We start from the raw sequence: 112,966 nt of genomic DNA on the forward strand, positions 1-112,966 counted from the left end.
GGTGGTTATGGTTAGGTTTGTTAATATTTTAACATAACTACCAAAATGGCGGATAAAGACACTTTTGTTAAATTTTCAGAATTTCTTAAACTTAAAAGATATAGTCCAAGTACTATCAATACATACACCAGTCTTATCCATAGATTTCAGCGTTTTGTAGGTGAAACACCTTTAGAAAAGTTGGATCACCATGTCATTGTTTCAAAAGTTTTGGATTTTATTAAAAAGCAGAGGTATGGAACTTCGGCGCACAAACAACTTTTAGGAGCCTTAAGAGTGTTCTATAATGAGTTTAACAGCATTAAAATTGACTTTACAACAATATACCCCACTAGAAAACAAAAATTCTTGCCAGAAATCTTGTCCAAGGAGGAGGTGGAAAGAATGCTGCGGGTTACTACAAACCTAAAACACAAAACAATACTGCTGTGCATTTATGGGCTTGGACTCAGAAGAAGCGAACTAATACAGCTAAAGTTATCGGACATAGATGGACAACGTATGATGGTTCACATCAAAAATGCAAAAGGACAAAAGGATCGTGTGGTACCATTGTCCCCAAAATTATTGGCGCATTTGCGCAACTACTACCGGGCCTATAAACCAAACCACTATCTTTTTTACGGTGCCAAAAAACAAAAATATTCAGAAACCAGCCTAAGAAGTATATTTAGAAAAGCATGTAGGGAGGCTAATATCAAAAAGCATGTAACCCCACACAGCCTTAGGCACGCCTATGCAACACATTTAATGGACTCAGGTGTAAGCATAAGAATAATCCAAGAACTTTTGGGGCACAATAGTTTAAAGACCACAATGAAATATACCCGCGTGACCACAAAATCCATGCGAAACATAAAAACCCCTGTGGATTTTTTGAATATTGCTATATGAATTACCGATGGATGGTCTGCAACCTATCCGGTCCCACAGATACAATTTTAATGGGAACGTTCAATTGCTCTTCCAAAAACGCAATATAGTCGTTCAAAGCAGGTGGGAGCTCCTCGGCAGATGTCATTTTTGTCAAATCCTTGGCCCAACCCTTCATTTCGGTATAAATAGGAGTTACATTATCGCTTTCAATGTTATAAGGTAAATGTTGAATTTCCTTTCCGTTATATTGGTAGGCCGTACAGACCTTAATGGTCTTAAAGCCACTCAATACATCTGCCTTCATCATCATAAGCTCCGTTACTCCGTTGATTTGTACCGCATATTTTAGCGCTACCAAATCCAACCAACCGCAGCGTCTGGGTCTCCCAGTAGTGGCACCAAATTCATTGCCAACACGTCCCATGGTTTCCCCATCCTTGTCAAAAAGTTCCGTAGGGAAAGGTCCACTGCCCACTCTGGTGGTATATGCCTTAAAAATGCCCAATACCCTGCCAATTTTGCCAGGTGCTACACCTAACCCAGTGCAGGCCCCTGCGGCAGTGGTGTTGCTGGAGGTAACAAAGGGATAGGTTCCAAAGTCGATATCCAACAGAGAACCTTGAGCTCCCTCTGCCAAGATTTTCTTGCCTTCGGCTTGTGCTTGAAACATGAATTCCTCACTATCAATAAAAGTGAGTTTTTTTAGGGTTTCCACTCCCTCATAAAACTCTTCTTCCAACTCTGCCAAATCGTATTCAATATCCACATTGTAATAGTCGATCATGGCTTCGTGCTTATTGGCCAGAGCACGGTATTTTTCCTTCCAGTTATCAAATTCCAAATCACCCACACGCATGCCGTTTCTTCCGGTCTTGTCCATGTAAGTGGGCCCTATACCCTTTAGGGTAGAACCAATTTTGGCTTTCCCCTTGGCAGTTTCCGATGCGGCATCCAGTAATCTATGGGTAGGTAGGATTAAATGGGTCTTACGGGAAATCAATAACTTGGAAATAATATCTATGTTGAATTTTTCCAGATTATCCAATTCCTTTTTGAAAATTACGGGGTCTATGACCACGCCATTGCCCACTATGTTCAGGGCATTTTCATGGAATATTCCCGAAGGGATGGTGTGCAATACATGTTTTATGCCATCAAATTCCAAGGTGTGCCCAGCGTTGGGGCCTCCTTGAAAACGGGCTATAATATCATAATCTTTGGTAAGTACATCAACAATCTTTCCTTTTCCTTCGTCTCCCCATTGGAGTCCGAGCAATAAATCTACCATAGAGGTGAAAGGGTTATTCAGTTAGGTTTTCTTCTTTGTTTCGAGTGCCATAGAAATACAGCGAGTGGTTGTTGATCTTGATGTCAAAAACCTCTTCTATGGTCTTTTTGATGGATTGTATGCGGGGATCGCAGAATTCAACCACTTCTCCAGTATCAGTTAGGATGACATGGTCGTGCTGACGATCAAAATAGGATTTCTCGTATTGTGCCTGATTTTTGCCAAACTGGTGTTTGCGCACCAATTTGCACTCGAGCAATAATTCAATGGTATTGTACAGTGTGGCGCGGCTTACCCTATAATTTTTGGTCTTCATTTTAATATAGAGCGATTCTACATCAAAATGATCGTCACTTTCATAGATTTCCTGTAAAATAGCGTAGCGTTCAGGTGTTTTTCGGTGTCCTTTTTCCTCCAAAAAGGCTGTGAACACATTTTTTACAATTTCTTGGTTTTTATTGTTCCCCATGACTTTACGAGCTGTCCTAATGTACAAAGGTACAGCTAAAAATTAAATTCTGGACACTTTATCGATCCCCTCGACTTGCTTCAAATTGTGCATCAATTTTTTAAGGATGCTGTTATTTTTAACAATCAAGGTGATTTTTCCAGTAAATGTACCCCCATCTGCACTAAAATTGAGACTACGCATGTTTACGTGCATGTTGTCCGATATGATATTGGTAATTTCATTCACCAAGCCCAAATTGTCAATTCCTGTAATTTGAATGTCCACAGAAAATTCTTCTTGAGAGGAATCAATCCATTTGGCACTCATGATTCGGTAGGCGTAATTGGACTGCAACGAAATAGCATTGGGGCAGTTCTTTTTGTGCACTTTTATGCCATCGCTCACGCTTAAAAAACCAAATACATCATCTCCTGGTATGGGATTACAGCATTGAGACAATTTATAGTTGAGTTTTTCTTCTTCCTTGCCAAATACAAGCATATCGTATTTGGAGGTAATTTCCTCCTTGTCAATATCCTGAGAGGTTGGGGTTCTTCTAATTCTGTTTTTGAAGAAATTGAGGAATGCATTGTTGTAGGAAGAGGCAAAGTCCTTGATTTTTTCATTATCGATAACCCCTATTCCAACACGATAGAAGAGATCCAAACTTGTTTTTAGTTTGAAAAAACTTACCAATTTATTGACCGTGTCCTCGTTTAGGTTGATTTTTTGTGATTTCAACTTTCTGCGAAGAATCTCCTTGCCATCCTCAGCAATGCTCTTTTTCTCTTCCCGAAGAGAAGATTTGATTTTGGAACGCGCCCTTGCCGTATTGGCATAGTCTAACCAGCTTTGGTTTGGTTTTGCGGTATCGGAGGTAATGATTTCCACTTGATCGCCACTGTGTAGCTTGGATCCAAGAGGCACAAGTTTACCATTCACCCGAGCACCACGGGTTTTCATGCCTATTTCAGTGTGAATGTGAAAAGCAAAATCCAAAGGAGTGGAACCCTTGGGCATGGATTTTAAATCTCCTTTAGGGGTAAAGACAAATATTTCCTTGGAATAGAGGTTAAGTTTGAATTCCTCTACAAAGTCCACCGCATTGCCATTGGCACTTTCCAAAGCCTCTTGTAATCGGTTCAACCATTCCTCAATACCCTGTTCTTTTTGGTCTCCGTGTTTGTATTTAAAGTGTGCGGCATACCCTTTTTCTGCAATTTCGTGCATTCGCTCACTACGAATCTGTACTTCTACCCATTTTCCTTTGGGCCCCATTACAGTTATGTGCAATGCTTCATACCCGGTAGATTTAGGTGAGGTGATCCAATCCCTAAGTCGGATGGGGTTGGGAGTGAAATGATCCGTTACAATGGAGTAAATTTTCCAAGCCAGGAACTTTTCATTTTTCCGGTCTGATTTGTAGATGATCCGTATGGCAAATTTGTCATAAACTTCATCAAAGGATACATTTTGAGCCTTCATTTTCCTTCGGATGGAAAAAATGGACTTCGTTCGTCCCTTGATCTCATAATTGAGCCCTTCCTTGTCCAGTGAATTACGGATCACATTCGAAAAGTCTTCGATATAAGCAAAATTTGCTTCTTCGGTATCCTCAATTTTGGCCTGAATATCATTGTAAACCTCTGGTTCGGTATATTTTAAACTCAAATCTTCCAGATGGGTCTTGATATTGTACAGACCGATGCGGTGCGCCAGTGGTGCATAAATATAAAGGGTTTCCGAAGCGATTTTTACCTGTTTATGCTCTGGCATGGAGTCCATGGTGAGCATGTTGTGGTACCTATCCGCAATTTTGATGATGATTACCCGTACATCATCATGCAAGGTCAACAGCATTTTTCTAAAATTCTCTGCTTGTTGACTAATGTCTTTATCTTTTTTAAGATGGGCTATTTTGGTGAGTCCATCCACTATTCTAGCCACCGTTTCCCCAAACATGCGCTCAATATCGCCCAAAGTATAGGGCGTGTCCTCAACAACATCATGGAGTAGGGCAGAAGCAATGGATACAGCATCCAAACCAATTTTGGAAGCCACAATTTTTGCTACGGCAATGGGGTGGAAGATATAGGCTTCTCCAGACTTTCGGCGTTGATCTTTATGCGCATCAACAGCTACATCAAAGGCAGAGCGAATCAATTTCTTGTCCTCATCAGACAGTGTTTGATAGCTAATGCGAAGCAATTCTTTGTACTGCTTTGCAATCTCTTTGTTCTCTTTTTCAATGGCAGCCTCCGTCATAGTATATTAAAGTTAGCACAATCTTTATAGGTAGACAACAAAAATTATGCCTTTAAGTTCCTGATTCTCTCCACTAAAGGTGGGTGGGAGTAGTGCACAAAAACATAGGCTGGGTGTGGTGTAAGGTTGCTCAAACTGTTTTTGGACAATTTTTTGAGCGATGTGACCAAGGGTTTGGCTGCAAAAGTATTTTTGGCGTAGTCATCCGCTTGGAATTCAAATTTTCTGGATAAATAGTTCATGATCAGTCCTGTTACCTCAGAAATTGGACTGTACAACAAAGCAAAACCAATTAAGCCAGCATGAAAACTGGGTTTGGATACTCCAATGGCCAAAGAAATCTCCGGATTGTTGATGAAAACGGAAAGAATGTATAAGGTAAGTCCAGTCAAAGCCAAAGTGAAAAACAAGTTGAAAATGATATGTTTTCGTTTATAATGCCCTACCTCATGCGCTAAAACAGCAACAATTTCTTCTTCGTTAAGATCATTGATGAGAGTGTCAAAAAGTGTAATTCGTTTTTCTTTGCCAAATCCAGAAAAATAGGCGTTGGCCTTTGTGGAACGTTTGGAGCCATCGATCACAAAAATATTTTTGAGCTCAAACCCCACATTCTCAGCATAGTTCTCAATGGAATTTTTTAAACTTCCATCCTGTAAAGGGGTTTGTTTGTTGAACAGGGGAACTATCAGTCTGCTGTAAAACAAATTCATGAATAAAATGAATGCCCCGATTAAAATCCAAGCATATATCCAAAAATTTGGACCAGTCCATTGATAAAAAAACATAAAAAGTGACAATATGCCACCTCCTAAAATGACGGATAGAATTCCTCCTTTTATTTTATCTAAAAAGAAAAGTTGCCTGGTGGTTTTATTGAAACCGTATTTTTCTTCAATGATGAAGGTTTGGTAGTATGAAAAAGGAAGCCCGATCAATGTGCTTCCCAACATGATAAATCCAAAGAAAATCAAGGTCATTGGAATCATATCTTCAGTCAGCGATCGAGTTAGGGTATCCAACCATTCAAATCCACCGAAAAAAAGAAATGCTAGCGTGAACAACAACGAAAAACCATCGGAAAACAAACTGAATTGATAGTTCTCCATTTTGTATTGTTGCGATTTTTGGTATTCCTCATCATCAAATACATCGTTCAATTCAGCGGGAACCTGCGATTTAAATCGGCTGGCGTTCAAATAGTCCAATAATTGATGGAGCAAATATTGGACCACCAAAATGGCTATGATAACATAGAACAAAGTAGTTTTTTCCATAGGCTAAAATCCGCGTTGCCGCTTCGCTTCAAATATAAGTATTGCCGCTGAGACGGATACGTTCATGGAGTCAATTTCTCCTTGCATGGGAATAATGATGTTCTGATCGGAATTTTTCAACCATTCTTCGGATAATCCCGTTGCTTCCGTACCAACAACGATGGCAGTGGCTGCTTTGAAATTGCAATTCACATAGTTTTCCGATGCAGTTAGTGCAGCGCAGAAAATTTGGACTTTCTGTTGTTTTAGAAATTGGATAATTTCCTCAGTTGTACCTGTTCCTATACTGTTGGTGAAAACACAACCCACACTAGACCTAACTATGTTGGGATTGTATAGGTCGGCCTTAGGATTGGCAATTAAAACAGCATCTACCGCTGCTGCATCTGCAGTTCTTAACAAGGCACCAATATTACCTGGTTTTTCCGGCGCTTCGGCGACCAAGATCAAAGGATGGTCAGCACTAAATTGAATTTGGTCAAGATTATGCGATTTGCACTCCGCAATAGCTAAAACCCCTTCTGTAGTTTCCCGGTAGGCTAATTTTTCGTAGACTTGTTTTGAAATTTCAATGTGCGCAGTATTTTGATTTTCAATACTTGAAATTGACTTTCCTATAATTTCTGGACAGTAGAGCAGGGTTTCAATACGATATCCACCCTTTTGGGCCAGTTCAATTTCACGCGCTCCCTCTACCACGAACAAACCAGTTTTTTTGCGTTCTCTGGATTTCTCCTTTAGAAGCATTATTTTTTTGACCAAAGGATTTTGGACACTGCTTATTTTTTTAACATCGCTCACGGTCTAAAAATACGTATTCTTGTAATCCTGTCACCGATAATCCGACAGAGGATGAAATTTATCCATATGAAAAACTTAGTAATCATTATTTTAGTCTTTGCCATTGCATCCTGTAAACCTAAAGTTGTAAAAGAACAGGAAAGTGATGCGGTTGTAGCTGTTGAAAGTACTATTGAAAACAATTTTCCAAAAGCTTTGAACCTTATTTTTGAAGCTCACGGAGGTTTAGCTGATTGGAAGGAGCTACATACCTTGGTCTATAGCCTCCCCAAGAAGGATTTTGCCGAAACACATACAATAGATCTTCGTTCCAGAAAGGATAGGATAGATACAGATAATTTTTCCATGGGATTTGATGGAGAAGGAGTTTGGCTTTTAGATATTGATGAAAATTATAAAGGGGACGCAGGCTTTTATCATAATTTGATGTTCTATTTCTATGCAATGCCTTTTGTATTGGCAGATGATGGGATTTTGTACCATACTGTAGAAGATTTAGTGTTCGAAGGGAAAAGTTACCCAGGAATCGGGATTTCCTATAAATCTGGCGTAGGAGTATCTTCTAAGGATGAATACTTTATTTATTATGACCCTGAAACACACCAAATGGCATGGTTGGGATACACCGTTACCTATCGCAGCGGTGAAAAATCAAATACAGTCAAATGGATTCGTTATGATGATTGGCAGAAAATAGGCAGTCTTACATTGCCCAAATCCATTACATGGTACAATTTCGAGGGTGCCACAATTTTAGAACCGCGCAGTACGGTGACATTTGAAAACGTAACGTTGAAAAATACAGCTTTGGAAGATGGATTTTATGCCAAACCTCCGTCAGCTGAATATGTGGATGTAAAGACCAATTAAAATAAAAAGGGCGTTCCAAAGAACGCCCTTTTTTATTTTGAAATTATTTCCCTTCGCTTTCGTATTTGCCCATATATCGTTTCCAAAGTTTCGTTTGATGTGTCTCCAAAGAAACGTCCCTTCCATCAATATAAGCTTTTAAAAGTTGGTTGGTACGCATATCCAAGGCATCTCCTTCAGAAATGAAGAGTGTTGCGCTTTTACCAACTTCCAAGGTACCATAATCAGCATCAATACCTAAAATTTTAGCCGTATTGCCCGTCAAAAGCTGCAGCGCTTTTTCTTTATCCAGCCCTTGTGCTACAACTTGGCCGGCATAAAAGGGTAAATTCCGGGTTTGAAAATTGGAAGCAGATGCATTTTGCAATCCAACTAAAAGTCCGGCATCTACTAAAAGTTTGGGTAATTTATAGGTATGGTCATAGTCATCATCATCAAAAGAGGGCAAACTATGTGTGAAATTTACAAGAACAGGAATGTTGTTTTGTTTCAAAAAACCTGCAATTTTATGTGCTTGGTATCCTCCGACCAAAACAATATTTTTTGCCCCTGATTTTTTAATTGCAGCAACTGCGTCCATAATTTCTTTTTCACCATCAGCATAAATGTAGAGATGTTGCGAACCATCAAAAACGCCCTTCATAGCCGCATAGGCCAAATTAGATTCTTTAGGACTGTCCTTTGCATAAGCATTGGCATTGTCCATAAAAGAGATTACTGCTTCTACTTGTTTTTGGTAATCTTTATTGGGGATAAAACCATTGGGTTCCCCAATCCACCACCTACCTCTTCTAAAAAGGGTTGGCCAATGCAAATGAATGCCATCATTTTCTTTCACAACAGCATCTTCCCAGTTCCAAGCATCAAACTGTACTATGGACGATGTGCCGGATATTCTACCACCTTGCGGAGTGGTTTGACCAAGCAGTACGCCATTGGGACGCATACTTTCCACTACTTTGGATTCTGAGTTGTAAGCGATAATACTGCGCACATGTGGAATCATATCGCCAATCTCATCCTGATCGTTACTGGCCCTTACTGCATTTACTTCTATGAGTCCCAAGGATTTTCCTGGCGCAATAAAACCGGGATACACATGTTTTCCTTGCGCATTGATGGATGTTCCGACCGTGGTCGCCATTAAATCCGGACCAATTGCCGTAATTTTTCCATCATTAAAAACGATGGTGCAATTTTCTATGACTTCTCCATTTCCAATATGGGCCGTTGCACCAAAAATAGCTACTTGCTCAGTTTGGGGCGGTGCCGGGGTCTGTTGAGCACTCATTGAAACCCCAAAAACTATGGCTATGCTTATAATTATTTTTTTCATGGTCTTTAAATTATAGGGTTTCACATTCAAATCTTTCTTTCTTGTTTTGTTGGGGAGTTTGTGTCTTTTTTCCGCTCTTTTTCTCATGGAGCATCATGCCAATTAACTGGTTGCGCTCTTTTTTGACAGCTTCGCGAAGCTTTTTGTCCTTTTCCAGATCAAAATACACAGCACCTTCAATCAATGTTTTTTCAGCTTTGGCATAAACAGATAAAGGGTGGTTGTTCCAGAGTACCACGTCGGCATCCTTGCCTACTTCAATACTTCCTACTTTATCATCAATATGTAACAGTTTTGCTGGATTGAGAGTAACGGTCTTCCAAGCTTCAATCTCTGACATACCACCATATTTTACTGTTTTGCCAGCTTCTTGGTTCAATCTTCTAGACATTTCGGCATCATCACTATTGATGGCAACGGTTACTCCTTGACTTGCCATGATAGCGGCATTGTATGGTATGGCATCGTTCACTTCGTATTTATAAGCCCACCAATCACTGAATGTGGAACCGCCCACACCGTGTTCGGCCATTTTATCGGCTACTTTATAACCCTCCAAAATATGGGTGAAGGTGTTTACCCTAAAGTTGAATTTTTCGGCAACTTTCATCAACATGTTGATTTCACTCTGCACATAAGAATGGCAACTGATGAATCGTTCTCCATTTAAAATTTCGGCCAAGACCTCCATTTCTTCATCATAACGATATGGTTGTCCACTCTTCTTTTGGGCATCGTATTCCTTGGCCCGTTGGAAATAATCAATAAACACCTGTTCCACACCCATACGGGTTTGTGGGAATCTGGAAAAGCTTTGCCAGTTGGACTGTTTTACATTTTCCCCAAGTGCAAACTTTATGAATTTAGGGGCCTCGGAGAAAATCAACCCATCTGTATTTTCGCCCCATTTCAATCTAAGAATAGCGGAGCGACCACCAATTGGATTGGCAGAGCCATGTAGCAATTGAATGGTGGTGACACCCCCAGCAAGGTTTCTGTAAATATCCATGTCCTTTGGGTCGATGACATCTTTCATTTTTACTTCCGCGGAAGAATTGTGTCCGGCTTCGTTGATGCTGAGTGCCGCAATATGGGAATGTTCGTCAATAATGCCTGCTGTTAGATGCTTTCCAGTGGCATCGATTACCTTGGCATTTCCAGCATTTAAACCATTGCCGATTTTAGAAATTTTTCCGTTTTTCACCAATACATCGGTATTTTCTAAAACACTTTCTCCTGTCCAAACGGTCGCATTTTTGAAGAGCATGTTTTCCTGTTTGGGTTTAGATGCATATCCATAACCCACATTAGGGTAACTGATGGCTACGGTTGTTGGCGCTTCATCAGTATTGTCCGATTTGGATTTTTCTTTAAAAGGAGCAGTCTTGATTAAAGTTGCATTGGTTTCATTCCCGTTGGGGAAGATCACTTTTGAGGCTATATTTTCTTGCGCTGAGCTAATTTGTCCCACCAATCGATAAGCGCCACCTTCATTATCTGAGAAGCTGATGTTCAACCAATCTTCACCATAATTGATTTTAGCATCTAGTTTTAGGGTATCCTTTTTTACTTCAACCTTTGGTTGATTGACTTTTCCATGAATAATAACCGAATATTTTTTACTATTGAGGCTCAACGCGTAATCCCCACGGATATCCTTCTGGTCTTTGGATTGGATTACATTTTTTGTCCCTTGAACCCAGTTTTCGTATAGCGTGGTTCCTTTTTCAAAAATATCTCCAGAAGCAATTAAAAAATTGGCCTGTTTTCCCGGTTGTAGTGTTCCTAGTTGGTTGGACTTGCCCAAAATATCGGCTGGTACCATGGTGAGGGCTTCCAATGCTTTTGTTTTGGATAATCCATAGGTGATGGCTTTTAAAAGGTTGGATTTAAAATCTGCTGGGTTTTTCAAATCGTACAAGGTCAAGGAAAATACAACACCATTATCTTGCAAGGCCTTGGGATTGGAAGGAGCCAAATTCCAGTGCCTCATATCCTTAAGGGAAACATAATGCGCTTCATAAGGATTGGAAACGTCATACGCATCGGGGAAATTAATAGGGACGATTAATTTAGCATTGGTCGCCTTAATGTCATCTATACGCTCATATTCATCCCCTCCAGCCATAATGGTGTACTGCACTCCAAATTGATCACCAATTTTATCAGCTCTTACTACATGACCATTGCCTCCGGCGGCAAAAATCTGTGTAAGTTCTTTGTTATTGATCAGGGCTTCTAAGGACAAATCCTTGGTGTCCACATTTCCTTTGCTGTACCAATCCATATCATAATACAATTGTCGCATCAATGCTGTAGCCCCCATAATTGAGGTAGGGTAGGATTGTCTTTTTGCAATACTTTTGGTGAAAGAAAAATACTGGCCAGATGTATCATCAAGAATTCTCTTGGCTTCACTGCCAGTGTCATTGAGAGCGACCAAAACCCCCGAGCCTCTTGCTATACCATCATGAATATGGGAGTTGACTACTCCAAAGCCAATTTTTCTAAGTTGTTTTGCCTTTTTATCATCATAGGTAAAACTTGAAATAGCCTTGTTTTCGGGCATAATATGGTCGTTCCAATAATAGCCTTCACGTGATGGTCCATATTGTGCAGATCTTCCAGCCCCATCTGCTTTTTTAGGCTTTTTTACCCCAAAATCAGAGAAGATATCGATAAAGGAAGGGTAAATATATTTTCCTTCCAGGTTCTCAATAATAGTATTTTTGGGGATGTTGATGTTGTTTCCGACCTGTACCACTTTTCCCTTTTGAATAAGAAGGGTTCCATTTGGAATGGTTTGGGTTGGGGAAACATAAATTGTGGCATTGGTGAATGCCCTGTAGTTGTTGTTCTCTGATTTGACACCATCATTTGTTGGGAAATAATCTTGTGCAAATAGAGAAACACTGCCCCAAAACAAGGACAGCGCCATGAGTTTCATTTTCATATTGTTTCAATTGAATTAGTCACTCTAAAGGTAACCGATGCGTGCTTATTGCACAAGTTCCAGTTGGGACAACTTTTTCTTTTGGTAGCTGATCATTAATCCAACTACGGAATGATAACTTTTTATGCCTTCTTTTTGGTTGTTCGCCTTTAAAAAAGTGTTGAATACAGCCTTGAACATAGGTTCCAAAGGGTTTTCATAATTTTCCCAAAATTCCCGTAATTCTTGAAAGTTCTTTTTTACACCTGGATGTAACAAAGCAATCAGCTCTTTCGATTTATCTTCATCTTTTCTTGCCAAATCAGAAAGGCAATACCCTAATGCATGGTGATAGGCAGCATACTTAAAATAAGGGTCTTTGTGCTGGATGGTGACCAAAAAGCCGATAAAGTTCGCTGCATCTTCTGCAGCATAGCCCAATTGATGCACTGCTTCATGACCACTTACGGTAGGTAATCGAAAAAGAGGGGTAACTCCGTTCACCTGTGCTTCGTTGGTAAAAGGATTTATATAACCACCGTAACCCATGTATGTCAGTGGAATGCTAAAAATGGAAGCTTTTAAACTGGGATTTTTGTATTCAAAATAGGGATAGGTTTGCATTAAAGTGGCATACCCTTCTTCTGTTTTTTTGAATATTTCTTTTCTAGAATAGGGAATCTTGACCGGGGTTATGGTATCCCCAGTGATTGCTTTTTGATACTTATTTGTTCTTTCAACCAGATAACGGGTATAGTCTTCCAATTCTTCCAGCGTGTATTCTTTTTCAACACCCATTTTCCACGTGATGGGTTGCCGATAATAATTCAAGCCCCATAGAAAATGAAAAGCGAAGAAAGCAATGGACAAGACTACGGCAACATCTTTTAGAAAATATGACGGTTTTTTTCTGATGTTTTTCCAATTCTTATACAGATATCTAATGGCCAAAACAACAAGAGCAGTATACAAAAGATCTCCGAAAGAGAATGGAATCCATCCAAAAAGAGCTCGTAAAACCTTCGCGATAATCGGATAAATACCATTACTATAATATTGTTCCACTACATCTGGATAGTATGCCAACCATTTTACCAGGATTATTTGTGCGGGCAATGCTATTGCCAAAATCGTCTTGAATTTTTGTCCCATCAGAAATCAGTCATAAGTTTTGGGTAGAAAAAAAGCCGTACGGAAAAGTACGGCTTTTTTAAGTTTAATGGGTGTTCATTATTCTTGAATTCCAGTGATTTCAACATCAAAAATCAAATCTGAATTTGAAGGTATGGGACCTCTTCCTTGAGCGCCCAATCCTAAGTGCGAAGGCATAAAAAGTCTAACCTTATCTCCAACTTTCATAGTTAAAAGGCCTTCTCTAAAACCGGCAAAAAGGGCAGCTTCGGGACTGTAATCCATTGGGAAGGGCTGGTAACCACCTTGATCTCTTCTACCAGGATTCAATTGATTGAATTGTGCCGCCACTTCTTCGATATTACTATCGAACAAGGTGCCGTCTGGTAACCATCCTGCATAATTGACCAATACTTTTTGGCCTACATTTGGTTGGTCACCGTTGCCTTCTACTAAAGAATAAATGCGCAATCCTGATGGAGTTTCTTCAGCTTCTTCTTTTTGTTGTGCAAATTCTGCGACCAAATTCTCAATCATTTTTTTGTGCGCAGCTTCAGCCGCTTCCTCTTCAGCAAAATAAGCGGTCATGATTTTGACGGCATCAAACTTTTTGGCGTCTTTACCATTTCTCACGATTTCCACCGTTTTCATGACTACATCAACCTTTGGTTTGTCCCCAGGTAGCGTTTCCACATTGGCAATGGAATCCACTATCGCCATGCCGCTTACCACTTCGCCAAAAACAGTGTGTCTGCCATTGAGCCATGGTGTTTCCTTATGGGTGATAAAAAATTGACTTCCATTGGTTTTAGGGCCTGAGTTGGCCATGGATAGAATTCCTTTTTTACTATGGGAAAGTGAATCGTTGAACTCATCCTTGAATTTGTAACCAGGATTTCCTCTTCCGGTACCGGTGGGGTCTCCACCTTGAATCATAAAATCTTTTATAATACGGTGAAAAATGATGCCGTCGTAATATTTTTTGCCCTTCAGGCTATCGGTAACAAAAGGGTTGTCACCTTCGGCCAAAGAAACAAAGTTGGCCACTGTAACCGGGGTTTTTTCATATTCCAATTTAACAACAATATCACCTTGGGAGGTTTGTATGTCTGCAAAAATGCCATCGCCAAGGTCAGCGTATTTACTGGATTTACAGCCAATAAAGGCTATGGAAAATAAAGCGATGACTACAAGAGATCGTTTCATGGTATTATGGATTTAGATTTAGACTGTCTATGTTAATAATGATTGTATGTAATTCTACGGACGATTTTAATGGCGTCTTTGGGCCAATAGCATTTCCATCGCCATGATAGCCATAAGCTTGGAGCGAAGGAAACAAAAAGGTTGCTTTTTCATTGATCTTAAGAAGCTTCACAGCGCTCTGAAGTCCAGGGAATAGCTGTTCTTTATCCACTACATAGGATGTGGGACCCGTGTCTTTGGCGGAATAAATGGTATCTCCACCCAACGTCATCAAATTATAGGAAAATAAGATTTGATCATTGGTTTTTGGTAGATAAGTTGCTGTGTCATTTTGAAATTCTAAATAGTACCAAAATCCATTTGGACTTGCCATATAGTTGTGAAGCGTGTCTTTTGAGATGATATTTTGAATGATTTTTTCCTCTTCAGCTATCAAAACTTTGTTACGTTCCACAGACTCTTTAAAAAAACTGCCGGATTTCACTTCAATAGGTCTTCTGGGCTCAGGACCACCACACCGTGCTAATAGCAGACCCAGTATAAGTATTGGAATAAATCTCATGGATTTAGCTGGCTTTTATAAGTTTTCAAAATGGCATTGAATCGGTCCAGTGTGGCTTGCATGCTTTCCTCACTTCGTCCACCTGCAGCATTATCATGTCCGCCTCCATTAAAATGTTTTCTTGCGAATTGATTCACAGAAAAATCTCCAACGGAACGGAATGATATTTTAATGATACTTTCATCCCGATTTTCAATAAAAATAACTGCAAAAATAATTCCTTCCAGGGTTAATCCGTAGTTTACAAAGCCTTCTGTATCTCCTTTTTTGAAATCGTTGTCATCCAATTCTTTTTGGGACAATGTGATATATGCCGTTCTGTACTCAGATAAAATTACCATATTGCTGAGAGCCACTCCCAAAAGATGCAGTCTGGACGGAGAGTTGGTGTCAAAAACCTGACGGTGGATTTCCATATTGTTGGCACCCTTGTTTATAAGGTCGGCAACCACCATATGGGTTTTACTTGAAGTGGACTTGTATTTAAAGGAGCCGGTGTCTGTCATTATTCCCGTATACAAACAAGTGGCCATGTCTTTGGTGATACTTTCTTTGCGACCTAAAGCTTCAATAAAATTGTAGACCATTTCACAAGTAGAGCTCATGCTTACATCAGAATAAGTGACTTTGGCATAATCACTAGGTTGTTGATGATGGTCTATCATGATGAAATCCGCTTCTTTTTCTTCAAGAATGGGTTCTAATTGCCCAGTTCTGGAAAAATCATTAAAATCCAGAGTGAAGATGACCGTTGCTTCCTTTAAACACTTTTGGGCTTCTTGATTTTCCTTTTCAAAATTGAGGACTTCCTCATTTTTTGGTAACCATTTCAGGAATTTGGGATAATCGTTCGGAGAGACCACAGCAACAGATTGTCCCATGTTCTTGAGAAAAGAATATAGTCCCAAACAGGAACCAATGGCATCACCATCAGGATTTTTATGTGGGATGATTACAATTTGTTGGGGTTGGGAAAGAATGGACTTGACTGTCGCGATATCCTCTAAATTCATGCGGTCAAAGATACAATAATATAATGTAGAGGTAACTTGCAAAATTCTATTTTTGTTAGTATTAAACTGCATGCATGAAACAGATATTTCTTTTACTGGGCGGCATTATTTTACTTTCTAGCTGTAAATCCAGCAAACAAACCACAGCAGTAACTTCTTCTTCACGAAGTAAGGATTCCAATTTTGTGGTTGCCTTTGGCTCGTGTAATAAGCAGTATGAAACAAATCCGTATTGGGATGATATTTTGACTGAAAATCCCCGAGTATGGATTTGGGGCGGGGATAACATTTATGCGGATACAGATGATATGATAAAGTTGAAGGGCATGTATGCGGAACAGAATGGTATTGCCGGATATGCCTTGTTGAAGTCAAAAGTTCCCGTTGTTGGCACATGGGATGATCATGATTATGGGTTGAATGATGGCGGAGAGGAGTTTTCCATGAAAAAAGAGAGTCAAAAAGAGTTTTTAGACTTTATGGAGGTTCCTAAAAATGATAAAAGAAGAGCAAGGGAAGGGATTTATGCTTCCCATACCTATAAAACTGACCAAGGAAAAGTGAAAATACTTGTTTTGGACACACGTTATTTCCGAAGCTCATTATTGAAAGACCCGAATCCAGATAGAAGGTACCAACCAAATACCGAAGCAAATTCGACAATGTTGGGCAATGCACAGTGGGAGTGGCTAAAGCAGGAATTGAATTCATCCGATGCTGATTTCAATTTGATCATTTCCAGCATTCAGTTTTTGTCACGTGAGCATGGTTTTGAAACTTGGGGCAATTTCCCTAATGAGGTATCCAAATTGGAGGACATTATTGCTGCATCCAAAGCAAAAGGGGTGATCATTCTTTCTGGCGACCGACATATTTCAGAAATTTCGAGAACGGAAATCCCCAACTTATCATACCCTTTGATTGATTTCACAAGTAGTGGACTAACCCATTCCTATAGCAATTTTACAAGTGAGCCGAATCCATTTCGGGTGGGAAAGGTGGTTTCGTCAACTAGTTATGGTATAGTTGATTTGGATTTTAAAAAGAAACAGGCCCATTTTAAGATTATGGGAGAAAACGGAAAGGTCCTAGAGGAGTTAAAACAGACCTATTAAGCCTTGTCCGTTGGTTGAAAAAACGTAAGTTTGCGCAAAATTTTAAAAAAATGACTGGAAACAGAACTTTTACCATGATTAAACCAGATGCTGTTGAAAATGGCCATATCGGTGCAATTTTGGATAAAATAACAGCTGCAGGATTTAAGATTGTGGCTATGAAATATACCCAATTGAGTAGAAGGGATGCTGAAGAATTCTATGCCATTCATAAGGAGAGACCTTTCTTTGGTGAGCTGGTGGAATTCATGACCCGCGGTCCAATAGTGTCTGCCATTTTGGAAAAAGATAATGCTGTTGAGGATTTTCGTGCATTGATTGGAGCAACCAATCCAGCCGAAGCTGCAGAGGGAACCATTAGAAAACTATATGCGACCAGCATTGGTGAAAACGCGGTTCATGGCTCAGATAGCGATGAAAATGCTGCTATCGAAGGAGCTTTCCATTTTTCTGGCAGGGAAGTATTCTAAGAAAAAGACAATTATAAGTTAAGAGGCCGTTCATGTAGAGCGGCCTTTTTTGTTGCTGAACAAAAGAAAATCCTCCTTGCCGTTTTTTGGGTTTATTGTTCCTATTGTTTCGAACCCAACCTTTTTTAAAAGGTTACAGGATCTTGTGTTGTTGTGAGTTGTAATTGCCAATAGATGATCTAGCCCCAGTTGGGTTTTGCCATATTCCATAATTGCCAATGTGGCTTCCAACATATATCCCTTTCCTGCATAATCCGGTAGCAAGGCAAATCCAATATCGGGATTTTCTAAATAATCACGCTTTAAAAAACCACAAACCCCAATAAGATCAATTGTTTTTTTGATGCTAATCGTATAAAGCCCATAACCATTATCTGCATAGGATTTTATCAAATTCGATTGGATATAATGTAAAGCCTGCTCATTAGTTTTTATACCACGGTCGCCAATAAATTCAAGCCAAGTGGGGCTGTTCAGCAATCTATTGAAGAATCCAGCGTCTTCCGTAGTTGCTTCGGTGATGGTCAGCCTCTCCGTTTCTGTAATTTTTTTCAACGTAGCACCAATTTCTTAACCAATTCTCTGCCCAGTTCCTCATTGATCATAGCAATGATTTTTGACTTACCCATACTAAGTTCTTCACGTAATACGGAGGAAGAAAGCGATACATAAAGAGTTTCGTTTTTGAGTTCTACGGAAGTTGTGTAATTGTTTACCCCATTGCCCATTAGTTTCACCCAAGCTTCACGGGTATTGACTTTGTCCATCCCTTTTTGAAGCTTATTTTCCTTAATAAATTCATTCAGTGCTTCACTCAAAGGGATATGGGAATTGTTGCGTTTGGCCATTACTTGGGGATTGAAATGGGTTGAAAACGGGTGTAGGTATATTGAATTCCCTCTTCATTGCGCACGGAAAAAGAAATAGAATCCAACTGTACCAATTCCTCCTCCCATTCATTGAACTCGTTGGAATAATGAAGTATAAATCGGTCATTGGTTTGACCTATGGTCAATAGTTCTTGGTCTTTGGAAGTACTATAGGTTCCATTAAACTTTGGCTGTAATTTTTTCCGAAAACCTTTTCCATCTTTGAGCTGGATAAAATCAATGTTCTGATTCATGCCATATGCCTTTTTGGTCCCATCTGGAAATTCCACTTCAGAAATCTCCCAATACCCATTCAGATAGGATAAATCAGCTTCGTTAATGGGTGCGTTATGGCATCCCCAAAGCATTAAAACTACAATCAAAATTAATTTCCGAAGCATACTACAAGGTAAAGATTTTATAACTCTGATGAATGTTTTTTACCACACTTTCGGTACGGTCAGCATGGGTGTCACTAATGAAGATCTGTCCAAAGTTGTCATTTTTGACCAAGGCCACGATTTGGGAAACCCTGTTTTCATCCAGCTTGTCAAAAATGTCATCCAAGAGTAAAATTGGGGTGGTTTTGGCCTGTTCTTTTATAAAGTGGAATTGAGCCAATTTTAAGGCAATGAGAAATGATTTTTGCTGCCCTTGACTTCCAAATTTTTTGATGGGGTGTCCGGCAATGGTGAAGCTCAAATCATCTTTATGAATGCCAACACTAGTGTATTGTAGAGCCCTATCCTTGTCAATATTGTTTTCTAAAAGCTGTAAAAGTTCGTTGCTGGAAAGTTGACTTTCATAAGAAAGCATAATTTGCTCATCTTTCTCTGAAATATGGACATATTGTTCCTTGAAAATGGGGGTAAAAGAGGAAATGAACTCAACCCTTTTTTTATGGATTAGGGTTCCCAACTTATGGAGCTGCTCATTATAAATGGCAACAGTATCAGCATCAAAGGTGCTGTTCACGGCGAAATACTTTAGCAATGAATTTCGTTGCACCAATACCTTATTATATTTTATTAGTGATTGCAAATAGCCCTTGTCGGATTGGGAAATCACACCATCCATAAATTTCCTTCGAGTATCGCTGCCCTCCAGGATGAGGTCCCGATCTGAAGGAGAAATGATAACAAGAGGTAAAAAGCCGATATGCTCAGAGAATTTTTCGTATGCCTTACCATTGCGTTTGATAACTTTTTTGGTTCCTTTTTTAAAGCTGCAAATGATTTTTTCGGATTTGTTCTCCTTCTCAAATTCTCCTTCAATAACAAAAAAATCTGTATTGTGTTTGATGTTCTGAGTGGCAACAGGGTTAAAATAACTTTTGCCAAAACATAGATGATAAATGGCATCCAGAATATTGGTTTTTCCCACCCCATTATCTCCCACAAGACAGTTGATGATAGGGTCAAATTCCAATACTTTAGAATCGAAATTTTTATAATTAACTAGAGATAAATGCTTTAAAAACATAAAAAGATGGCGCAACAAACTAAATTCCCTTGCTTTGGGACCGATTAAAGATTCCAAAAATAACGAATAAATTGCCTTTCGGTTTTGGATAAAAACTTTATTTTTGCGCGACCAATTAAATGACGATGGCAACATATAAGAAGCGAGGCTACAAACCTAAAAATAAGGCCGAAGAGGCTCAGATTGAAGAGCTGGAAAGTACAACAGCTGAAGTTTTCAGTACTTTGGATGAGAGTGCTTCCAAAACTGAAGCTTGGGTACAGAGGAACCAAAATTATATTTTGGGCGTTATCGGTGCAATTGCTTTGGGAGTCCTCGGATATTTGGCGTATAGCCAGTTCATCCAAAAACCAAAAGAAGCATCTGCGGCCAATGAACTTTTTTATCCGCAACAGTATTTTGATCAGGCAATAGCTAGCGAAACAGCAAAGGATTCTTTGTTTACCTTGGCCTTGAACGGTGCTGAAGGTAAATTTGGGTTTTTGGATATCATTGAAGAATATAAAGGTACCAAAGCGGCAAATTTAGCTGAATATTCAGCTGGTATGACCTATTTGAACCTGCAACAATATGATGAAGCCATTGCTCATTTAGAGAATTTTTCGTCCAGTGATGCAGTATTGGGTGCTATGGCCAAAGGTGGTATTGGTGATGCTTTTTCTCAATTGAGCCAACCTGAAGATGCCATGGAGTATTACGAAAAGGCCATTGCACACTCAGATAATGAATATACTGCCCCGAGGTTTTTGTATAAGGCTGGTGTTATGGCCATGAATCTTGGTCAAAAGGATAAGGCGCTGGGCTTTTTTGAGCGCATCAAGAATGATTATCCAAAATCAACAGAGGGTATTGGCATAGATGCATTGATTGGATTGGCCAAAAACTAAATTATGGCCACTGAGAATAAAAATCTATCCGCTTACGATAAAACAACAATCCCAAACGCGAAAAATCTTCGGTTTGGGATTGTTGTTTCTGAATGGAATGGGGAAATTACCAAAGCACTTCAAAAAGGAGCCGTTGACGCTTTAATAGATTGCGGAGCACAGGCTGAAAATATTGTGCAATGGAGTGTGCCCGGTAGTTTTGAACTTATATTCGGGTGCAAAAAACTAATTGCTTCCCAAGATATTGATGCAGTAATTGCCATTGGTAGTGTAATTCGAGGCGAAACTAGTCATTTTGACTTTGTTTGCGGCGCAGCAGCCCAAGGTATTAAAGATCTTAATGTAACTTATGATGTGCCGGTCATTTTCTGTGTGTTGACCGATGATAATCTGCAGCAAGCCAAAGATAGAAGTGGAGGAAAACACGGAAATAAAGGCACGGAAGCGGCCATTGCTGCCATCCAAATGGCAGTTTTGGGCAAGTAGCACGTTTTTTGCTGTTAATATTTTTTGGGAATGCATCCCAACCCCTTTTTTCAATTTTAAGTACCTTTGAGGTTACACCGAAAAGGATGTAATGCGAAATCCTCTAAAACTTAGAAAAAATAGAACGTTCAGTTATTCTCCACGTTATTACAAAGGGGAGGGGAATCCGTATAAAATAGAACACAAACTAGATAAATTCCGAAGTACCGCACATACAAAAAGAGGGCTCAAAAACAAGTTTTCCTCAGCAATGGATGACTTAAAAACTGAAGGGGACAAAAATCTGAAGCTTCGTTTTCTTGTTATTGTGGCCATTTTAGTACTGCTGTTCCTTTTCATTATTGACTTTGATTTATCAATATTCCTAAATCCCTAATGGCGGACATCATTAAACTTTTACCGGACCATGTTGCCAACCAAATTGCAGCAGGGGAGGTGGTGCAACGTCCAGCTTCTGTAGTTAAGGAGTTGTTGGAAAATGCAATTGATGCAGGTGCTGAGGTCATAAAATTGATTGTCAAGGATGGAGGTAAAGCACTGATTCAGGTTGTGGACAATGGGGTGGGCATGAGCGAAACAGATGCTCGATTGTCTTTTGAAAGACATGCTACCTCTAAAATTTCCGAAGCACAGGATTTATTCAATTTACAGACCAAAGGCTTTAGGGGAGAAGCGTTGGCGTCCATAGCTGCCATTGCGCATGTTGACATGCAGACCAGGCCAGAAGGAGGTGAGGTAGGGACGTACATTAAAATAGAAGGAAGCAAAATCGTTTCCCAAGAAGTTGTGGCCACTCCAAAAGGTACATCAATAGCTGTAAAGAACTTATTCTTCAATATTCCGGCAAGACGAAATTTTCTCAAATCCAATCAGGTTGAACTAAGGCATATTACAGATGAGTTCCATCGTGTGGCATTGGTACATTCAAATATTGAATTTCACTTTTATAACAATGGTTCTGAAATTTTCAATTTGCCCAAATCCAAACACCGTCAGCGTATAGCCCATATTTTTGGAAGTCGTATGCAAGACCGATTGGTTCCTGTAAGTGAAGAGACTGAAGTTGTTAAAATATCTGGATTCATTTGCAAGCCGGAATTTGCCAAAAAGAGCAGGGGAGAGCAGTTTTTCTTTGCCAACAATAGATTTATCAAAAGTCCGTATTTGCATCACGCAGTGGTTTCGGCTTTTGAAGGATTGATAAAAACCGATATGTATCCTGGATACTTTTTGTATTTGGAAGTTGACCCTTCTTCCATCGATATAAATATCCACCCAACTAAAACAGAGGTAAAGTTCGATGATGAAAACACGTTATATGCCATTCTACGCTCAACAGTAAAGCATAGTTTGGGACAATTTAACGTAGCTCCCGTATTGGATTTTGAACATGATCCCAATTTGGATACCCCGTATGCGTACAAAGAAAAGGGAGCTGTTTTACCAAAGGTTACGGTGGATGCATCATTTAATCCCTTTCAAAAAAGCCCGGAAAGTAAAAATACAGGAGGCACTTTTCAGAAACAAAGTGTAAAAGGCTGGGAGAATATGTATGCTGGTCTGGGTCAGGAAATGGAGGTAGAGGCCTTCAGTAGTTTAGCCATTGAATCTGATGATATGGTGCAGGGAACTATTGAATTGGATCACGGGGAACAGGAACATATGGCGACCACTTTTCAGATGCGCCGCAAATATGTAGTGAGTACCATAAAATCGGGAATGCTGGTCATACATCAAAATAGGGCCCATGAACGTATTCTTTTTGAAAAGTTTTTGGGTGAGATTACGGTAAAAGAAGGTGTAAGTCAACAACTTCTGTTTCCTTTGGAACTAACATATAACCAACAGGAGTTGGGGATATTGCATGAAATCAAAGATAGTCTGACAAGTGTGGGATTTGCCTTTGCCGATATGGAACAGGAAACTGTAAAAGTGACAGGTGTGCCTTTGGTAGTCCCGGAAAGTGGAATTGGCACGGTATTAGATCGTTTAATTGCGGACTATAAAGAAGGTTTTGCAGATGGATCTATTTCTCAAGCTGAGCTATTGGCCAAAGTACTTTCCAGAAGTTTGGCAATAAGGACAGGAGAACTTTTAGATCAAGAATCGCAATTGGCATTGGTCAATAATTTGTTCGCCTGTAAAGAACCAACTTTGAGTCCCTTTCAAAAATTAACATATACAATTATCTCCGAAGGAGATATCGATAAAAAATTTAAATAAATGGGTAGATTGACCGAGGCGGTAAAGCATTTATTGATTATCAATGTAATCCTGTTTTTTGCTACGCAGCTCTACGGAGACCAAATGTACCAATGGCTTTCTCTATGGTTTCCAGAAAATCAAAATTTTAAATGGTGGCAAGTAGTTTCGCATATGTTCATGCATGGAAACCTTATGCATATTGTTTTCAATATGTATGCGCTTTGGGCTTTTGGTACACCTTTGGAACGTGTTTGGGGCAGGAACAAGTTTTTGTTTTTTTACTTTTCTGCTGGGCTCGGCTCTGCTCTGCTGCATAGTGGAGTAAATTATTATCTTTTTAACGAAGGATTAAATGCGCTCGTGAATGCTGGTATGACAAAAACACAGGTGTTGGATATACTGGCTCGAGGACAATATAGTCCTGATTGGTACAATATAGCTTCCAAGAGTACTATTGATAGCTTTTTAACGGCATATAATACTCCAGCAGTTGGTGCTTCAGGAGCCATCTATGGTATTTTGGTGGCCTTTGCTTTTATGTACTCAGAAGCAAAATTGATGTTGATATTTTTACCAGTGCCCATCAAGGCCAAGTATTTTGTTCCTTTGTTGATTGCAGGGGATTTGATTTTTGGTATTGGAAATGTCAATACTGGAGTAGCTCATTTTGCCCATATTGGTGGGGCTTTAATTGGTTTTATCATGATGTGGTATTGGAAAAAGAATCAGTTTAACAATAATCGCTGGAACTAATAGATGGCAAGTGGGGGAATACAATATTATTTTGCTCGATTGAACATTGCGGAAAAACTGATCGCTGTTAATGTTCTCGTTTTTATTTTGGATGGATTGTGTATGGCCCTCATGGGGTATTCTATTTCACAATGGTTTCAGTTGCCAAAAGATTTAGGGGAATTTTTTGGTCAACCCTGGTCTTTGATTACATATTCCTTTTTTCATGCTGGAATAGGACATATTTTCTGGAATATGCTGATGTTGTATTTTACAGGTAGGATATTTCTAAACCTTTTTGATAAACAACGCTTTATCAATGTTTATTTTTTAGGAGTCCTTTTGGGCGGACTGGTTTTTCTCACAAGTTATAATTTGTTTCCAACCTTGCTGAATGCTAACACGGCTTTAATTGGAGCTTCTGCTGGAGTTACAGCGGTGCTCATCTTTATTTGTGCCTACATTCCTAATCAGGAGGTTAGAGTCATATTCTTCAATGTAAAATTGTGGTATGTTGGGGCATTTTTTGTTCTGATAGATTTGATTCAGATTCCATATGGCGGAAATGTAGGTGGTAGGTTGGCGCATTTAGGAGGTGCATTGTTAGGATATATATATGCTAGGCAACTCTTGAATGGAAAGGACATAGGGTCAGGTTTTTCAAAGTTTAGGGATTCTATTGCCCAGCTATTTAAGCCAAAGGAGAAGAAAGCGCCTATGAAGACGGTTTACCGGAAAAAAACTGCTGGGAAAAACCCAAAAGATTATGATAAAGAAGCCCGTCAGCGCAAAATAGATATGATTTTGGATAAAATCAGCAAATCTGGTTATGAGAGTTTGTCCAAAGCGGAAAAGGATTTTTTATTTAAGGCAGGTAAAGAGGACTGATACGTGAAAAAACTATCCTTGTTCAATAGATTCATTTTCTTTTTTAACACCTTGTTTGCACTGGTGACATTGATTTCAATTGTAGTTCCCTTTGTTCCAGTAACTACTATGCCTGCATTATCTACGTTAAGCTTGGTTGTTTCGGTTTTGGTTTTCATCCATGTGATTTTCATGATTTATTGGTTGTTGGGAAGAAAAAAACAGTTTTTGTTATCTGCAGTGATGCTATTACTCTGGTATTTTGTATTGGGTCCGTTTTATCAGTTTTCTGTTGTAGGTGAAAAAGAAAACCTGAAGAAGGGTAGTTTTTCTATAATGTCTTTTAATGCAAGAAGCTTTAATTCTTTAAAACAGTTGGACATTAAAAATGTAGATAGTCTAATTTTTGATTTTGTAGCAGAGAAGAATCCAGATATCCTATGCTTTCAAGAATGCCACTATATGATGAAACGTAGCAAAGCTTTGGGACAGTACAAATACAAATTCGTTGACTTTATTTATGGAAAGCATACCGGGAAAGTGGTTCAGGCTATGTACTCCAAGTTTCCAATTGTAAAGGTGGATTCGGTTGATTTTCCTAGTAGTGCCAACAACGCCATATATGCAGATATTTTATTGGAGCAAGACACAGTGAGAGTTTATAATATTCATCTACAATCCTTTAGGATTGTACCTGAAATAAGTACGATTAAGAATGAGGAGTCTTCAAAATTAATCGCCAAATCCAGAAAGGTTATGTTGAAGCAATATGAGCAGGCTAATCTAATTAGAGAAAACATGAAGGTTACTCATTATAAAAAAGTTGTAGTGGGAGATTTTAATAATACTCAATATTCAAATGTTTACAGAATTATAAAGGGGAATATGACTGACTCTTTTTTGGAAAAAGGAGAAAAATTTGGTCGTACGTATAATATTTTAGGTTTTCCCATTCGTATAGACTATATCTTAAGCGACCCTGAGTTTGAAGTCCTTTCCCATCAAAATTTCAATGAAAAACTATCTGACCATTATCCGGTCATGGCTACACTACGATTAAAATCAGATGAGTAGGCAATCCATAAAGTCCGCAAAAATGTGAATGATTAAGGCCAGCCCAATAATACGGGTAGGTTTTACGCATAATAAAATAAAGTAGCCGAAGATGGCCCAATAACTATGCAGGGGATGGAATCCAATACTGCATCGATTTGGATCAAAAAGAGGATTTGCTAAAAAATGATCGACATCTATAATCATTCCCGCCCACAAAATCAATAGTGCTTTTAGACGGTTTTCCTTAAAAAAAATGAAAACTATAAGTACAGGAACTAAAAAATGAATCCCATAATGAATGAAATGCCTATACATTTAAGAAATCCAAGGATTGATTTTTAAGGTAAGAAAGTGCATTGGGTCCCTCGTTAAATAATAAATCCAAAATACTCAAATTGGAGATAAAACCATTTCGTTCTTCAAATACTTGATTATAAGGGGTGAAGGGAGTGTTTAACTCCTTTTTTGCTAAGACTAGAGAACGATAATCCACAAATTCAGCCGGTGTTAACTCATAGTTTTCTGTCTTTTTGTTTTGAATTCCCAATCCTAAGCATCCACTTATAGTCTCAATGGTTGTTAGATTGAATTCATATAGGTTAACATCATTGCTTTCAAATAAAGGTTTGATATCATCCTCGTAGAATTCAAAAAAAGGAGAAGTACGGTAAGCGGTTTCCAAGGTCCGCCAATGAATTTTTTTCCATTGGGAACTGTTGTCCATTTCAACTTCAACGTATTTTTGTCGTCCTTCATTTCCCCCAACATGCTTTATGGGAATGTTGAGCATATGTTTACCTTGATCTGTGGAGATGTAACAACGATTTCGATACGTTTGTTTTTGAAAATTATCATGTGCTTCCCAAATCACATTGTGCTGCACAATAGCAGAAAATGTTGTGATACTTGGAAAATATGTTGGATGAAGAAGTACTTCCAATAGCCTTTTTTCTAGTTTGTGCGGATTTATTTACTCCGAACTTTTCTTTCTACGTTTTTTGATAAAATCAAAAATGAACCATGCAACTATCACAGCCACAAAATACCATCGGTAAGAAATGGGCTCACCACTGCCTCCCACAGTAGTAAATACACGATTCCATCGGGGTCGCCATTTGGCAATTCCTTCTTTGAAATTGTCAAAGCTCATCCATAAAAAGACAGGTTTTCCCAAAATATGGTCGGCGGGTACGTACCCCCAGGTTCTGCTATCTTCAGAACTATCCCGATTATCGCCCATCATCCAATAATAATCTTGTTTAAAAGTATAGGAATTAGCTTCTTCTCCATTTATGAAGACTTTTTGGCCACTTACTGTAACATCATTATGCTCGTAATCACGTATGATTTTTTTGTAGAACGGAATAGTTTTGTAATTGATTTCTACAGTAGCGCCAGCCTTGGGAATATAGATGGGGCCGAAGTTATCATTGTTCCAAGGATATAATGTAGGTTTCTGTGGAAACATGCCCTCATATTGTCCTTTGGGATCGATAGTTTTCACTACAGAATCGATAGATGGATTTCCCCGAAGTTTGACAACCATTTCATTGGTCATATTAGCAAGACGGGATAATGGCTTCTCTTCTGTAAGGGATAAACGGAGCTGCCTGATTACTTCTGTTGGAATTCCCTTAGCTTCTGCAATTATTTCAATTTGCCCTTTCTGATTTCTGTAGGCTCCTCGAATATATGGAGAAAGGCCATTTGCTTGATTTTCACTTAAAGAACTCGTGAAATATTTTCTGGTATAGTCAGCAGCATCAACTTCTGCTAAAGTTTTACTTGAAACACCTTTCTTGGAATATATATTGTAAAAGTACATGGGTTTTGCCCTATCTGACAGCTTTAACTGTTTTCCATTGACATATACAAAACCATCAATAACCGCCAAAGAGTCCCCAGGAGTGCCCACACATCTTTTTACATAGTTCGATTTTTTATCGATGGGTTTTTTAACAGGCTTTTCAGCCTTAAAAAATTGATAGAGTGTATCAGAGGGCAAGCTAAAGACCACAATGTCGTTTTTCTTCACTTCTTGAAAACCAGGCAAACGCATATAAGGCAGTTGCAATTTGTTGATCCATGACTTTTTTGCGGTAGCTGGGTCAACATCTGCTATATAGGACCTTTTCTTAAGTCCTGGAATGGTGTCATGTACCATGGGAGCGGCCAAAGTGGTCATGGGTACTCTTGCTCCATAATGGAATTTGCTTACAAAAAGAAAGTCTCCAATCCGTAACGTGCGTTCCAATGAGCCAGTAGGTATTACGTAAGGTTGCATAAAATAGGTATGGACAAAAGTTGCTGCCACAACGGCAAAAATTATGGAGCTTACCCATTCCCCAAGACCTGTTCTCGGTTTTAAGCTGCGGTCTTCAATGTAGGTGACATCTTCAACGTAGTTGAGATAATAAATGTAAAACCCTAGTGTAAGAATAACCAACCAAGTATGTAGCAGTGTGTTTTTTCCGAAACTACGTATAGTTTCCACCCATACCACAGGGAACATCAATAGATTGATTATAGGTATAAACAGTAATAAAACCCACCACCAAGGACGATTGATAATTTTCATTAAAACAATGCCGTTGTAGATGGGTATTGCGGCTTCCCATGCTTTTCTACCTGCTTTAATGTAAAGCTTCCAGGTTCCTAAAAAGTGGATAACCTGTACAATCAAGATAAATATAATCCACTGTGTACCGTCCATATTTATTTTCTTTGTTAGACTGTATGCCTATATAGTTGTTACTTTTTTAGCTCAGATTTAACACATCTTTCATAGAAAAAACACCAGTTTTCCCATGAATCCATTCTGCTGCAACTACAGCTCCCAGAGCAAAACCTTCTCTATTATGGGCTTTATGTTTAATTTCAATTTTGTCAACACTGCTATTGTATGAAACCGTATGGGTTCCCGGAACGAGACCTTTTCGTTTAGATGTTATGGGTATGGTCTTTTCATCAGCACTGTTCAATTGCCAACTGTTATATTCAGTATGATCGATGATTCCTTCCGCTAGAGTAATTGCAGTTCCACTTGGAGCATCCAGTTTTTGGGTGTGATGTATTTCTTCCATGGAAACTTTGTATTGTTTCAATTCAGACATCATTTTGGCCAAATGCGCGTTCAATTCAAAAAAAATATTGACTCCAAGACTAAAATTAGAGGCATAGATAAAGGCCCCTTCGTGTTCTTGGCATAACTCTATTGCCTTATCGTAATTCTTTAACCAGCCCGTAGTTCCGGAAATTACAGGGACACTATTCTTAAAACATGAAGTAATATTGTTGAATGCAGCATCGGGAGTACTGAAATCAATGGCTACATCCATTGATGAAAAATCGATTGTTTTTGTATCAACATCTACTTTTGTAACAATGGTATGCCCCCTCTTTTGAGCAATCTGCTCAATCATTTTTCCCATTTTCCCATATCCGAAAAGGCCAATATTCATACACTAAAATTTTATGACCAGAGCCATTCCATAATTGGGTTGATTGGTCCATGGATTCAGGTCAAGGTAAGGTTTAAAATCAATTGCTAGGTCATCATCCACATTATATTGCTTTAAATGCGCATCTACATTGGCGTCAACAATATTCAATGCGTATAAGGCAATAGTAATCAGTAGGGCCAAATCCCTGTCTCTTTGTCTGGCTTCTTGCGCGTCTTGGAGTGCCTCCGAATCAATATCTGGCCCGACACCATCTCCATTTATATCGTAGAATTCATCATCAGTGAAACCTGCGCGTCTTCTTTTAAAGGCATCACGGGCACTTCTATATTGCGTATTGTTAAAGGAATAGACGTAAATGCCTGTCCCGATAGCTCCATATACCAGAGGAGCTTTCCAATAGCGTTTGTTATAGATTTGTCCCAAACCAGGAAATATTGCCGAATAAAATGCAGCTTTACTGGGAGCAAGTGGATTTATTTTCTTCTTTTCGTAGGTGACTTCCTGAATGGTGATTCCTTGTCCCTCAAGATTTTGAGCTAATGAATCAATTTCGGTGGGATGTTGTTGCTTTTCACTCTCTTTTTCCTCTTCTTGAGAAAAACCTGAGTGCAAACACAACAAGGAAAAGAACAACAATACAAGGTTTTTATTCACCTGTCAATATTTTTTTGATACGCTGAAACTCCTCTTTGGAATGAAAGGGAATTACAATTTTACCTTTCCCATTTTGGGAAGTGGTGATGTCCACTTTGGCGGAAAGGTGTTTTTTTAGGGTATCTATGCCTTTGGAAACAAAACCTGGGGTTTCTTTTGTAGTGGTATTTTTCTTTTCTGAACCACTTTCTTCTTTGGGTTCTTTGTATGCTTTTACCAATCGTTCTGTTTCTCGTACTGATAGACCGTCTGAAACAACTTTTTCGTAAATGTTGATTTGTTCTTTTTTCTTATCAATATTGATAAGTGCCCGGCCATGCCCCATGCTGATGAAACCATCTCGCATACCAGTTTGGATAATGGGGTGTAGCTTAAGAAGTCTAAGGTAGTTGGTTATTGTGGAACGCTTTTTACCAACACGATCACTCAATTTTTCCTGAGTAATTTGAATTTCATCAATGAGACGTTGGTAGGAAAGAGCAATTTCAATAGGATCCAAATCCTGCCGTTGGATATTCTCCACCAACGCCATCTCCAAAGATTCTTGGTCATTGGCAATACGTATATAGGCGGGAATGGTTTTCAGTCCAACTAGTTTTGAGGCACGGTATCTCCGCTCACCGGAAACTAATTGGAATTTATTGAAATCTAATTTTCGTACAGTGATGGGTTGAATGATGCCGAGCTCCCGGATGGAACTGGCCAATTCTTCCAAAGCTTCGTCATTAAAATTGGAACGAGGCTGAAACGGGTTCATCTCAATGGATTCGACATCCAACTCTACAACATTTCCAATGACCTTATCTGCATTTTTGTCCGAAACAGATTGTATATCGTTTTCGGGATCTTTCAATAGGGCGGATAGGCCTCTTCCCAAAGCCTGTTTTTTGGTTGCTTTCGCCATCTAAACTTTCTCCTTGTTTTTCTTCAATATTTCATTGGCCAAGTTGAGGTAGTTGGAGGCACCTTTACTGCTGGCATCATATTTAATGATACTTTCTCCATAACTAGGAGCTTCACTTAGCCTAACGTTTCTTTGTATAATGGTGTCAAACACCATATCTGCAAAGTGTTTTTTAACTTCTTCCACCACTTGGTTGGATAGACGTAACCTCGAATCGTACATTGTCAACAACATGCCTTCAATGTCAAGGTCGTTGTTGTGTATTTTTTGAACACTCTTGACTGTGTTCAGCAATTTCCCTAAACCTTCCAAGGCAAAATACTCACATTGAATAGGAATCATTACTGAATTTGCTGCTGTAAGTGCATTCAAGGTCAATAGTCCTAAGGATGGAGCGCAATCAATCAATACATAATCATATCTGTCCCCTAAATCTTTTAGGGCCTCTTTCATCATATATTCCCTGTTGTCCTTGTCCACTAACTCAATTTCAATGGCCACAAGATCAATATGTGCTGGAATAAGGTCAACATTAGGAGAATCTGTCTGCATAATGACATTATCAACATTCATGGTATGCTCCAAAAGCTGATAGGTTCCCTGTTCAACACTGTCCACATCTATACCAAGACCCGAAGTGGCATTTGCCTGGGGATCGGCATCTATCAACAACACTTTCTTTTCCAATACACCTAGGGATGCAGCAAGGTTTACAGTTGTAGTTGTCTTACCCACACCGCCCTTCTGGTTTGCAATAGCAATAATCTTGCCCATTTCATAGTAAGTTAGGTGCTAAAAATACGATTATTTAAGATGCTAAAAAATGTATTTTGTTAACAGTAGGTGAATAACCCCCGTATTCGGCGTTAAAGAAAGTTAAAGTTAAATTTATTAGATTATTAAGTGGTCTTATTCGCTCAAAATCTCTAATATTTCAATAGCTGCATCACTTATTTTGGTACCTGGTCCAAAAACTGCCACAGCACCATGGTTTAGTAGATGATCATAGTCTTGTTTGGGTATAACACCACCCACTATGACCATGATGTCCTCCCGACCATATTTTTTTAGTTCTTGAACTACCTCTGGAACTAAAGTTTTATGCCCTCCGGCCAAGGAAGAAATACCTAGTATATGAACATCATTTTCCACAGCTTGTTTGGCAACCTCTGAGGGAGTTTGGAACAGTGGTCCAATATCAACATCAAAGCCTAGGTCGGCATAACCTGTTGCCACTACTTTTGCTCCGCGGTCATGTCCATCCTGACCCATTTTGGCGACCATTATTCGTGGCCTTCTACCTTCGTTTTTGGCAAAATCATCAGCCATTTTTCTGGCTTTTTCAAAGCTTTGGTCGTTTTTGATTTCTTTGGAATACACTCCGGTAAATGATTTTATTTGCGCTCTGTAACGGCCAAAAGCACTTTCCATGGCATCGCTTATTTCTCCCAAGGTGGCTCTGGCTTTGGCAGCTTTTACTGCTAAAGCTAGCAAATTTTCATGGTCAGAGCCATTTTCCAAAGCCTTTTTGGAAGCGCCCTCTATTTGTTTGAGGATTGTATTGACTTCCGCATTATTTCTAATGGATTTAACGTGTTGGAGGCTTTCCATTTGTTGCTGACGCACTTTGGCGTTATCGACTTCTAGGATCTGTAGCTCGTCCTCATTGTCCAGTTGGTATTTGTTTACCCCTACGATGGTATCCTGACCACTATCAATTCGGGCTTGTTTCTTAGCCGCAGCTTCTTCAATGCGCATTTTTGGAATTCCAGCTTCAATGGCCTTGGTCATTCCGCCTAATTTTTCCACTTCTTCAATAAGTTGCCAAGCTTCTTCGGCTACTTCATGGGTTAACTTTTCTACCATATGGCTTCCAGCCCAAGGATCTACTGTTTTGGTGATATGTGTCTCTTCTTGTAGATAAATTTGCGTATTTCGGGCAATTCTGGCTGAAAAATCAGTTGGTAAAGCAATGGCTTCATCCAAAGCATTGGTGTGTAGGCTTTGTGTGCCCCCGAAGGTCGCCGCCATGGCTTCAATAGTTGTTCTGGCAACATTATTGAAGGGGTCTTGTTCTGTTAAACTCCAGCCGCTAGTCTGGCTATGGGTTCGCAGCATGAGCGATTTAGGGTTTTGTGGCTCAAATTGTTGTACCAGTTTGGCCCAAAGCATCCTACCGGCACGCATTTTGGCAATTTCCGTGAAATGATTCATACCAATTCCCCAGAAAAAGGAAAGTCTCGGAGCAAAATCATCAATTTTTAGCCCTGCCTTAATCCCTGTTCGTATATATTCGATGCCATCAGCCAAGGTATAGGCCAATTCCATGGCAGCAGGAGCTCCAGCTTCATGCATGTGGTAACCAGAAATACTAATGCTATTGAATTTAGGCATATGTTGGCTGGTAAATTCAAAAATATCCGCCACAAGTTGCATGGATGGTGTTGGAGGATAAATGTACGTGTTCCTAACCATGAACTCTTTTAGGATGTCATTTTGGATGGTTCCCGCAAGTTTTTCCATGGAAACACCTTGTTCTTCGGCAGCAACAATATAAAAGGCCATGATGGGGATAACGGCACCATTCATGGTCATGGAAACCGACATCTGACCCAGAGGAATTCCATCAAACAAGATTTTCATATCCTCGACAGAGTCAATGGCAACCCCAGCTTTTCCAACATCTCCTACAACACGTTCATTATCTGAGTCATAACCCCGGTGTGTGGGCAAATCAAACGCAACAGAAAGCCCTTTTTGACCAGCTTCTAGGTTTCTTCTATAAAAAGCATTGCTTTCTTCAGCTGTGGAAAAACCGGCATATTGACGAATGGTCCAAGGTCTGCGAACATACATGGTAGAGTATGGGCCCCGAAGGAATGGGGAAATCCCGGCAGCAAAATTTTCATGTCCATGATGTGAACCCTTTTCTTTGCTGGGTTCTGAGGTCAATACCAAATATTGCAGGTCTTTTCTACTCATCACTCAATCTTTTTTGTTCCAAATTTTCGGCCAACCTCTTTTCAATTATGGGCTCTAAAAGAGTTTTGCGTGCTTGGGTTTTAACAAAGGGATACAGTTCTAGGTCATCCTTCATTTTATCATCTGGATTCTGAAACTTATTGGTGCCCAACAGTACAATTTTACCACTATCAAACAATTGCTGTTCCTTAATGGCACTTTCCTTTATTTTTTGCTGAATTTTCCCTTTTTTGAGGGCATCAAGGAAACCTCCTGAAGCTTCTAGTTGCTTAAATAGTTCTAGCGATTTTTCTGCCAATTGACGTGTGAGCGATTCGATATAATATGCACCTTCGGAAATAGAAATGGCTCCATTGAAATATCCTTCTTCTTTTAACAGTAAAAGTTGATTTCGTGCAATGCGCCTTCCAAATTCGTTCGCTTTGTGATAAATAGCGTCGTAAGAAAGATTGTGGACGGTATCTGCACCTCCCAAAATAGCTGACATGCATTCTGAAGTGGTACGAAGCATGTTGACATTGTAATCGTACAAAGTTTTGTTTCTTTTGGAAGGAACAGCGAAAATGTGGCAATCACTCGAAATGTCAAAGGCAGGTGCAATAGTTTTCCATAGCCATCGTAAGGCTCTTAATTTGGCTATTTCAAAGAAATAGTTGCTGCCGACTGCTACTTTAAAGACTATCCCAGGATTTTTTTCGAATGCTGATGCAACGCTGTCATAACCATATATGTGTAGGTATTCACAAGTATGTGCCAATCCATAGGCCAGTTGTTGTACCATATTGGCGCCAGCGTTTTGATACATTGAAAGATTTATAGAGAGAACACAGGTACTATCTGTTTTTTTTGCTTCTTGCTGTATATCACTTAATAGATGCCTGTCTTTTTCCAGATTATGGAACCAATTTCCGTTTTTAACCAAATTTCCAATGATATCAATATTAAGATGGACTTTGGTCTTTTTTCCGTCGAGATAACCTAGCAATTTTTTAATGGTTCCACTTTCTAGATATTGAAAATTGAAGTGCAGGTCAACTTTATTTACATCAATGCCAGAAAATAATGTCTCAAAATCTACTTCTTCATTAGGAATAGTGAAGACCAAACTTTCAACTCCCTTTTTCAATAGGTTTATCGCTTCTGAATTTGATTTTTTGATATCATTTACAAAAACACCCTGTGCAATTTTCCAGTTGTGGTCTTTAGGAAGATCAAAGGTCTTGCGGTCTTGTAAATCCTCTGCATTGTAAAAAGGTTTTACCTTTATACCTTCCAGTGATTCCCAGACTAGGGTTTCATTATAATCAGCTCCCCTAAGATCCACTTGGATTTTTTGTTTCCATTCTTTTGCAGAAACATCAGAGAATTCATCAAACAAATCCAGCTTACTCATTTTTTTTGTGCTTTAAGCTATCTTCATATTCAATAAGGAAAATTTCTTCATTTTCCTTTTTCATATAATATTTTTCACGAGCAAACTTTTCCAATTCATCTCCATCAGACAGTTTTTTAAGAACTTGTTTGTCTTTTTCAATTTCCCCTTTCAAAAACTCTTTCTGCTTTTCAAGTTTGTCTATTTCTTTACCCAGTTCTCTATGAATCAATAAGGAATTGGTATCAAAAAAGGCCATCCAGACAGAAAAAATGGTCAATACCAAAACATACATGTTGGTCATTAATTTGAACCATTTTTTTTCTTTGAGTTCCTTTAGTCCCATATTAATCCAATTTATTGTTGATTATGGTTCTAACAATATCCACGGCCACAGTATTGTAATGGTTGTTGGGTATAATAATGTCCGCAAATTCCTTTGAAGGTTCTATGAATTGCTCGTGCATGGGTTTTACTGCGGTCTGATATCTGGTGAGCACTTTTTCCAAATCATGACCACGCTCCTTGATGTCTCTTTGAAGTCTGCGTATAAGTCGTTCATCAGAATCTGCATGTACAAAAATCTTGATATCGAACATATCCCGAAGCTTGGGGTTGCTCAATACCAATATTCCTTCTACAATCATAACCTTTTTAGGTGGAGTAGGTATGGTTTCCTCCAAACGGGTCTCCTCCACAAAGGAATAAATAGGTCGATGAATCAACTTACCTTGGCGCAACTGTTCCAAATGAGAAATCAATAGTTCAAAATCTATGGAATTGGGATGATCAAAATTAATTTTGCCCCTTTCTTCCTTGGTCAAGTGGGCCAAATCGTTATAATAGGAATCTTGTGAGATTACACATACTTCATTTTCAGGTAGTTGGTCAACAATTTGATTAACCACGGTTGTTTTTCCACAACCTGTTCCCCCTGCAATCCCAATGATGAGCATAATAATGATTTTAATCCCAAAAGTAATCATTTGGCAAGATTTGAACCATGTTTAATCTGGATGCATAGTTAGGCATCATTATATTTAAAATGAATGACGTTTGTCATAATCCTTAAAAGTTAATGGCGGTAGTTTTGTGAGGATTTATTGGTTTAACCTTATATTTAACAAGAGAACCTATGTCAACAATTTTTATGGATAATCCCTATAGAATCCAAGTAGATGGAAGCTTGGATTTTCAACTTTCCAAAGATGAAATTTCTGCTCTGGACCTCATCAAAAATGGTGACGGGTCCCTCCACTTATTAAAAGATGGAATCTCTTATCACATTCAAATAAGTAAAGTTGATCCTGATAACAGGTACTATACTGTCAGCGTCAACGGAACGGAACATAAAATAGCAATAAAGACCCCGTTGGATGAACTCATTAGCGATATGGGCTTTGCAACAAACGGCTTAAAGGACATAGATTCTATTGCTGCTCCAATGCCAGGATTGATTCTTGACATTTCTGTTGAAGAAGGTCAAGAGGTCAAGGATGGTGACCAGCTCATAGTTTTGGAAGCCATGAAAATGGAAAACATTATCACTTCCCCCAGAAACGGTACCATCAAGAAAATAGCCGTCAGCCAAAGTGACGCGGTGGAGAAAGCACAGTTATTGATTGAATTTGAATAAGAATCAGATGAAAAAAATATTAATTGCCAACAGAGGAGAAATAGCCATTCGGGTTATGAAAACCGCTAAAAAAATGGGGATACGAACCGTAGCGGTATTTTCCAAAGTGGATAGAAACGCACCCCATGTAAAATTTGCCGATGAAGCGGTCTGCATTGGGGAAGCTCCTTCCAACCAGTCGTACTTAAAAGGAGATAAAATCATTGAAGTCGCCAAAAAGCTTGATGTTGATGGCATTCATCCAGGTTATGGATTCTTGAGTGAAAATGCAGACTTTGCCGAAGCTGTAGAAAAAAATGGATTGCTATTTATTGGGCCTAAATCGAAAGCAATACGGGTCATGGGGAGTAAATTGGCTGCCAAAGAGGCGGTTAAGACATACGATATTCCTATGGTTCCAGGCATAGATGAGGCTATCACCGATGTTAAAAAAGCACAAGAAATAGCCAACGAAATAGGATACCCCGTTTTAATAAAGGCTTCTGCTGGGGGTGGTGGCAAGGGAATGCGGATTGTTGAAAAGGAAGAAGACTTGAAATCCGGTATGGAACGTGCCATTAGTGAGGCAACATCGGCATTTGGAGATGGGTCTGTTTTTGTGGAGAAATACGTGACCTCTCCAAGACATATTGAGGTGCAGGTAATGGCGGATACTCATGGCAACGTACTTCATTTTTTTGAACGCGAATGTAGTATTCAACGAAGGCACCAAAAAGTTGTTGAGGAAGCACCTTCGTCCATTTTAACTCCAGAACTTCGTGAAGAAATGGGTGTGGCAGCCACTAAAGTGGCCAAAGCCTGTGATTATGTGGGGGCTGGCACAGTAGAATTCTTGATGGATGCAGATTTGAACTTTTATTTTCTCGAAATGAATACCCGACTTCAGGTGGAGCATCCTGTTACCGAAATGATTTCTGGAGTGGATTTGGTGGAGTTACAGATAAAAGTTGCCCGAGGTGAAGAGTTGCCAATGAAACAGGAAGATTTGCAGATCAATGGGCATGCCATGGAGCTTCGGGTATATGCAGAAGACCCACTAAACGATTTCTTGCCCAGTGTGGGAACCTTGGAAAAGTATCAACTGCCGGTAGGTGAGGGAATTCGAGTAGACAACGGTTTTGATGAAGGTATGGATATTCCAATTTATTACGACCCCATGCTTTCTAAACTGATTACCTATGGTAAAACGCGAGAAGAGGCCATCGAATTGATGTTGGAAGCGATAAAAAAATATAAGATTGAAGGAGTACAGACCACACTGCCCTTTGGAAGTTTTGTAATGGCACATGAAGCTTTTCGATCTGGGAATTTTGATACGCATTTCGTGAAGAATTATTATTCTCTGGAAAATATCGAACAAAAGAACACCAAAGAAGCAGAAATTGCAGCGCTAATGGCCTTGTACCAATATCTTGAGGACCAAAAAATAGTACAATTACCCACAAACTGATTTCTATGGACTCCAAAATAAAAATACTAGAAGAAAAAATCGAACAGGCCTATTTAGGCGGTGGTGAAAAAAGGATTGAAAAGCAACATCAAAAGAAAAAACTTACTGCTAGAGAACGTGTTCTATATTTTTTAGATGAGGGCTCTTTTGAAGAAATGGGAATTCTAGTTACCCATAGGACCACAGATTTTGGTATGGATAAGGAGGTCTACTATGGTGATGGGGTAATTACCGGGTATGGCACGGTGAATGGCCGACTTGTTTATGTGTATGCTCAGGATTTTACAGTTTTTGGCGGTGCACTGTCAGAAACCCACGCAGAGAAGATTTGTAAAGTAATGGATTTGGCCATGAAGGTTGGGGCTCCTGTCATTGGACTTAACGATTCGGGCGGTGCTCGAATTCAGGAAGGAGTAAAATCCTTAGGGGGTTATGCGGATATTTTTTATAGAAATGTTCAAGCTTCTGGTGTAATTCCACAAATATCTGCTGTAATGGGGCCTTGTGCCGGGGGAGCTGTGTATTCTCCGGCTATGACCGATTTTATTGTGATGGTGGAAGGGACCAGCTACATGTTCGTTACGGGACCTAATGTGGTAAAAACCGTCACCAATGAAGAGGTAACGTCAGAAGAATTGGGGGGAGCAAGTGCACATGCTATAAAATCTGGTGTAGCACACAAAACCTCAACCAATGATGCTGCTTGCTTGGACGATATCAAAAAATTATTGGATTATTTGCCTCAAAATAATTCTGAATTGCCCAAAATGAAAGCATATCAATTAGGGGAAGAGATGCGTGAGGAACTTTCCAATATTGTTCCAGATAATCCCAACAAACCCTACGATATGCATGATGTGATCAGTGGGATAATCGATACTGATTCATTTTATGAAATCCATAAAGATTATGCAGAAAACATTATTGTGGGCTTTGCACGTTTGGGGGGTAGAAGTATCGGAATCATTGCCAATCAACCCATGTTTCTGGCTGGAGTTTTGGGTGTGAAGAGTTCTCGGAAAGCGGCTCGTTTTACCCGTTTTTGCGATGCTTTTAATATCCCCTTATTGGTGTTGGTGGATGTTCCAGGATTTTTACCCGGCACAGACCAGGAATGGAACGGAATTATTATGCATGGAGCCAAATTATTATATGCATTGAGCGAAGCTACAGTGCCTAGGGTGACCGTAATTACTAGAAAAGCGTATGGTGGAGCCTATGATGTGATGAATTCCAAGCATATTGGAGCTGATTTCAACTTTGCTTGGCCCTCTGCTGAGATTGCCGTTATGGGAGCCAAAGGGGCCAGTGAGATTATCTTTAGGCGTGAAATTGCCACTGCGGATGACCCAGAAGCTAAATTGAAGGAAAAAGAGGCCGAATATGCCGACAAGTTCGCGAATCCATATCGCGCTGCTCGTCGTGGGTTTATTGATGAGGTGATCTTACCAAAAAATACAAGAAGAAAACTGTTGAAAGCCTTTGCCATGCTGGAGAAAAAGAAAGTGGATTCCCCAAAGAAAAAGCATGGTAATATTCCATTGTAATGTTCTTTGGATTTTTTGATGAAATGTCAGGTCGAGCACAGTCGAGAACCTAATCTTGGTTGGGATTATATTTATAATGCGTAGCATTCCTACATTCTGCTAAAATTTGCAGCAAATCCAGATTTCCGTTGGCCAAGGCAAGTTTCTTTTTGGCGCTCCATTTTTTAACTCTTTTTTCAAAATAAATGGCTTGTAAAACATCGTTGAATTCTTGTTGAAATATAAGTTTGATTGGTCTTCTTCTGTAGGTAAAGGCAGTCCTCTCCACTCCATTTCGATGTTCGGCTACCCTACGGTCAATATTATCTGTTATTCCTGTGTAGGTAAGTCCATCAGCGCAAAGTAAGATGTAAACAAAGTAGTGTTTCACACCTAAAGATATTTCAATTATTACTGTAAGCACTTTTAAAAGTTGAAAACGAACTTTAAAAGGGTCTCGACTGCGCTCGACCTTACACTATGAATAACTTGAAAATTCTCAGAAACTTAACCTTAATACTTTCTTAAAAGCTTCTTGGTTGTTTCGGGGATGTCTAATTTTGCCGAATGCAAAACGAAACCCAGAAGCCAAATTTTGAATTTATCGCCCTAATGGCGGCATTAATGTCTATCGTGGCATTGGCCATTGATGCAATTCTGCCTGCTATATCCAACATAGGGGTGGCCATTCATAGTCTTGATTCTACAGATAATCAGATGTTGGTCACCATGATTTTTTTAGGATTAGGGGTAGGGCAACTGTTCTTTGGGCCATTATCGGATTGTTATGGCAGAAAGCCTGTGGTCTATGCTGGTTTTATCCTCTTTATCATTGCTAGCTTGATATGCCTCTACGCAGAATCCTTGGGGGTAATGGTTGTTGGAAGAATTCTACAGGGAATTGGACTTTCGGCCCCACGTACTATCGCTATTTCCATCATTAGAGATACCTATAAAGGAGATTACATGGCTCGGGTAATGTCTTTTGTGGTCGCGTTCTTTATTTTGGTTCCTGTGGTGGCACCAGCGATTGGTAAGTTGATTTTGGATGGATTGGGTTGGAAAGCCATTTTTTATGTTCAGTTGGTCTTTGCTGTCATCATTGCAGCTTGGTTTTGGAAAAGACAACCAGAAACCCTTCGGCCTGAATATAAGGTTCCTTTTTCCAGTCATGTTTTTGTTGATGGATTAAAGGAATTTGTCCGATTCAAGGAAACAGTTGTGTTTACCATTATTTCCGGATTGGTAACAGGCTCATTTTTGGTTTATTTGAGTTCCGCTCAACATATATTTGAAGACCAATACGCCATGAAGGAGGCATTTCCATACATTTTTGCAGGATTGGCCATATCCATTGGACTTTCCACATTCTTAAATGGAACCTTAGTGATGCGATTTGGAATGCGTAAGCTTTCATGGATGGCAACTTTTGCTTTCACCATTATAGCTTTGCTATATACCCTTTTATTTTTCAATTCGGGCAATCCTAGCATAGTTGTGTTGGTAGCCTTTCTCTCTGCACAATTCTTCTGTCTTGGGTTTATGTGGGGGAATTTCCGTTCTATTGCAATGGAACCCATTGGTCATATTGCAGGAATTGGAGCGGCCATTAATGGTTTTGTATCAACAGTTTTGGCCATCCCAATTGCTACTTTTATAGGTGGATTTGTGGAGAATAGCGTTTGGCCATTATTCACAGGATTGGCTGTTTGTGGTATTTTTTCTCTTTTACTTTTTATAATCGTCAGAAAGCCTAAAAAATTGGCTACGGTTTAATCATCAGTGGGGAAATAGATTTCACCGCTGCTTGAATCTTCTTTTGCCCCGGTAACGGAGCTTAATACGTTGGTTCGTCCCTCTAATCGCAATACGCCCATTAAAGCGAAGACCAAAGCTTCCTTGTAGGCAATCAATGTTTTGGAGGGTATTTCCAAAATAATACTTTGGCCTAATTTAGTTTGAAGGGTTTCCATGAAAAACTCATTCAAAGCACCTCCACCGGTGACCAATAGCTTGCTTATGGGGTTTGTTGTATGTTGGTGCACATCTGAAGCGATCTGTTCACAATTATGATGAATAAATGTATGGAGCAAATCGGCTTCTGAAGTATTTGAAGCGTCTATTACGGGAACAATATCTTCCGTAAACCATTCATAACCTGTAGATTTAGGATAGGGGAGTTGATAGTAGGCCAAATCATTCAACTTTTGGAGCAAATCTTCATCCAACTTTCCAGATTGAGCTATTTTTCCATTTTCATCATATTCCAAACCGATTTTTTGGGTAATATAATTCAGTGGCATGTTGGCCAAACCAATATCGTAAGCAATACGTTTACCACCCTTTTCAAAAGAAATGTTGCTGATACCTCCTAGGTTCAAACAAAAATCAAAATCAGCAAACAACAGTTGGTCTCCAATGGGAACCAACGGAGCTCCTTGTCCACCAAGTGAAACATCCTTTGTTCTAAAATCGCATATAACTTGTTTTTTAGAAGTGTTGGCCAATAATTGTCCATCTCCCAACTGAAAGGTGAACCCTTCTTCTGGCCTGTGATGTGAGGTATGTCCATGACTGGCTATAAAATCAACTTCTAAACCCTCTTCTTCAATAAATTTTTTGGATTGTTCACCTAACCACACACCATAGTCCTTGTGCAATTGTTCGTGTTCTTGTTCTGACAAGTGGATGGCATTTTTAAGATATTCCCGCATTTCTATGGAATAGGAAACATCTTTGGTGTGTTCAATTGTAAATTTCCATTGCCCATGCTCTTCCCGCAAAATACAATAGGCCATGTCCAATCCATCCAAGGAAGTCCCAGACATTAATCCCAAAACTTTATAGCTGCTCATACTTTTTCTATTTTGATGATTAATGAAATGGGTAATGTTTCATCATTCAGAATTTCATTGAATGAAAAACGAACATTTGTTAAAGTGTTCATTTCGCTTATCCAATCATCCATGGTTCTTGCATACCAAGCGTGCCCATCCGTGAAATTTCCAGGCAACCCTTTCCAGGAATCGGACAGCCATTGACTCTTATAGGGAAATCCATTCTGAATTAAAAAATAAGGATGTAACGTTTGAATCACCAGCGCCCCTTTGGTTGTAAGTTGTTTCAAAGTATTGTCCAAGAGCAAGGGAAGATTGTCTTTGGCATACAGACAGAAATTAAAAATGGCCACATCAAAAGGTGCATTTTCAATGGCTTTCCCAGACATGATATCCTCGTAGGTAAAAATAGTAAAGGTGTCCAAGCTTTTTTTTCTTGCCTCAACAATTAAACTTTCAATCGCATCTACACCCGTTGCATTCCATCCCATTTTGCCCATTTCCCGGGTTAGCCAACCTTCTCCGCAACCTATATCCACAGCTTTTGTTCCTTTGCAGTCCTTCAAGGTCTCCAGAATGGCTGTGTTGGTGAACTTTCTGGATGGAATACTTTCATTTTGAATGACTTTTATCCATTCAGCAGCATTTTTTTTCCAAGAGGCAATGGTATCCATTTTCATATTCTAAATGTTTTAAGTTGCACTGGAAGCTTTCCTTTAGCTTTTAAAACCCCTTTAAAATGATTGAAGGCCGCTTCTTGAAAAACGGGAAAATCCTGATAAACCACAACGGCATTGGATGAAGGGTTTAATCCTAGAACATCCAATGCAAAAGGGTTTCCGAATACATAAATAAGCACATTTTTGGTGGCGATGAGCTCTTTTATATATTCCAATTGTTTTGGGTCGAACCCAAACAAATCTTTGGGTTTAATTGATGGGGGAAAAATAGAAAGCGCAATATTTTGAGTTTCCTCTAGTTTTTTTTCAAGTGTGGTCAAGTCTTTGGCAAGTTCCAAAGATTCAGCTCCAAACTCTTCCTGTATTTTGGATGAAAAAATACTTTCAGAAGGGTTTCCGAACATAAGGTTGATAAATTTGGAGGTTTTCATTAGTTGAGCTTTTGTAGGATTTCCGTAAAGTTCGGTCAAGCTTTGTTCAGCTACCAATTTGTTCAGCTCAGAATGACTTTTAGAGGGAACAATTCCCTCGATTTTTTTTTTCATGAAGGTTTTTTCTTTGAGCAACCATATTCTTTCAAAACTCTCTTGTATTCGATGTTCTGATGCCCAACTTAGAATACTTTCGATGCCTTCTTCCACATTTTCACTAAAACAGAGGACATCCATTCCTGCTTTAAATGCGGCTTCTTCCAGTTTGCCTTTTTGGGGATATTTTCTGGATACCGCATGCATGTTCAGGGCATCGGAAATTATTACTCCATTAAAACCAAGTTGTTGTCGAAGTAATTCCGTAACTATTTTAAAAGAGGTAGTCGAAGGTTGTTCCGAATCAATTTGGGGCAATGATAAATGACCTACCATTACCGAATCCACTCCGTTCTTGATGAGTTCTTGAAATGGATGAAGCTCAGTTTTTTTAAGCTCATCTAGAGATTTGTCAATGATGGGCAGACCTAAATGCGAATCTGTGGCAGTATCGCCATGCCCAGGAAAATGTTTGATGGAGTTAAGCACTCCTGTGTGGTTCATTCCCTTGATAAAGGCTTCTGCTTTTTTTGTAACCTTGTTTTTGTCATCACCAAATGATCGATATCCAATTACAGGATTTAGCGGATTATTGTTAATATCCACGACTGGAGATAGGTTCCAATGGATACCGGCTTTTGTACAATCAACTCCTATGTGAAATCCAACCTCTTCAATAAGTGATTCTTTATCTGTAAGAGCGCCAAGTGTTATTGCATATGGATATTGTGGTGTGTTTTCAATGCGCATGGCCAACCCCCATTCGGCATCTATTGCGATCAATAAAGGTGCTTTTGCTGCTTTTTGGTATCTCGAAATAAGCTCTTTTAAGCGGTCATAACTTTTTTCGTTATACACTACTTTTTTCTTGCCTTCAAAATTTGTGGCAGCACTGGCCCTGCTATGAAAGAAGCAAATAGAACCAATACAATGTTTTTGGATCAAATCTTCCATTTGCTGGACTTCTTCCTCTGTATCATTTATAAAAACAGCAGGCATAAACAATTGCCCAACTTTTTCTTTTAAGGAAAGTTCAATTTTTGAAAGTTGATATGTATATAAATCCTTATGCATCTTTTTCAATGGATTTTTTACCATACTCTGCTGGATATTTCAGGTATTTTAGCACAATAAAAGCAGGAAAGGCAGCAATGACCACCCAAATAAAGAATCCATCATAATTCAACCATTCTTGGATATATCCGCTCAACATTCCAGGGAGCATCATACCCAATGCCATAAAACCTGTAGCAATAGCGTAGTGGGAAGTCTTTGAAACTCCATCCGCTACATAAATGAGGTAAATCAAGAAAGCCGCAAATCCAAATCCGTAGCCAAATTGCTCCAAAATAACGGTACCGGTAACCGCAATGATGCTGGTCGTCTGTGTTATGGCCAGCAAAGCGTAAAGTGCATTTGGGAGATTTAATGCCAGTAGCATTGGAAACATCCATTTTTTCAATCCATCTCTAGAGATGAGAATACCGCCAAGAATACCGCCAAGAGAAAGCATAATCACGCCAACGGTTCCATAAATGGTTCCAACGGCTTCTGTGGTATAACCCAACCCGCCTACTTCGAGTTTATCTAGAAGAAAAGGAGAAGCCATTTTTACCAATTGTGATTCTCCAAGGCGATAGGTTAGGATGAACAGTAACGCAATTCCAATTTGTTTCTTTTTGAAAAAGGAAATAAATACCTCTAAGAAACCTGCAGGTTTTTCTTGTTTTTCTGTTTTTGATACTTCAAACTTGGGAGTGGCAAAAAAATTGGAAACTGTCATTGCAAGCATGAGAATTGACGCACAAATCATGGTTAGGGACCATGCCTTGGTGTTGTCTCCATATTTTTGTTCCAAAAATCCAGCAAAAATGACCAAAAGCCCCTGACCGGTTACCATTGCCAATCGATAAAAAGTACTGCGCAACCCAATAAAGAATGATTGCTTTTTTTGTGTCAAGCCTATCATGTAGTACCCATCTGATGCAATATCGTTGGTTGCCGAAGCAAAGGCCACCATCCAAAAGAAAGCCAATGATATGGTAAAGAATGAGTTGGAGGGCAGAAAAATGCCAATTCCCAAAAAAGCCAATGAAATTAAAAGTTGCATGCTTAAAAACCACTTTCTTTTGGTTCCATTAAGATCAACCAAAGGACTCCACAAAGGTTTTATGACCCATGGCAAGTAAAGCCAACTGGTGTAGAGTCCAATTTCGGCATTACCGATGCCCAAGCGCTTGTACATGATTACGGAGACCGTTACCACTAGGATATAAGGAATTCCTTGTGTAAAGTAGAGTGTAGGTATCCAAAGCCAAGCATTTTTATCTTTTTGTGCCATGCGGTATTTAGTGTTTCAACAGATTTTGATAGATACTTTGTTCTGAATCTTCTATGATTTTGGCATCAACAGCTTTTGTATAGTAAGAGGCAGGGCCAACGCCGCCAATAATGGCGTAAGTATAACCCATTTCTTGCATTGCAGTTAGAGATTTTATGAGCAGTACTTTGCCAATTTCCTTTCCTCGCTCCAACGGAAGTACCCCAGTAGGTCCGAAAAAGTTTTTAGCGGTGACTTCAAAGCATGCAAATCCTAAAATGGATTGCCCGCGCTGGGCAATGTAACAATTGGATGGAAGTGAAGTGAAAGCCCTTTCCGCTTCATCGGCCCAATTCCTGCTGAAATTCTCCCTCACCCAATTTACAACAATACTTTTTTCAGGTGGAATTGGTCTTTTGAATATGATTTGTTCTATTTCCAAATGATAGTTTTCAATTTTGGAAATGTCTGGCAAATCGAGTAATCTCACTAACATATCTTGCATATCAATCAGATTTAAAGTTGAGCATTTTCAAAGGGCTTTCATTGCCGTAGGCATCCCTTATAGAAATTTTAATCCCTTTATGCAGTTGTTTTTGGGAAAAGAAATGTTCAAAGCATGCCTTATGTTGACTTTCCGAAAGATAGTCTTTTGCTATCAAGGTTTTTTGGTTGCTTAGATAGTAATTGACGGTACGTGGAATGGAATCATTATGCGAAATACAAATTTCCATTCTACCATTTTCTTGGTTTGATGTTATAACGGGCGACAAGACAACTCTTTTAATATTATTCAAGGGGATAGGGTTTTTTGAAGCATGCCCATAAAATCTTTTTTGAAGTTTATGGGTCACTTCCGGATGTTTTTCGATAAGTGATTTTGCGCTGAAAAAGATATTGCCGTCAACGTTATTTTGTTTTCTGGCCAAGGAAAGCTGTTTTGGAATTTCACCTTCTTTTTCCCAAGCCTTATCAGGGTTATTTTTGATCTTATAAGTGCCGTTGCCAATATATAAATTAGTATTTGGGGTCGCGTTTGCCCACCATGAGACAATTTCTTTATGGGCAGCAGGAGGGTAGTTCATACTCCAATAAGCTTGGGGCGCCAAATAGTCCAACCAACCTTTTTCTACCCAAAGGAGCGGGTCCGCATATAGGTCTTCATAAGTGGTTTGCCCCGCTTTGGTATCTGAACCTTTGGGGTCTGTGCTTTTGTTTTTCCAAACTCCGAAGGGGCTGATTCCAAATTGTACCCAAGGTTTACGCTTTTTGATGACCTTATGGACATTTTTAACCAGTGAGTCCACGTTGCTTCTTCGCCAATCGGACAACGTTTGTTCAGCCAAACCATAGGTTTGAAAAGTGATGGAGTCATTGAATGTTTCTCCTTTTACTTTATAGGGATAGAAATAATCATCAAAATGGATGGCATCCACTTCATAAGCATCAACCAACTCTGAAATGATGTTGATAAATTTATCTTGAACTTCTGGCAATCCAGGATTGTAGTAATATTTCTTTCCATATTTGATCATCCAATCTGGATGTTGGTAAAAATCATGTGTGTTGGATAATGCAGTGGTGTCTAAATCAAAGGTAGCTCTGTATGGATTCAACCAAGCATGAAATTCCATACCTCGTTTATGGGTTTCATCAATCATCCATTGCAAAGGATTTTCAAATCCTTCAGGAGCTTTTCCTTGTTTTCCGGTCAAGTATTTGGACCATGGAGCCAAATCACTGGCATAAAAAGCGTCACCGGCTGTTCTAATTTGAACGATGGCAGCATTAAAGTTCAATTTTTTGTAAAAATCCAGAATTTCAATAAAGTCCTGTTTTTGTTTTTGTGGGTCATCCTTGGCATTTTTTGGCCAATCTATATTGATTACAGTTGCCACCCAAAATCCTCTAAACTCTGTTTTTGGAGCCTTTACCGTTGCGCAAGCCACGCAAAGCAATAGGGAGAATATGTATTTAATTTTATGCATTAGGGTAAAAAAGGCCTACTTATTATGTTAAATGTAGGCCTTTTCACTTGGATTTAATTATGAAAACTAACTACTCAAATAGATTCATTAGATTGAAGGGTCAGTTGGTGTATTGGTATTGTTGTCCCTTTCCGTAATAGGATATGGATAAAAATTCCTATTACGTTCCTCGTCAAAATTTTGGACGGTTGGTGTAGGTTCCGGACGGCCGAATCTTCTACTGTCCTCTAAACTGCATCCTGTTAGAAACAATTCCGCTCTACGATTTTTGTAAACCTCGTCCAAAAGTGCATCAACCGATGTGTCGCCTGCATAAGCGGCTACATTTGCATTTACCCCAAAAATGTCATCGGTATCTGTTAATACTAAATTCAATGCTGTAATTGCAGCCTCCGTGTCAGGAGAACTCTTTCTGAGGTTGGCTTCTGCTATGATGAGGTTCATTTCATCGGGTAGGTAAACTGGGATTGATTCTGTATCTCCGTCAAAGAATCCTGCCAAATCCTCAATAGGTAATTGGTTTTGGTTCAATTCATCCAAGGCAACCAAATAAAAATCAAACCTTCCATCCGCAGCATCAAAAGTAAAGCTGTCTGGTAGACCAAAATTGTCTCTTGGTTTAAAATTAGGGGCACTATTTTGGAATACTCTACTCCAAATAGGATTTAGATTTTGAGAGTCATAGGTGAATACAGAACCAGAAGTTTGATCAACTGAAGATGCTGCTGTTATAGCGGCATCGTAATTGCCAGCATATAGATTGAATCTTGCCAACATAGCTTCTATAGTATTTTCCAGGTCAATTTCACCGCGCAATATTTCAGCTTCAAATTCTGCTGAAATTGGGTCTGCAACTATGGCAGTTTTGGCTTCATTCAGCAAACTAATGGCCGTATTGAAACCTTCAATTCTACTTACAAAGGGAGGATTGTCTTCAGAAGTAGCTATGATTACTTGCTCATAGTTTTGTGCCATGGCACCGATACTCATGGCATGGTAAAGTTTTGCATAAGCAATCAAACCACTCTGGGTACCTGCATCAATATCTATATTGCCTGCATTGGCCGCAATATCCTCGGCAATGCCAATAACCCTGAGCATGGTGGACCATAGGCCTATTACATTGGAGTTGGAATTTGGAATATCGCCACCATCTTCCAGTTCGATCATGTTCTGAAAAGTTGTGGTGATCCCACCTTCTCTAGCTGTAATTGCTGGTGTTTCAACAATCCATCGTACTCCTGTAGTGGAGTAGAGCTCCTGCATCCCTATGCTTAATGCCAAAATACCTTCCCTTGAAGAGAATACTTGTTCATCTGTTGCGGCATTGGGATTTTCAAAATCAGTATCGCATGATGTGATTGCAATCATAGAGGTTAGCAATAACATCAGTTTTATTGTGGTGTTTTTATATATTTTCATCATCAATTTTTTTAGAATTAGAAACTAACGTTAAAGCCCAATTGATATGTTCTTGGTATAGGTACTGTGGAAAAATCAAATCCGCGTACACCATTGCTCTGTCCTGCAGCACTTACTTCTGGGTCCCATCCGGAATAGTCGTCCCAAGAAATAAGGTTTCGTCCTACTAGGCTAATTTTTACATTGTCTATGTGTTCCCATTTTGGGTTGAAATTGTAGCTTAAGGCTATTTCTCTAAGTTTTACAAAGGAGCCATCTTCAACAAATTCTTCAAAAATGCTAGCTTGGGCACTTCCATAGCCTTTTGGTAGATTGCCCAAGAGCTCTTCACCTACTTGTGCGCCACCACCAAAAATCACGTTATCCAACAATCTTCTGTTCCAGTTGAAGACATCGAAGCCTTGAACCGCATCAAATTGTACCCTTAAGTCGAAATTTTTATAAGAAAACTCGTTGATCAACGAACCAAACCAATCTGGATTGGGGTCTCCCAATACCTTGGATGATTCTCCATCTTCAGTGGTACCACGGAAAGGGTATCCGTCATCGTCCAGAGCAATTGAACCGTCTTCGTTTCTTGCATAAAATTGTCTGTAGAAAACACCCAAAGGTTCACCTTCAATAACATAGTTGGTAGAAAAACTACCAGACAGTGCCAATCTACCTCCACCTGCAACGCTGGTTACTTCGTTTTTGTTTTTTGAAAAAGTAGCGGTAATATCCCAATTGAAATTTTCACTCTTAATAGGAGCACCTCTCAATAGGATTTCTACCCCTGTATTTTCGAGATTTCCTACATTTTCAAATCTTGAGCCAAAACCACTGGATGGAGCCAATACTCTTGGTAATAAAAGATCAGTTACTTTTTGTTTGTAATATGAAAATTCAATTCCTAGTCTATTGTCCAATAAACCAGCATCAAAACCAAATTCAATTTCATCTTGTCTTTCAGGTTTTAGATTTTCGTTTCCTTGAGCCGTTGATGGAATCAAACTTACTGAACCTGTCAAGGCAGAAGGGTTATATACCGAAAATCTATCAAAAGCTCCTAAGGCTGTAAGGTTACCTGCTTGCCCCCATGAAGCTCTTAATTTGAATAAGCTAATAGTGCTTCCGAAGGTATTTTTCCAAAAATCTTCATCTGAAATGACGTAAGAGCCACTAGCTTTAAAGTATAATTGATTTCGCTCATCTTCACCAAAAGTAGAAGCACCATCCAATCGGACTGCACCGTTTACATATATCTTGTTATTGAATGCAAAGGATTGCTGGAAAAAAGCGCCCCAATAAGAAACTTTAGAGCGGCTCTCTCCTTGTTCCAAAATACTTCCTCCGGCCGCAGTCTGTACTACCGGTGGAAGACCAGTTGCATTTATACCAATACTTTCCCGCTCTTCATATTGCCAGGATCCGCCAAGTGTTGATGTGGAAGCTATAGTTTCAGTAATGTCCGTTTTATAGGTAATGTTGAGGTCTGAGTTGTATTGAAAATTGTTCAAATCAGCCCTTCTTGCATAACCGTCAGCATTTGGAGATGTATTGTTGATGGGGATATACGCTGTTGCAGACTGGTTGTAGTAATCCATACCCAAGGTATATTTGGCACTCAACTTATCCGTAATGTTAGCATCCAAACCTATGCTCGTTATAAAGCGGTTTGTTTTCTGACCAAAATCGAATCTTGCAACGGCTTCGGCAGGATTTGTTCTTGGCACCAACAAAGAAGTAACAGGATAAACACCAGACTCATCGGGTGAAGGGTCTACGGAGTTATCACTAAACACGAAACCCGTAATGGCCCCGTAAGCACTATTTATCCCCCCATTGGGAATGTCATTACTAGTACTTCTTATGAAATTGAATCCGCCGGTAATATTCAACCAATCAAATGCTTGTTGGGTAAGGTTGGCTTTAAATCCGTAACGCTTAAAGTTGGTGTTTTTTACAATTCCTTCGTTACTTAATTGAGAAGCAGAAAGGTAATATGTGGTTTTTTCCGAACCGCCCGTCATGGAAAGATAGTTTTCCACCCCAAATCCAGATTCAAAGATTTCATCTTGCAAGTCATAACGTTCTACAGCAACTGTATTTAGGTTTGAGCGATCTGTAGGAACCTCCCAGGCCAAAGGAACTTCGTTATAATCAATTTTTTTGCGTAGTTCGTTGATTCTTGTGTTTGTGCTGAAAGTAAATTTTGGTTCCCCTGTTCTACCTTTTTTGGTAAATATCTGGACCACACCATTACTTGCCCTAGATCCATATATGGCCGCTGCTGCCGCACCTTTTATGACTTCTATTCTTTCAATGTCATTAGGGTTGATGTCTGCTAAACGGTTTTGTGCATTGCCACCAAGGTCAACCAATTCGTTACTGGAGTTACTGATAATAATTCCATCTACGATATATAAAGGATCCGAATTTCCAGAAATTGTACTTGGCCCTCTTAACCGAATACTGATTCCCCCTGCGGGGTCTCCAGAGTTTTGTTGTACCAATGCTCCGGTTATCTTTCCAGCAATGGCCTGATCAACCTGTGTTGCCGCATTATTTACCAAGTCTTCGGATTTTACCGATGATATGGCATTGCCCAGAGTTCTTTTGTTCACTCCGGTACCAGTTCCAGTAACCACAACGGCATCCAAGCTTAAAATATCTTCTTCAAGCAAAATGTCTGTGGTAATGGCTGGGTTGCTACCCAAATCCACAGTGACTTTTTGGGTTGAGTATCCCAAAGAACTCACAGTCAGTGTGTAAGTTCCTGAAGGTAAATCAGCTGTAAAGCTATAGTTACCATCAAAATCACTGACAGCACCGTATGAGGTGTTTTCAATAAAAACTGAAGCTCCGGTCACAGGTAAATCTGTACCACTTTCAGTTATGGTTCCCGTAAAGGTAAACTGGCTTTGGGAGAATGCAGAGACGCTAAGCGCCAAGCAAGCCACAAGCAACAGTCGACGCAAAATTTTTCCGTCCATAAAGTTGTTTTTTGAGTTAAGCATTAATTTTTAAAGTTAGCTTTAATAAAATCGAGCTGTATTCAAAAATATGCAAATAATCGAAAATGTTGCAATTTTTTGCAATATTTTTAGATGTTAGCTTTTATGGAAGCTATTTTTTGCATTTATTTACTAAAACATTAAAACTTTTACATTTGCTTAAATAACACAACCATGCTAAAGGAAGAACGCCATCAAGTCATTTTGAACGAAGTGCGGATTCATAACAAAGTTTTATTGACGGATATCGCGGAGATTTTAAAAGTTTCGCCGGACACGGTGCGGAGGGATATTAAAGAATTGCACGATAAGAATAAGCTGAAACGTGTTCACGGAGGAGCCATTTCCTTGGGGTTTAATCACTATAACTATGCGAATAGTGAAATTTATTCACTTGAGAAAAAGTCGAAAATTGCTGAAAAAGCAGTTTCATTGTTAAAAGCAGGTCAAGTAGTGTTGTTGACTGGAGGAACCACCAATCAAGAAATTGCAAGATTGATTCCTCCTTATCTTAAGATTACATGTTTTACTCCAAGTCTGCCAATTGCGGTTCAATTGTTGCCCAAACCCAATATTGAAATCATTTTTATTGGGGGCAAGGTGAACAAAGACTCTCAAATTACTATTGGAGGTGGACCTATTGGAGTGCTTTCGGAGCTTAAAGTGGATATTTGTTTTTTAGGGGTGAACAGTATGCATCCCACTGATGGAATTACAGAATTTGATTGGGAAATAGTACAGCTGAAAAAGGCTATGATAAGGGCTTCTAAAAAAGTGGTGGTACCTTCAATATCAGAAAAAATAAACTCTGTACAGCGTTATAAGATTTGCGAAATAGATTCCGTTCATGTTCTAATTACTGAGTTGGAGAAAGATGATGCCCAACTGGATTTGTATCGCAGAAAGATTGAGTTGATGTAAAAAAAAGGCCCTTTTTAAAGGGCCTTTCAATCAACTACTTAGAATATATACCTAACAAAGCCTTCCATAGCTTCGTATTCGGCCATTCCTAAACTATTGTATTTCCTAGCTGTTTCTTTGTTCCTTTGTTCGGCGCGTTGCCAAAACTCTCTTTCATCATTTCCAGGAAACATTGCCGCATCCTTCTGCGATTGATGTTTGAAAATTGCATTTTTCTTACGTTCCATATCTTTTGGACCAATAGGTACTGCCATTTCCATATCAGCAATGTCCCATTCTTGCCATGCACCTCTGTACAGCCATAGGTAGCAATCATTTATCCAGTCTACTTTGTCCTCGACCAATTTTTTCATTGCTTCAAAAATTACCTGTAGACATACCCTGTGTGTTCCGTGAGGATCGGAAAGGTCTCCTGCTGCAAATATTTGATGTGGTTTAATTTCGTTCAACAAGTCATAGGTCAGTTGAATGTCTTCTGCGGAGTGTGGTTTTTTCTTAACCGCGCCAGTCTCATAAAATGGAAGGTTTTGAAAGTGTGCGTTCTTTTCGTCAACTCCACAATATCTACATGCAGACAAGGCTTCACCTTTTCTGATCAATCCCTTAATTTTCTGGATTTCTGGACTATCAATTTGCCCCGGTGTTTTAGTGCTCAAGAATTCCCGTACATCGGATAGTTTTTTCTCCAGCTCTTTATTATTTTCCTGAACATCTGTGGCAAAATCCAAAAACCTTATAACCTCGTCATCAAATACTGCAATGTTACCAGAAGTTTGGTAGGCTACGTGTACCTCATGTCCTTGGTCTACCAATCGCAGCAAAGTGCCTCCCATTGAAATAACATCATCATCAGGGTGCGGACTAAAGATTAGGGAACGTTTGGGGTAAGGAGTGTTTCTCTCCGGTCTTCTGCTGTCATCCGTGTTTGGTTTTCCACCAGGCCATCCCGTTATCGTATTTTGAAGTTCATTGAACACTTTAATGTTGATGTGCTCTGCAGAGCCAACATCCGCCACCAAATTGCCCATACCATATTCGTTGTAGTCCTCATTGGTAAGTTTTAAAATGGCTTTGTCCAATTTTTCGGATAGCCAAAGAGCCGCTTTTTTAACCAATTTATCATTCCAATCACATTCGCTAACTAACCAAGGCGTTTTTATTCTGGTTAAGGATGATGAAGATGCTGGGTCTAAAATGAAATGGCAGTTTTCATGGTGTTGCAAGAAAGTTGCAGGAATACTTTCTTTAATCTCACCTTCAACAGATTGTTTGATAATGTTTGATTTGCCTTCGCCCCAAGCCATCAAAATGATTTTTTTGGCAGCCATGATTGTGCCAACCCCCATGGTTATGGCTTTAGCGGGTACATTTTCCAATCCGAAGAAGTCGCTGGCAGCATCCAATCTTGTTACCCTGTCCAAGCGAACCATACGGGTTTTACTTTTTAGGGAAGAACCAGGTTCGTTGAATCCGATATGTCCTGTTCTACCAATTCCTAAAATTTGAATGTCAATGCCGCCGGCTTTTTGAATTTTATCTTCATAAGCATTGCAAAATTCCCGAACATCTTCTTTGTCCAGTGTTCCATCTGGGATGTTGATGTTCTTCTTTTTTATGTCAATATGGTCGAACAAGTGTTCGTTCATAAACCGAACATAGCTATGAATGGAATCAGGCTCCATTGGATAATATTCATCCAAGTTGAAGGTGATTACATTTTTAAAGCTCAATCCATCTTCTTTGTGGAATTGAACCAAATAATCATAAACTTTTGTTGGGGTTGAACCGGTAGCTAAGCCCAGCACAGCATTTTTCCCCTCTTTTTGACGTTGTTTGATCAGTTGTGCAATTTCATTTGCCACCCACAAAGAAGCTTCTTGGGAGCTTTCATGGATTTTAGTGTTGATTTTTTCAAATTTTTTGGATTCCTCATCAATTGGGTAATCCAAAGTTTTTGATGATGCCATAGTTGGATGATTTTAGACTTTTATCGGGGCAAATATAACTAAGAATACTCATATTTGCTGTTTTTTGCTTTTTTATTTGCTGTAATATGCTTTATTTAACTATTTATTGATGTTTCAATAACAAAAACGGAATAAAATGGCATGCTGAATATTTTTATATATTTGCTGCTGATTTCAATTACCACATTCTTTAATGCTAAAAGAGGAAAGACAGCATATTATCCTAAATGAAGTGGCCCTTCATAACAAGGTTTTATTGACTGATATTGCAGAAATGTTGGACGTTTCCATTGATACGGTGCGGAGGGATGTCAAGGAATTGGATAGCGAGAACAAGTTAAGAAAAGTGCATGGTGGAGCTATTTCTTTGGGATTTACCAATTCTACAGTAAGGAATACCAATATCTATGCACTTGATAAGAAAAAGACTATTGCATCAAAAGCTGTTGGGATGTTGAAAGAGGGCGATGTGATCTTTATTGATGGGGGAACTACGTGTCTGGAATTGGCCTCGCAGATTCCTGAAAACCTAAGCTTAACGTGTTTCACCTTAAGTTTGCCAGTGGCCTTGGAGCTTTTGTTGAAACCTAATATTAAAGTTGTTTTTGTGGGTGGTGAAATTTCTCAGGATTCGCAAATTGCTGTAGGAGCAGGAACCATCAACCAACTTGGTGAAATCAAGGTGGATTATGGTTTTATTGGAACTGGCTATGTGGACTCCATTTATGGATTGACAGAATTTGATTGGGATATAGTTCAGGTAAAAAAGGCGGTTATAAAAGCATCCAAAAAAACGGTTCTTTTATGTATTTCCGAAAAGCTGAATTCCCAACATCGTTTTAAAACATGCGATATTAACGCAATAAATACATTGATTACAGAGTTAGACCCCAGTAGCAACCTCCTCAACCTTTTTAGAAACCAAGAGATACATCTTTTATAATGCAAATGCAAAAGGATTATAAAAAAATTACTGAAAAGCCTTCGAATTATGAAAATTTGGAGCAGATGGATACAAGCACCATCTTGGAAAGCATCAATAATGAAGATCAAAAAATAGCTGAAGCAGTTGCCCAAGTTATTCCGCAAATTACCGAGCTTGTGGATTCTACTGTCCAAAGATTTATGGATGGGGGACGATTATTTTATATTGGCGCTGGAACCAGTGGTCGACTTGGCATTCTGGATGCTTCGGAAATTCCTCCTACCTATGGGATGCCACACGAAAGGGTCATAGGGTTGATTGCTGGTGGGGACAATGCCATCAGAAAAGCAGTTGAATTTGCAGAGGATGATACGCAACAAGCATGGAAGGATTTATTGGAATACAACATCAACGCCAATGATGTTTTGGTGGGTATTGCGGCATCTGGAACTACGCCATATGTTCTGGGAGGTATTGAGGATGCTAAAAAACACGGGGTTTTAACAGCGGGAATTACCAATAACCCGGGGTCGCCCTTGGCAAGGAATGCGGATATTCCCATTGAAATCATAGTTGGGCCAGAATTTGTTACAGGCAGTACACGTATGAAAAGTGGAACTAGTCAAAAACTGGCGTTGAACATGATTTCCACAGCTTTAATGATACGCATTGGCCGGGTAAAAGGAAACAAAATGGTGAACATGCAGTTGAGCAACACCAAACTAGTAGATAGAGGTACCCGATATTTGGTAGAAGAATTGGGACTTGACTATGCTGAAGCTGAAAAGGCATTGAAGAAGTATGGTTCTGTAAAACACGCCATTGATGCCCTAAAATAGGTGAACCAAGGAATTTAATTCGGAACCAAGCGGTAAATACCCTTGCCTTCAACCCCCACGTAAATGTAACCATCTGGAGCTTGTCTTACATTGCGTACCCTACCAATGCCATCCAATAATTTTTCACGATAGATGACTTTGTTGTTTTGGATAACCAATCGCTCCAAATATTGAAATGCCAGAGAGCCCACGAGCAAATTTCCTTTCCACTTGGGATACTTATCAGAACTTACAAAAGTCATTCCGCTAGGTGCAATTGAGGGTGTCCATTGGTAAATAGGCTGTTCCATACCTGGTTTAGAGGTGTCATCTGTAATCTTGGTGCCACTGTAATTGATACCATAAGTTATTAATGGCCATCCATAGTTTTTTCCTTTTTGGATGATGTTGATTTCATCCCCGCCTCTTGGTCCATGCTCGTGCTCCCAGATTTGACCGGTTTCTGGATGTTTGGTCAATCCCTGAGGATTTCTATGTCCGTAACTGAAGACGGCTTTTTTACTATTGGATTTGTCTGCAAAGGGATTGTCGGTTGGAATTCTACCATCATCATGTATGCGATATATTTTGCCACCATCCCGTGTGATGTTTTGTGGATTGACATCTCTATTCCCTCGGTCTCCGATTGAAAAATAAAGATAGCCTTCATCATCAAACTCTATTCGTGACCCAAAATGTTGTCCTTTGGTGGTATTGGGTTCACCTTTATAGAGGAGTTGTTTGTCTACGAGTTTGCCATTGGATAATCGAGCACGCATAATTGCAGTGTTTCCTCCTTTTCCATCTCCTTTAGGAGAAGCAAACGAAAGATAAATCCAACCATTTTCATTATAATTTGGATGGAGTTCGATATCCATTAGACCTCCCTGTCCACGAACATAAACATCTGGAGTATTTTCTACATCTGAGAGCTTACCATTATAAAAAAGTAAGATTTCACCTTCTTTTTCTGTAAATAAAATACCTCCGTTAGGTAAAAAGGTCATTCCCCATGGGTTATGAATCCCTTCAATGATCAGTTTCTCAGTAAAATCAATGCTTTTGGGAGTTTTTATGCCCGAATCTGACTTTTGGGCACAGGATGTAGTTAGCATTACAACGAAAAAATAAGGAAGAAGAGCACTATTTTTCATAATTTAACGTTGAAATTATAGATTTTATAGATAAACTGCAATCCAATGGATTGAAAGATAACGAGAAATTATAAGTTTAGACAATTACTATCTAGAATATTAAGGTCCCCAAATCTGAGTATTCTTACAAAACGAAACTTAACCTATGCTACCAAAAAAAACAAGGCATTTGCTATATGCCGTGTTGTTGGTGTTCATATCAATATTTTGTTCCACGGTATTAGCAAAAACAGAGGTCAATCGAGTACTAACCAAGATTGTTTCCTATGTTTCTGATTCACATATTGAAGATAATCCCATTGTTGTAAAAGCTGCAGATTCAGCAAAAGAATCTGAGTTTACTGCAGCACCCTCCAGTATGATGTTTATGACCATCATTCAAGGTGCAGATGAGGAAGTTGTTTGCCCCAATGATGGAAGTACTTTGGCAAAGTTCTTTTTGTGTGGAACAAGTGATATTAGAACTATTTCCCTTGGTCAATCTGGAGCCAGCTATGAATGGCAGCAGTTGGATACCAATACCTGTGCACCAACTGTGGTGGATGATTGCCCCACTATCAATGGGTCTTGTACTTGGAATACCGTAGGAACAGGGGCAACTTTTGATTTATCAACTGCAGGTGAATTTAGAGTAAGGGTAGGCTCAGGTCAGTTTTTCTATTTTAAATCCACACTCAATCCATTAGATCCGCAATTGATCAAAGAAGATATTATCTGCGGAAATCCAGGTAGAGTAGAGGTGACTAATGTGCCAGCTGGATATGAGTACAGCTTGAACAGTCCTGCGGGTCCTTATCAAGATGACCCATTTTTTGATATTACCGCTCCGGGTGACTATAGGGTTTATGTACGATTGAAAAATGTTTCGGCAAGTGCTTGTGTCTTTCCATCGAATATTTTGACCATTGACGACTTGGATATCAATGTAGATGTTACTGCCAATGATATTCTTTGTAGTGGCGACTTGGGAAGTATTGATGTGCAAGTTTCCGGTGTGCCTGGTTTTTACACCTATAGATTGATAAAAAATGGAATTACGGTAGACACCTTTGGGCCTAATGCTTCGGATACTTACACTTTTGCTAATGTAAGCCCAGGAACTTATAGTATTCGGGTAGATACCAATCATTGTTCTAGAACCATAACTACGGATATTAACGGAGATACTATTGAAATAGGTAATGGTATTAGTCCGTTGGATGTTTCGGCTACTGCTTCTGATAGTTTTGGATGTGGTGCAGCTTCTGTAGACGTAAATTTGAATATTTCTGGCGGTACTGCTCCATATCGTTTTAGTGTCGATGGAGGCTCGTTTACTTCAACATACGTTGGTCTAACAACTACAGGGATTGCATCTTTTGGGGTAACTGCTGCTGCTACTTACACTATTTTGGTTCAAGACGATAATGGTTGTGAAAGGAGTGCCCAAGTTGATGTTCAGGATATTCCCCCACCAATTTTTAACATCACGGAGGAGGATGCTAACTGTGGAGGAGCCAACGATGGTCGAGTTACGGTGAACGTGACCAATGGTTTCGGATATGAAATAGAATTCAGCATTGATAACGGGGCTACCTATCAAGTAAGTAATGTATTCTCTAATTTGGCGCCTGGTACTTATGATATAGTGCTCCAATATGAACAAGATTCCTTTACCTGTACCACAACACCTCAAACGGCTACCATAGGAACTCCATCAACAATAAGTGCAACGGCAACTCCAGATTCAGTTCCTACTTGTATCAATGAAAATGGTGGGCAGATTACAATTTCTGGAGTTTCTGGAGGAACCGCACCTTATGAATATAGTATTGGAGCTGGTTTCGGTACAAATACTGTTTTCACCAATTTGGGGGTTGGAACATACACACCTTTGGTTAGAGACGCCAATGGATGTGTACAAGCCTTACCAGATGTTATTTTTAATGCTTTGGATAGGCCAACGGACCTTGATTTTGCAATTTCTAGTCTGGATTGTATTACCACTACCGCTTCCGTTGAATTGACAGTGACCGGGGGAACAGGGCCATATGCCTATGAAATCATAGCACCAGCAGCAAGTGTAGTGAACAATGGTGTCAATGACACTTTTAGTGGATTGGGATTGGGAACATATACATTTAGAGTTACTGATAGCGAAGGTTGTTCTTATGATGAGAATTATGCTATTACAGATATTAGTTCTATTGGTGTTCAAGCCCAACAAACACGAGTAGTAACCTGTGTTGGCGATACAGATGGAGAGGGACGCTACTTAGTGGATGGATTCAATACTACCTATAGTTATAGTATTGATGGCGGAACAGTATTTACCGGTCAGAACAGTAGTACAATTCCACTAACTGGATTGGCTGCCGGAAGTTATGTGATTTCTGTCACCGATGAAGAAACCAACTGTACAGATACAGCTACTTTAGTAATTGAAGAGCCATCAACGGCCTTTGCCATTTCCGGTTTGGACGTTACTGCCATGAGTTGTCAAAATGGAAATATTGGAGCAGTACGGGTCAATACTTTAGGTGGATGGGGAGGAAATCGCTATACACTAACTCAACCTGATGCATCCACTAGAGGCCCACAGAACAGTAGTGTGTTTTCTAATTTATCGCAAGATGGTCTTTATCAGGTAAGTGTTACAGATGCCAATGGATGTACAGTTACGGATAGTTTTACTTTAACAAGTATAGATGCTCCGGTACTTACGCTAGATAATGGTGCTTCAGATTTTTGCTATGATAATTTTACCGCTGCCACCTTGGTGGTCAATGCTACTTTAGGCGCTGCGCCATATCAATATAGAATTAACGGAGGAACATTAGGTGTGAGCAACAGTTTCTCAGGGCTCACTCCAGGAACCTATACCATAGAAGTTGTTGATGCCAATGATTGTAGAGATACAGTTACAGCCACTATTGAACCACAGGTCATCGCTACGGCGACAACCATTCAAGAATTGGATTGTGCCGGGCCTCCTGGACAGATTCAGGTAACTATAAGTAATGGCTATACTTCAAGTGGGGACTATGATATTTATGAGGTAAGTATTAATGGAGCTCCTTATACTTCGGATAATAACAACATCACTGGAAACTCATTTGTTTACAGCATTCCCAATGATGGTTCTATTACTTCGGACACTACCTATCAATTTTTGATTACCGACAGCAGGGGATGTACCAATGGAACGAATCTCATTACCATATCTCCGCCAGAAACAATTGCCGGCTCAGTAGTAGGAACGGACACCCAATGTGGGGACAATACAAGTGGTATTGTGGAATTGATTCCGGATACTGCACAAGGTGTTCCACCGTATGAATTCAGTAATGATAATGGGGCTACATTTAGTACGCAAAATATATTCTCTGGATATGGTCCGGGAACCCATGGCGGTTTTATTGTAAGAGACAGCCGTGGTTGTGTGAGTCCAGCTTACAGTGTTACTATTGGTGCCAGTGTACCTTTAGATGCTACTGTGACCCCGGTCGATGCTGTTTGTTCAGCAGGATCTGTAAATGGTTCCATTTCCACTACCATTAATAATGGTGTTGCCCCTTTTGATTATGTACTGTTGGATAGTGCGGGCAATTTGGTTGCCTCATCAATAGGAACGGGAAGTACCACGGTAAATTTCCCAAATCTTCCCGTAGGCAACTACACCATTGTTACTACAGATGCCCAAGGTTGTGAGGATAGAGATGATGTGGTTTTAGATCAGAATACGCTAGATTTGATTCCGTTGGATACACCACCTGTATTGTGTACAGATCCTTTTATTTCCTATCGTGTTCAAGCCACTGGAGGAACCGCACCCTATGAGTTCCGATTAGTGGGCGACCCAACATTTGTGCCAGCAAATGTAAATGGAGTTGATATCCATGATTTTTCAGCTGTTGTGACTTTTGGAGTAACTTATTTTGTAGAAGTTAGAGATGCTTTAGGATGTATTTATATTGAAGAAATTGATCCAATAGTACCTCCAAGCCCAATAACGGTAACCGCTACTACTACAACAGCCTCTTGTAATGTTTCGGGAAGCGGAGCTATTGACTATGAGGTTTCAGGATTGCCTGCAAACCCTGCAAACTTTACAGTAACACTTCAAAATACAGATACTGGAGCGACGATTTCAGGGCCTACACCTTATACGAACGAACCTATTCCATTCAATGATAGCTTTACAGGATTGGCACCAGCAAATTACCAAATCACCGTTACTGACGATGATACTGGTTGTAGTTCGAGTACTCTGGTGTTTATAGGGTTCAATTCTCCTTCCATAACTATTGACAATTTCGTGGAGGCCACCTGTAATGCTGGAGCTTTGGTTACGGTTAGAGGTTTTGGCGGAACCGGACCGTACAATTATGCTTACGTTCCCAACGGTGCGGCTGCCCCAACAGTTTTTGCCGCGGCAACAACGTTTGAAATCCCTGGACCATATCCATCTGATTATGATTTCTATGTAGAGGATGCCAATGGTTGTACAGCTTTAACGACGCTTACAGTCACCCAGGAAGCCGGAGTGCCCAATCCTACGATTGATGTGGTCAACCAGTGTACCGCAACAAGTGGCTATCAAATTGATGTCTTATCGCCGTTGACTACAGGTTCTGGACTTCCAGAGGAAACCTTCCTTTATGATATAGGAAGTGGATTTCAAACAGGTACCAACTTTATTGTTCCTAATCCCGGTAGTTACGTAATTACAGTTAGGGATGGTAACGGATGTACTAATACGGTAACGGCAGATGTATTTGATTTCTTTGCCATTTCTGCCGATGCAACCTCATTCCCAACCTGTAATACAGGAGATGGTGTAATAACCGTTAATACCACAGGAGGTAGCGGTAATTTTGAATACCAACTTCGGGATGCGGGTACCTTGGCCAATATAGGTCCTGCACAAAGTTCAAATGTGTTCAATAGTGTTTTGCCAGGGGATTACAACATTTTAGTGACAGATTTGAGTTCCAATACGGCACCATTATGTTCAGATGAAGCCATTGTAAATGTATCCACCGTTAACACTCCGGTAATCACAGCAACTCCAAGCACCCCTATAAGTTGCAATGGAGCCAACAACGGAACAATTGCTGTAGAACTACAGCCTGGAAGTGGAACGGATACGCCATTGAGTTATATATTATATGATGGTTCCAGTACCACTATTGTTACAGGACCGCAGGCGTTACCTATTTTTGATGGACTTGCTCCAAACACCTATCAGGTTGAGGTGGTTTCAGATAGAGGATGTACGGACCGTTCAGGCGATATTTTCATCAGTGAACCCACTTCGTTGCAAGTAAACGCTATCAATACAATATTTAGCTGTAATCCATCAAGTAATCAGTTCAGTACGGCAACCATAACCATTTTTACCGATACCAATGGTGATGGTTCGGGTACTGCAACGGGAACAGGACCCTATACCTATAGTATGAATGATGGCACTGCTCAATTTGATGGTACCAATTTCCAAACCAGCAATACGTTTGAGGTAATTGACAATGGTACAAACCAAACCATTATTTTAACGGCAAGGGACCAAAATGGCTGTGAGGATACAGCAACGGTAACTATCAATACACCTACGGACATTACTTTCAGTTATAACGTTGGACAGATTACCTGCGATGCATCCGGAACAGGAGTTAGCCCAGGTTATATTGAAATTGTGGTCAATGAAGGCCCAGGCAATTATGAAGTGGAAATTTTGCCTCTAGGCTCAGAGCCGGCAAGAAGCTCATCAGGAACAGATAGGGTAACTTGGGATATTGCTACACCAGGAGATTACATTTTTGCAGTTACAGATATTGGCAGTGGAGGATGTACATATTTCACTTCAACCATCAACATGCCAGAATACAATACTATAGAAGCACTGATTGCAGAAGTTCAACCGGTTACTTGCTTTAATGGTAATGATGGTGAAATTAGTATAGAAGTTAATAATTATAGCGGTGTTTATAATTATGAAGTTTTCTCTCGAGACAATGTTGGAGCAGAAACTTCAACGGGGGTTACTGGAAGTTTTGATACTAATGCACCGATAAACACTCCTGAAATTATAACAGGATTGCCAGCTGGAAATTTGGTGGTTCATATTGAGGCAATGGACTCCCCATTCTGTGATGTGGTCAGTAATGTAGCTACGGTACGTTCTCCCGACCGACCACTTACGGTCAATGCACTGGAAACTTCGCCTGTTACCTGTAATGTGCCAGGTTTAGGAGAAATTACCGCTTCAGGAGATGGAGGATGGGGTACTTACGAATATCAATTGATCGCTCCGGATGGAGTGACCATTTTAGTGGACTATCCAAATACAAACCCTGTGTTCCAAAATCTTTCAACGGGGGATTATACGGTCAATGTAAGAGACTTACTGGGCTGTGAGGCTACCACTATTATTAATTTACCATTACCAGTACCAATCACTGCCGACATTCAAGTAGTACAACCCCTCCGATGTAACAATGACAATGATGGGATTATAGAGGTGTTCAATGTTGCTGGAGGTCAGGGAACAGGAAATTATTTATTCCAATTAAATAGGATTACAGATGGTACCAATAGTGGGTTACAAACTACCACAACATTTGCCAATTTATCGGCTGGGGAATATACTATCACCATTTTTGATGGTTGGAACTGTAGTTTTACCACTATGCCCATTACTGTTCAGGATCCGGAAATTGTGATTACGGAATTGGTGGAACTTCAACCACCCGGTTGTGGAGATTTGGGGAGAATGGAATTGACTGTGACAAATCCCGAATCAGGTGTAGATTATTTCTACCGTAGATCAGGTACTTCAGACCCATTTACCCCATTTGGAACAGGAATGACAAGCATTGAGATTACTGCGGATATCACGATGGATCCCGGACCATTTCAATACGATGTTCAGAATTCCAATGGATGTCCATTTGAACGTTCAAACCAAATTTCGTTAGATCCTGCAGCACCTTTGGTGATTGCTCTGGATTTAACCAATGCAACTATCAATTGTGCAGGGGAAGCAACGGGTATTATCCGATCAGAAGCCTTTGGAGGAATAGGGAGTTATCGATATACTCTATTGAATTCCAATATACCACCAAATCCTACATCGGGCAATACTGTTAGGCCAGCTCAGGATTCCGGAATTTTCAGGGAACTTGATCCAGGTACTTATTATGTATATGCACAAAGTGGTGGTTGCGAAGCTATTTCAGACCCCATAGTAATCGACCCAAAACCACCTTTGGTATTGGAGTATCTAGAAGCTGTGCCCGTAGCATGTGCAGGAGATACCAACGGACAGATTATTATAGAAGCCAGTGGAGGAACAGGAGCCATTAGATATTCCATTTCTGATACTTTAAGTGAATTTTTTGAAGGTGATGACCCTCTAAATCCAAATAGGAAAACCTTCACGGACTTGGCACCAAGGTCTTATGATATCATTATTCAGGATGATTTAGGATGTACCATAACCAGAACCGTTGAAATAACTTCGCCTATGGAATTGGTTGCAGGGATAGCGAATACGACTCCTGAAACTTGTATGGGAGATGGCGATGGTACGTTGACCTTACAAGTAAGTGGGGGAACAGCTCCTTATTTTACTAGTGTTAACTCCGCTGAAGATGCTGATTTTGTTCAAAACGATTCTCTATTCTTTGATAATTTGTTGGGAGGTGAAACCTATGTGATTTTTGTAAGGGATGCCAATGGATGTCAGACCAATGTTGTGGCAGAAATAGGGCTGGGCATTGAATTGATAGCTGAGCCCATAGTGGAATATGGTTGTGATGGAATTTTTCCTAATAGTACAGCAACTGTTTCAATTTCAGATAATTCGTTGCTTCCTAGTTTACTATTCTCATTAGATGTGGATGATGTTCAACTAGCCACGGAGCAGCGTACCTTTGGTGACCTTCCGCCAGGAGAACATACCGTTTATATTTATCATGAAAATGGCTGTGTCACCTTCGTGGAATTTGAAATAGATGCTTATGAGCCGTTGACTCTGGAAGCTCAAAAAACTGGTCCCGATGAAATTACAGCCGTTGCAACAGGAGGTTTTGGAGGGTATGAGTTTTTCTTCCAAGGGGAGTCTTATGGAGAAATCAATACATTCAATATTAATGTGGATGCTAATGTGAATATTATGGTTCGAGATCAAAATGGTTGTGTGGCCAATTTGGTAATGCCGTTTGATTTTGATGGAATGCCAGACATTCCTCCGTTTTTCACACCAGATGGTGATGGGCTAAATGATAATTGGTATCCAAGAAATCGTGAATTGTTCCCGAACATAGACGTGATTATTTACGATAGGTATGGTAGGGTAGTAGCCAGATTGGACCAAGTTAAAAAATGGGATGGAACGTATGAAGGACATCCACTTCCAACAGGTGATTATTGGTATGTTGTGTATGCAAACGACCGTGAAAAGCAGCAGTATGTAGGTCATTTTACGCTATACCGATAAGAAACAAGGATGTTAATTGGGTAGATAAAAGTTGATTTAAATTTCAATCTTGTACTGGGTGGAACCAAGCTTGATATATTCCATAGAATTTGCTCAAAATTCGATTTAAAGTATCACCAAAATTTATATTTTTGCAATCCCTTTTCGGGATGTGGCGCAGTCTGGTAGCGTACACGCATGGGGTGCGTGTGGTCGCTGGTTCGAATCCAGTCATCCCGACGAACCACTTTTCAGTGGGTATAAAGCACTGTCAACTGACTGATTGACAGTGCTTTTCATTTTTATTGTATTCATCTGATATCATCTAAAATCATATAAAAGGTGTAGAGTTCGGTGAATGAATTGGTACGTTCCTTGTGCATAATTTGGATAGCGTTTGACGCTGTTTATGGGTGTTTTGCAGACCTGTATTGTCAAATCCGAAAATTCTGTATTATGCGTAACTCCAACACATTAAAGGTTCTCATCTTCACGAGGGACACCTCCAACAATCCAGAGAAATTGACCATTTATGCCCGTATCACCGTCAACGGAAAACGGGCTGAGATAAGCCTTAAACGCAATGTTGCGGTGAACGAATGGGACGAAATCCGGGGCAGGGTCATTGGGTTCTCGCAAAAGGCAAGATTGTTGAATAGCTATCTGGATGAGGTCTATGTACAGATCATGGATGCGCACAAGCAATTGTTGGGCGAGGGCAAGGTGATTACGGCACAGGCCATCAAGGCCCGGTTCCTTGGGCAGGACGACCATCACAAGACCCTAAAGGAACTCATCGAGTACCATAATACCACCCAGACCACTGTCCTTCGGCCCGGCACCATGAAGAACTATCATTCCACAAAGAAATATCTGCACAGTTTTTTGGAGGAAAGGCTGAGGCTCCCCGATATCCATTTGAAGCAACTAAGCTATCGGTTCATCACCGACTTTGAACAGTATCTTAGGACATATAAACCAAAAAAGGCAAGGAAGACCTGTTCCAACAACGGGACCATGAAGCATTTGGAACGCCTCATGAAAATGGTGAACCTTGCCGTGAAACTTGAATGGCTGGAAAAAGATCCCTTTCGGAACTACAAGCTCAACTTCCATAAAACTGAACGGAGCTATCTCACCGAAAGGGAACTGAAACTTATCGAGGAGACCACTTTCAGCGGCCCGGGCTATGAAAAGGTGAAGGATGTGTTTCTGTTCTCCTGTTATACGGGCCTTTCCTATATAGATGTGAAGGAACTCAGAACCCATCAACTGGTTTTGGGAATAGATGGCAACCATTGGATACACACCAAAAGGGAAAAGACCAATGAAGCTGTGAAAATACCATTGTTGCCCAAGGCAAGGGAAATACTTGAAAAATACAGTGAAGAATCCCAAAGGGACATTTTGGGCAAACTGCTCCCTGTGTTCAGCAACCAAAAGATGAACAGCTATCTCAAAGTGATTGCCAAGGCCTGTGGCATCCATAAACATATCACCTTCCATACGGCAAGGCACACTTTCGCGACCACAGTAACATTGTCAAACGGTGTCCCAATAGAGACGGTCTCCAAGATGCTGGGGCATACCAAACTGACCACCACCCAGATCTATGCAAGGGTGTTGGAACAAAAGGTAGGGGAGGATATGCGACATCTTATTGCAAAAATGGAGGCCAGGAACACTGTGGAAAACAAAAGTTATTTGGAAAGGTAAAATGGCATTCCATGTTTTCTGGATTTGATAGCGGAGCTGTCAAATTCGGAAAAGCAAGAGGGTAGCACGGCAAGCCGGTGCTACAAAACCATTTTTGCTCCGCAAAGTACCATAAACAAAGGGATGGGAGATAAACCAAAGAATAATGGGGATTGAAGAGTTTGCGCCAAACTCTCCCGAAACCTCAATAAACACTGAAAAAGTTTGATGTAAAATGATAGTAAAGGGCAAATATCGGTATAGTTACAGTACCATCAACCTCAAGACAAGTGTGGCCAAAAGGTTCCGAGCCTTCTCCAAACGGGTGGCACCATCCCATTCAGAGACACTACAAAAGATGATGGACTTTTTCCAAAGGCATGGCATTGACCCATCTGATAGGTCAACAAAGGGAATACTGGATGAAATACAAAAGAACCGCAAACGAATGGAGGCCGCCATAGCCATCATTCGGGACATAGAGATCACGCAGACCAAACCGACCAACGCTATCCTGCATGCTCTGCTCGAACAAAAAATCAAAGATGAACCGGTTTGTGTTGAACCAAAACCAATGAAAGGAGAACCCGAAATTGAGATTATTGTCCCCAGGATTCGCTATGAACGGTTGATGGACAAAATGGGGATGCTCAAAAGGGAAAGCCAATATGTGATGGACCACATCACTTTAATAAAACCTTCATTCGGAAAACCCTATCTGAAACTGGAGATCACGGAAGGTGAATTGGAAAATTATAAACGTACCCTTCAAAACTTATAGATGATTCCTGAATTGTTTTGAGCTTCCTACCTCACTCAGTAGTATTAGTTTGGCAAGGTTTGGGACGCTTGCAGCGCAAAACATTGTTTTGCTCGCTCATCTATTGAGACAATAGAGCACTTTCGAAAAAAACTGACAGGCAGTTGAAAACTTGTGTTCTTAATTCAATTAGGGTAGGCATTGTAGTATGGGATAAAATGTTTTAAGGAATGTATGAATTATACGGTTATTTGTTTGCCAGATATCCAAAATAGTTTGGCTTTAAAAAAAAAAAAATTACTATTGTCAGAAATATCCCGAGGGGATTGAATTAAATACCAACCAAACGTGATGACAGACAAATTACTCTCCATCTTTTTACTTCTTCTCTTTTTCTCATTTAGCATAGTTGTAGGACAAACAATAGACACTGAGTTGCTGGAATTAAAATTCTCAAATGATGGTTATCCTGAGAGGTTCACACGAGCGGGAAACGGGTTTTACTTTACTGCTGATGATTCAGAATTATGGTATACAGATGGAACCTTGGAAGGGACACAGTTTTTTTCTAAATCAACAAACTCAGGAGATATAAGCTTAATATTACCTCAAGAAAATGGTGTTTTTTTCGTTGCGGAAAAAGATTATCGAACAGATGAATTGTGGGTAAGCGATGGTACTGAAGAAGGGACTATCCAGCTAACGGATAGAAATTTGTCTTTCAGTCAAGATGGTTCAATTAGAGATGCAATAGTTTTCGGCAACAAGGTTTTGTTTAGCCTTTTTGATGAAACTTACGGAAAAGAGTTATGGATAAGTGATGGAACGATTGAGGGAACACGTATGTTAAAAGATATTAATGAAGGAGAAAACCATAGTTCACCTTCAGATTTTCTTCTTTTCAATGAACGTATTTTTTTCAAAGCTTCTACCGAAGAATCCGGTTTAGAACTGTGGGTGTCTGATGGCACAACAGATGGCACTATTATGTTCAAAGATATAAACGTAGGAGATCAAAGTTCTATGGCCTCAAGTTCTGGCTACAAAATCTACAATGACAATTTTTACTTTTTCGCAAACAATGGAGTGGTTGGGAATGAACTATGGAAGTCTGACGGTACATCTGATGGAACAATCTTAGTTAAAGATATAAATGAAGGCTCTTTATATAATTCTGGTGGAAGTTTTATACAAGGAGGTATCTTGAATGGGAAACTATTGTTTTTAGCCAATGATGGGGTTCATGGTACTGAACTTTGGCAAACAGACGGAACAGCGGAAGGAACCACAATTTTTTATGACATAGCGGAAGGACAATACTCTTCGTTTGGTTATTCTACACAATTAATTTTTTCTGATTCAAAGGCTTTTTTCTATGCAACCGATAACGCTCAAAACAGTGGCCTTTGGGTTAGTGACGGAACTATTTCGGGTACGAATTTCCTAAGAGACACTTCGGTGAGTAATTTAACTTTTGACGAATTGGGCGAGTCTATTTTCTTTTTTGGTGATAATGATTCAGGTTACAAGAAAATTCTATGGAAAAGTGATGGCACAGTTCAAGGTACTCAAGTAGTTTCACAAAAGGCTACGGGCACAAATATCAGTTCTCATGAAAATGATATCACTGTTCTGAATGATAGAGTTTTTTTTGCTGGAGAAACAGAGCGTAATGGAATTGAGCTTTGGATTTCCGATGGATCCGATGAAGGAACTTCTCTTTTTTATGATTTTAATAGTTCCTATGGAGTTATACCTTCATTGTTGACAGCCGTTGGTGACCGACTCTTTTTTAGAGGAAATCAATATGGTTATTATGGTTTATGTACTAGTGATGGAACTATTGATGGAACTAAATATTTAGATATCAATTTAGATGGGCAAAGTATTGATGAAGACTCTGAATTTATAGATTTTAACGGCAAGCTGGTGGTTAGTGCCAATGATGGTATTCATGGTTATGAATTATGGATTAGTGATGGAACGCAAGAGGGAACGAAAATGATAAAGGATATAAATCCTGGTAGAGGCAATAGCATGAACTTGGGGTCTAAATTTACCGTTATAAATGAAAGGTTTTATTTCATGGCTGACGATGGTATAAACGGGTTTGAGCCTTGGACGAGTGATGGTACCGAAGCAGGCACCTACATGATTAAAAATATTCATCCTGGTACTTTTACTCTTGGCGGCAATCCAAGTTATCCGGGATATTGGGTGGAAAAGGATGGATTTATTTATTTCAGTGCCGTTTATTCTTTTGGAAATGGAAGTTGGAAGACTGCTCTTTATAAAACTGATAATACTCCACAAGGCACTTCTAAAATTGCAGACATTGGAGGTACTGTCATGATTGAGGTACTTGGAGACAAAATACTGGTGGCTAATAGTAGGAACGATTTGTATGAAGAAGACGACCACTTTTATGTTTGGGTTTACGATACAATTACAGAGAGCTTCACACAATTAAATACCTCATTGGAATTTTATAATAGTGCTTATGTATCAGTTCTAAATGGATATGTATATTATTACGGTCAGAGCAATGGGGTATGGGGTCTGTGTAAGACGGATGGAACGGACGAGGGAACAACGGTTCTGTTTTTTCGCAGCGAACATCCTTTTAATAATCTAGAGATTAGCAGAAACATTACCTGTGGAGATTATATCTATTTTACTCTGCAACCGGGGCTTTCATCGGATAAAGAACTTTGGAGAACAAACGGTACTGTTGAGGGTACTATTCCAATAATATCGGAACAAGAAGGGGTCTTCAACTCTATAGGTGAGTTGGAGTGCTTTAATGGAAATTTGGTTTTCAAACAATACGCCAAGCCTGAACCAATTTGGCTAACGACTGGCAAACCAGATGAAGTTTATGGTTTTGACATTAATGTTGTAAATAGCCAATCTTCCCCATCTTCAATCAATTACCCAACTGCAGCTGGTAACAAACTGTTTTTTAGTGCCAACACTTCATTGAGCGGTAGTGAAATATATGTTACTTCATCTAAAAATTTTGTTGCAGATAATGATTTGACGGATAGTGATGGTGACGGAGTTATTGATTTATTTGATGAATGTCCTGATACTCTAGTGGGTGAGGAAATTAATGATGTGGGCTGTGCACAAAGTCAATTGGATGATGATAACGATGGCGTAACCAATGACATGGATCAATGTCCAAAAACTCTACCCAATGAGGTTGTCGATGCAAATGGATGTTCAGAATCTGACTTACTTGATACAGATGGAGATGGCATTGTGGATTCACTTGATTTATGCCCTCAAACTCCAATGGGTGAATCCGTGAATGAAAATGGTTGTGGGCAAAGTCAGTTGGATGATGACCAAGATGGAGTGATGAACGACAGGGATTTGTGTCCTGAAACACTACCTATATACACTGTTGACTCAGATGGATGTCCAGTTATCTTCGAGTTGCCCGCAAATAATTTTAGCATTGAAACTATAGGGGTAACTTGTGTAGATAAAAACAATGGACAATTATTGATCACTGCCAATGAGAATCATGATTATACAGCACGCATTAACAATGATGATTATAACTTCGCCACGGAATTAACAATTCAGAATTTACATGCAGGAAAGTATGAACTTTGTTTTACAATTGCAGATAAGCCTGATTATATCAAATGCTTCAGCTTTGAAATAGCTGAACCCTCAGAAGTAACGGGAAAATCAAGCTCCTCCATTTCAAATCAAAAGTTAATGGAAAACATAGAAATGTTTTCTGGTACCGCCCCTTATACAGTCTCTGTTAATGGAAGTCAACAGCTAACCACCATGTCGTCCTCATTTTCTGTTGAAGTTAAACACGGTGATTTAGTACAGGTAATGTCTAAGTTTCCTTGTGAAGGAGTTTTCGAAAGAAAAATTGAAATAACGGAGGGAATGAGTTTTGCACCAAACCCAACTACAGACGATATCTATATTTATATGCAGGAAAGCCATCCACCGGATATTAATGTAAGTATATATAATTCAGATTTGAAATTAGTAAGATCAGGACTGCTCGAGGTGATAAATGGCACCTTAAAAGTTTCTATGGAAAGTCTTTCCTCTGGAATATATTACATAAGGATTGGAACTGGTAATTCAAATGCACTCAAAATTATAAAGAAATGAAAAAGCTAATATTTTTCTTGTGCTTACTTGCGTTTCAGGCTTGCAGTAAATCTGGCGGAGGAGATGAGCCTGAGATTGTACAAGAGCCAGAACCGACTCCGGAAGTAACGAATACAGCACCTACTATTCCTAATCAAATTTTCCCTACTAATGGTTTGCTCTGTTCCGACAACCCTTTGGAATTTAGCTGGAATTCATCTACTGACAAAGAAGGTAATGCCATTTCTTATGAAATAGAATTGGCAGAAGACAATGCATTTGAAAATATAATAGAAAAGACGACGGTGTCAGAAACGAAAATAACCTTTACTCTTGAAAAGGGGGTTCAACTCAATTGGAGAATTAGGGCAAAAGATAGCGAAGGGGAATATAGTGGTTATTCTTCTTCATGGAATTTTTATACTGAGGGAGAAGGGATTGTAAATTATTTACCTTTCAGTCCTACCCTGATTAATCCAAAAGCTTTTTCTAAAGTAGAGGACAATATGGTTGTGCTTGAGTGGGCCTCAAGCGATGTTGATGAGGATTCACTTCTTTACGATATCTATTTTGGAGAGACTACACCTCCTGATTTGGTGCAAGAAAACCGTGAAGATTCAACTTACGAGGTTTCCATAAACCCAGACAAAACCTATTATTGGAAAATTATTGTAAAAGACGGCAATGGAGGTGAAAGTATCGGAGACATCTGGATTTTTAAAAGTTAGAAAAATAGCTATTTGTCAATGAAATATTTTTATGTATTCTTTATTCTTTGTATTGCTTCTTGCAGTAAGGATAGTGATCCTATAACGGTTGTTGAGCAAGAAGATCCACCAGAACCAAACTCAATCCCCGGAAATTTTAGTTTGACGGATGTGTCTTTTGAAGGAAATATTGCAACTATTGATTGGGAAGATGTTCAGGATTCGGATAATGACCAAATATATTACAGTCTTTATGTAAATAATGTTCTCATTGGCGAGTACACGGTTTCCATTGCAACTGTTCAACTTCAGTATAATACAAGTTATTCGGTTAGAGTAATAGCTACAGATAAGAACGGGGGAACGGTTGAAGCCAATTCTAACTTTGAATCTCCTCAAAGCAAAATTCTATTCTATTCAGAATTTAATGGGATGCTCACTGCTTTTGATTTATTTAATAAACAGGCTCTTTGGAAAGAACGAACTTCTTTTATTGAAACACATTCTGTTTTTGAAAATGTAGTATATTCTGGTATTGATGGGATAAATGGATTGGACATTTTGACGGGGGAATCTGTTTACACAAGTACACCAAGTATAAATTATAACAAAGAATATAGAAATATAATTGCCGACCAGAACAACATTTATGCCTTTGATTCGGATTCCAATTTACACTGCGTAGATCGTATTACTGGGGAAAAATTATGGGAACGAAGTTTCTTGAATTATTACGCCCCGTTAACTATTGATGACAATAGGGTTTTTGTGTGTAGTAGAAATAATGACCATATATATGGTATCAACAAAGTAACCGGAACGACAGATTGGAGTAGACAGGTAGACCCTAATCCAACAAGTGCAGCCCCACGTATAAATACTAATCCTCTAATAATAAATGAAAACATTTATTATGGCGATAATATCGGACGCTTTTATTCGGTGGACAAAAATACAGGTGAAAAAAAATGGAGTATAGGAGGGTTCAATTCATTCTTTCCTTCTCCCACAGTTTTTGAGGATAATATTATAGTGGGGACATATCAAGAACTTTATTCTTTTGATATAAATACTGGAAATCAAAACTGGAATTATAGGCCTTCAGGTTCTTTTGAAACATCTCCTTTTGTGGAAAACGATAGAATTTATATCGGGGTTTCCAAAAATGGCAGCGGAGAGTTGATTTGTTTAAATGCAACAAACGGACAATTGATTTGGAAATTTGATTTAGAGAACAATACGACTTCTTCTCCTGTGGTTTATGATAATGTGGTTTATATTGGAGATTGGAATAAAAAATTATATGCCGTAAAAGCAGATACCGGTGTATTGGAGTGGCAGATTAATACCGAAGAAATTATTGGGAAATCATTCACTTTGGTTATAGGTAGTGGAGATACAATAATTTATCCATCTGTACATGGCTTAAGGAATTGAAAAGAATGAAATCATGAAATCAAAACAGTTTTTTTTCTTTTATATACTTTTTGTGCTTTTATCTTGTGGTAAAGATGAACCTGAAGTTATTACGGTAATTGAACCGTATGTTTCAGAACCCTTGAGTACCGAAAACTTGATAACGTCATTCAATTTAATATTAAATGGGGAAGAACAGCTTGGCACCATTGATCAGTCTACAAGATTGATTTCCTTTGAAACAGCGGGAGCCGATATTAAAGCGCTTCGTCCTGAAATTGAATATTCTGATAAAGCAACAATCTCACCATCACCTGATGTTGAACAAAACTTTGAGGAAGAAGTGGCTTATACCGTTTTAGCAGAAAATGGAGAACCCAATGTTTACAGGGTTAATGTAAATAACAGGCCTTTAAGTGATGCAAATGAAATTCTTTCATTTAAGATTACTCTAAATAACCAAGTTATAGAAGCAAACATTGATAACGAATTAAAAGAAATAAGCTTCAATTCTGGATCAATTGATATTAGCGATATTGTTCCGAGTATTGAAATTTCCGAGTATGCACGGATATTTCCTGAAAGTGATGTGGCGCAGGATTTTAACAATCTAAATAAATATACTGTTACCGCAGAGAATGGAATAGAGGTTGAATATAAAATTATTGTTAACAAGCCTAGAATAACTGGCTTTAGTACTATTGTGGGTATTTTTAGCAATAATCCCATGCTACTTTATACTGGAGCTGATATGGTGGTTAGTGGTGAATTCCTTAATTTGGATGAGGTAGATTCCGGAGTCTATTTATTTGATGGAGAAAATAAATTTCCCCTATCTGTTTCTGATGTACAGAAAACAGAGCAAGAATTTGTAACCTTTTATTCTCTAAGTTTTAAAATACCAAACAATATCCCCTCAAACCCCAATTATAAGATTGTTTATGAATCAATGGATTTTATAGCTGAATCCGAAGGTATTATCGACTTAATTTCGGAGAATGTACCCAATCCTATTTCCTTAAATCAAACTCTATATCAAAGGGGCGATGTATTTGAGTTAACCGGAGAGAATCTTTCGGAAATGATTGCAATACCCTCAAATGGTTCTCTTTACCTTATCGCCAATTCGGGTAACTATGATTTAATGGTGAACGATGAAAAAACCCTATTGACACTTACTTTGGATGGTTATTTTTTATTCCCATCATATTATGGTAGAGTAGATGAAGAAAAGACCATTACTTTGTTAGGGCCAAATAGAAGAGCTGGTGCTACGATAAAAGCTATTTTTGATTGAATGAGAGTACTATTGAATTAAGTTAATTTTGGTTGATATATTCACATAATACCACAGAATAGTTTGGATTGCTTAGGAGTATATTTTGTTCCAAGTTATTTCTTATTTTAGCTTAGCAAAACATCCATAAATTTTGCATCAGAATGTACCATTTTGAGTAGAGTTTAGAGTTCGGTGAATCAGTCCAGGAAAACAGTGTAAATTATTGATATACAGTATATTGTGATGACCATCTTAATCCAGTCATCCCGACTTACCTTATTTAAGTAAAATCAAAACACTGTTAATCTTATGATTTTCAGTGTTTTGTGTTTTTAGGTATATCATCTAAAATCAATTAAAACCATCTAAAATCATATCAAGGGTGTTCTTATCGGGAACAGACTATTACACTTTATGTTGTAATTTACCGCTACATTAATGTTTTTCTCGGTTAACTTTTTTGTACTGACATACGCTTGTAAAAAGAAAATGCTTAGGGTTGTAATGAGTACTCGCTTCATTTTTATATGTTTAATGTCTCGGGTTCCAATTTGCACTTGTTTTCTTTCCTGCAGCATCAAAATAGTTGACCGAAGCCAACTCTTTTCCATTTTTATAGGTATATACTATTCGGGCAACGCCCCAAGTGGTGTGGTTGGCAGGATTTCCCTTTACATCAAAAAACTTGCGTTCTATTAAATGTCCATTTGTACTGTAAATCCATTGTTCGGTGGCATAACCTACAGATGGGTCAACAACAATTTCACTTTTCAAATTATAGAATGATTTACGAATCGAACGATTTTGGACATCCAATTCGGTTTTTACCTGATGCACCCCGCTTCCCTTTATTTGAGTGGGATTTTCGTCTTTATCAAAATAGCTACGGGAAACTTCGTGCATACCATCTGTTGTACGGGTCATTTTTATCCATCCCACACCGTTGGTAGCATTGGTAGGCTGTTTGTCCATACCAAAGAACCTCCTAGAGGTAACATTACCGAAATTGTCATGTGTGTATTTTACCAAATGTGCCCCCCAATTGGTGGTCTGTGGTTTTCGGTCAGCATCTATGAACATAGATGTGGCGTGTTCGTACAAAGGTGCGGGCGTATATCGAATCTCGGCAATATTGCTCATGCCCCGTTTGGGGTTAAACGCTTCGTCAAGGTTTAGCCACTGAATAAAAAAGGTATTGGCATCGTACCCAATTTTTGTGTGGGCAATACCGGCTTTATCGGGTGTAATTTCCGCTCCCTCTTTGCCATAATTGGTCATAAGGCGGAGCAGTCCACGATGGTCGTAGGTGAATTTGGTAATATAATAGCCAAAACCGGGGCGGTTACGCTGAATATTCCGGTCTATATCATATCGTTTTTCAATGACCGTTCCGTCCGGGTTGGTCGACCATTCATAGGAAGCGATTCTAAAATCATTTTCGGTGGGGTTATCATTAACATCATAAAATTTCAGAGAAGTACGGTCGCCATTTTCATCTAAAGAAAAAACGGATTTGTACACATCGCCCGAAACAACCATTCTATCACCAAATTCGTTGTAAAACGTTCTGATTTCCTGATTTTTATTGTATTCAATGTTGATTTTCGGGGCTCGAACAAATCTATCCTTAAAGGCTTTTAGTTTTCCGTTTAACAGATATTGCACCTTAACCAATCGGTTATATTGGTCGTAGTCAAATTGAAAATGGTTTACTTTTTCAGCTATTTCTTTAGGTAATGGCCGTGTGCCTTTTATATCGGCATAAGGCGTCTCCCGAAAGGCAATTCCCGCATAATATTCGCTTCTAAACGTGGTGTTTTCGTTCCAATCTATTTTCTGAATGAACCCGGCTTTATTGAACGCAATGGTAAAATACAACTGCTCTGTCATTTTATCATAAAACAATCCATTCGGATTAATCAATTTTATGGATTTGGCTTTGCCAACTTCATTTCCTGCTTGGCCCGTACCGGCAAGTACTTCAATCTTGCCATCTAGGGAAACCGTATAGATTCTATGGCCCATCAATGCTGTCACATAGATGGTATCATTAATGATTTTTAAATGCCCCGTACGCCATTGTTGGTTTCCGGGAATGGTGGCAATAATTTTTTGTGAACCATCTGGACCGATTTTTACAATATTGGCATCGTTAAAATTGGAAACATACAAATTGCCCTTGCCATCAAAATCAATGCCTCCTGGATTTATCAAGTGTTTTCCTTCGGCATGGATGGAAACTTTTCCCTTTGGGGTTATTTTACTGATGTATCCACTGGCGTCATTCACATTATGAGTTACATAGATGTTGCCCTGTTCATCCATGGTCATTGGGCCGGCACCGGGTTTGGTATCTGCAAATTTACTTAGGTTACCTTGTTGGTCAATTTTGGATACTTGTGGGGCATTCCATTCCGAAACATAGAAACTTCCGTCTTTTCCTTTTAAAATATCAATAGGTCCTTCAAGCCCCGAGGCAAACACGGAGACCTCTCCTTGTGGAGAGATTTTGTAGACTTTATCGCCATTCCAACCTTCGGTGGCATAAATGGTTTGGTCGGTATCCATCCATAGCCCATCAGTAGAAATTACTTCGTTCAATTGTAGCTTGCTGATATTTTGGGCGATAACGGATGTACTTATGAGGCATATGAGTAAAAAAAGTGCCGTATGCAGTAGGTATTTTATGTTAATCATTTTTAAATAGGTCTAAAATTATTTTGGCGGATTGATTATCAGGAAAATGTTTCTGATAATCGGTGGCTTCCTCGATAATGATGGCGTGAATGTCTTTCTCAAAAATTTCTTTTACTAAAAAACTTAGTTTTTTTGTTTCTTTTGTATCATCCATAAACATGGCATAGAACAAGGCGGAAGAGGTGTCGGGGTCAAAATTGTATGTTTCTGGATGTTGGGTTTTTAATTCCTTCCAAAGTTTTACGGCTGCATGCAATCCTTCTTTTTCATAAAGGTTGGTAACAGGAATAAACGCGGCAGGTTTTGATATCTTTAAATCGATATTGAGCATTGTTCTTAAAATATTTCCTGTAATTCGCCCTACGGGAGCATTATCAACATTCGCAAGGACTATCACACCCAAATTTTCTTCTGGTATTAATACAAAATTGGTTGTAAAACCCACATCGCTTCCACTATGGCTGTAAATAGTATTACCTTCGAAAGATTGAATTGACCAAGCTAAACCTCTATATCTTTCATCGCCTCGATCAACCCAATGGTTCCAGAGTTGATCGTAAGCCGATGGTTCTAAAATTTTAGTACCGTTCAGATTTCCTTTGTTGAGATTTGCCAAGGCAAACTGCGCCATATCCATAATATTTGAATGCAAGGTTGAACTTGGTGCGTGTGCTCGATTATAGGGATAGGTATTCCAAGTTTTGTTATAGCTAAATCTCATATGCGGCGCTGCCCATTTTTTTGGTAGCTCTTCAGTTTTCAGAAAAGTAGAATGGTACATATTGAGGGGTTTCAGAATGTATTGGGTTTGATAGGCTTCAAACGACATTCCCGAAACTTTGGCTATCACATCGCCCAACACTTCAAAGGCAATGTTGCTATAGGCATATTTTTCACCGGGATTGCTATTGAGTTTTAAATCGAACAGGCTTTTCACATAATCTTCTAATGCGTTGTCATCGTATCTCGGATTGTCCCAACCATAATCATCAGTATCGGGCATTCCAGATATATGGCTCAATAGCTGTTGGATGGTAATGTCTTTATAGCGCTCATCGTTCAATTTGAAATAAGGCAAGTGTTCAACTACGAGGTCGTTTAAACTTAACTTCCCCTTTTCTTCCAACTGCATGATAGCCGTAGCCACAAACAGTTTGGAAATGGATGCCATATGAAAGACCGAATTGGTTTTTATAGGTGTTTTCTCAACCATATTTTGATTCCCAAATGCTTTTGCATAAGCGAGTTTTCCATCTTTTACGATTCCCACCGAAAGTCCGGGCAAATCATATTGTTGTATGACCTCTTCGAGATAGGTGTTGAGCTTTGTTCGTGTTTCCTCTTTAAGAATGTTCCCCAAATTGGATTTTTGCTGAGAGGAGCATGAAATGGTTGTAAACAAGAATAGTATGGATACGGATGTGATGATATATTTTCTGTTCGTTTTTTGATTGTTTTCCATTTTGGTTACGTTGTGCAATTTTTAATGATTTTGTTCAGGGTGTGGTTCATTTGATCCAATTCTGCTCGTGAGATTCCTTCTAAGGCATATGCGCGATTCTGTTGAACTATCTTTTGTAGGTCATCTTTGACTTTCAGTCCTTTCTGGGTCAGGGTTATTTTGAACTTTCTTCGGTCCTGTTCATGTATGGCTCTTTTGAGAAACCCATTTTTTATCATAAGTTCAATCATTCGGGTCACGGAAGCATTGTCCTTAAAAATCAGTTCTCCGATATCGGATTGTGACAAATCAGGTTTGTCCGCTATAAAGAAAAGGATAAGGGCATGGTCTACCGTAATCTCATTATCCAGTTTATGAATCTTTTTTTGGGCAAACCTTCGATATTCCTTAATGGCTCGTTCAATTGTATAAAAAACGGTTCGAGTTGGCAATCCATTCATTTTTATATTATTTGATGTAAATATAGTTGTTATATCAAATAAAATATTTAATTGCTTATTTTATTATTGGATAATTATAAATTAGACTTAAAAATAAGAAGGGGATATAATAGCTATATAGAACACGTTAAGTTAAAAATGATTTGTAGTTCCTTTTGCTATATTGAATTTTATAAATACCGGCAGATTAAGTTTGAAAACTATTTGTAGCTTTGTAAAAATTAATAGCTTTTGCTTCAAAAAGTTGCTCTTTACATATTGTGTTCTTATCGGGAGCATATCAAAACCAACAGTGTTTAAAATACTGGAATTCAACTACTTAAAATAACATTTAGGGGTTCAGTCATCCCGACAAACCACTAAATGGGTGGTATCAAAAAAACTTTCAACTTACTGATTGTCAGTTCTTTTCATTTTTTTATATATTCAATCGAACTCATTTAAAATTATATCAAGGGTGTTCTTATCGAGAACAAACACTCCACCTGCAATGGGTTCACCGAACTTGCACATACTGCTAAAAAAAGTACCCTGCTTCATAGTACCTTTTTGGTTTTAGGTTGTCTTATGGAGAGAAACATCTAAAATTTGATTTGAGATGGAAGGACCATCAAATGATTTTATTAAAAAATGGTTTTCCGATAATCCAAAAAAAACAGGCACTGATGATGAGGCCTTGGACGACCTAGTGGCACAGTGGAAGGAAGAAAAACTCCTTGAGGACCTGTCCATATTCGACACTAAGGACTCCGATCCGGCATTTGATGTCATATTGAAACGCTTGCCGAACAAAACCCCGGTCAAGGTCTTTACACAGCGTAAACTGATGTATTATGCCGCTATTTTTGTTCTTGTGATCGGCGGGGCGTTTCTTTTCAAAACCAGACTGTTTCACAAAAAAATACAAACCTACACCAACCGTATCGTATTGACCATGGAGGACAAGGGGTCGGCAGTACTTACACCTGAACCCAATACCATTTATGATTCCAATGGCAAGGCCGTTGCAACGGGCAATCTAGATGAATTAACCTATTACAAACAAAGTATAGGTAGTATGCACAAGCCCGATTTTGGGAAACCGCATCAACTGGGTTACCATACCTTAACGGTTCCGTATGGCAAGACCTTTACCGTAACCCTATCCGACGGCACCAAGGTATTTTGTGATTCGGGCACTACTTTAAAATACCCCCTAAATGGCGATGGGGTTACTGGGCGCCATATCGATTTAGAGGGTCGAGCCTATTTTGAAGTGGCCAAAAACAAACTCATTCCTTTTACCGTGCATACCAAGACCATGGATGTTGAGGTGTTGGGAACCCATTTTAACATCAGTGCGTATCCTGATGATGTCGCCAAGACTGTTTTGGTCGAAGGGGCGGTTACGGTTAAATCCGGCCATAATGGAGCGGCAATTCTTCTAAAGCCCAATCAGATGGTATCCCTTGATAATGCTACTCAAAGTTTTCAAAAAAAAGAGGTCGATGTCGATATGCATACTGCTTGGCGCAAAGGTGAGCTTGTTTTTGACAATGTTCCTTTTGCTTCCATTTTAAAAACCTTTGAACGTAAATATGGGGTGCGCATTTTCAACGCGAACCAAGAACTGGGAAAACGATTATATACCGCAAAATTCCAAACACAGACCATTGATCAGGCCATAAGGGCGTTTCAGGCTGAGGCAGGTTTTGCTTATGAAGTAACAGAAAATGGTATTTACATTAAATAATAAACTCAAAAAGTGAATTTTATAATGAAGATGAACATGGCAAAAAAGATGATGCTGTCCTTGATTTTTATTCTCGGACTTCAATATGTAATGAACGGGCAAATACTGGATCCAGTAAGCTGGAAAACATCGGTGCAGAAAATTTCGGACTCGGAATATGAGCTGACCGTTACGGCCAATATAGATCACGGCTGGCATTTGTATTCACAGCAAGTTCCTGAAGGTGGGCCGATTGCAACTGCTTTCTCCTATATCGAGAATACAACGTATTCTTTGGTAGGCACAACCAATGAATCCAAGGGAAAAACGGTGAACGACCCTATTTTCAATATGCGTATTACCTTTTTCGAAAAGAGCGCTACGTTTAAACAACGTGTTCGTGTTTCGGATGGGTTTAAATCGATAGAGGGCATCGTGGAGTATATGGTTTGCGACGATCGGCGATGTTTGCCGCCAACGGAAAAAGAACTGCACTTTAGCTTTGGCGAGGAGGCCGTACCGGAAACGAAAACATCCGAAGGGGCGGCTATCGATAATGCCCATGTGAACCGTACCCTATATGGTATGGATAGTGGTGATGTTAAAGAGTATTCGGGTGCTGGCACCGAAAATACCCATACGGCCAGTGCCGAGGTATCCGACAACAAATCACTCTGGGGCATTTTTGGCCTTGGTTTCTTAGGGGGGCTTTTGGCATTATTGACCCCTTGTGTTTTTCCTATGATTCCGCTAACGGTTAGTTTCTTTACCAAATCAGGAGCGGAATCAAATAGCAAATCGGGAATTTTCAAGGCGTTATTGTATGGCCTTTTTATTCTGGCCGTCTATCTGTTATTAAGTATTCCCTTTCACTTATTGGACTCGGTCAACCCTGATATCCTTAACGAAATATCGACCAACGTATGGTTGAACCTTGCCTTTTTTATCATCTTTCTGTTCTTTGCTTTTTCCTTTTTTGGCTATTATGAATTGACGTTGCCTTCGAGTTGGACATCCAAATCCACCCAAAGCGAAGGTATTGGAGGGGTATTGGGCATCTTCTTTATGGCCCTTACCCTAGCCCTTGTCTCGTTCTCTTGTACAGGCCCCATTCTTGGGTCATTACTGGCAGGTTCACTTTCTGCTAGTGGTGGGGCGTGGCAGCTTACGGCAGGTATGGGTGGCTTTGGCGTTGCATTAGGACTGCCTTTTGCCCTGTTTGCCATGTTTCCAAATATGATGAAGGCCCTGCCCAAATCAGGAGGTTGGCTAAATACGACCAAGGTTATTCTTGGGTTTTTGGAATTGGCCTTGGCATTTAAATTCTTATCGAATGCCGACTTGGTACAACATTGGGGGATCTTGAAAATTGAGCCTTTCTTGATTATTTGGATTATCATATTCATTGGATTAGCGCTTTATCTCTTTGGTTGGGTGAAATTTCCACATGATTCCCCTTTAAAGAAAAGATCCGTATTTAGAATTGGTGGAGGGATCCTTGCGGGCGCCTTTGCCCTATACCTGGCTACCGGTTTTCGGGTAAATCAGGAAACCAAGATGTTCACTCCCCTTAAGTTGTTAAGTGGTTTGGCACCACCGGTTGGTTATAGCTTTCTAAGGCCCAACAATTGCCCGAACGATCTGAATTGTTACAAAGACCTCAAAACAGGTTGGGAACATGCCAAAAAGGTGAACAAACCCATTTTGCTCGATTTCACGGGCTATGCCTGTGTGAATTGTCGAAAAATGGAGGAGCATGTATGGTCAGATCCAGCCATCGATGCCCTTATTAGGGATAATTACGTGTTGGTTTCACTTTATGTCGATGACAAAAAGGAGCTAGAGGATTCCGAACGTATACAAGTTGGTTTGGCCAATGGCGGCACACGCACCCTTAAGAACTATGGCCATAAATGGGCCCATTTTCAGACCCAATTTTTCAAAACGAATTCACAGCCCTATTATGTACTGGTAGATCCAGAAACCATGGAACTGCTCAACCAGCCCGTAGGCTATACCCCGGATATCGATGCTTATGGCAATTGGCTCGAGAAAGGAATTCGGAACGCTAAAAACCAATAAAGTAAGTATAATCAAAAACGCTATTTACGATAATGAAAAGAAGACTTTTAATTCTATGTTTAATATGGACTTCGGTTCTTCGGGTAACCGCACAGGACAAGTACGAATGGAAAACGGCCACCGAGGATGGATACACCTATGATTATGTGACCAATGATCCTATAAAGGCCCGGTTTTATACCCTTGATAACGGATTGACGGTTATCTTGGCCGAAAATGATAAGGAACCGCGTATTTCGGTGAACATTCCGGTGCGCTCGGGCAGCAATAATGACCCCGCAAATCACACTGGGCTAGCCCATTATTTAGAGCATATGCTCTTTAAGGGAACCCCAAAAATGGGAAGTTACGATTGGGAAAAGGAAGCCCCCCTGATCGAAAAGATCACGACCTTGTATGAAAGATACAATCACACCACGGATAAGGCGGAACGTGCCGCTATTTATAAGGAGATTGATGCGGTTTCAGGGGAAGCCTCTAAATACTCCATTGCCGGTGAGTATGATAAATTGATGGGCTTTGTGGGCTCTCAGGGCACCAATGCCTGGACATGGTTGGAAGAAACCGTTTATAAAGAAGAAATACCCAACAATACCGTAGATGCTTTTTTGACCATACAGGCAGAGCGTTTTAGAAGCCCCGTATTACGGTTGTTCCACACTGAATTGGAAGCTGTTTACGAAGAAAAGAATCAAACCTATGCCAATGATTTCGATATTATTAGGGAATCGGCCATGGATGCCATTTTTCCGACCCACAATTACGGCCAACAGACGACTCTTGGCACCATTGAGCACCTCAGAAACCCTTCATTAAAGGCGATACAAAAATTTTATAATGAAAATTATATCCCGAACAATATGGGGGTCGTCATGGTCGGGGATTTTGATTCCAACGTCCTTATCAAAAAGATCGATAAGGCCTTTGCCTATATGCAGCCCAAGGAAAAAAAGGAATATAACGGTCCCAAAGAACAACCGATTAATGGCCCTATCGTCCGCGAGGTGTTTTCACCGAACCCAGAGAGCATAAGCCTATTCTATAGAGGGGGCGGAGCCAATACCAAAGATGCCCTGCTGGCCGAATTGGCTGCTTTGGTCCTCTCCAACGAGACTGCCGGTCTTATGGACATCAACCTAATGATGGAGCAGCAACTTCAAATGGCCTCGACAAGATTTAACCCCTATAAGGATTATGGGGTGTTCGTTGTAAGTGGAAGCCCAGAAGAAGGGCAGACCTTGGATGAGGTAAAGGAGTTGTTATTGGCACAAATTGGACTGCTTAAAAATGGTGATTTTGATGCCTCGTTGATCAAAGCCATTGTCGCCAACAAGAAACTATTGCGTGAAGAATATTTGATTTCCAATAACAAAATCTCCTTTTTGACCGATGCCTTTATCAAACATGAAGGTAAAAAATGGGATATGGATCTTCGCAAGCTTGATGATATGGCTGCCATTACCAAGGAGGAACTGGTCGCCTTTGCCAATCGCTTCTTTACAGACACCAATTACGCCTTGATATACAAACGGCAAGGAGAGGATAAAGATATACCTGAAATGGTTAAGCCGCCCATTACCCCTGTTGAGATGAATGCTGATAAGACTTCGGAATTTGTAGCAGATATAATGAAAGAGAGCTTTACCCCTTTACAACCAGTTTGGGTAGACTATCAAACGGCAATTACCAAGGAAAAATTAGGTGCGGCGGATATGTTATATGTTCAGAATAAGGACAATTCATTGTTCACATTGACCTATAAGTTCCCCTTTGGAAAATATTCCGATAAAAAGCTAGAGGCAGCCTCTGATTACATTTCCTTTTTAGGAACCAAGGATATGTCCGCCGAAGCTATTAATCAAGAGTTTTATAAGTTGGCCTGTGATTTTTCCGTTTCAGTAAATCAAAAGGAAACAAACGTCATCATATCGGGGCTTCATGAGAATTTTGAAGCTGCAGTGGCACTTTTCGAAAAGGTAATCGCAGAGTGTGAACCAGACGAACAGGTTTTAGAAGGGTTGAAGGAAATGTACCTGTCGTACCGGGCGGATGCCAAATTGGATAAGGATGAAATTGTTTCCGGGCTTAATACCTATGCGCTATACGGTCCTAAAAACCCTTTTAACTATGTATTTAGCGACGCTGAAATAATGGGCTTAAAAGCCGATGAACTGGTCGATAGGCTACATACCCTTGGAAATTATGAACACCAGATAACCTATTATGGCCCTGCTAGCATCACCGAGGTCAAGCAGAAACTCGGTCCTTTGCACAAGCTTCCCAAAACTTGGACCCCTGCAAAACCACAACTGGTTGACTTTGAACAAAAGCAGACCACAACAACGGAAATCTTATTTGCCGATTATGATGCCCCGCAGGCCGATGTGTATTGGCTTCGTAATTCCGGCAAATACGATGTGGAAAACGAGGCTATTACAAACTTGACCAATGCCTATTTCGGTATGGGTATGGGTTCAATCGTATTTAGTACCATCAGAGAGGCCAAGGCCTTGGCATACTCCACTTATAGTATCGTGAGCACGCCAAGTGAAAAAGATAGAAATCTGGTGGTAGTCTCCTATGTGGGTACACAGGCCGATAAAATTCATGAGGCCATCACCACTATGAACGGTCTGTATGTGGACCTGCCCGAATCCAAAATGCAATTTGATATTGCCAAGGAGGGGCTTAAAAATGATACGGAAACCAGCAGGATTGCAAGAAGTGAATACATGGACAACTACCTACAGAACCGAAAAAAGGGAATTGAGGTGAATCTCCGAAAGTTGAATTACGAGAAATACGATAAAATTGATTTTAATGCAATGAAGGCCTATTATCAAGAACAGTATAAAGACAAACCCTTTACCTATGTGATCGTAGGGTCGAAAAACAACATAGACTTAAACACCTTAAAACAATATGGCGAGGTAAAGGAAGTGAACCTAGAGGAAATATTCGGATACTAATACACAAAAACAATAAATAAATCATGAGAAAACCATTTTTAACGTATTTACTTGCCACCACATTGGTTTTGGCGATAACTTCTTGCAAGGACAAGGAAAAGAAAACAGCGAAGAACGAAACAATGGCCCAAGACGGATTTGTCTTAAGCGGAACCATTAAAAATGTGGACAGCGCCATGCTGTTTCTGGAATACGAAAACAAAGAAGGACGGGGCATTGACTCCATTCCAGTGGTCGATGGCAAGTTTTCCTTTAAAGGTGCAACGGAGTTTCCACATATGGCCTTTTTAGGGTTTACGGATTCCGAAACTTACATGGAAGCATTCTTTGTGGAAAATTCGGACATCACGGTAAAAATAGACACCACTGCAATGGAGGCTTTCGTTTTTGAAGGTTCGGCCACCAACAAGGAATTTGCCGAATTCATAAAAATCACCGAAACTCCTTATGCCTCAAAAATGGAGGCATTGTACGAGACTTATGAGACGCTGGAAGACGAGGCCGAAATCAAGGCCCTCGAGGCCCAAATGGAAGCATTGTCCATTCAGGCTGATAGTGCAACCAATCAGTATATAAAAGACCACCCAAACTCGTTCATAGCGGCAAATGCTGTTTTCGATAAGTTTGGATACAGTCCGAACCTTGATGAAATATTGCCTGTTTACAATGCTTTGGGCGATAACATAAAATCTTCCGCACTAGGTGAAAAACTAATGAAAGCAATAGAAATCGCAAAGAGAACTTCACCCGGGGTTATGGCAACGGACCTTACCATCAACAATACTGAGGGCAATCCCGTGACCCTATCAAGCTTAAGGGGTAAGTATGTGTTTTTGGATTTCTGGGCAAGTTGGTGTGGGCCCTGTCGTGCTGAAAACCCTTGGGTGAAAAAGGCGTATAAAAAATACAAGGACAAGGGTTTTGAAATCTATGCGATTTCCTTGGACGTAAACAAAGAGGCTTGGCTAAAAGCCATCGATGAAGATGGTTTACCCTGGATACATGTTTCCGACCTTACCAACAATAGCGAAGCAGCCAATATTTATGGTGTTAAAGGTATTCCGATGAACTTTCTGTTGGATAAGGAAGGTAAGATCATTGGTAAAAACATGCGCGGAGAAGAATTATTGGAAGCAGTTGGAGAATTATTTTAAGTCATAAGTCTATGCTTTTAATGTAAACTATTAGTTTTTTTGAGTTAGCTATTTATAAAAGCCCAAGGGTTGCATATGTAACCCTTGGGCTTTGTTTTTTAAAATTCCATGAAGTTTACAAACTTGGTTTTGCAAGTTGAATTAGCACCTAAATCACTTCAAATGCTCCTCTAAGTATGCCGTTATTTCTTCCGTTTTTGTGAAGGATAGGACGATTTTGCCTTCTGGGTCGATTAAGTGTTTTACTGGAATAGCATCTATACCATAAGCATTAACCGCTTCTTCATCAAGATCTAGAACATTGATCCAAAAAGAACCATTTTTTTTCAGATAATCAGACCATAGTTTTTCACTATAATCAAGGGAGACCCCGTAGATTTCGAATCCTTTTTCATGATATTTCTCACGCAATTTCCGCAGTTTTGGGAATTCACCAACGCAGGGGCCGCACCATGTGGCCCAAAAATCCAGCAATACGTAATTTCCCCTTAAAGAGGATAGGGCTATAGGGTTTCCTTCCATATTGGGCAAATCGATATCGATGGCCATATGGCCAGGTTTGGTTTTATTGAATATGTTGACCACCTTTTCAATTTGTATACCAATGGGCGTCTGCTTTATGCGATCACTGAGATTTTCATAAACATCCAACAGGGAGCCATCATGTTGAAAAAGAGAGAAGTTGTCGAAAACATATTGCGCGGCCACATAGGAATCTGGATTGTTCTGCACATATTTCTTTTGAATATCGACCAATTTGTGAACCAATTCATCGTTTTGTCTTTGTAGGGTTATAGTATCTCCCCCTGTTTCCGCAGCGATCTCATATGCTTCGGAAACGGCAAGCCACTCTTTTCTTATTTCTATATACAAGGGAACGAATTTCCCGTAGTATTCATCGTTGGTCGGTGTTCCCGTAGCTGTTAACTTTGAATCGCTTTCGATTTCGGCAATGTCAATGGTCAACTTTAAAGTGCCATTTTCCAGAAAAACGGGATAATCCCAAAAATAATGCTCACCTACAGTTATTTCGGCATATACAGGATGAGCAATGGAACCTCCAGCGTAATGGAATTGTCCGTTTGTGATTTTCACAGAGTCCTGTAAATTTTCACCATCCAACATATAGTTCAGATAAAGCATATCGGCATCGGTTCCGTTCACTTGGCCTTGCCAAGTACATTGTTCTAGGTCTTGGCTTGTCTTTTTGGCCTTGTTACCGCAAGCGCATAACAGCACCGCGCCGAGTATTAAAAAAATACCATTTCGTAAGGTTTTTTCCATAGTAAAGGGATTGTGGTTTGTTTTAAGGGTGATTTATATGTTTTAGCAAAAGCAGTTTCTTAGGAAACAGCGGAATGGTTGATATAAGTTCAAGGATTCTAAAAAAAACTGTTCGCTGTAAATATTCGAATACAGCGAACAGAATTCTTTTAGACTTTTTCAATTTACCGAAACCTCTATATGAGTTTATCTACTAAAATCGCTAATCAAATTTTTTACTGAGAAAATCGGCAATATCCTTTGTTTTGGGTTGCACCAAAATGATTTTTCCGTCTGGGCCAATAAGGTATTTTGTCGGTACGGCATCTACCTCATATATTTTTTTTGCCGACTTTTCCGAAGCGGGATTATCGATAACATTGGTCCATGTGAGTTTTGATTTCTTTACGAATTTCTTCCATTTTCCCTCGTTTTTATCGATGGAAACCCCATACACCTCAAAACCTTTCTCCCTGTATTTCTTTAAAAGCGATTTTAATTTTGGAAAATCTGCAATACATGGTCCGCACCAGGTGGCCCAAAAGTCGAGCAATACGTATTTTCCTTTAAGGTCTTCCAAATTTCGTAGCTTCCCTTCCATATCCTTTTGAGAAATATTCTTCGCCTTTGTTCCAGGTTTAAATTTCAAATAGGTATCTACGTGTTTTTTGATTGCCTTACCACATGGTGCTTTTTTGATGGCCCCGTTCATGGCATCATAAACGGAAACGAGTGAATTATCGGCCATAAATTCATAAACATATTCTTCTGCCAATACGTAAGCTGCTATGAACGAGTTGGGATGTTTTGGAATATAGTTCTTTCGTATTTGGTCTATTTCAGCACGTAAGGCATTGAATTTTATTTCTAAGGTCGGCGTCATCGTGCCCGAATACATCATGTCAAAACTTTTCTGTCTTTTATCAAGGAATAAGGGCAGGAATTTCTTGTAATACTCATCATTGGTAGGTGTGCCCGTAGCGTGCACTTGTGGCATATTATCACCATCAAGCGTAATGTTCAAGCTTAGCGCCCCGTTTTCTATAAAGATGGGGAGGTCTATATAATGGTTGTCGACCATGATGCTCGCCATGATGGGGTAGTCCGTTACCGGGCAATGCCATGTAAATTTGCCCTTTTCGATTTTTGCGGTACCCTTACTGGATTTTCCGTTACTACTATAATTTATTATAAAAGTGTCGGATTCGCCTCCAGAAACCGAGCCGTTTACGGTGAAAGAGGCCGCATTTATGGGAGTATTCGCAAAAAGGGTGCTCCATCCGCTAAAAATGGCCATAAGGACAATAAGGTACGTATTGATTGCTAACTGTTTCATAAATTGACTGTTATTTGCATGGGTTCTATATACCATACGTTTCAATTATGGTAACTACGTAACTTATAGGATAAAAAAATAGGAAAGCCTACGAAACCTTTGCCCGTTGGGTAAATTTTAACTTGAGGTAGAATTTAGCTCAACCAGGATAATAGCACAAGAAGTACAATAATGGAAGAAGCTGCCATGGTTTTCTTTAAGTAGATCATGGCTTGCCTAATATGGGCTTCCACCGTGCGTTCGGAAATGTCCAAGAGTTGCGCGATTTCCTTATGTTTCAGTCTTTCGATTTTGGAAAGCAGGAGTATTTCCTTTTTCCGAGGGGGTAGCTTCTCTATGTTTTGACGTAAGAGCTTCAGGCGATCCTCCACTAAACTGGTCTCTCCGTACTCAAGTTCAACAATCCGTTCCATTCGTAGTTGTTCCAACAGCTCACTTCTGTTTTTTCTTTTACGGTAATGGTCTATGAATTTGTTTTTCGCGGTGGTATAGAGATACGATTTTAAGCTCTTTCCGGTGACAAGTTTCCTCCTTTTATCCCAAAGGGTCATGAGGGTGTCTTGAACAAGGTCCTCGGTCAGTGCTTCATTGTTACATAAGTGATACACATACTTGAAAAGAGACTCGTAGTACATCAAATAGATAGATTGATATGCGTTTCTATCACCTGTCTTAAGGTTCTCGATCAACACAATATCGTTTCTATCCTTCTTCAATTTATGCAAGGGTTTTAGCCTAGGGCCATTGTTATTTCAAGTGTTCGCCAAGGTGCAAATGTAGAAATTATAATGAAAACTGAAAAAACGTGAGTTTTCGTCAATCTTTTTTAGGTTTCATGTAAGGGATTTTTAGTAATTGATCGTAACAAGTGTAAAGAATGCATCATGGCAACTAAAAAACAACTCAACGTTCTAATTGAAAAATACCTTTCGGGCAAAGCTTCTATCCAAGAGATAAAGGAATTGGAAACCCTTGTCCAAGATCCTGTCAACGAGGAAATATTCAAGAAGATAGTAGGGGAGAATTTCATTGAGGATAGCAAAAAATTGATATTGGATGCTGAAGCTTCTTTTGAAGAACACTCCAAGAAAATGGAAACTCCTGTTCGCCACTTGCGTGTAAATTGGCGTACGTTGAGCAGAATAGCAGCCGTATTTGTTGTTGGTCTGGGAATATGGATGGCGACGAGGTCATATACTACCATTACGGATACAGCTTTGGAAACCCCAGCAGGAAAATTGTTAGCGGAACTTATGCTCGAAGACGGGGAAACCATTGCCTTATATGAATCAAACCAAGACACCATTCGCAACAGGGCGCAGAAGGCCATTGGCTACATGGACGCTAATACGTTTCATTATGTACCAGGCCATTTGAATGCAACAAATGGTAATCATACGATTACCGTTCCCCCGGCAAGCCAGTTTTCGGTCAAGCTTTCAGATGAAACAACGGTGAAGCTCAATGCGGCGACCACAATGGAATATCCGGCTTCATTCAGTAAAGCCGATGAGCGTAATGTAACCGTACATGGCGAAGCCTTTTTCGAGGTGGCCCATGACAAGACCAGACCCTTCAAAGTACATGCACAAGACGTGGTAGTCGAGGTCTTGGGAACCCGATTCAACGTAGATGCCTATAACCATACCGAAGTGGTCACGACCTTGGAACAAGGCAGTGTCAAGGTTTATGAATCCGCTAACGATGGAAAGGCCATAATCATAAAACCCAATGAACAGGTGGTGTGGAACGGTCAGCAACTACAACTTACCAAAAAGAAGGTCTTGTCCAAAGATTATACAGACTGGCGACAAGGTCGCCTAACCTTTGTGGATAGCAGTTTCGAGGATATTCTGAAGGAATTGGAGCGGAAACATAACGTAACCGTACTATTGAAGAAGGATGAATTACGCAACGAACGTTTTTCGGGAAAATTCAAGGATGAATCAATAACGCAGATATTGGACTATTTCATTGAATTGGGCTACGATTTCGAGTATGTCCAAAGTGCGGACAATACCATAACTATTAAATAATACGGGTCAAGAACCCAACTACTCAACTCAACTATATGAACAAGACTGAACCAACACTTTTAATTTATAATACCACCGACCAATTTAGACAACTGTCAGAAATGCTTTCGGTCAAGAAAAAAGCTTCGATGCAATTCGGTAAATATTTGTACATAACCTTTTTCCTTTTCTTTGTGGGGCTTACGAATCTATGTGCGCAAACCGAAACGTATTCCCTGGACATTAAGCAGATTACCGTACGAAAGGCCATGGAGGAAATCGAGGCCATAACGCCGTATACCTTTTTGTACAATACGGCAACGTTGAATCTAGATCGCAATGTCAACATCAGCGTAAAAAAGGGAAGTATACACGATATTGTCCGTCAGCTTATTTCCGGAAGCGATTTGGAATATTCCATTGTGAACGGACAGGTCATTCTTAAGAAAAAGGGTGCCTCCGTTCCTTCACGGTCAAAAGAGGAATCATTAAAAGGAATTATTAAGGACGAAAACGGAGTTCCGATGCTCGGTGCGACCATTTGGAACCAAACCATGGAGTACGGCACGTGGGCTCTGGAAGATGGCTCCTTTGAGCTATCGCAGGTGGCCATAGGCGATGTGCTCATGATATCGAGCGTGGGATATGCCGACATCATACATGTCGTCGAGAATTTTGAACCCTTGTATCTTGTTATGGAGGAGACCGCCTTTCTTTTGGAAGGGGTAGACGTTGTATCTTCTGGCTATGAGCAGATTTCCAAAGAGCGTGCCACGGGATCTTATGACAACATGAAGGAAGTAACCCTCGACAGTAAAATTAGCAACAATATTTTATCGGAACTCAATGGAGAGATCAATGGTGTTTTATTTGATGGTGATATCAATGAGGATAGCGACATTGTTATCCGTGGTATCAATTCCATTTCCACTGCGAACAGAAGCCCCCTGATCGTCGTAGATGGCTTTCCGGTAGAAGGCGGTATAAGTTCTATAAATCCTAATGATGTAAAAAGAGTTACTGTATTGAAAGATGCGGCTGCAGCATCTATTTGGGGTATTAGAGCAGCTAATGGCGTTATTGTTATAGAGTCCAAAAAAGGGAATCGAAACAAGAAAATGATGATAGAAGCTTCTGTGAATACGTCTTTTTCACCGATTCCAAAACTAAAAAACGTACTTGCATCCAAAGCTCAGCAACTTGAATATTTAAAGTCTATATATCAACTTGCTCCTTCAAGCTATAATATTTATCAAGAAGGTGAATCAATTTCAAGCAGTAATTTTTATAAACAAAATCCTGTTATCGAAATCCTAAAAAAGCAAGACCTTGGGCTTATAACCCAAACAGAGGCCAATGCCGCTATAGAGCGTCTATCAAATCTTAACGCCGAGAGTCAATTGAACCGTTATGTTTATCAGCCCATATATAGCAACCAATATAATCTGGCTTTTTCAGGAGGGGGCGAATCCAACGATTATCGTGTATCCCTGGCATACAACAGCAGTAAGGGGCGGATCAGGGGTACGGGCAGCGATGCATATACCATCAACATTGCCAATAATTTAGACATTTCCAAAAAATTGCGATTAAAAACGGCGATTAATACTTACATAACCGACACACGCCTAGAACCTGATGATTCAAACTATGATTTAAGCTCGACGGATCCCAGGGAAACACAGTTTTTTATTGGTAATACCAATTTACTTACTGAAGTTTCAATGTTCGACCCCATAGTAGATGAAAACGGAAACCTGACAGCCATGGCTGTAGGTGGTGGTGCAGATGCTTACGCTTCGGAAGCTGCGCAAAATTTGGGGCATAGATATTCATCTACCTACAACATAAAACAAGAGCTCGACAATAACGACAACCGCAGTAAGAGCTTTGAGTCTCGTATTCGTTTAGCTCTAGAATATGACCTTTTTGAGAGTTTAACGTTATCTGGTCTATATCAGTACGAGTGGGGAAAAACCAAAATGCGTAATTACTTCAATGAAAACAGGTATATAGCACGGATGTATAACAATATATTCACTGAAATTGCGGGTGATGGTACGGTAACTCACCACCTACCGGAAGGAGGGATTGCCGATTTTACAGAAAGTGACTTAAGTGCACACACCTTTAGAACACAATTAAATTTTAATAAAAGCTTTGCTGATGGTAAACATCAAGTCAATGCTTTGGCTGGTTATGAAGCACGAAAGATAATCAACGAATCCAATGGCTACCGCCGTTACGGATTTAATGACCAAACATTAGCTTCTTCATTTCCCGAAGCTGGCTATTTAAATAGTGTAACTACATCTCCCATTAACGATGAAAGTCAGGTTGTTATACCTAGCTATGATGTCCTTCGTTTTGATGAAAATAGATTTCTTTCCTATTATGCCAATGCCTCTTACACCTTAAACAATATATATACACTTAGTAGTAGCATTCGTTTAGATGACACCAATCTTTTTGGGGTATCTAGTGAGGTTAGAAACCGACCATTATTTTCTGTAGGTTTAAAATGGAATGTAGCAAGGGATTTCTTTGCGGATTCTGAAGACATCACAGATTTAAATCTGAGAGCAACATACGGTACCAATGGTAATGTAGACCAGTCGACAAGTCCGTATTTACAATCCGGGGTGGGCTATGCCGATTCACGCTACAACAATCAATCCGGTTTTGTCATTTCTTTACCCAATCCTCAATTACGCCTAGAAAAAACAAGATCATTTAATTTTGGTTTAGATGTTGGTCTGTGGAATGGTGTTGTTAATGCCAGTGTAGATGTATACGATAACCTAAGTACTGACTTATTATCTCCCCAACAACTCAATGCTACTGTAGGTGTAGGGGAACAACAGTTAAATATAGGTTCGCTTTCCAATCAAGGAATAGATGTTACATTGGATGTTGGAGTGGTAAACTCTCCCAATTTCAATTACAACACAACGGCTAACTTCAGCTATAACAAAAACGAAATAACCAAGTTGGATGTTGAGACAAATACGGTCAACAATCTATTATTTGGCACCACTGTTTTAAATGAACCGCTCAACACATATTACAGTGCGCAATATGCAGGTTTAGACCGTGATGGAAAACCTCAGTATTTAGATGCTTCCGGTAATATTATAGACTATACTACCGATATCACGGATACGGCCGCCTTGAGAAAGGAAGGCACTACAACAGCTCCTATTTTCGGATCCTGGATCAACAACCTCAATTATAAAGGTTGGGGACTAAGAACATTGGTTGTTTTCCAAGGCGGACATATTTTTCAGAGAAATTATATTTATGATCCTTCTTCTTCTGATACTCAAAATGTAATGCGTGATTTTGAAAACAGGTGGCAGACCAGAGGTGACGAAAACAATACAGACATTCCTGCATTGGCAATACCATCCGAGCAAAGTTCGCCAGGTTATCAATTATATGCATTTTCAAGTAATCAATATGATAATGCCACGAATATTCGCTTGCAAGAGATTATCCTTAGTTATTCTTTGGGGGAGAACATCTTAAAGAACCTTAAACTAGATAACCTGAAATTCTCCTTTCAGATCAATAATCTAAAATCATGGAACTTTAATAAGTGGGATATTGACCCCTACGAACAATATGAATTATTAAGCATAAACACCAACTACACTTTTGGTATCACTACTACCTTTTAAAAACAGCGAAATGAAAAGAATAATTATATACATCACCATCATAACCTTTGTTGCAGTTGGTTGTACACGAGACAACTACTTAGATTTTGTGCCAAAAGGTAAAAAAGTGCCTTCAACAACAGATGATTATAGGGAATTGCTAGATCAAGTAGGCAAATACTTAAGTTCTGGTACTGAAGTTTTTTCCTATGGATTTGGGGAAATGCACTTTCGCTCACTCTTTTATACAGACGATGTTAACATGACTCAAGAAATAGTATTATCTCTAGGGTATAGTGATATTGCATTTAAAACCTATCTTTTTTCGGAAAGTCATATCCCACAATCTGAATCTGATGCAGATTGGGAAAACTATTACCATGTTATTTATATAGCGAATGTTATATTGGACGGGCTGGAAAACGTAGATGGTACCGATGCAGAAATTGCAGAACTTAGGGCCGAAGCAAAAATTCAACGTGCGTGGGCGTATCTGCATTTGGTTAATCAATATGCATTACACTACAACTCGGCAACAGCATCAACCGATTTGGGTGTGCCCATTCGAAAAGGTGTTGCCCTTACCGGTCTAGACTTAACCAGAGCCTCTGTACAAGAAGTTTACGACTATCTTATCGATGATATTACTTCCGATATGGATGCACTGCCAGATACACAATCTACTGATTTAAGATTTCGCCCATCAAAAGCAGTTGCTAATGCCTTATTGGCAAGAACATATCTTTTTCAAGGAAAATACCAGGAAGCACTAACGGCTGCGGATAAGGCGCTTGCTTCGCACAGTGACCTTAACGATTATAACGATCTTATCAACGATGAAGACAGGGTAGCCTTACCCGAAGATATTGTAGATAATACCGAAATCGTGTGGTACAAATCCACAACAAATTCATTTTTCATAGCCTCTCCTGTTTTCATAACACAAGAATTATTCGATCTCTACGAAGACGATGACTTGCGAAAAAAGCAGTATGCTGAATGGACGGATTACAGTCCGAATGATGATTTTGGATTGATAAATGCTACTATAGAAGAAGCTATTTCTCCATGTAGGGGACTAACTACTCCGGAATTGTATCTTATCAGTGCAGAGTGTAATGCCAGATTGGGCAATACAGGCACTGCACTAAACCGATTAAACGAGCTACGTGTTACACGTTATGATTCTGGCACATACCAAGATGTGGAGATAACAGACCCAATAAGTTTGCTCGATTTTATAAAAGCAGAACGTCGCAGGGAGCTATACAAAAGTAATGTACGCCTTTTCGACATCAAGCGCTACAATCAATTCGACAATGATCAGATATCGGTTACCCATTCGTATAACGGAGAAACGGTTACCCTAGCCCCTAATAGCTTGAACTGGGCGTTTCCAATCGGTCAAGCCTACATTGATTACAACCCCGAAATTGAACAAAACCCTAGAGACTAAAAAATAAGGCATGAAGACACATAACATAAAATTCACGGTTTGCTCGCTATTACTTCTCTTCGCTGTAATAGCCTGTGATGAAGATAGGGAGATACCCCTCACTTTAACTACTACCGATTACACAACAGAAATATTTGATAATCTAACCGTGGGCGATACCATAGGGTTTGTTCCAGGCACCTCTAGTCAAGGAAGTGTGACCTACGAGGTACTTTCGCAATCCCCTGAAGGTGTGGTCACCGTGACCTCCGACTATGGCTATATCATCGTAGCTGATGAAAGCTTGATCAACTCGATTACCTATCCTCAGATAGACCTTGAAGTGAATGTAAGTAAAGCCGATATCTCCAAAACCTCGTCAGTGGCCATCACGGTAAAAGAGTTCATTGCATGCACCGATGTCGATTTATCAGGATTGCAAGGTGAATTAGAGTTGCAGGAAGAGGGCTTTGACCCTATTTCAGGAGAAGGAACTGCGCTAAGCTGCGGAAATTATACCTTAAAAGCGGATTTGGTAAGTTATGGTTGTTCGGATATACCGGAAATCCAATTGGAATTCAGCGAAGCGGTCGATGGTATCAGCGAGATTACAATGGCAAGACAACCCTATTCCTGTTGGGAGGGCTCTAACCTTGAAATCGAAGGTTTCGGGTCTTATGATTTGAATGAGAATACCATTGAACTAAACTATACCTTGTATGATGAAGGTTCTGAACTTTTTGGTGGCGTTGTGAATATTAGTAGCCTAGGTGGTGGTGATGAATGTTCAGCTACCGCCAATTCAAATCTTTGGGCAGGTAACACCGATGTTGAAGATGTAGGTTTTGGTAGTGTGGAAATGCAGACCATAGCGGAATGTGGAGAATTGACATTGGTAGGAGGTGATTTATTTGGAAATGGTTGCTCTGATTCCAATGACCTGATTATTCTATTAGCGGATGACGGTACGGCATCGATGGAACTACAGGAATGGGAATGCGATGGAGGAGGTAAGGAGTATGTTAGCGCCACGGGTACCTATGACGAGGAAACTACGACCATAACTTTGGAATATAAGTATTACTTCGAACCTTTGGATGTAGAATTTCCAGTCTTTGAAGGAACTTTGATTATTACACCTGCACAGTAAAATGAGCCAACCACTTCCGCAAGATTGGTTAGCGCCCATTTTTAATCAATACTATAATGCATTGGTTAATTTTGCTTTGCGGTACACAGGATCTTTGGAAACCAGTAAAGATATGGTTCAAGATATATTTGTGCGATTATGGGAGCTCAAGAACCCTTGTGATGACGAGGCCAAACTCAAGACCTATCTGTATACTTCGGTTCGCAACAGGGCCTTAAACCATATTAAACAACAAAAGGTACAATCGGCCCACTTGGCACAAAGCCAAAGTGGGGCCGAATCAATGGAAGAAGATGACCTTTCAACTATGGCATCGGAAAAAATACGCCTGTTGCAACTTGCCATACATTCGTTGACACCCCGACGGAAAGCCGTTATTATACAGGCAATGAAAGGCTATCGCAACCAAGAAATAGCAACGAACTTGTCCATTACGGTTCGAACCGTAAAGAATATGAAGTCGGAAATATACCGGGATATCAAGGCCTTTTTCGAAAAAATGGAGTAGCTGAACCATGGTATAAGTTCATCCAATCAGTTTACTGGGCACATACCCAAAGTACCGTATGAAAGCTACAGTAAAATGTTGAGTTTTTTTGTATTCAATTTTATCCACTACTTGATATACAGGTAATTTTTGATTGCAGAAAAGGATTTTGGCATATAGATCATAAACGAGTTTACTTTTTGCTTTAGAGTTTTGATATGCTTCGGGGATTTTCAACATTCATTAAATTTGAATCTTAGCGATAATTTTTTGAAAAAATCAAAGTAAATTTTTGTTTTTCAATGATATACGGAACATTTTCTAGTTCTGTCATTCCGACGAAAAAGCACCAATTTTAATTGGTGCTTTTTTATTTAAAATAATTATCAAAACCCAATCATTAAGTTGTATATACAACTTAAATTTTTATTTTTGCTTTATGAAATATCAGTTGGAGCATTGTATCGGATCTAGATTAAGGCGTTTATCCCGAATTGCAGATGGGCATATTAGAAAATTTTTGGGAAACTATGGTATTACTGAAAATCAAATGACCATTCTCTTCGCATTACATGAACTAGGACATGTAGAGCAGGGAAAAGTAGGGGAAGTACTTTGTTTAGAACGATCAACGGTCAGTAGAAGCATAAAATTATTGGAGAAAAAGAATTTAGTCTTAAAGACAATTTCATACAGGCCAGAGGTTGAATTAACTAAAGAAGGTATGAATTTGGTCAAAACACTTATTCCTGAATGGGAAAAAGCCATGGACATTCTGGTTGGTCAATTGGAAGAATCAGGTCTAAAAAGCTTACAAAATTTAGAAAATCACATGCGTTAAAAATTTAATTTAAATGTTGTATATACAACTTATTAAAACCAATTCTAATGAAAACTAATAAACATCGTACAAAACTGTTGAAGACAAAAACAATTCAACTTGAAAAGTTTAACCTGAAAATTTGTTATGCCGAGCTTGGAGATATGGATAACCCCGTGTTACTATTGCTACATGGAGTTCCTGAAAACCTTCAAGCTTGGTACGATATCGCTCCCGTACTTTCCAAGAATTATAGGGTATTGGCCATGGATTGGCCAGGATTCGGGGGTAGTGATGGTTTTGAAGAACTACATAATTATAATCCTAGAACTTTGGCAGCTGTCGCCATGGATTTTTTAAATACGCTTCAGATTAATTGCGCTACAATAATGGGTACGGATATAGGTTTGTCTCCAGCAATGATTATGGCGATTGAAAATCCCACTAGAATTGAGCGTCTGGTGATTATGGACGGAATTCCATTTCCAACCACTGCATATTCTTCATGGGAGTTAAGGAGTTTTGGCAAGAAAAATTCACTTCGGGCCAAAGCACTGATTAAATGGTTTCCCAGGGTTTCTGCCAAGATTGCATATAATAAAGGTTTTTATAAAGAAAGTAATATTCCTAAGGAAATTCTTAAAGAGTTTTTGGCAGATGGATACAATATAACAACACAAAATGCTTTCCTTTCCTTTTTTCAGAACAATGCTCCCGCTCAGGCTTATCTAGAAAGTAGAATTCATGAATTAAAGCAACCAGTTTTAGTAGTATGGGGAAGACATGACCGTTTTATTAATGTAAAATTGGGGGAGATAATAGCCAAAACACTTACCAATGCCCAATTGGAAATCATTGAGGATTCTGGTCACTTTGTGCACATGGACAAACCCAAAAAATTGTTGGAAGCAGTTTATAAGTTTTTAAAGTAGGACAATGGGAAAATGAAAAGAGACGATAATATCAGAATTATAACTTACATATAGGGCTTTTGCGGAAGAACATAATTAAGTCTTTGTTAGGTGTAAATAGGCACTGACATTCTAAGATTGTCAGTGTTTATTTTTAGATCCTGTTCCTTTTTCTTATCTTGAGTATGCGGTCCATGCTCTAATCAATAGATGGTCCCAATTATTACAATTGAATGATATAAGTCGTCCTCATCACATTATATGTTTCTTTTTACTTTTTATATATAGCCTTGTCTCAGCGCAAGACTTGCCTCCAATCCAAAATTTTTCACCAACAGATTATAGAGCGGAAAGTCAAAATTGGGCTATTTCACAAACTGATGACAAAACCATATATATTGCTAATAACAGAGGACTTTTAGCGTATAATGGATCTCAATGGACCTTCAGTTCTTCTCCTAATGAATCCATTATTAGAGCTGTTAAAGCTGTTGATGATAGAATCTATACGGGATGTTATATGGAATTCGGCTACTGGCAGAAAGATGATTTTGGTAGACTTAATTATACCAGTTTGTCCAAACGCATGCAAAAAAGTCTGGTTAAGGACGAAGAATTCTGGAGTATTCTGAATATGGGGGAATGGATGGTTTTTCAATCACATAGCAGAATATACATCTACAACCTGAGCAATGATTCAGTCAATGTGATTGAAAGTGACTCATTTTTGCCAAAGGTTTTTCAGGTGGGCCAATCCGTTCTTTTTCAAAAGATGGGGAAGGGAATCTTTCAAATTAAAAATGGAGAATCTTTCTTGGTTTACAAAGACGAGGAAATACAGCATTCAGAAGTAATCAACATTTTCGAACATCAAGAAGAATACCTGATTTTAACTCGAGATAACGGCTTTTTTAAAACCCAAGAAGGCTTTTTGGAAAAATGGCCCACCAATGCAGACGATTTTTTAAATAATATAAGCCTTTATAGTGGATTAAAGTTGAAGAATGGGGACTATGTTTTGGGTACCATATCCAATGGACTGCTGCTTATGGATAATTCTGGACATCTACTGGATACTATCGATCAAACAAAAGGGTTGCAGAACAATACAATATTATCCATACATGAGGATAGAGATCAAAACATATGGTTGGGATTGGATGTGGGGATTAGCTATATCAACATGGAATCTCCCTTTCAGGTCTACCCGGACAATGAGGGATTGATTGGAAGTGTATATGACTCGGCGATATCAAATGGTAATCTTTATATAGGGACCAATCAAGGTCTTTTTTATAAAAAACAGCAAGATCAATCAGAATTTAAGTTTATTGAAGGTACGCAGGGTCAAGTTTGGTCGCTTAATACTATTGATGGAATTCTTTATTGTGGTCATCACACAGGAACTTATATAATAAAAGGAGATAGAGCTGAAAAAATTTCGGAGATACAAGGTACTTGGAAAATAGGAAGATTAAATGATAATGATCTCTTACTACAGGGAAATTACGATGGTTTATACGTATTGGAAAAATCTGCTGGTAATTGGACTCTACGAAACAAAATAGACGGATTTGATCATTCAGCTCGATATTTTGAAGTTTTTGGGGATAGTATTTTCGTAAATCATGAATATAAAGGAGTCTTTAAACTACAAGTAAGCGATGATTTCCTAAAAATGGAAAAAATGGAAGTCGATACTTTGATCAAAGGATCTAATTCTGGAATAGTTAAATACAAAGGAGATTTATTGTATGCATATAAAAAAGGAATTTTTAAGTACAGCTGGGAGGAAAAAACTTTTGTAAAGGATACTTTACTGAGCAATCTCTATACGGAAGACGAATATGTTTCTGGAAAAATTATAAAGGATGCCCAAAATGGAAATCTTTGGGCTTTTTCCAAAGCAAATGTCAGTTTTGTGTCCGAAGGTGGATTGGCCAAAGCTCCTGTAATTCATCAAATTCCCCTTACCGAGGATATGCGTAATGGTATCATCGGGTATGAAAGTGTTACGGCCTTACCAGAAAATGGTAAATATTTGATTGGTGCCCGCTCAGGATATTTTACTTTGGATACTGACCGTTTTGAGATTGATGCTTTTCAAGTCGATATCAATAAAATAAGAAAAGCTGGCAAGGAAAGGATTCAAACAGATGAAAGTCTGATCAATTCTAAAACAGAAGGAGATTTTGCCAGTTATGAAAATAGTTTGGAAATAACCTATCATGTGGCAAGCTATCAGAAATATTTGCGGCCTAAGTTTCAATATCAATTGGAGGGGATTTATTCCAATTGGAGTAATTGGTCCGAAGACTCCAATGTATCTTTTGAAAATTTACCCTCTGGAGATTATATATTTCGGGTCAGGGCAAAAATAGGTGATAGGGTATCCAGCAATGTATCTTCTTATCAATTTAAAATTGCACGGCCTTGGTACAGTTCCAATCTTTTTATAGTACTCTATGTGCTAGGAGGTATCTTAGGTTCCATAGCCATTCATGCTTCGTACAGAAGATATTATCACAAGCGACAACAACAGCTTATTGCACGGAATAAGCGTGAAATGGAATTGGCCAAAGCTCAAAATGAAAAAGAAATTATAAAAATAAAGAATGAGCAGTTAAAGAAAGAGTTCCAGAGCAAAAGCAATGAACTGGCCGCTTCAACCATGAGCATTATTAAAAAGAATGAATTGCTCTCCAAAATTAAAGAACAGTTGATTTCCAGCGTTGCTGATAAGAATTCTGTTAAACCCATAATACAGATCATCGATACGAATCTGGGGCAAAAAGATGACTGGGAGTTTTTTAAAGAAGCCTTCAACAATGCAGACCGAAAATTTCTGAAGAAACTTAAAAAGGCACATCCAAATTTATCCCCTAACGATATTAAACTCTGCGCTTATCTGCGTCTTAATTTATCTTCCAAAGAAATAGCTCCAATGTTCAATATTTCCCCCAGAAGTGTAGAGATCAAACGTTACCGCCTGCGTAAAAAAATGGATCTTTCCCATGATGATAACTTAGTAGATTACATCCTTAAGCTATAAGTGGCACTACAGCAGTATATTTTACCTCAACATTACCTCAACAAAGTAAGATTTAAGATTTACTACGAGAAAAAGGGTTTTGCTCTTCAAGCCCTGTGAATATTGATATTTTGATTATTTGATAAAATATCTATCATTTTTTTATCATGTATATTTTTTGTTGAGGTATTTTTTATTGATTTCACATTTTTATAGGATATGTTTAGCCTTCTGAAAAATGGAGTTGTGCTATTTCTAAGCAAACCGAGTAGTGCTAACTAAATTAAACTAAACATAACTATGAAAAACAATTTGTTCAGATTATTGCTTTTGTTGTTCACAGTGAATTTGACCGCGCAAACGGATCAGGTATCAGTGGTGAGTAACGAAGAAGGAACGAAATTGGTCGTCAATGGAGAGGATTTCATGATCAATGGAATGAACTGGGATTACATTCCCATTGGGACCAATACAGTCAATGCCAATTTCTGGAAAAAGTCTGATGATGTTATCAAAGCCGGACTCGATCATGAAATGGCTTTGCTCAAAAACATGGGCGTAAATGTTATCCGTCAGTATACCGGAGTACCCGCAAAATGGATTCGGTACATCTATGAGAATTATGGTATCTACACCATGCTCAACCATTCATTTGGGCGCTATGGATTGACGCTCAATGGTGTATGGACACCAGTTACCATTTACGATGACCCCACTACCAGAGAATTTTTGTTAGCGGAAATGCGAGAATTGGTTGAGGGCTACAAAAACACCCCTGGGCTCCTTCTTTACCTTTTAGGTAATGAGAACAATTATGGATTGTTCTGGGCAGGAGCAGAGACCGAAGATTTTCCGGATGATGAAGGTCGAATAGCATTTATAGGTGAGAGTCGAGGTAGACCTATGTATAGATTAATGAACGAAGCTGCCAAAATGATGAAGGAAATGGATGCTTCTCATCCGGTGGCTATTTGTAATGGAGATGTACTGTTTATTGATATCGTAGCAGAAGAATGTAAAGATGTGGATATATACGGTACCAACACATACCGAGGAGTATCCTTTGGAGATATGTTCCAAGTGGTCAAGGACAAACTCGATAAGCCAATAATGTTCACCGAGTTTGGAGCTGATGCTTTTAGCGCTATAGAAAACAAGGAAGATCAGTACTCCCAAGCCTATTATATGGTGGGCAACTGGAAAGAAATTTACGAAAATGCAGCTGGAGTTGGCAAAGTTGGAAACTCCATCGGCGGATTCACTTTTCAGTTTAGTGATGGATGGTGGAAGTTTGGATTTGATGATCGTAAAAATGCAGATGTGCATGATAACAATGCATCTTGGTCCAATGGTGGTTATGCTAGGGACTTGCCAGGTGAAGGCAAAAATAATATGAATGAAGAATGGTTTGGAATTTGCGCTAAAGGTGCAACCAATCCAAGAGGATTGTATGAACTTTATCCAAGAGCAGCCTACTATGCGTTGAAAGAAGCACATCAATTAAATCCATATGATCAAGGTGTTGATCAAGCTTTTGTCCAAAACTATTTTGATAACATTCAGTTGATGGATGCTGTCCTTAAAGCTCGAGGGGATAAAGCAGCTTTAACAGGTGAACAAAGTAACTTACTCCGAATAAGTAACCTCCAGGCCAAGTTCTCTACATTCAGCACTGGGGGTAGTTTGATCACTACACCAGATAATGCAGATCCTGATGATCCGAACACATTTCCCAACCAATTAGGGTTTGACCACATGCAATCCTATTTTATTGGTGTTGAAGGAAATCCAGCTCCAAATATGCGTGCAGAAGTAAATGTGAATGTAGTTGGAAATGTAGCACAAAACCCCATCAATGAAATCTTTTATGAGAACAACTCCCGTCCGTTGGAAGTGAATACCGACCAAGGCAATGTACTGGTACAAGATGTTAACAGAATACGAGTTTACAATGCTGAGTTTGAATGGAAAGCAAAGCAGTTTGATATTAGAGGATTTTACAGGACCGGCCATTATCATTGGGGGTATGAAGGTGACTTTTTCGGATTATATCCAGAGGCCAACTACGGTCCAAACCTTGATATTTACAACGGTGAAATTCTAGGAACTGAAGTTGATGGAAAAGGTGCCTTAAAGGGCTTCAAAGCAGCAATAGGACCACAATTGTGGTGGGGAGCCAACCCAACTATGCTTTTCAAGTACAAAACACACGTAGGTAAATTTGATGTTACCGGTATTTACCATAGAGATTTTGAAACCGATATCACTTTTGATGAAAATGGACGTAGGATATTGGATGTAAATCAAGTACGAAGTGGTGTTATACCACCTTGGCCCACGGAAAGAGCAACCCTTGCCATTGAAAGGGAGTTTGGCAAATTTGGCGTGCACCTTGGAGGTATTTGGGCAGGAAACCCTTTAAACGGGAGTACATTCCAAGATGTTAGGGGTACTTCTGGTAACTATATCGTCTATGAGGATAAAGTACAGGCCAGTGATAATTGGGGAGGTAAAGTTAAACTGACCTATGAAGGAGGTAAATTCAATTGGTATGGGCAGGCAGCAGCAATGGGACTGGTCGCCAATGGTGGCGCTGACCAAACATTGACCTTTACCGGCTGGAAACTTAGGGACACCGGAAGTGGAAACCAAGTCAACTTTTTATCTGGTTTTACTTATGCGACTGGAAATTTTCAGATTGCACCCAATTTCTTGTGGCAAAAACCATTGGTAGATCCTATTCCCAACGATGTGACCGCTCCTGGACGTCTAAGAAATATTATCGATGATCCTTTTTCAGTACGCGGTAATCGCGAAACTACTGCTGGAGAAATACTTTTTACGTTTGACCCAACACCTGGTACATGGATGTATGAATGGGACAATGATAGGGCAGAAGATGCAAAGTTTGCGATGAATCTTGGCTTTGTATACCGTCATTTACCTACAACTCAGGATGCTCACATTGGATTTTTGGCTGATAGGACGTTCTTCGCATTTCCCAACTCGGCACCGGCCGAAGATTTATGGGAGGTACATTCCAGAATGGTTTCAAAAATTAGCTCAGACTTGGGCATAATCGGTAATTTTTATTACGGTAACGGACAAGGAAACGGAGATTCAGAAAGATTGATCAAACGTTTTGGGGGAGATGTTCGAATGATTTACAAAAACTTCAAATTACGTTATGAACAAAAAATCAATGATTGGGGACCTTTTGATTATCACAGGGATTTTAACTTAACGTATCCAGTACAATTGATGCTGGATATATCTACAACTTTGGGTAAACCAGATTGGTTCATCTTACCAAGTACCCAGGTTGGTATACGTGGTACTTGGCGATCACTAAATGAATTTTCGCCCAGATACTTGCCAAATGTGGCGGCCGAGTTTTCAAACGAACCGATTATAAGTCCGGTTGGATTTGACGACGGTAGCGAGTGGGAAATAATGACATATATACACATCAACATTGGGAAATAAAAAGATTGCGTTATGAAGAATAATAGATATAACAGTATACGTTTTGTAGTTCTTTTAAGCTTGGGAGTTTTTGTGTTTTCAAGTTGCGAAAGAGATTTCTCAGATGATGTTGAATTTGCTTCCTTTCCTGCAAATGGAGATGTTTTTATAGATGCTTTTTCGGCAGGGTTGGATTACTTCCCATTTGTGGACGCAGGAGCGGATCCAGAAGCATTTAGTGTGGCAACCGATGACAACGTGTTCATGGGTAGTGCAGCTATGCGTTTTGACGTGCCGGCATTTGGTAATGGATTTGTAGGGGCCACTTTTAATACTACGGTCAATAGAGATCTTTCAGGTTTTGACGCATTGACTTTTTATGCAAAGGCATCCCAAGCTGCTACCATTGATGCCATAGGATTTGGTATTTCTGGTGAAACCAATAATAAATATCAGGTAACCCTGAACAATATGGGCGTTAGCACTAGATGGGAGAAATATGTGATTCCAATTCCAGATGCATCTAAATTAATCAATGAAACCGGTATGTTCTGGTTGGCAGAAGGTGCATCATTTGAAGGGGATGAAGGTGGTTACATTTTATGGTTTGATGAAGTTCAGTTTGAAAAACTGGGAACAATTGCTCAACCCAATCCGACCATTTTTGCAGGTGAGGAGCTAACCGAACAAGCATTCACAGGTTCAAGCATTACCATTACTGGACTTACACAAACCTATAATCTAGATAATGGTGTTAATCAAACAGTATCCGCTGCACCATCTTATTATGATTTTACTTCTTCAGATACAGGGGTGGCTCTGGTAAGTGAGTTGGGTGAAATTACCGTGTTGGGCGAAGGAACCACAAGCATAACTGCACTCTTGGCCAACGTCGCCGCAGAAGGTTCTTTGGAATTGACATCGAGTGGTAGTCTTCAAGCGTCACCCACACCCACACAACCTGCTGTAAATGTGAAATCAATTTTTAGTGATAGCTATACCAACGATACCTCAAGTAGTTTTACTCCCGGTTTTGGAGGGTCTACAACAGAAACCACACTCACTTCCACAAGTGGCGGTGATGTTTTGGCTTATACCAACAACAACTTCACGGGTATAATTTTCGACAATACAGTAGATGCATCAGGATTAACTTTTTTGCATGTGGATGTATATGTGCAGGAGGCTGGTACTGAAGTTGGAATTCAAATCAGGGACATAGGAGCTAATCAAATTTTAGAAACCGATGTCAATACTGGCTTACCTATAGGAGATGATGCAGACCGTCGGTTTGATATGACTGGATTGACTGTAGGGCAATGGACATCATTTGAGATACCTCTCGACGGTGATATTGCCTCCCAGAAAAATAATCTAGGTACCCTCATACTCACAGGAGGTCCAAATTTCTTATTGGATAACATTTATTTCTATACGGAATAATGGATGCTACACTAACAGTAAAAAATAAGTTTATGGATAAGATATATAATAATCGTAAAACAATGAGGGCAATGGTTCTAAAATCTTTTGTAGCGACTTTAATGTTCTGCTTTTCTGGATGCTCAACGGACGATACCCAAATAGTGACCACTTTCACCAACTTGGTCATGGAAGACAATTTTGATGTGGAAGGAGCACCAAATTCTGAGATTTGGGGATATGATATCGGAACGGGTGAGAATGGCTGGGGCAACCAAGAATTACAGTATTACACCGACCGAACTGAAAATGTGACCGTCCAAAATGGGGTGCTGCTCATAACGGCACGAGAAGAATCTTTTGAAAACTCTTCATATACATCTGCACGTCTTTTGACCAAGGACAAATTTGAACAAAAATACGGTCGTTTTGAAGCTAGAATTCGATTGCCGTACGGACAAGGAATCTGGCCTGCATTCTGGATGCTGGGTGCAGATATAGATGAAAACCCCTGGCCTGGAGCAGGTGAGATTGATATCATGGAATATCGAGGACAAAACCCTACTGTACTTATTGGTAGTGTTCATGGACCAGGATATTCTGCAGGAGAGGCTATCTCCAAAGAGTACACCTTGGATAATGACCGTTTTGATACGGGATTCCATGTTTTTGGAATTGAATGGGGACCGGAGTATATCAATTTCTATGTGGATGATGTGCTCTACAACCAAATAACGCCAGAAGATGTAACGGGAACTTGGGTGTTCAACAAGCCCTTTTACATTCTGATGAACTTGGCTGTAGGAGGGACTTTTGTTGGTTCGCCAAATGCAGAAACTCAATTTCCGCAAACCATGATAGTGGATTATGTGCGGGTGTATAACACAGAATTAACTAACTAAACTAATACATACTCAAATGAAATTATTAAATACAAAAGCCAAAATATTTTCTTTATTGATTTTGGCCATATCCTTTTTGGGATGCGAAGATGATGATGAAGGGAATTCCCTTCCAGAAGTTGTAGCAGGATTTACACAGACCGTAGTGGTGAACACAGGTACTGTATCATTCATCAATATTTCTGAAAATGCACAAAGCTATGAATGGAATTTCGGTGATGGGACTACTTCAACCGAAATAAATCCCGTAAAAACATATACAGATGGTACGTATACAGTAACCTTAACGGCATCAAACATTGCTGGGGCCACGGCAACTTTCACAGATGAAATTGTGATATCCATACCGGTCCCACCTTCAATGCCTATGTTGCCAATCACATTCGATGGTACCAACATCGATTATGAAGCTTCTACTTTTAATGGCGCTGCATTTGAAGTTGTGGCCAATCCGGCACCCGGAGGAAGCAATGATGTTGCATCCAACGTTGGAGCCATTACCAATAGTGGGGCAGAATTTGAAGGTATCTTTTTTAATTTGGAGACCCCTATGGATCTTACTGACGATAAAACGGTCACCATGAATTTCTGGGCAGATGCAGCTGTCGATGTATTACTTAAACTTGAGGAAGGTACAGCAGACGCCATTGAACTTACAGCAAGTCATGGTGGTTCTGGTTGGGAATCAATTTCTTTTGATTTTGATTCTTCAGATAGTTATTCCAGACTTACAATGTTTGTGGATGGACCAGGAACTACAAGTGGTACTTTTTATATTGATGACATTGCACAAGCAACAACTATGACTGGAGGTGGTGGTAATATGCCTACAACATCGGCACCTGTACCACCGGCGCGTGATGCCGTGGATGTGATTTCTATCTACGGGGGCACCTATACCAACATTACAGATATCAACTATAATCCAGATTGGGGTCAATCTGGCCTAGCATTTGTGAACACGGACTTTGACCCTGGTGATGGAAATTTGGCCCTGGCCTATCCAACATTTAACTATCAGGGCACGGACTTCTCTGGAAATGCACAGGATGCCTCTTCAATGGAGTATCTCCACGTTGACATCTGGGTACCTACGGGAACCGATAGACAGGTTAAGGTGAGCCCTATCAACGGAGGTGGTGGCACAGGAGCTACCGAGGTATTGGTTGAGGTGCCGTTGACCCCAGGATCCTGGAACAGCGTAGACCTGCCGATTGGGGATTTCACAGGAATGATCTGGGATGAAGTGGTGCAACTCAAATTTGATGGTCAGTTCAATGGAGATGGTACTGCCAATACAGACCCTCAAGATATCTATCTGGACAATATTTACTTCTACAAAGAGGCAAGCAGTGGTGGAAGTGCACCTACCACGTCTGCGCCTGCTCC

At 39.5% G+C, this 112,966-nt stretch carries 85 protein-coding genes and 1 tRNA gene; 42 read left to right on the forward strand and 44 right to left on the reverse strand.

Annotation, left to right across the window (positions count from 1 at the left end; genetic code table 11):
- The first annotated feature begins 45 nt into the window (after window positions 1-45).
- Window positions 46-894 (forward strand): tyrosine-type recombinase/integrase, encoded by an 849-nt coding sequence (locus HJC33_RS04235; RefSeq protein WP_171657559.1) that lies wholly within the window; start codon window positions 46-48, stop codon window positions 892-894.
- A gap of 1 nt (window position 895) precedes the next feature.
- On the opposite strand, the gene HJC33_RS04240 is transcribed toward HJC33_RS04235, so the two are convergent.
- The 5 genes from HJC33_RS04240 to HJC33_RS04260 are packed head-to-tail and all read right to left on the reverse strand — an operon-like array spanning window position 896 to window position 6,904.
- Window positions 896-2,164 carry an adenylosuccinate synthase gene (locus tag HJC33_RS04240; RefSeq protein WP_171657560.1) on the reverse strand — a complete coding sequence of 423 codons (1,269 nt, stop codon included), beginning with the start codon at window positions 2,162-2,164 and terminating at the stop codon, window positions 896-898.
- A gap of 13 nt (window positions 2,165-2,177) precedes the next feature.
- Window positions 2,178-2,633 (reverse strand): Fur family transcriptional regulator, encoded by a 456-nt coding sequence (locus HJC33_RS04245; RefSeq protein ID WP_072877505.1) that lies wholly within the window; start codon window positions 2,631-2,633, stop codon window positions 2,178-2,180.
- Window positions 2,634-2,675: 42 nt separating this feature from the next.
- Complete coding sequence (locus tag HJC33_RS04250) at window positions 2,676-4,880, reverse strand: RelA/SpoT family protein (protein ID WP_171657561.1); 2,205 nt, start codon at window positions 4,878-4,880, stop codon at window positions 2,676-2,678.
- A 44-nt stretch (window positions 4,881-4,924) separates the two neighbouring features.
- On the reverse strand, window positions 4,925-6,157 hold the full coding sequence (locus HJC33_RS04255; protein WP_171657562.1) for a M48 family metallopeptidase: 1,233 nt from the start codon (window positions 6,155-6,157) through the stop codon (window positions 4,925-4,927).
- Window positions 6,158-6,160: 3 nt separating this feature from the next.
- Window positions 6,161-6,904 carry a TrmH family RNA methyltransferase gene (locus HJC33_RS04260; protein WP_171657634.1) on the reverse strand — a complete coding sequence of 248 codons (744 nt, stop codon included), beginning with the start codon at window positions 6,902-6,904 and terminating at the stop codon, window positions 6,161-6,163.
- Between the two features lie 120 nt (window positions 6,905-7,024).
- Here HJC33_RS04260 and HJC33_RS04265 point away from each other — a divergent pair, with 120 nt between their 5' ends.
- Complete coding sequence (locus HJC33_RS04265) at window positions 7,025-7,828, forward strand: DUF6503 family protein (RefSeq protein ID WP_171657563.1); 804 nt, start codon at window positions 7,025-7,027, stop codon at window positions 7,826-7,828.
- 43 nt (window positions 7,829-7,871) lie between these two features.
- Here HJC33_RS04265 and HJC33_RS04270 read toward each other — a convergent pair whose 3' ends face one another.
- The 6 genes from HJC33_RS04270 to HJC33_RS04295 form a co-directional block, all read right to left on the reverse strand.
- Window positions 7,872-9,164 carry an amidohydrolase family protein gene (locus tag HJC33_RS04270; RefSeq protein ID WP_171657564.1) on the reverse strand — a complete coding sequence of 431 codons (1,293 nt, stop codon included), beginning with the start codon at window positions 9,162-9,164 and terminating at the stop codon, window positions 7,872-7,874.
- 10 nt (window positions 9,165-9,174) lie between these two features.
- Window positions 9,175-12,117: an amidohydrolase family protein gene (locus HJC33_RS04275; RefSeq protein ID WP_171657565.1), complete on the reverse strand. Its 2,943-nt coding sequence runs from the start codon at window positions 12,115-12,117 to the stop codon at window positions 9,175-9,177.
- A gap of 45 nt (window positions 12,118-12,162) precedes the next feature.
- On the reverse strand, window positions 12,163-13,248 hold the full coding sequence (locus HJC33_RS04280; RefSeq protein ID WP_171657566.1) for a DUF3810 domain-containing protein: 1,086 nt from the start codon (window positions 13,246-13,248) through the stop codon (window positions 12,163-12,165).
- Window positions 13,249-13,326: 78 nt separating this feature from the next.
- On the reverse strand, window positions 13,327-14,433 hold the full coding sequence (locus HJC33_RS04285; RefSeq protein ID WP_171657567.1) for a peptidylprolyl isomerase: 1,107 nt from the start codon (window positions 14,431-14,433) through the stop codon (window positions 13,327-13,329).
- Between the two features lie 4 nt (window positions 14,434-14,437).
- Window positions 14,438-14,995: a gliding motility-associated peptidyl-prolyl isomerase GldI gene (gene gldI / locus HJC33_RS04290; RefSeq protein WP_171657568.1), complete on the reverse strand. Its 558-nt coding sequence runs from the start codon at window positions 14,993-14,995 to the stop codon at window positions 14,438-14,440.
- Window positions 14,992-16,008, reverse strand: a complete 1,017-nt coding sequence (locus tag HJC33_RS04295; RefSeq protein ID WP_171657569.1) for a DHH family phosphoesterase — start codon at window positions 16,006-16,008, stop codon at window positions 14,992-14,994. Before HJC33_RS04295 ends, gldI begins: the two co-directional genes overlap by 4 nt.
- A 74-nt stretch (window positions 16,009-16,082) precedes the next feature.
- Here HJC33_RS04295 and HJC33_RS04300 point away from each other — a divergent pair, with 74 nt between their 5' ends.
- Complete coding sequence (locus HJC33_RS04300; protein WP_171657570.1) at window positions 16,083-17,123, forward strand: alkaline phosphatase D family protein; 1,041 nt, start codon at window positions 16,083-16,085, stop codon at window positions 17,121-17,123.
- Between the two features lie 50 nt (window positions 17,124-17,173).
- On the forward strand, window positions 17,174-17,593 hold the full coding sequence (locus tag HJC33_RS04305; RefSeq protein WP_171657571.1) for a nucleoside-diphosphate kinase: 420 nt from the start codon (window positions 17,174-17,176) through the stop codon (window positions 17,591-17,593).
- A gap of 30 nt (window positions 17,594-17,623) precedes the next feature.
- Here HJC33_RS04305 and HJC33_RS04310 read toward each other — a convergent pair whose 3' ends face one another.
- The 4 genes from HJC33_RS04310 to recF are packed head-to-tail and all read right to left on the reverse strand — an operon-like array spanning window position 17,624 to window position 19,944.
- Entirely contained in the window at window positions 17,624-18,148 is a 525-nt protein-coding gene (locus HJC33_RS04310; protein WP_171657572.1) for a GNAT family N-acetyltransferase, read from the reverse strand.
- On the reverse strand, window positions 18,145-18,441 hold the full coding sequence (locus HJC33_RS04315; protein ID WP_171657573.1) for a DciA family protein: 297 nt from the start codon (window positions 18,439-18,441) through the stop codon (window positions 18,145-18,147). The genes HJC33_RS04310 and HJC33_RS04315 overlap by 4 nt, the downstream gene beginning before the upstream one ends.
- Window positions 18,441-18,863 carry a hypothetical protein gene (locus HJC33_RS04320; RefSeq protein WP_171657574.1) on the reverse strand — a complete coding sequence of 141 codons (423 nt, stop codon included), beginning with the start codon at window positions 18,861-18,863 and terminating at the stop codon, window positions 18,441-18,443. The genes HJC33_RS04315 and HJC33_RS04320 overlap by 1 nt, the downstream gene beginning before the upstream one ends.
- 1 nt (window position 18,864) lies before the next feature.
- Window positions 18,865-19,944, reverse strand: coding sequence for a DNA replication/repair protein RecF (recF, locus tag HJC33_RS04325; RefSeq protein ID WP_171657635.1), 1,080 nt, complete (start codon window positions 19,942-19,944; stop codon window positions 18,865-18,867).
- A gap of 125 nt (window positions 19,945-20,069) precedes the next feature.
- Here recF and HJC33_RS04330 point away from each other — a divergent pair, with 125 nt between their 5' ends.
- From HJC33_RS04330 to HJC33_RS04360, 7 genes are all read left to right on the forward strand, one after another.
- The gene (locus tag HJC33_RS04330) at window positions 20,070-20,831 is read left to right on the forward strand and encodes a tetratricopeptide repeat protein (RefSeq protein WP_171657575.1); all 762 of its coding nucleotides are present in this window, start codon (window positions 20,070-20,072) and stop codon (window positions 20,829-20,831) included.
- A 3-nt stretch (window positions 20,832-20,834) separates the two neighbouring features.
- On the forward strand, window positions 20,835-21,317 hold the full coding sequence (gene ribH / locus HJC33_RS04335) for a 6,7-dimethyl-8-ribityllumazine synthase (protein WP_171657576.1): 483 nt from the start codon (window positions 20,835-20,837) through the stop codon (window positions 21,315-21,317).
- A gap of 91 nt (window positions 21,318-21,408) precedes the next feature.
- On the forward strand, window positions 21,409-21,693 hold the full coding sequence (locus HJC33_RS04340; RefSeq protein ID WP_171657577.1) for a riboflavin synthase subunit beta: 285 nt from the start codon (window positions 21,409-21,411) through the stop codon (window positions 21,691-21,693).
- Window positions 21,693-23,540 (forward strand): DNA mismatch repair endonuclease MutL, encoded by a 1,848-nt coding sequence (mutL, locus tag HJC33_RS04345; protein ID WP_171657578.1) that lies wholly within the window; start codon window positions 21,693-21,695, stop codon window positions 23,538-23,540. Before HJC33_RS04340 ends, mutL begins: the two co-directional genes overlap by 1 nt.
- Entirely contained in the window at window positions 23,541-24,275 is a 735-nt protein-coding gene (locus HJC33_RS04350; protein ID WP_171657579.1) for a rhomboid family intramembrane serine protease, read from the forward strand.
- 3 nt (window positions 24,276-24,278) lie between these two features.
- On the forward strand, window positions 24,279-25,142 hold the full coding sequence (locus HJC33_RS04355) for a rhomboid family intramembrane serine protease (protein WP_171657580.1): 864 nt from the start codon (window positions 24,279-24,281) through the stop codon (window positions 25,140-25,142).
- Between the two features lie 3 nt (window positions 25,143-25,145).
- Window positions 25,146-26,195: an endonuclease/exonuclease/phosphatase family protein gene (locus tag HJC33_RS04360; protein ID WP_171657581.1), complete on the forward strand. Its 1,050-nt coding sequence runs from the start codon at window positions 25,146-25,148 to the stop codon at window positions 26,193-26,195.
- Here HJC33_RS04360 and HJC33_RS17300 read toward each other — a convergent pair.
- The 11 genes from HJC33_RS17300 to udk all read right to left on the reverse strand — a co-directional run bounded on the left by HJC33_RS17300 (window position 26,184) and on the right by udk (window position 36,509).
- Window positions 26,184-26,492 carry a DUF6122 family protein gene (locus HJC33_RS17300; protein WP_246245486.1) on the reverse strand — a complete coding sequence of 103 codons (309 nt, stop codon included), beginning with the start codon at window positions 26,490-26,492 and terminating at the stop codon, window positions 26,184-26,186. The genes HJC33_RS04360 and HJC33_RS17300 overlap by 12 nt on opposite strands.
- Window positions 26,485-27,117, reverse strand: coding sequence for a WbqC family protein (locus HJC33_RS04365; protein ID WP_171657582.1), 633 nt, complete (start codon window positions 27,115-27,117; stop codon window positions 26,485-26,487). The genes HJC33_RS17300 and HJC33_RS04365 overlap by 8 nt, the downstream gene beginning before the upstream one ends.
- Before the next feature lie 30 nt (window positions 27,118-27,147).
- A complete protein-coding gene (gene lepB / locus HJC33_RS04370) occupies window positions 27,148-28,890 on the reverse strand; it encodes a signal peptidase I (protein WP_171657583.1) in 1,743 nt (580 codons plus the stop codon).
- A gap of 46 nt (window positions 28,891-28,936) precedes the next feature.
- On the reverse strand, window positions 28,937-29,638 hold the full coding sequence (dapB, locus tag HJC33_RS04375) for a 4-hydroxy-tetrahydrodipicolinate reductase (RefSeq protein ID WP_171657584.1): 702 nt from the start codon (window positions 29,636-29,638) through the stop codon (window positions 28,937-28,939).
- 3 nt (window positions 29,639-29,641) lie between these two features.
- Window positions 29,642-30,295 carry a DUF5683 domain-containing protein gene (locus HJC33_RS04380; protein WP_272621413.1) on the reverse strand — a complete coding sequence of 218 codons (654 nt, stop codon included), beginning with the start codon at window positions 30,293-30,295 and terminating at the stop codon, window positions 29,642-29,644.
- On the reverse strand, window positions 30,288-31,199 hold the full coding sequence (locus HJC33_RS04385; protein WP_171657585.1) for a ParB/RepB/Spo0J family partition protein: 912 nt from the start codon (window positions 31,197-31,199) through the stop codon (window positions 30,288-30,290). Before HJC33_RS04385 ends, HJC33_RS04380 begins: the two co-directional genes overlap by 8 nt.
- Window positions 31,200-31,973: a ParA family protein gene (locus HJC33_RS04390; RefSeq protein ID WP_171657586.1), complete on the reverse strand. Its 774-nt coding sequence runs from the start codon at window positions 31,971-31,973 to the stop codon at window positions 31,200-31,202.
- Between the two features lie 135 nt (window positions 31,974-32,108).
- Complete coding sequence (gene scpA, locus HJC33_RS04395) at window positions 32,109-34,181, reverse strand: methylmalonyl-CoA mutase (protein WP_171657587.1); 2,073 nt, start codon at window positions 34,179-34,181, stop codon at window positions 32,109-32,111.
- Entirely contained in the window at window positions 34,174-35,574 is a 1,401-nt protein-coding gene (locus HJC33_RS04400) for a methylmalonyl-CoA mutase subunit beta (RefSeq protein ID WP_171657588.1), read from the reverse strand. The genes scpA and HJC33_RS04400 overlap by 8 nt, the downstream gene beginning before the upstream one ends.
- Window positions 35,567-35,899, reverse strand: coding sequence for an FtsB family cell division protein (locus HJC33_RS04405; protein WP_171657589.1), 333 nt, complete (start codon window positions 35,897-35,899; stop codon window positions 35,567-35,569). The genes HJC33_RS04400 and HJC33_RS04405 overlap by 8 nt, the downstream gene beginning before the upstream one ends.
- Window position 35,900: 1 nt before the next feature.
- Complete coding sequence (gene udk, locus HJC33_RS04410) at window positions 35,901-36,509, reverse strand: uridine kinase (protein ID WP_171657637.1); 609 nt, start codon at window positions 36,507-36,509, stop codon at window positions 35,901-35,903.
- Window positions 36,510-36,688: 179 nt separating this feature from the next.
- Here udk and HJC33_RS04415 point away from each other — a divergent pair, with 179 nt between their 5' ends.
- Genes HJC33_RS04415 through HJC33_RS04425 form a run of 3 tightly spaced genes read left to right on the forward strand, consistent with a single transcriptional unit; the run spans window position 36,689 to window position 40,186 of the window.
- Window positions 36,689-37,189 carry an acyl-CoA carboxylase biotin carboxyl carrier protein subunit gene (locus HJC33_RS04415; RefSeq protein ID WP_171657590.1) on the forward strand — a complete coding sequence of 167 codons (501 nt, stop codon included), beginning with the start codon at window positions 36,689-36,691 and terminating at the stop codon, window positions 37,187-37,189.
- Between the two features lie 7 nt (window positions 37,190-37,196).
- On the forward strand, window positions 37,197-38,639 hold the full coding sequence (gene accC, locus HJC33_RS04420; protein ID WP_171657591.1) for an acetyl-CoA carboxylase biotin carboxylase subunit: 1,443 nt from the start codon (window positions 37,197-37,199) through the stop codon (window positions 38,637-38,639).
- Window positions 38,640-38,644: 5 nt separating this feature from the next.
- Window positions 38,645-40,186, forward strand: a complete 1,542-nt coding sequence (locus HJC33_RS04425; RefSeq protein ID WP_171657592.1) for an acyl-CoA carboxylase subunit beta — start codon at window positions 38,645-38,647, stop codon at window positions 40,184-40,186.
- Window positions 40,187-40,235: 49 nt separating this feature from the next.
- On the opposite strand, the gene HJC33_RS04430 is transcribed toward HJC33_RS04425, so the two are convergent.
- Entirely contained in the window at window positions 40,236-40,556 is a 321-nt protein-coding gene (locus HJC33_RS04430; RefSeq protein ID WP_171657593.1) for a GIY-YIG nuclease family protein, read from the reverse strand.
- Between the two features lie 176 nt (window positions 40,557-40,732).
- On the opposite strand from HJC33_RS04430, the gene HJC33_RS04435 reads away from it, so the two are divergent.
- Window positions 40,733-41,941, forward strand: a complete 1,209-nt coding sequence (locus tag HJC33_RS04435; protein ID WP_171657594.1) for a multidrug effflux MFS transporter — start codon at window positions 40,733-40,735, stop codon at window positions 41,939-41,941.
- Here the strand turns inward: HJC33_RS04435 and HJC33_RS04440 are convergent.
- The 8 genes from HJC33_RS04440 to HJC33_RS04475 all read right to left on the reverse strand — a co-directional run bounded on the left by HJC33_RS04440 (window position 41,938) and on the right by HJC33_RS04475 (window position 52,914).
- A complete protein-coding gene (locus HJC33_RS04440) occupies window positions 41,938-43,020 on the reverse strand; it encodes an anhydro-N-acetylmuramic acid kinase (protein WP_171657595.1) in 1,083 nt (360 codons plus the stop codon). The two genes, HJC33_RS04435 and HJC33_RS04440, sit on opposite strands and share 4 nt — an antisense overlap.
- Window positions 43,017-43,682, reverse strand: a complete 666-nt coding sequence (locus HJC33_RS04445) for a class I SAM-dependent methyltransferase (protein ID WP_171657596.1) — start codon at window positions 43,680-43,682, stop codon at window positions 43,017-43,019. Before HJC33_RS04445 ends, HJC33_RS04440 begins: the two co-directional genes overlap by 4 nt.
- Window positions 43,679-45,283: a glycoside hydrolase family 3 protein gene (locus HJC33_RS04450; RefSeq protein WP_246245487.1), complete on the reverse strand. Its 1,605-nt coding sequence runs from the start codon at window positions 45,281-45,283 to the stop codon at window positions 43,679-43,681. The genes HJC33_RS04445 and HJC33_RS04450 overlap by 4 nt, the downstream gene beginning before the upstream one ends.
- On the reverse strand, window positions 45,276-46,550 hold the full coding sequence (locus tag HJC33_RS04455) for an MFS transporter (protein ID WP_171657598.1): 1,275 nt from the start codon (window positions 46,548-46,550) through the stop codon (window positions 45,276-45,278). Before HJC33_RS04455 ends, HJC33_RS04450 begins: the two co-directional genes overlap by 8 nt.
- Before the next feature lie 7 nt (window positions 46,551-46,557).
- Window positions 46,558-47,034 carry a GNAT family N-acetyltransferase gene (locus tag HJC33_RS04460; protein ID WP_171657599.1) on the reverse strand — a complete coding sequence of 159 codons (477 nt, stop codon included), beginning with the start codon at window positions 47,032-47,034 and terminating at the stop codon, window positions 46,558-46,560.
- Window position 47,035: 1 nt separating this feature from the next.
- The gene (locus HJC33_RS04465) at window positions 47,036-48,517 is read right to left on the reverse strand and encodes a glycoside hydrolase family 10-like protein (RefSeq protein WP_171657600.1); all 1,482 of its coding nucleotides are present in this window, start codon (window positions 48,515-48,517) and stop codon (window positions 47,036-47,038) included.
- Window positions 48,518-48,604: 87 nt separating this feature from the next.
- On the reverse strand, window positions 48,605-49,942 hold the full coding sequence (locus HJC33_RS04470; RefSeq protein ID WP_171657601.1) for a RagB/SusD family nutrient uptake outer membrane protein: 1,338 nt from the start codon (window positions 49,940-49,942) through the stop codon (window positions 48,605-48,607).
- Between the two features lie 14 nt (window positions 49,943-49,956).
- Entirely contained in the window at window positions 49,957-52,914 is a 2,958-nt protein-coding gene (locus HJC33_RS04475; protein WP_246245488.1) for a SusC/RagA family TonB-linked outer membrane protein, read from the reverse strand.
- 195 nt (window positions 52,915-53,109) lie between these two features.
- Between HJC33_RS04475 and HJC33_RS04480 the strand changes: the two genes are divergently transcribed.
- Entirely contained in the window at window positions 53,110-53,856 is a 747-nt protein-coding gene (locus HJC33_RS04480; RefSeq protein WP_171657603.1) for a DeoR/GlpR family DNA-binding transcription regulator, read from the forward strand.
- Between the two features lie 38 nt (window positions 53,857-53,894).
- Here the strand turns inward: HJC33_RS04480 and nagB are convergent, their stop codons facing one another.
- Window positions 53,895-55,823, reverse strand: coding sequence for a glucosamine-6-phosphate deaminase (gene nagB / locus HJC33_RS04485; RefSeq protein WP_171657604.1), 1,929 nt, complete (start codon window positions 55,821-55,823; stop codon window positions 53,895-53,897).
- Window positions 55,824-56,016: 193 nt separating this feature from the next.
- Between nagB and HJC33_RS04490 the strand changes: the two genes are divergently transcribed.
- Together HJC33_RS04490 and murQ are read left to right on the forward strand one after the other, a co-directional pair.
- Complete coding sequence (locus tag HJC33_RS04490) at window positions 56,017-56,766, forward strand: DeoR/GlpR family DNA-binding transcription regulator (RefSeq protein ID WP_171657605.1); 750 nt, start codon at window positions 56,017-56,019, stop codon at window positions 56,764-56,766.
- A 5-nt stretch (window positions 56,767-56,771) separates the two neighbouring features.
- Entirely contained in the window at window positions 56,772-57,587 is an 816-nt protein-coding gene (murQ, locus tag HJC33_RS04495; protein WP_171657638.1) for an N-acetylmuramic acid 6-phosphate etherase, read from the forward strand.
- A 14-nt stretch (window positions 57,588-57,601) separates the two neighbouring features.
- Here murQ and HJC33_RS04500 read toward each other — a convergent pair whose 3' ends face one another.
- Window positions 57,602-58,720, reverse strand: a complete 1,119-nt coding sequence (locus HJC33_RS04500) for a PQQ-dependent sugar dehydrogenase (protein WP_171657606.1) — start codon at window positions 58,718-58,720, stop codon at window positions 57,602-57,604.
- Between the two features lie 145 nt (window positions 58,721-58,865).
- On the opposite strand from HJC33_RS04500, the gene HJC33_RS04505 reads away from it, so the two are divergent.
- The 8 genes from HJC33_RS04505 to HJC33_RS04540 all read left to right on the forward strand — a co-directional run bounded on the left by HJC33_RS04505 (window position 58,866) and on the right by HJC33_RS04540 (window position 77,184).
- Window positions 58,866-67,202: a T9SS type B sorting domain-containing protein gene (locus tag HJC33_RS04505; protein ID WP_171657607.1), complete on the forward strand. Its 8,337-nt coding sequence runs from the start codon at window positions 58,866-58,868 to the stop codon at window positions 67,200-67,202.
- A 145-nt stretch (window positions 67,203-67,347) separates the two neighbouring features.
- Window positions 67,348-67,421 (forward strand) — tRNA-Pro (locus tag HJC33_RS04510).
- A gap of 216 nt (window positions 67,422-67,637) precedes the next feature.
- Window positions 67,638-68,897, forward strand: a complete 1,260-nt coding sequence (locus HJC33_RS04515; protein ID WP_171657608.1) for a site-specific integrase — start codon at window positions 67,638-67,640, stop codon at window positions 68,895-68,897.
- Window positions 68,898-69,111: 214 nt separating this feature from the next.
- On the forward strand, window positions 69,112-69,657 hold the full coding sequence (locus HJC33_RS04520) for a BfmA/BtgA family mobilization protein (RefSeq protein ID WP_171657609.1): 546 nt from the start codon (window positions 69,112-69,114) through the stop codon (window positions 69,655-69,657).
- Between the two features lie 330 nt (window positions 69,658-69,987).
- Window positions 69,988-73,785: a T9SS type A sorting domain-containing protein gene (locus HJC33_RS04525; RefSeq protein WP_171657610.1), complete on the forward strand. Its 3,798-nt coding sequence runs from the start codon at window positions 69,988-69,990 to the stop codon at window positions 73,783-73,785.
- Window positions 73,782-74,492, forward strand: coding sequence for a fibronectin type III domain-containing protein (locus HJC33_RS04530; protein ID WP_171657611.1), 711 nt, complete (start codon window positions 73,782-73,784; stop codon window positions 74,490-74,492). Before HJC33_RS04525 ends, HJC33_RS04530 begins: the two co-directional genes overlap by 4 nt.
- A gap of 18 nt (window positions 74,493-74,510) precedes the next feature.
- Window positions 74,511-75,908: an outer membrane protein assembly factor BamB family protein gene (locus HJC33_RS04535; RefSeq protein WP_171657612.1), complete on the forward strand. Its 1,398-nt coding sequence runs from the start codon at window positions 74,511-74,513 to the stop codon at window positions 75,906-75,908.
- Window positions 75,909-75,921: 13 nt separating this feature from the next.
- Window positions 75,922-77,184, forward strand: coding sequence for a DUF5018 domain-containing protein (locus tag HJC33_RS04540; RefSeq protein WP_171657613.1), 1,263 nt, complete (start codon window positions 75,922-75,924; stop codon window positions 77,182-77,184).
- A 513-nt stretch (window positions 77,185-77,697) separates the two neighbouring features.
- On the opposite strand, the gene HJC33_RS04545 is transcribed toward HJC33_RS04540, so the two are convergent.
- Genes HJC33_RS04545 through HJC33_RS04555 form a run of 3 tightly spaced genes read right to left on the reverse strand, consistent with a single transcriptional unit; the run spans window position 77,698 to window position 81,765 of the window.
- Window positions 77,698-79,863 (reverse strand): virginiamycin B lyase family protein, encoded by a 2,166-nt coding sequence (locus tag HJC33_RS04545; RefSeq protein WP_171657614.1) that lies wholly within the window; start codon window positions 79,861-79,863, stop codon window positions 77,698-77,700.
- Window positions 79,856-81,325 (reverse strand): serine hydrolase domain-containing protein, encoded by a 1,470-nt coding sequence (locus tag HJC33_RS04550; RefSeq protein WP_171657615.1) that lies wholly within the window; start codon window positions 81,323-81,325, stop codon window positions 79,856-79,858. The genes HJC33_RS04545 and HJC33_RS04550 overlap by 8 nt, the downstream gene beginning before the upstream one ends.
- A 5-nt stretch (window positions 81,326-81,330) precedes the next feature.
- Entirely contained in the window at window positions 81,331-81,765 is a 435-nt protein-coding gene (locus HJC33_RS04555) for a MarR family winged helix-turn-helix transcriptional regulator (protein ID WP_171657616.1), read from the reverse strand.
- 598 nt (window positions 81,766-82,363) lie between these two features.
- Between HJC33_RS04555 and HJC33_RS04560 the strand changes: the two genes are divergently transcribed.
- From HJC33_RS04560 to HJC33_RS04575, 4 genes are read left to right on the forward strand one after another with little or no spacing between them, the layout of a single operon-like run.
- Window positions 82,364-83,497, forward strand: a complete 1,134-nt coding sequence (locus HJC33_RS04560; RefSeq protein WP_171657617.1) for a FecR family protein — start codon at window positions 82,364-82,366, stop codon at window positions 83,495-83,497.
- Window positions 83,498-83,521: 24 nt separating this feature from the next.
- Entirely contained in the window at window positions 83,522-85,558 is a 2,037-nt protein-coding gene (locus HJC33_RS04565; protein ID WP_246245489.1) for a protein-disulfide reductase DsbD family protein, read from the forward strand.
- Window positions 85,559-85,590: 32 nt separating this feature from the next.
- Window positions 85,591-88,527 (forward strand): M16 family metallopeptidase, encoded by a 2,937-nt coding sequence (locus HJC33_RS04570; protein WP_171657618.1) that lies wholly within the window; start codon window positions 85,591-85,593, stop codon window positions 88,525-88,527.
- A gap of 23 nt (window positions 88,528-88,550) precedes the next feature.
- Window positions 88,551-89,681, forward strand: a complete 1,131-nt coding sequence (locus tag HJC33_RS04575) for a TlpA disulfide reductase family protein (protein WP_171657619.1) — start codon at window positions 88,551-88,553, stop codon at window positions 89,679-89,681.
- 153 nt (window positions 89,682-89,834) lie between these two features.
- On the opposite strand, the gene HJC33_RS04580 is transcribed toward HJC33_RS04575, so the two are convergent.
- The 3 genes from HJC33_RS04580 to HJC33_RS04590 form a co-directional block, all read right to left on the reverse strand.
- Complete coding sequence (locus HJC33_RS04580) at window positions 89,835-90,965, reverse strand: TlpA disulfide reductase family protein (protein ID WP_171657620.1); 1,131 nt, start codon at window positions 90,963-90,965, stop codon at window positions 89,835-89,837.
- Between the two features lie 202 nt (window positions 90,966-91,167).
- Window positions 91,168-92,280 (reverse strand): TlpA disulfide reductase family protein, encoded by a 1,113-nt coding sequence (locus HJC33_RS04585; RefSeq protein WP_171657621.1) that lies wholly within the window; start codon window positions 92,278-92,280, stop codon window positions 91,168-91,170.
- A gap of 134 nt (window positions 92,281-92,414) precedes the next feature.
- Window positions 92,415-92,996, reverse strand: a complete 582-nt coding sequence (locus HJC33_RS04590) for an RNA polymerase sigma factor (protein WP_171657622.1) — start codon at window positions 92,994-92,996, stop codon at window positions 92,415-92,417.
- A 168-nt stretch (window positions 92,997-93,164) separates the two neighbouring features.
- Between HJC33_RS04590 and HJC33_RS04595 the strand changes: the two genes are divergently transcribed.
- From HJC33_RS04595 to HJC33_RS04615, 5 genes are read left to right on the forward strand one after another with little or no spacing between them, the layout of a single operon-like run.
- Entirely contained in the window at window positions 93,165-94,316 is a 1,152-nt protein-coding gene (locus HJC33_RS04595; protein ID WP_171657623.1) for a FecR family protein, read from the forward strand.
- A 35-nt stretch (window positions 94,317-94,351) separates the two neighbouring features.
- On the forward strand, window positions 94,352-97,975 hold the full coding sequence (locus HJC33_RS04600) for a SusC/RagA family TonB-linked outer membrane protein (RefSeq protein ID WP_171657624.1): 3,624 nt from the start codon (window positions 94,352-94,354) through the stop codon (window positions 97,973-97,975).
- 10 nt (window positions 97,976-97,985) lie between these two features.
- On the forward strand, window positions 97,986-99,410 hold the full coding sequence (locus tag HJC33_RS04605; RefSeq protein WP_171657625.1) for a RagB/SusD family nutrient uptake outer membrane protein: 1,425 nt from the start codon (window positions 97,986-97,988) through the stop codon (window positions 99,408-99,410).
- Window positions 99,411-99,420: 10 nt separating this feature from the next.
- Window positions 99,421-100,539, forward strand: coding sequence for a hypothetical protein (locus HJC33_RS04610; RefSeq protein WP_171657626.1), 1,119 nt, complete (start codon window positions 99,421-99,423; stop codon window positions 100,537-100,539).
- Between the two features lies 1 nt (window position 100,540).
- On the forward strand, window positions 100,541-101,047 hold the full coding sequence (locus tag HJC33_RS04615) for a sigma-70 family RNA polymerase sigma factor (RefSeq protein ID WP_171657627.1): 507 nt from the start codon (window positions 100,541-100,543) through the stop codon (window positions 101,045-101,047).
- A gap of 18 nt (window positions 101,048-101,065) precedes the next feature.
- Here the strand turns inward: HJC33_RS04615 and HJC33_RS04620 are convergent, their stop codons facing one another.
- Window positions 101,066-101,266, reverse strand: a complete 201-nt coding sequence (locus tag HJC33_RS04620) for a helix-turn-helix transcriptional regulator (RefSeq protein ID WP_171657628.1) — start codon at window positions 101,264-101,266, stop codon at window positions 101,066-101,068.
- Window positions 101,267-101,465: 199 nt separating this feature from the next.
- On the opposite strand from HJC33_RS04620, the gene HJC33_RS04625 reads away from it, so the two are divergent.
- The 7 genes from HJC33_RS04625 to HJC33_RS17305 all read left to right on the forward strand — a co-directional run.
- A complete protein-coding gene (locus tag HJC33_RS04625) occupies window positions 101,466-101,867 on the forward strand; it encodes a MarR family winged helix-turn-helix transcriptional regulator (RefSeq protein WP_171657629.1) in 402 nt (133 codons plus the stop codon).
- A gap of 47 nt (window positions 101,868-101,914) precedes the next feature.
- A complete protein-coding gene (locus HJC33_RS04630) occupies window positions 101,915-102,778 on the forward strand; it encodes an alpha/beta fold hydrolase (protein WP_171657630.1) in 864 nt (287 codons plus the stop codon).
- Window positions 102,779-103,064: 286 nt separating this feature from the next.
- The gene (locus HJC33_RS04635) at window positions 103,065-105,809 is read left to right on the forward strand and encodes a helix-turn-helix and ligand-binding sensor domain-containing protein (RefSeq protein WP_171657631.1); all 2,745 of its coding nucleotides are present in this window, start codon (window positions 103,065-103,067) and stop codon (window positions 105,807-105,809) included.
- Between the two features lie 279 nt (window positions 105,810-106,088).
- Window positions 106,089-109,274, forward strand: a complete 3,186-nt coding sequence (locus tag HJC33_RS04640) for a glycoside hydrolase family 2 TIM barrel-domain containing protein (protein WP_171657632.1) — start codon at window positions 106,089-106,091, stop codon at window positions 109,272-109,274.
- 12 nt (window positions 109,275-109,286) lie between these two features.
- On the forward strand, window positions 109,287-110,696 hold the full coding sequence (locus HJC33_RS04645; protein WP_171657633.1) for a glycosyl hydrolase family 16: 1,410 nt from the start codon (window positions 109,287-109,289) through the stop codon (window positions 110,694-110,696).
- 32 nt (window positions 110,697-110,728) lie between these two features.
- On the forward strand, window positions 110,729-111,577 hold the full coding sequence (locus HJC33_RS04650) for a glycoside hydrolase family 16 protein (RefSeq protein WP_409557879.1): 849 nt from the start codon (window positions 110,729-110,731) through the stop codon (window positions 111,575-111,577).
- A gap of 16 nt (window positions 111,578-111,593) precedes the next feature.
- A partial coding sequence (locus HJC33_RS17305) for a PKD domain-containing protein (RefSeq protein WP_246245490.1) occupies window positions 111,594-112,966 on the forward strand: 1,373 nt, incomplete at its 3' end.

Source organism: Flagellimonas amphidinii (genome assembly GCF_013090115.1).
GTDB lineage: Bacteria > Bacteroidota > Bacteroidia > Flavobacteriales > Flavobacteriaceae > Flagellimonas > Flagellimonas amphidinii.

Bases quoted from the DNA above. Each gene is read 5' to 3' on its own strand.
- HJC33_RS04235 (WP_171657559.1), top strand. From the start codon at position 46: ATGGCGGATAAAGACACTTTTGTTAAATTTTCAGAATTTCTTAAACTT.
- HJC33_RS04240 (WP_171657560.1), bottom strand. From the start codon at position 2,164: ATGGTAGATTTATTGCTCGGACTCCAATGGGGAGACGAAGGAAAAGGA.
- HJC33_RS04245 (WP_072877505.1), bottom strand. From the start codon at position 2,633: ATGGGGAACAATAAAAACCAAGAAATTGTAAAAAATGTGTTCACAGCC.
- HJC33_RS04250 (WP_171657561.1), bottom strand. From the start codon at position 4,880: ATGACGGAGGCTGCCATTGAAAAAGAGAACAAAGAGATTGCAAAGCAG.
- HJC33_RS04255 (WP_171657562.1), bottom strand. From the start codon at position 6,157: ATGGAAAAAACTACTTTGTTCTATGTTATCATAGCCATTTTGGTGGTC.
- HJC33_RS04260 (WP_171657634.1), bottom strand. From the start codon at position 6,904: ATGCTTCTAAAGGAGAAATCCAGAGAACGCAAAAAAACTGGTTTGTTC.
- HJC33_RS04265 (WP_171657563.1), top strand. From the start codon at position 7,025: ATGAAAAACTTAGTAATCATTATTTTAGTCTTTGCCATTGCATCCTGT.
- HJC33_RS04270 (WP_171657564.1), bottom strand. From the start codon at position 9,164: ATGAAAAAAATAATTATAAGCATAGCCATAGTTTTTGGGGTTTCAATG.
- HJC33_RS04275 (WP_171657565.1), bottom strand. From the start codon at position 12,117: ATGAAAATGAAACTCATGGCGCTGTCCTTGTTTTGGGGCAGTGTTTCT.
- HJC33_RS04280 (WP_171657566.1), bottom strand. From the start codon at position 13,248: ATGGGACAAAAATTCAAGACGATTTTGGCAATAGCATTGCCCGCACAA.
- HJC33_RS04285 (WP_171657567.1), bottom strand. From the start codon at position 14,433: ATGAAACGATCTCTTGTAGTCATCGCTTTATTTTCCATAGCCTTTATT.
- gldI (WP_171657568.1), bottom strand. From the start codon at position 14,995: ATGAGATTTATTCCAATACTTATACTGGGTCTGCTATTAGCACGGTGT.
- HJC33_RS04295 (WP_171657569.1), bottom strand. From the start codon at position 16,008: ATGAATTTAGAGGATATCGCGACAGTCAAGTCCATTCTTTCCCAACCC.
- HJC33_RS04300 (WP_171657570.1), top strand. From the start codon at position 16,083: ATGAAACAGATATTTCTTTTACTGGGCGGCATTATTTTACTTTCTAGC.
- HJC33_RS04305 (WP_171657571.1), top strand. From the start codon at position 17,174: ATGACTGGAAACAGAACTTTTACCATGATTAAACCAGATGCTGTTGAA.
- HJC33_RS04315 (WP_171657573.1), bottom strand. From the start codon at position 18,441: ATGGCCAAACGCAACAATTCCCATATCCCTTTGAGTGAAGCACTGAAT.
- HJC33_RS04320 (WP_171657574.1), bottom strand. From the start codon at position 18,863: ATGCTTCGGAAATTAATTTTGATTGTAGTTTTAATGCTTTGGGGATGC.
- recF (WP_171657635.1), bottom strand. From the start codon at position 19,944: ATGTTTTTAAAGCATTTATCTCTAGTTAATTATAAAAATTTCGATTCT.
- HJC33_RS04330 (WP_171657575.1), top strand. From the start codon at position 20,070: ATGGCAACATATAAGAAGCGAGGCTACAAACCTAAAAATAAGGCCGAA.
- ribH (WP_171657576.1), top strand. From the start codon at position 20,835: ATGGCCACTGAGAATAAAAATCTATCCGCTTACGATAAAACAACAATC.
- HJC33_RS04340 (WP_171657577.1), top strand. From the start codon at position 21,409: ATGCGAAATCCTCTAAAACTTAGAAAAAATAGAACGTTCAGTTATTCT.
- mutL (WP_171657578.1), top strand. From the start codon at position 21,693: ATGGCGGACATCATTAAACTTTTACCGGACCATGTTGCCAACCAAATT.
- HJC33_RS04350 (WP_171657579.1), top strand. From the start codon at position 23,541: ATGGGTAGATTGACCGAGGCGGTAAAGCATTTATTGATTATCAATGTA.
- HJC33_RS04355 (WP_171657580.1), top strand. From the start codon at position 24,279: ATGGCAAGTGGGGGAATACAATATTATTTTGCTCGATTGAACATTGCG.
- HJC33_RS17300 (WP_246245486.1), bottom strand. From the start codon at position 26,492: ATGTATAGGCATTTCATTCATTATGGGATTCATTTTTTAGTTCCTGTA.
- lepB (WP_171657583.1), bottom strand. From the start codon at position 28,890: ATGGACGGTACACAGTGGATTATATTTATCTTGATTGTACAGGTTATC.
- dapB (WP_171657584.1), bottom strand. From the start codon at position 29,638: ATGAATATTGGCCTTTTCGGATATGGGAAAATGGGAAAAATGATTGAG.
- HJC33_RS04385 (WP_171657585.1), bottom strand. From the start codon at position 31,199: ATGGCGAAAGCAACCAAAAAACAGGCTTTGGGAAGAGGCCTATCCGCC.
- HJC33_RS04390 (WP_171657586.1), bottom strand. From the start codon at position 31,973: ATGGGCAAGATTATTGCTATTGCAAACCAGAAGGGCGGTGTGGGTAAG.
- scpA (WP_171657587.1), bottom strand. From the start codon at position 34,181: ATGAGTAGAAAAGACCTGCAATATTTGGTATTGACCTCAGAACCCAGC.
- HJC33_RS04400 (WP_171657588.1), bottom strand. From the start codon at position 35,574: ATGAGTAAGCTGGATTTGTTTGATGAATTCTCTGATGTTTCTGCAAAA.
- HJC33_RS04405 (WP_171657589.1), bottom strand. From the start codon at position 35,899: ATGGGACTAAAGGAACTCAAAGAAAAAAAATGGTTCAAATTAATGACC.
- udk (WP_171657637.1), bottom strand. From the start codon at position 36,509: ATGCTCATCATTGGGATTGCAGGGGGAACAGGTTGTGGAAAAACAACC.
- HJC33_RS04415 (WP_171657590.1), top strand. From the start codon at position 36,689: ATGTCAACAATTTTTATGGATAATCCCTATAGAATCCAAGTAGATGGA.
- accC (WP_171657591.1), top strand. From the start codon at position 37,197: ATGAAAAAAATATTAATTGCCAACAGAGGAGAAATAGCCATTCGGGTT.
- HJC33_RS04425 (WP_171657592.1), top strand. From the start codon at position 38,645: ATGGACTCCAAAATAAAAATACTAGAAGAAAAAATCGAACAGGCCTAT.
- HJC33_RS04435 (WP_171657594.1), top strand. From the start codon at position 40,733: ATGCAAAACGAAACCCAGAAGCCAAATTTTGAATTTATCGCCCTAATG.
- HJC33_RS04440 (WP_171657595.1), bottom strand. From the start codon at position 43,020: ATGAGCAGCTATAAAGTTTTGGGATTAATGTCTGGGACTTCCTTGGAT.
- HJC33_RS04445 (WP_171657596.1), bottom strand. From the start codon at position 43,682: ATGAAAATGGATACCATTGCCTCTTGGAAAAAAAATGCTGCTGAATGG.
- HJC33_RS04450 (WP_246245487.1), bottom strand. From the start codon at position 45,283: ATGCATAAGGATTTATATACATATCAACTTTCAAAAATTGAACTTTCC.
- HJC33_RS04455 (WP_171657598.1), bottom strand. From the start codon at position 46,550: ATGGCACAAAAAGATAAAAATGCTTGGCTTTGGATACCTACACTCTAC.
- HJC33_RS04460 (WP_171657599.1), bottom strand. From the start codon at position 47,034: ATGCAAGATATGTTAGTGAGATTACTCGATTTGCCAGACATTTCCAAA.
- HJC33_RS04465 (WP_171657600.1), bottom strand. From the start codon at position 48,517: ATGCATAAAATTAAATACATATTCTCCCTATTGCTTTGCGTGGCTTGC.
- HJC33_RS04470 (WP_171657601.1), bottom strand. From the start codon at position 49,942: ATGATGAAAATATATAAAAACACCACAATAAAACTGATGTTATTGCTA.
- HJC33_RS04475 (WP_246245488.1), bottom strand. From the start codon at position 52,914: ATGGACGGAAAAATTTTGCGTCGACTGTTGCTTGTGGCTTGCTTGGCG.
- HJC33_RS04480 (WP_171657603.1), top strand. From the start codon at position 53,110: ATGCTAAAGGAAGAACGCCATCAAGTCATTTTGAACGAAGTGCGGATT.
- nagB (WP_171657604.1), bottom strand. From the start codon at position 55,823: ATGGCATCATCAAAAACTTTGGATTACCCAATTGATGAGGAATCCAAA.
- HJC33_RS04490 (WP_171657605.1), top strand. From the start codon at position 56,017: ATGCTAAAAGAGGAAAGACAGCATATTATCCTAAATGAAGTGGCCCTT.
- murQ (WP_171657638.1), top strand. From the start codon at position 56,772: ATGCAAAAGGATTATAAAAAAATTACTGAAAAGCCTTCGAATTATGAA.
- HJC33_RS04500 (WP_171657606.1), bottom strand. From the start codon at position 58,720: ATGAAAAATAGTGCTCTTCTTCCTTATTTTTTCGTTGTAATGCTAACT.
- HJC33_RS04505 (WP_171657607.1), top strand. From the start codon at position 58,866: ATGCTACCAAAAAAAACAAGGCATTTGCTATATGCCGTGTTGTTGGTG.
- HJC33_RS04515 (WP_171657608.1), top strand. From the start codon at position 67,638: ATGCGTAACTCCAACACATTAAAGGTTCTCATCTTCACGAGGGACACC.
- HJC33_RS04520 (WP_171657609.1), top strand. From the start codon at position 69,112: ATGATAGTAAAGGGCAAATATCGGTATAGTTACAGTACCATCAACCTC.
- HJC33_RS04525 (WP_171657610.1), top strand. From the start codon at position 69,988: ATGACAGACAAATTACTCTCCATCTTTTTACTTCTTCTCTTTTTCTCA.
- HJC33_RS04530 (WP_171657611.1), top strand. From the start codon at position 73,782: ATGAAAAAGCTAATATTTTTCTTGTGCTTACTTGCGTTTCAGGCTTGC.
- HJC33_RS04535 (WP_171657612.1), top strand. From the start codon at position 74,511: ATGAAATATTTTTATGTATTCTTTATTCTTTGTATTGCTTCTTGCAGT.
- HJC33_RS04540 (WP_171657613.1), top strand. From the start codon at position 75,922: ATGAAATCAAAACAGTTTTTTTTCTTTTATATACTTTTTGTGCTTTTA.
- HJC33_RS04545 (WP_171657614.1), bottom strand. From the start codon at position 79,863: ATGATTAACATAAAATACCTACTGCATACGGCACTTTTTTTACTCATA.
- HJC33_RS04550 (WP_171657615.1), bottom strand. From the start codon at position 81,325: ATGGAAAACAATCAAAAAACGAACAGAAAATATATCATCACATCCGTA.
- HJC33_RS04555 (WP_171657616.1), bottom strand. From the start codon at position 81,765: ATGAATGGATTGCCAACTCGAACCGTTTTTTATACAATTGAACGAGCC.
- HJC33_RS04560 (WP_171657617.1), top strand. From the start codon at position 82,364: ATGGAAGGACCATCAAATGATTTTATTAAAAAATGGTTTTCCGATAAT.
- HJC33_RS04565 (WP_246245489.1), top strand. From the start codon at position 83,522: ATGAAGATGAACATGGCAAAAAAGATGATGCTGTCCTTGATTTTTATT.
- HJC33_RS04570 (WP_171657618.1), top strand. From the start codon at position 85,591: ATGAAAAGAAGACTTTTAATTCTATGTTTAATATGGACTTCGGTTCTT.
- HJC33_RS04575 (WP_171657619.1), top strand. From the start codon at position 88,551: ATGAGAAAACCATTTTTAACGTATTTACTTGCCACCACATTGGTTTTG.
- HJC33_RS04580 (WP_171657620.1), bottom strand. From the start codon at position 90,965: ATGGAAAAAACCTTACGAAATGGTATTTTTTTAATACTCGGCGCGGTG.
- HJC33_RS04585 (WP_171657621.1), bottom strand. From the start codon at position 92,280: ATGAAACAGTTAGCAATCAATACGTACCTTATTGTCCTTATGGCCATT.
- HJC33_RS04595 (WP_171657623.1), top strand. From the start codon at position 93,165: ATGGCAACTAAAAAACAACTCAACGTTCTAATTGAAAAATACCTTTCG.
- HJC33_RS04600 (WP_171657624.1), top strand. From the start codon at position 94,352: ATGAACAAGACTGAACCAACACTTTTAATTTATAATACCACCGACCAA.
- HJC33_RS04605 (WP_171657625.1), top strand. From the start codon at position 97,986: ATGAAAAGAATAATTATATACATCACCATCATAACCTTTGTTGCAGTT.
- HJC33_RS04610 (WP_171657626.1), top strand. From the start codon at position 99,421: ATGAAGACACATAACATAAAATTCACGGTTTGCTCGCTATTACTTCTC.
- HJC33_RS04615 (WP_171657627.1), top strand. From the start codon at position 100,541: ATGAGCCAACCACTTCCGCAAGATTGGTTAGCGCCCATTTTTAATCAA.
- HJC33_RS04620 (WP_171657628.1), bottom strand. From the start codon at position 101,266: ATGTTGAAAATCCCCGAAGCATATCAAAACTCTAAAGCAAAAAGTAAA.
- HJC33_RS04625 (WP_171657629.1), top strand. From the start codon at position 101,466: ATGAAATATCAGTTGGAGCATTGTATCGGATCTAGATTAAGGCGTTTA.
- HJC33_RS04630 (WP_171657630.1), top strand. From the start codon at position 101,915: ATGAAAACTAATAAACATCGTACAAAACTGTTGAAGACAAAAACAATT.
- HJC33_RS04640 (WP_171657632.1), top strand. From the start codon at position 106,089: ATGAAAAACAATTTGTTCAGATTATTGCTTTTGTTGTTCACAGTGAAT.
- HJC33_RS04645 (WP_171657633.1), top strand. From the start codon at position 109,287: ATGAAGAATAATAGATATAACAGTATACGTTTTGTAGTTCTTTTAAGC.
- HJC33_RS04650 (WP_409557879.1), top strand. From the start codon at position 110,729: ATGGATAAGATATATAATAATCGTAAAACAATGAGGGCAATGGTTCTA.